This window comes from Phaeobacter sp. JH204B, from assembly GCF_048055755.1.
Lineage (GTDB): Bacteria > Pseudomonadota > Alphaproteobacteria > Rhodobacterales > Rhodobacteraceae > Phaeobacter > Phaeobacter bryozoorum.
In genome coordinates this window covers 114,195-225,872 of sequence record NZ_JAYMXF010000007.1, presented here as the reverse complement: position 1 = coordinate 225,872, position 111,678 = coordinate 114,195, and the positions used below count along the sequence as shown (strand labels likewise).

Below are 111,678 nucleotides of genomic sequence, written 5' to 3'. Positions count from 1 at the left end.
TTGCGCCTGCGCGATGACGTACCGTCAGAGTAGACAGCCCCCGTAAAAACAGCGCTCATCCTCTGGCAGCTGGGGAGAGCTGTTCGTGCTGGACATGGGGGAGAGCGTGATGGAGGCGGATTATGTGATCGTCGGCGGAGGCTCTGCGGGATCGACGCTGGCTGCCCGACTAAGCGAAGATCCAACCGTCACGGTCTGCCTGCTGGAAGCCGGCGGGCGCGGTGACGGGCTTTTGGTTCGCGCTCCTGCCGCTGTGGTCGCGATGCTACCGGGACGCCCCAAAATCAACAATTGGGCCTATGAAACCGTGCCGCAACCGGGGTTGAACGGGCGACGCGGATATCAGCCGCGCGGTAAAGGCCTGGGCGGCTCCAGTGCGATCAATGCTATGCTTTATATTCGCGGCCACGCCAGCGATTACGATGAGTGGGCCGCATTGGGATGTCCCGGTTGGGATTGGAACTCGGTGCTGCCCTATTTCCGAAAAGCCGAAAACAACGAACGCGGCGGCGATGATCTGCATGGTGCAGCCGGCCCCTTGCAGGTCAGCAACCAGAAATCTCCCCGCCCGATCACCGATGCCTTTATCAAGGCCGGCCAATCCCTGCAGATCCGACACTGCGAGGATTTCAACACAGGCGACAACGAGGGCATCGGCCTTTATCAGGTGACGCAATTCCACAGAGCTGACCGCAACGGGGAGCGCTGCTCGGCGGCGGCGGCCTATCTACACCCTGTGATGGACCGCGCGAATCTGAAGGTGATCACGCGGGCGCAGGCATCCCGGATCATATTCGACGGCAAACGTGCGGTCGGCGTCAGCTACCGGCTGCGCGGCACTGAGCATAGCGTCCGCGCCCGCCGCGAGGTGATGCTCTGCGGTGGAGCGTTCAACTCGCCGCAGCTGCTGCAACTCTCCGGCGTTGGTCGACCCGATGATATCCGCCCGCACGGGATCGACATGGTCCATGAACTGCCCGGGGTGGGGCAAAATCTGCAGGATCATCTGGACTTTACACTGGCTTATAAATCCAAGGATCGCGACAATTTCGGCATTTCCCTGCCCGGCAGTATCTCACTGTTGCGCCACATATGGAACTGGCGGAAAACCGGGCGTGGTATGATTGCGACTCCCTTTGCGGAAGGGGCCGCGTTCCTGAAAACGGACCCATCCGAAGAGCGTGCCGATGTGCAGCTGCATTTTGTGATTTCCATCGTGGATGATCACGCCCGGAAGCTGCACATGGGGCATGGGTTCAGCTGCCATATCTGCGTGCTGAGGCCAAAATCGCGCGGCACGGTCGGCCTGACCAGTGCCGATCCCACATCACCGCCACGGATTGATCCGCAATTTCTCGCTGATCCCGATGATATGGCCGTGCTTATCAGGGGGGTGCGCAAAACCCGGCAAATCATGGCGGCAGAACCGCTGGCGGGCTATATTCACAAGGAGCTGTTTATCGACGGCGAGGTCGATGACGCCGCATTGGAACAGCATATACGCGCGCGGGCAGATACGATTTATCATCCGGTTGGCACCTGCAAAATGGGAACCGACCCGCTTGCGGTGGTGGATCCCGCGCTCCGGGTCCATGGTTTGGAGGGGCTGCGGGTGGTTGATGCGTCGATCATGCCGCGCCTGATTGGCGGCAACACCAATGCGCCAACCATCATGATCGCGGAGAAAGCGGCAGATATTATACGCGGTGCCCTGGCCCGCGCCTGACATTTCAATTCGGAGAAGACGAAGATGCTTGGCAAGATGATGCACAAACAGCTGACCATAGGCTCGCTGATAGAACATGCAGGGCGGTTCCATAGCGGGACAACGGTCACATCTGTCGAGACTTCGGGCGAAACCGTGCATGTCACCTGGGGAGACATCGACGCCAACGCTCGCAAACTGGCGGCCGCCCTGGGGCGGCTGGGCATCGCGCAGGGCGCCCGTTGCGGCACCATCGCCTGGAACAATCGTCGCCACCTCGAAATCTATTTCGGCGTCTCCGGGGGTGGGTTTGTCTGCCACACGATCAACCCGCGACTGACACCAGAGCAGCTGATCTACATCATAAACCACGCAGAGGATCAGGTCCTGTTCATCGACACCACCTTTGTTCCGGCTGTGGCACAGCTGCGCGCGCATCTGACCACCGTGCAGAATATCGTGGTGATGGGGCCGCCGGACGCCGAGATCGCAGCCCAGATCGAAGACGTGCTGTTCTACGATGCGCTCCTGGACATGGAAACAACCCCGTATTCCTGGCCTGATCTGGATGAAAACCTGCCATCGAGCCTGTGTTACACCTCCGGCACGACCGGCAATCCCAAGGGGGTTGAATACACCCATCGCACCAGCGTTCTGCATACGCTTGGCGGCAACCAGCCCGACGGTATCGCCCTGCGGGCGCGGGACACCGTTCTGGCAGTTGTTCCGATGTTCCACGTGAATGCCTGGGGGACGCCCTACATGACCGCGGCGGTTGGGGCAAAGCTGGTACTGCCCGGGCCGCATCTGGATGGGGCGAGCCTGGCCAAGCTGATTGATGCGGAAAAGGTCACCGTGGCGCTGGGTGTTCCCACAATCTGGATGGGTTTGCTGAAAGGGCTGGAGGAGACCGGATGCACCGCCGAGAGCCTGGAACGCACCATTGTCGGCGGCTCTGCCCTGCCAACGGTCATGATCCCCACATTTCGTGACAAATACGGCGTTGATCTGGTGCATGCCTGGGGCATGACGGAAACAAGCCCAATCGGAACGCTGAACCAGCTGCTTCAGAAACACAATGAGCTGGACGCCGAGCAGCAGGCGAAGCTGCGCGAAGGACAAGGCCGCCCCATGTATGGTGTCGATCTGCGCATCGTAGACGACAGCGGCGCTGTTCTGCCTCATGACGGACAGACGCAGGGCAATTTGCAGATCTGCGGTCATTGGGTGATCGACAGCTATTTCCGCGCCGAGGATACAGCGCTGACGGCAGATGGATGGTTCGATACCGGTGACGTCGCCACAATTGATGCCGATGGCTATATGATCATTCGTGATCGCTCCAAGGACATCATCAAGTCTGGCGGCGAATGGATCTCGACCGTCGAGCTGGAGGATATCGCGATGTCCCATCCCGGTATCGCTCAGGTAGCGGCAATCGCAGCCAGACACCCCAAATGGGACGAACGTCCGGTGGTGATCGCTGTAAAACGCTCCCCCGACGTGACTGAGGACGATCTGCGCGAGTATTACCAGGGCAAGGTAGCAAGCTGGCAGATCCCCGACCGTGTCATCTTTGTCGATGCGCTGCCGCTAGGTGGCACCGGAAAGGTGCTGAAAAACAAGCTCCGCGACTCTTACGACGCGATTCTGCTAGAGGCCTGATGCACTACACCGCCGCCAATATGGCATCTGGTGGCAGTGCCCATTTCACGAAATGGGCACAGAATCCGTCCGAATTACGGGTAAAAGAGGGGCTTTGGCGGCCATAACTGCCGGCAAATTTATCTGTTAAGCCTCACTTAAGACACCGCCTGATATCCCGGTAGTGGGTGAAAATAGGTGGTGGATTATGAGCGCACAAGGAAATGTGGCGCCCATTATCATCAAGAAGAAAAAGTCAGGTGGTGCCCATGGTCACCACGGTGGAGCCTGGAAGGTCGCCTATGCGGACTTCGTGACGGCTATGATGGCGTTCTTCATGTTGATGTGGCTGCTCAATGCAACGACTGAGAAACAACGCAAAGGGTTGGCGGATTATTTCTCGCCATCCATTCCGCTGAGCCGGGTCTCCGGCGGCGGCAACGGGGCGTTCAGCGGGGACAGCATGTTCACCGAGGAAATCCAGCCCCAGAACGGTACCGGTGCGACCGATGTGAACCCCGCAGACGCCCAGCAGGCCAAGGGTGACTCCGGCGTCGAACAGGACAAGGACCGCGAGGCTGCCGATGAGCAGTTCCGAGCCCTGGAAGAGCAGCTGAAGGGGCGTGGCGGCGAAAGCATGGTCTCGATCGAGATGGCGCAGCACATCATTACCCGCGTCACCGACGAAGGCCTTGTAGTTGAACTCTTCGACACCGAGGATTCGCCGCTGTTCAAAGATGGTACAGCTGAACCGACCCTCCTGTTCCGCGACATCGTGAAGATGGTTTCACGCGTCACCGGCGTTGTTGAAAACAACATCGCAATCGGCGGCCACATCAGATCACATGCGGTCGTTGTCGCCAATAATCCGGTCTGGGAACTGTCCCATGCACGGGCTGACGCAACCCGGGTGATGCTCGAATCAGGTGGAACGAAGTCCAAGCGGATGCACCGGGTGACGGGACATGCCGATCGGAAACTGGCGGATAGCAATCCGATGGCAGCGCGAAACAATCGGGTCGAAATCATCCTTCTGCGCAAATAACCCATGGATCCCCAAAAACGGGCGGCGAACAGATCAGACAATTTTATCTGTTAGCCGCCCGTTAATGGGCAATCGGCTAGCTGTTGCATCAAGAAAGATTCGATGCAGCAGAAAGGCGTATCCATGACGATTTCTTCCTCGCTTAATGCCGGTGTTGCCGGGCTTACCGCGAATGCCAGCCGACTGGCCTCCATTTCCGACAACATCGCAAACTCCTCAACCGCCGGCTACAAGCGGGTCCAGACCGATTTCCACTCGATGGTCATGAGCTCGTCTGGCGGCACCTATTCTGCCGGGGGCGTGCGGACAACCAACGTCCGCCTGATTGATGAGCGGGGCCCGCTGGTGTCGACCAGCAATGCGACTGACCTCGCGGTCCGAGGCCGCGGTATGCTGCCGGTGACATCCATGAACGAGGTCGAGACAGGCGCTGCGAACCCGCAGATGATGCTGACCACCACTGCATCGTTCCGGACCAACGCCGATGGCCTGCTGGCCACTGAATCCGGTCTCGTCCTGATGGGCTGGCCCGCACAGTCCGATGGTACGATCCCACCCTACCCGCGCGATACCTCCGATGCGCTGGAGCCGGTTCGTTTCAATGTAAACAAACTGTCTGGTGAGCCGACAACCGAGATGTCTCTGGGTGTCAACCTGCCTGCGACCGCAACCGAATCCACGTCGGCTGGTACCAGCGAAAACCTGTCGATCGAGTATTATGACAACCTCGGAAAGTCGGAGAGTCTGCAGATCGAATTTGTTCCCACCGTTCCCGCAACAGGCGAGTCGAACGAGTGGACGATGATCATTACCGATACTGCTATCGGCGCCACTGTGATCGGTGAATATACGCTGACCTTTGATGACAACCGGACCTCCGGCGGCGCTCTCAATGCTGTCACGGCCACGACAGGTGGGGCCTATGACCCGGCAACCGGCTCGATCATCGTGTCTGTTGCAGGCGGCCCGATGGAGATCAATATCGGCACCTTGGGGGATGACAACGGGCTTACCCAATTGTCGGATACCTTCGCACCCGCCTCCATTTCAAAGGACGGCGCCCCGGTCGGTAACTTCACCGGCGTGGAAATCGACGAAGCCGGATATGTGCATGCCAATTATGACACCGGCGTCAGCCGAGTGGTCTATCAGGTACCTCTTGTCGATCTGCCCAATCCCAACGGTATGATCGCGATGGATCGCCAGACCTATATGCCATCCAGCGAAAGCGGCTCCTATTTCCTGTGGAATGCTGGTGAGGGTCCGACAGGCGATATCCTGGGCTATGCGCGTGAAGAATCCGCAACCGATGTTGCGGGGGAACTAACCAACATGATCCAGACCCAGCGCGCCTATTCGTCGAACGCAAAGGTCATTCAGACCGTGGATGAGATGTTGCAGGAAACCACCAACATCAAGCGCTGATAAGCGCCTTCTCCTTTGATCCACATTCGCGCAAAGGCTGGATGATCCATGTCCATTACAAGTGCTCTCAATTCCGCAATGACCGGGCTGACGGCGGCTGGCCGCTCAACCTCGGTTGTTTCCGAAAACCTGTCGAATGTCCTGACACCAGGATATTCGCGCCGGAGTCTGGCGCTCACCAGCGCCGGCGACGGTTTCAGCGGGGTGAAGGTCGGCAACGTCCAGCGGATCAACGATCCGGCGTTGCAGTCCAGCGTGCGATCCGCCAACTCAGAGGTCGGCGTTGCCGAGGTGAAATCCGCCTTCTTTGGTCGTATGACCGAGCTGGTGGGCAGCGCCGACGACCCCTATTCCATCACACAGCGGCTGACCGACTTTGACTCCGGTCTGATCGAGGTGATTTCCCGTCCGGATTCAGGGCCGCGCTTGAACGATCTTGCGATCCAGGCTGAAGAATTGGTGCGGTCGATTTCCGATGCGGCCGAAGGGCTGCGCAATCGGCGCACAGCCGCCGACAGGGCCATCGACGTGCAAGTTGATACCGTCAATCAATCGCTGGAAAAGCTGCAAAGACTGAACGCAAAAATTGCAGTCAGTCAGTCCACCGGATCCGATTCCGCATCGCTTCTCGATCAGCGTGATCTGTTGATCGACGAGGTGAACCAGATTATCCCGGTCAAGGTTGTGAACCGTGACCGTGGGCAGGTCGCCCTGTTCTCAGAAGGCGGCGCCGTGCTTCTGGATGGTCAGGCCGCTGAGCTGAGTTTCGATGGCAAGGCCGATACCCTGCCTTACATGACCCTCGGCAACGGGTTGCTCTCCGGTCTGCAAATCAACGGTATCGACGTTGCAACCGGCCCCGGCGGGCCAATTCGCGGCGGGACTCTGGCGGCCCATTTCGAGGTGCGCGACGTTCTGACCGTGGAAGCACAGGAAGATCTCGATGCGATGGCAAAAGATCTCGTCGAACGCTTCCAGGATCCGACCTTGGATCCGACTTTAGGCGCCACCGATCCCGGGATATTCACCGATCAAGGTGCGTTCTTTGACCCTGCCAATACTGTTGGCATCGCCAACCGTATTGAATTGAACGACAAGATCGCGATGCAGGGGCAGGCTGAAACCTGGCGGTTGCGGGATGGTCTCAATGCAGCGGCGCCCGGGAATGCCGGCGATGCAACGCTTCTGCGCGGATATGCCGATGCGCTCGACGCCAAGCGCTTGGTATCGTCCGTCGGCCTCGGCACCGCAAATCTGGATGCCAGCACGCTGAGCGCGAATCTGCTGTCGCGTTTTGCACAGAGTGAAAATTCCGCAGAACAGAATGTCGCCTTCGCGGCGGCAACCTATACCGAAATGTATCAGCGCGAATTGGCGCAGGGCGTCGACAGTGATGCTGAACTGCAAAACCTTATCGTGATTGAAAAAGTCTATCAGGCCAACGCCAGAATGATCTCCGTCGTTGATGAGCTGATGGAAACGCTTCTGAGGATTTAACGAATGATTATGAACTCATATGGGGACATGGCTCAACATCTGTTCCTGCGCAATCGGTCGGTGGGTCTGAAGAACGACATCTCGACCCTGACGCAGGAATTGAGTTCGGGTAAAACCTCGCAGCTGACACAGAAACTAGGTGGCGATCTTACCTATCTGTCCGACGTCGAACGAAGCCTTGACCGGCTCAAGTCCTTTCAGGTGGCAAATACCGAGGCCGCGCTGTTCGCATCCTCGATGCAGAACAATATTGAGCTGATCTCCGATAACGTCATCACGCTGACCGGTGACATCTTCTCCGTCACCACCTCGCCGAATGACGAAACGTCGAAGCAATTGTCCAACCAGGCAGAGGTGTTCCTGACGGAAGCCATCCGGTCGCTGAACGGAGAAGCGGCCGGCCGCAGCCTGTTTGCCGGCAATGATACCGAAGCCAAGCCTCTCGCCGACCTCAACACCTTGATGTCCGCACTGGTGACCGAGGTATCCCTGCTGAGCACCGCCCCGGATATCGTGCAGGCCGTCAAGGACTGGTTTGCCGATCCGGTGGGGTTTGATGCAGTGATGTACCAGGGCTCTTCGGATTTGATGGACCCGGTGAGAATCGGGCCCAACGAAGAGGTCACGGTCTCTCTGAAGGCCAATGATGCTGCGTTCAAACAGACATTGCAGAGCCTCGCGATTGCGACACTGGTAAATGAACCCGGCCTGAGCCTCAGCTCGGACGTGAAATTCGAACTGTTGCGTAGCACCGGGGTAGAGCTGCGTGAAAGCCAGGTTCAACTGACGCAGATGCAATCGGATCTTGGTTTTGTTGAAGGGCGTATCGAGCAAACGGCAACACGCAATGGCGCGGCGCAGACCAGCCTGAGCCTGGTGTTCAATGAACTCGTCCAAGCCGACCCATATGAGACCGCAACCCGTCTCGACGAGGCGCAGTTCCAACTGGAAAGCCTGTTTACTGTCACCGCGCGAACATCACAGCTGTCTCTGATGAGGTTCCTGTCATGATGCAGCTCATTCGACTTCTGCTGACGGTGCTGATGTTGCCTGCGATGGCACAGGCCAATGCCATCCGGCTGAAGGACCTGGTCGAGTTTGACGGCGTTCGTGGTAATGATCTGGTCGGCTACGGTCTTGTGGTTGGTCTGAACGGGACTGGCGACGGTCTGCGCAACTCACCGTTTACCGAAGAGATCATGTCGAACATCCTCGAAAGGCTGGGCGTCAATGTCACCGGTGAGCAGTTTCGGCCCAAGAATGTTGCGGCGGTGTTTGTCACCGCGACTTTGCCGCCTTTTGCCCGTGTTGGCGGCACCGTCGATGTGACGGTGTCCGCAATTGGCGATTCGAAAAGCCTACTGGGCGGGACGCTGGTCATGACGCCGCTGAATGCCGCCGATGGTCAGATCTATGCCGTTGCCCAAGGGACCATTCTGGCTGGTGGCGCGGTCGCGGAGGGTGAAGGTGCCTCTGTCACCCAGGGGGTGCCGACCGCCGGTGTTATTCCATCGGGGGCCAGGGTCGAGCGCGAGATCGACTTTGATCTCTCGTCACTGACGTCCATGCGCCTTGCCCTGCGGGAGCCAGATTTCACCACCGCTGGCCGTATCGAGCGGGCGATCAATGCGGAATTTGGTCGAAACGTCGCTCTGATGCGGGATTCCGGGACCGTGGAAATTGACGTGCAGCGCACCAATAGCCGGTCAACGGCCCATGCAGTTGGTCGGATCGAGAATATCCTGGTCGAACCGCAGCGCAAGGCGCGTGTGGTTGTGGATCAACGCTCCGGCACCATTGTAATGGGCAGCGATGTCCGTATTTCACGTGTCGCGGTTGCGCAAGGCAATCTGACCCTGCGGATCGAGGAAACACCCCTCGTGGTTCAGCCCAATCCATTTGCAGATGGCGAAACGGTTGTCGTCCCACGCACCGGTGCCGCCATTGAAGAGGAGGAGGGCATACAGCTGGCGGAAGTTCCGGAAACAACCTCCTTGTCCGAAGTGGTCGCCGGGCTAAACGCCCTGGGCGTATCGCCGCGGGACATGATCGATATCCTCAAGAGCCTGAAGGCGGCCGGTGCCCTGCATGCCGAATTTGTAGTTCGGTAGCAGCGAGGCCCCAAGATAGACAAGACCAGCACCCCCTGAAGCCACGTGGCTTCGGGGGGTGCTTCGTCGTAATGGAGCTGTTGCGGATCCGCGATTTGCAGATGCGCTGTCACTGAACTCTACCTTCGTGATTGTCACAACCTGGAGGTCTGGGAGATGCGGTCCTGGACATTTCAGCACATTGCCCGAGATGACAGCACGGCTCGCTCTCCGCGCGTTACATCAGCGGGGCCCGAGGTCCAGATCACTAAATCTGAGGGAGAGGGAGAGGAAAGCCCGGTCATCAACCCTCAAGGATGTGCTGAAGGATGAGGGCGACCGCAGTATATGGCAGCGCTCAGGGTGATGGCACAGAAAAACCCCCGGCCGCAATGGCGACCGGAGGATTAGGAAGGCGATATCCAACTACGGGAAGTAGCTGCGCACCAAAGCACTCGCGATAAGGCTCCAGCCGTCGGCAACGACAAAGAACGCGAGTTTGAACGGCATGGACACAACGGCCGGTGGGACCATCATCATACCCATCGACATCAGAACCGCCGCGACCACCAGGTCGATCACGAGAAATGGCAGAAAGACAAGAAAGCCGACCTGAAACGCGCGGGCGATTTCTGACAGCATGAAGCTGGACACCAAGGTTGACAGCGGCGCATCGGCGGTTGGGTCAATACCCGCAGTGGCCGGGCGTAGATCCGCTATCGCGTAGAATGTATCGGGATCAAGGCGCGCCGCCATGAAGACACGGAACGGCTGCAAAGCACGTTCAAGCGCGGTTTCAACATCCAGCCGTTCCTCGATCAGCGGATTGATCCCGGTGGTCCAGGCCTCGGTAAAGACAGGCTCCATGACGAAATAGGTGAGAAACAGCGCGAGGCTGATCATCAACATATTCGGCGGCGCCTGCTGCAAACCGATGGCCTGCCGCAGGATCGACAAGACCGTCACAAGAAACGGAAAGCATGTGATCATGATCAGCAGCCCCGGCGCGAGGCTGAGGACGGTGATCAGCAGGATCAGCTGGATCGAACGGGCGGAGATTGACTGACCATCGCCCAATGACAGGCTGAGATCCTGCGCGCTTGCAGGGTCCGGCAGACCGAGGGCCAGAATAGCGGCCAGCGCGACGGCAAAAAGGGCAGTGCGTGTCATCCCAGGCCGCTTTGCAAATCCGCGATTTCCGTCAGGCGCACAGCCAGTTGACCTGCTTGCTCGCCTTCCAGCTCTTCCAATTGGCCTCTGGCGACCAGGCGGTCGCCGACATAGAGATCCACGGGATCCTCCACCCGTTTGTCGAGCGTCAGAATCGCGTTCTCGCCCAGGTTGACAAGATCACGGATCAACGGCCGCGCCTTGCCGACCGATACGACGACCTCAACGGGTACCGACACAAACGGATTGCCTGCATCGCCAGATTTCCGGTTCATTTCAGCAGACTTATCCATATTTGCTGTCCTCTGTTATGTGAAAGGAGAAGGCCTCGATCGAATCCTGGATAGAGTCGATCAGGGCCGAGCTGTTGATTTCCCGCTCAATGCCGCCGACCTTAAGATAGGCTTGACCCGGGCTCAGGATGACATCCTCGCGCACCTGAACCGGTACAGCGAAACTCTTGGTCAGAAGCGCACGCACCGTCGCCCCCTCGCCGGGGGAGACGACAATATTGATCGCTTGATCCGCCTGGCTCTTGGCCATGTCGGTGAGCTGATCAACTATGTGATGTCCAAAGCTCGCAGCCATTGCGTCGGGCAGGACAGCGCTCGTCAGAACCTTGAACATCGGATCCAGCGATTCGAGCAGTTGCGTCTGCGCCTCGTGGAAGGTGAAGCTGAGATCTTCGAGCGAACTGGCCAGTTCCGAGGAGACATGCTTGCTCTCCTTGTCCTTCGCTGTCACCGCATCATCCCAACCGGCGCTGTAGCCCTTTTCGTAGGATTCCAGACGCTGTTCTTCCAACAATTCCTCGTTGACTTCGACAACCGGCACCGCCGGTGTATCCATGGCAAAATCTTCAAGAAGATGGGCAATGGTCATCAGGCTCTCTCCTCATTTTCTTCCAGCCAGCCGCGCAGAATCTGAACAGTTTCCTCCTGGCGTTCGCCAATCATCGAGCGCAGGCGATCAACGGGGTTGTCGCTGCCACCGCCAAGGGCAGGCAGGCCACCCATATCGCCCAATCCGCTCATGTCACCCATGCCCATGCCGCTGCCCATGCCCATGCCACCCATGGGTTCGAACTGGCCGGTTTCGTTGTTCTCGATCTCACCATCCAGCGCGAGATCAGCGCCGAGGTTTGGATTGGACATGAAACCGCCTCCGCCGAGTGCCGGCAATTCGTCCATGGCGTCGCCTGTCGGTGCCCCAAGGGCCGGAACGCTGGCCTGGTTCGACAGGATCGGACGGATGACAAAGAGACCAAGAATCAGCGTCACCAGTGCCAAGGCAGCCATCTGGATAAGCGACATTGCATCCAGATAGATGTTGTCAAAGATGGAGGCGCTGACAACGGTGCCTTGCGGCTCTACCGTAGGCATTTCCATCGATTTCAGCGTGATGACATCCCCGCGCTCCTCGCTGAAGCCAACCGCGGCAGAGATCAGCTCGCGCAGCGCGCCAAGCTCTTCTTCCGGGCGGGGTTCCATCACTGTTTCGCCGGTTGCCGTGGTTGTCTGGACGCCATTCAGCAATACAGCAACGGTCAGTCGTTTAATCGCACCCGGTCCACGCAGAATCTCTTTTTCTGTCTCAGAGATTTCATAGTTGACCCGTTCACGAGTGGCACTGGTGCTGGCTTTCGACCCGTCGCCAGAGGCCCCGTCTCCGTCCGGGATATTTGACGCAACCGTCACTTCACCAGATTGGTTCTGAGACGAATCCGCGCGTTCTTCTACGTCGGTGCTGATTGCGACACGGCTTTCGGGATCAATGCGCTTTTCCCGGATGGATTCGGTATCTGTTACCGTTTCGACGCTGACTTCGACCACAGCATTACCATGACCAACGCGCGCTTCGACCAGGCGCATGACCCGTTCGCGAATCGACTGCGAGCGATCATCCGTACCCGCGCCAACAGCTGCGGCGGCCTCGGGCGAGCCGATCAGGGCGCCATTGGCATCGATCACCGCAACATTCTCCACCGCGAGACCTGTCACGGCAGAGGAAATCAGAAACCGAATCGCATTCGCCTGGGCCGGCGTGATGGGCGAGCCCATCGGGACAACCGACACAGAGGCAGTCGGTTCGGCCGTGCGCTGGAACGGGTTCGAGCCCGTATTGGCAATATGCACCCTTGCCTGGGTCACATGCGGGCTGGCCACAATCGTACGGGCCAATTCCCCTTCTTTTGCGCGCCAATAGGCGGCGTCAAACATCTGTGATGTTGTTCCGAAGCCGCTGAGCGAATCGAGCAGCTCATATCCGCGTCCGCCGTTTGCCGGCAGGCCTTCGCTTGCCAGTGTCATGCGAAGCTCGTCGCGCGCCGAGGCCGCAACGTAAATTGACCCCCCGCGAACTTCATATTCTGTGCCGCGCTGTTCAAGCGCGCGCACCACATCCCCAGCCGAGCCGCTTTCCAGCCCGGCGTACAATAATTGCATCGTGGGCGTATTCGCCACACGGGACATCGCCAGGACGCTGAGAATCACGATCACCGTGGCCCCCACGGCAATCAGGCGCTTTCGCGTGTCCAAACCTGCCCAGACATTCTTGATCTGCTGCACATTAACCTCCGTAGCACCGGCATTCTGTCCGATGTGCAACCCTTTTGCCGGATTGCCCTTAACATTCGGTTAGTGTCCGCAAGCTAAGAAGATGAGGCACGACGTATTAGGGATAGTCATGACAGACGCTGTAGTAGACACAGAACAGGACGCCCCGGCCAAGAAGAGCAAGCTGCCCCTTATCATTGGGGTTGTTCTTGCGCTTGCTGGTGCCGGTGGGGGATTCTTCGCTGTCCAGTCAGGCCTTCTTCCCTTTGGTCAGAGCGCAGCCCCAGAAGGGGTGGATGCGACCGAAGTGGCGCCAGAAGGCGTGGACAACGGTGAGACGGCGGAGGATATCGCCAATCTCGCCTTTATCGAAATGGAACCGATTGTGATCACCTTGCGCAAGGCAAGTGGGCTAAAACACCTTCGATTCCGCTCTCAGCTGGAGGTTGATCTCGCCCATCGGGCCGAGGTCGAAAAAATCCTCCCGCGTGTTGTCGATGTTCTCAACAGCTATCTCAGGGCACTGGAACTGGAGGATCTGACCGATCCGATGGCCTTGCCGAAACTGCGCGCACAGATGCTGCGGCGGATCAATATCGCAACCGGCCAGGGCCGGGTGCGTGATCTGCTGATTATGGACTTCGTATTGAACTAGGAGAACGGGATGGAACTGATTGCAGATATCCTGCTTGCGGCCGGGGCCATGGGGGCAGGCTTTTATTGCCTGGTGCTCTCGCGACGGCTGAAGCGTTTCAACGACCTGGAGAAAGGTGTGGGAGGAGCGGTTGCCGTGCTCTCCGCCCAGGTCGATGACCTGAATAAATCACTGCTGGCAGCACGCCATGTATCGGATGGATCGAGCAAGGCTCTGGACCAGCTGACCGGCCGGGCCGAATCGGTTGCACAACGCCTGGAGCTGATGATGGCATCCATGCACGACATGCCCGAAGTTGCGGCGCCTGAGCCTAAGGCACAGGCACCCGAACCCGCAGCTGCCGAAGAAAACGACGCGCTCGCCGCCGCTTATCAAGCCGACGCCGAGCCAGAAGCGGCACCGGAACCTGAGCCTGCAAAACCTGCAGGGCTGATGTTTGTCCGCCACAACCGTTCGCAGGGCCGGGTAGCATAATGGCCAAGACAGCACAGACCAAAGCCCCGAAGGCAAAACCAAAAAAAGCAACGCGCATGAAGCGGACACGCAGCGGTGCGCTCATGATGCTGGCCTTCTTGCTGATGGGATCCGCTATTGTGCGCCTCGGGCTGGAGGCAGGACCGGCGATCGCCCGGGAAGTTGCAAACCTACAGGACGAATCGACTCTGAAGGATGAGCCGAAAGGCACCTTGAACGGTAAGTCGATGCCGTCATCGGCAGAGCTCCAGAACATGCTGGCGGCCTTTCAGGAGCGCGAAGCTGCACTGTCTGCGCGCGAGGCCGAGATTGAAGATCGCATGAAGGCGCTCGAGATCGCAGATGATGCAATCGAACAGAAGCTTGTTGCGCTGGAACAGGCGGAGGAAGAGCTGAAATCGACACTGGCTCTCGCCGATGGTGCAACAGAAGGGGATCTGACGCGTCTGACTGCGGTCTACGAGCAGATGAAACCCAAGGAATCAGCAGCGCTGTTTGAGGAGATGGATCCGGCATTTGCAGCTGGTTTCCTCGCGCGCATGCGCCCTGAGGCAGCCGCAGGCATCATGGCCGGGCTCAGCCCGCAGGCAGCCTATACAATCAGCGTGGTCCTGGCGGGTCGCAACGGGTCTGTTCCAAAGGAGTAAGCAAGCGCTGCTCCTCAGGCTTTTTTAACGTGAATCGCCTAAACTTGTAGAAACAAACGAAATTCGGAGTGGACCTAATGCTCGGTATTGTAGGCATCGTGGTTATCTTTGTCATGGTGTTCGGGGGATATCTCCTGGCCGGTGGTAAGATGACAATCATCATCAAGGCCCTGCCGTTTGAATTCATGATGATCGGCGGCGCCGGTATCGGGGCCTTTCTGATCAGCAATGACATCGGCGGCGTGAAACACACGCTGAAGGACATGGGCAAAGTGTTCAAGGGTCCCAAGTGGAAGGCCGATGACTATCGCGATCTTCTGTGTCTCTTGTTCTCTCTGATCCGGATCGCGCGGGCCAATCCCGTTGAGGTCGAACAACATATCGAGGATCCCGAGAACTCATCGGTCTTCAACCGGTATCCCAAGATTCTCGCCGACAAAGAGGCGGTGAACCTGATCAGTGATACCATGCGGTCCGCCTCGATGAACTATGACGACCCCCATCAGGTGGAAGAGGTTCTGGAAAAGCGCATCGAGGCAAATCTTCATCACGCGCTGCATTCTAGCCATGCGCTTCAGACACTTGCAGACGGGCTGCCCGCGCTTGGGATTGTTGCGGCGGTTCTCGGGATCATCAAGACGATGGGCTCGATCGACCAGCCCCCGGAAGTCCTGGGTAAGCTGATTGGTGGCGCGCTTGTCGGGACATTCCTTGGCGTTTTCCTGGCCTACGGTCTGGTTGGCCCCTTCGCCGGCAAGGTGAAGTCGGTAACCGAGGAAGATGCGCATTTCTACTCCCTCATCCGAGAAGTTCTGGTGGCAAATCTGCACAATCATGCCGCAGCGATCTGCATCGAAGTCGGACGTCAGAACACCCCGTCGCATATTCGCCCCGGCTTCTCTGAGCTGGAAGACGCGTTGAAGTCGGTGAAACAGGACGCAGCATGATGTGGCGCGCGCTGACCCTTGCAGCATTTACCCTGGCTGCGGCATCTGTGGATGCCCAGACGGTGGTCGCCCGTTCGGGAGAGCATGACGGGTTTTCCCGGCTGGTCATGCGGCTTCCAAATGGCGCGCCATGGTCGCTGCGTCAGTCAGGCCAATCGGCGCAGGTGGTCATTGAAACGCCAACAGTGGTGTTTGATACATCCCGAATCTTCGATCTTATTCCGCGGACGCGCCTGCAATCTGTGTCGCAGGCCGGCCCCGGACAACCGCTGAACCTACAGCTTGGTTGCGCATGTGAGGTGACTTCCTTCGTGCAGAAGGATGGGTATCTGGTGATCGATATCGCCGATGGCCCCGCCGGGGCCGAGCGGCGTGTCATCGCAGGCTCGCCCTTGCCTCTGTTGCCCGGCACGTTCAACAGCGCAGGCTATCGCTTCAATCTAGCGGCGCGCGCCGCTGCTGATGCACGCGCCGCACTCGATCTGGCCGGCGTCACGTCCGGCAGCTCCGACCGGCCCAATCCGGTACAGCGCCTCCCCGTGGCTGTGGCGGACGCCCCATCAGCTGTGGTGCTGCCCCTCAATCTGAACCGGACACCCCGCACAAACACTGAAGCAAATCCTGCCGGGGGCACAAGTGTTGCCGCCGCGCCAGCCCCGGAACCAACACCGGTCCCGGTACAGGTCGATACCGATATGCTGCTCGACCTGTCAGAAACGGAGCGCGCAGCCACAGTCAACGAATCTGAACAGCGGCTGTTGCAACAGATCAGCCGGGCAACCAATCAGGGCCTGCTGGAGCTTGTTGGTGTAGAAGTTCACGATGGTCCCGCCGGACATATCCTTGACCCGCTGAGCAGCCGTGATCGCCCTCTTAATCCGCTGGACCAGATCTCTGTCACGTCCTCCGTGGATCGCGAAACCGGCCTGGTTGCGCGCCGCTCGGGCGATTCCAATCAGCCGACACACTGCTTGTCGAGCACACAGCTTGCCATCCATGAATGGGGCACTGATGAGCCATTCTCTGACCAGATATCACCGCTTCGGGCTGAACTGGTGCGTGAATTCGACGATGTCGATCCGGCTGCCGTCCTAACCCTGGCGCGGGCCTATCTCTTTTTCGGGTTCGGTGCTGAGGCACAGGCGATCTTGCGTATGATGCCGTCTGGCGCAGCGGAACATGATGATGCCGTCGCGCTGACCGCGATGGGGGCTGTGCTGGACGGTCAGGACCTTGGCGTAAACCACGCCTTCGCCGGGCAACAGGTCTGCGACAGCGAAGTGGCGCTCTGGGCAGCGCTAGCCGATGGCACGATCAAGAAAAACGCAAAGACGGATGCAATCCAGCAGGCCTTTGCCAAGCTGCCACCACATTTGCGGGTCCAGGTCGGCCCGCGGGTCAGCACGCTTTTTGCAAAGGCCGGTGACCCTCATCTGGCGGGCGCCACGCTGCGTTCGGTTGATCGTACCGGCGTCGACCACGTGCCCGAAATCAATCTGGCCGAAGCCGAAATCGCCAAATTGGAAGGTGACGTCGAAACCGTGGCTCAGGAGCTGACGGAGGAGGTCGCGGAGCGGACGGAAAACGCCCCCCGTGCCTTGATTGAGCTGATTGATCTCAGCTTTGCCGAGCGCTCTGCGCTGTCGCCGGATGTCCCGGATCTTGCCGCGTCCTATGAGGTCGAGAATCGCGATAGCCCACTGGGAATGGACTTGCGCCGCGCCGTGGTCTCGGCATTGGCCCTGACCGGCCAGTTCCATGACAGCTTCAATGAATTGGATGCCTTGAGCAGACGTGATGGTCCTGCGGCGCGCACTGCCGCGCTGGAACCGCTTCTGACATTGCTGACGGAACGCGCAGATGATGTGACATTCCTGCAGTATGCGCTGGTCATTGCGGCCAATGGTACCCCGGCCGAGGTAGCTCCGATTGCCGATATCGTGGCTCAGCGGCTGCTTGATCTCGGGTTTGCACAGCAGGCACAGTCGATCCTGAAGAAGCTCGCCATGGAACCCGGCAACGCCAAACGACGCCTGCTTCTGGCCAAGGCAGCACTCGCGATGGACAAACCGCACTCCGCGCTGGTGGAGCTGATGGGGCTGTCCGGGTCTGAAGCAAATAAGCTGCGCGCCGAAGCGCTGTGGCGAAACGGTGAATATGCAAGAGCTGGCGAATATCTTCTTGAAGAAGACGAAGAGGATGCGGCGGCGCGCGGTTTCTGGCACTCGGAAGATCGCGAGAATCTTGCAACCATTGATGCTGATGTTGCGCAGCAGTTTGGCGGAGTCGCGAGGGTGACGACACAGATCGAAGAAACTGCAAAAGAACCAAGTGGTTTGCCGCCCCTAGCTCATGCGAGGGCCCTGGTCGAAAGCAGCGAGGGAACACGCGGCGGTATTGCCGATCTGCTGCAGAAGGTGACGCGGCAGCCGGAGCTTTCCGAAGACGGATCATAGCTGACAACGATCTTTTCTGCCACGCTGACAGATACCAGGACCGCCTCACCGGCGGTCTTGGCGCATCTGATGATAACGGTTTGTCAATGCTCTGGTCTTAGGCTCGGACTTAGGGTGAATCCTCATTTGGACAGGCAGAATGCCGAAATTGAGCTTTCTTTTCAGACAACAGCGGCGATGTGCCCGCTGCACAGTCAGTTTGCCAGTATGGCCTGCGCTTTTTTGTGCGGCGCTGGGGCTATTGGTGTTTTTGAAACCGCAGACCGGACATGCGTCGTCACCGCAGGTTTCGGCGTTATGTGATCTCGCCGCACGGCGCGCGGCACGTGATCAGGGCGTGCCACTGGACGTTCTGCGCGCGATTACCAGAACGGAAACCGGTCGTGGCGGCAAACAAGGGCTTCAGCCATGGCCGTGGACGGTCAATATGGAAGGCGCCGGTAAGTGGTTTCAGACCGAAGATGAGGCGAGAGCCTATGTCTTCTCGCACTTCAAGCGCGGCGCGCGCAGCTTTGATGTCGGGTGTTTCCAGATCAACTTCAAATGGCATGGTCAGGCGTTCGACTCGATTGACCAAATGTTCGATCCACTTGCCAATGCGCAATATGCGGCGCGCTTCCTGCGCGAACTGCATGATGAATTCGGCGATTGGTCCCAGGCGGCCGGCGCCTATCACTCGCGCACGCCGACCTATGCAAATCGCTATACAGCACGTTTCGATCGGGTTCGGGCTGATCTGAAGCCAGTCGAGACCGTTGCCGCGCTGCCGGTGGAGCGCAAACGGGCCACCTTCTCTGCCCCGCAACCGCTCGCCATGCTTCACAATCCCTCACCGCTGATCACCCAAGGCGCAGCGCCCTCCGGCGCAGCTCGATTGGGCTCACTGGTCCCATTAACGGGCAGCGGCGCATCCGCGCAGGCTCTCATCGTACTGAAATAAGGGCTGAATTTCCGTGCCAAATATTGATATACAAAAACTGTTCAGCCCCACCGTGCTGCTCGCACTCGCGCTGATGGCGATTATCGTGATGATGATTCTGCCGATGCCAGCCTGGGTTCTGGATATCGGTCTCGCGGCTTCCTTCGGGCTTGCGATCCTGATTTTCACAATCACCTTGTTTATCGAGCGGCCTCTGGATTTCTCATCATTCCCGACGATCCTGCTGGCCTCTCTGATGCTGCGGTTGTCGCTGAATGTGTCTTCGACAAAACTGATTATCGGTCAGGGCCATACCGGCACCGATGCCGCAGGCGGGGTGATCGAGGGATTCGCCCAGTTCGTCATGGGGGGCAGTGTATTCCTTGGCCTCGTTGTCTTTGGGGTGCTGTTGATCGTGAACTTCATGGTCATTACCAAAGGTGCAGCGCGGATGGCCGAGGTCGGCGCCCGCTTTGCACTGGACGGGATGCCAGGCAAGCAGCTGGCAATCGACAGCGACATGTCGGCCGGCGCCATTGATCACGCCACAGCGCGCGAGCGTCGCGAGGTGGAACAACGCGAAACAACATTCTTCGGCTCTCTGGACGGTGCGTCCAAATTCGTAAAAGGCGACGCAATCGCCGGCCTGCTGATCACCCTGTTGAACCTGATCATGGGCCTGATCATGGGCGTGCTTGTTCACGACATGCCGGTTGTTTCCGCATTTGAAACCTATGCGATCCTGACGGTTGGCGATGGTCTGGTCTCTCAGATCCCCTCGGTCATCATCTCGATTGCGGCAGCTCTCTTGCTGGCCCGCGGCGGTGCGACGGGCTCGACCGATATCGCGCTGGCCGATCAGCTGGGCAAACATCCGGCCGCTCTGGCGACCGTTGCCGTGCTCATGTCGCTGTTTGCGCTGGTTCCGGGTCTGCCGTTTATCCCCTTCATGGTGGGGGGCGCTGTACTGGGATACACCGCATATAAGATGAGCAAGAACATGAAGGACCGCGAAGAAGCGGATATGGACGAGCGGATCGAAGAAGTCATGGAGCCGAAGGAAAACCGGGCGCTGGGTGACATCCTCGATCTGGACGACCTGCACCTGGAATTCGCACCGGATCTGGTGAGCATGGTTCTGGATGCCGGGACCGGGCTGGATGCCCGCATTGCCAATATGCGGACGCATGTGGCAACCACCTTTGGGCTTATCCTGCCGGAGATCCGCCTGACGGATGAGCCTGAGCTGATGACCGGCACCTATGTGATCAAAGTGCAAGGGGTGGAACAGGTGCGCGGCATTCTGCATCCCGAAATGGTGCTCGCGTTGATGCCCGACAATCACGCAGCCCTGCCGCCCGGCACCGATGTGACAGAACCTGTCTATGGTGCACCTGCGCGTTGGATATCTTCGAAGAGCCAGGAAGATGCAGCGCTCTCAGGCGCCACAATCGTCACCGCACCGGAAATTCTGGCCACCCATTTGCTGGAAGTGATCAAGCAGAACTTCCCTCGTCTGCTGACGCTGAAATCCCTGCGCCGTCTGCTGAACGAAATGACCGAGCTGACAGATGATTTCCGCGCCGAGGCAAATCGCAAACTGCTGGACGAACTGGTGCCGGACAAGGTGCCGATGGACACGTTGCACAGCGTCTTGCGTCTGCTTCTGGAGGAGCGGGTGTCCATCCGCAACATGCCTCTCATTCTCGAATCGATTGCCGAGGCACGCCTCCATACCAACCAGCCCGAGATCATTTGTGAGCATGTGCGCCAACGTCTCGGTTTCCAGCTGGTTGGTGAGATGAAGCGCGAGGATGGGACCATTCCGCTGATCCAGCTGGCCCCGGAATGGGAAGAGACCTTCTCTACCTACCAGATCGACGCTCAGGGTGGCGCCGTCGATATCGCGCTGCCGCCGGATCAGTTCAACCGACTGGCCGAGGGGTTGAGCGACCGACTGAACAGCACGACCGAACAGGGTGTTTTTGCAGCGGTTGTTACCTCGACCCGGCGTCGTCGATACCTGCGGACAATCCTGAAATCACGCGGCATCCTCAATCCGGTTTTGTCTTTCGAGGAAATCGGACTTGAGGCCAGACCTGCCCTGGTAGGCATGGTTCCGGCATGAGCATTGGCTTTCTGCCGCCTGAGCTGGTCGCCCTTCTGGGCGCCGGCTTTTGGCATGGGGCCATCATCTTTCTGCGGGTTGCGGCCATGGTGTCCGTACTACCCGCCTTCGGCGAAAAATATGTCCCGGTGCGGATCAAACTGGCCATTTCGCTGGCGTTCACATTTATCGTGGCGCCGGCCTTGCCGTTGCTGCCGGAACCGGCCAGCCCGCTGCATTACGCCAGTCTCGCGCTGAGTGAAGCCGTTGTTGGTCTGGCCCTCGGGGTCGCGATCCGCATGTTTGTTCATGCAATCCAGATCGCCGGAACAATTGCCGCGCAGTCGACGTCTCTCGCACAGGTTCTGGGCGGTATCGGTGCCGAGCCAATGCCCGCTATTGGCGCCGTCCTGTTGATCTCGGGATTGGCGCTGGCGGTCATGTTGGGTCTTCATATCCGTGTGGCTGAATTCATAATCTACAGCTACATGATGTTCCCGGTGGGTGAATTCCCGGCGGCATCCGGCCTGTCGGATTGGGGTGTACACCGTGTTTCGCGCGCCTTTGCGATGGGGTTCTCTCTCGCTGCACCGTTCCTGATCGGCTCGATGGTCTACAATCTGACACTGGGTGTCATCAACCGCGCCATGCCCGCGCTGATGGTGGCCTTTGTCGGTGCGCCGGTGGTTACCTTCGGAGGTCTCGCAATCCTGATGGTTGCCAGCCCGATGATCTTGGATATCTGGAGCACCGCGCTTATGAGCTTCTTTGCCAATCCGGGTGAGGGGATGCCATGAGCGACGACGACTCAGACAAGTCATATGAACCAACACCGCAGAAGCTTGAGAAAGCTCGGAAAAAAGGTGAAGTTCCAAAATCTACCGACCTGTCGGTGGCGGCGTCCTATCTCGGGCTGATCATCGCGATTTACGTGTCGGGGGCAGACGTTGTCGCCGAAATCGGCACAATATTGATGTCATTTCTCGATCAACCCGACCGGCTGGCAGAATTATTCTTCAACGGCGCCGGCACCGTGCCGGTTGGCGGGATCATGATGGCTGTCGGGACCTCAAGTCTGCCGATCTTTATCGTCCCTATGGCCGCTGTTTTCCTGTCCATTGTCGCCCAGCGGGCCCTGGTTTTTGCTCCCAGCAAGCTGGAGCCAAAACTCTCAAAGATCTCGATCATTTCCAACGCCAAGAATAAATTCGGGCGTTCGGGCCTTTTTGAGTTCTTCAAGAGCACCGTAAAGCTGATCCTCTACTCGGTCTGCATGGGTGTCTACCTGAACTATCGGCTGCCGGATATGATCGCGTCTTCTGCCACCGGTGCTTTTGTCGTCGTGATGATGATGGCGCAGCTGGCACTGGAGTTTCTCATCCTCGCGCTGATCATCGCGCTGGGTATTGGTGTCATCGATGCCGCGTTTCAGCAGGCAGAGCACAATCGGAAAAACATGATGTCCCGCCAGGAAATCATGGACGAAAGCAAAGAGTCCGAAGGCGACCCGCATCTAAAGGGCGCCCGCCGACAAAAGGCCCATCAGATTGCCATGGGCCAAGGCGTCGCAGATGTGGCAAAGGCAGATGTCGTTATCGTCAACCCGACTCATTACGCTGTCGCATTGAAATGGGACCGCGCACCAGGACAGGCGCCTGTCTGTGTGGCCAAGGGGGTGGATGAAGTCGCTGCTATCATTCGCGAAGTTGCCAATGAGCATGGTGTCCCGATCCATAGCGATCCGCCGACCGCGCGCGCCCTGCATGCCGCGGTTCAGATCGGCGAGGAAATTCACGAAGAGCATTATGCGCCGGTTGCCGCCGCGATCCGCTTTGCGGAGAACATGCGCCAGCGGGCCAAGGGGATGGTGTGATGAAGCAGAAAATGCTCGATCAGATGGCCGATGTGACCGAAGCCCTGTATCTGCAGGAACATGCCAAGGTAAAGCCGGTTCTTGATGCGGAAGCCCGCGTGCGCGGTCAGCTGACTAAGCTGGACCAGCAGATCAAAGACAGCCGCGATCTGGCCAGCTCCGACCATGCAATGAAAGCGCTTGGTGCCGATCTTCTGTGGCAAGGCTGGCATACCCGCGCCCGTCGAGAGTTGAATATGGAACTGGCGCAGATCACGGCACAGAAACTGCGGGCAATGGACAATCTGCGCAAGGCATTCGGTCGCAAACACGCCGTGGAGACAATGGCGATCGAAGAGCGCCTGAGGGTCAAGAAAGACAAGGCGCAAAAACTGCACAATCGCCTGATGAATATGGACTGAGCCACCTGACACAGGATGGCATCTAAGAGAAAGGCCGGTTCAAAATGAACCGGCCTTTCTCTTTTCGGTAGTGCATTGGTCAGACGTCTTGTCGCGACATCTCTACAATCAGGACGTCATAGATATCTTTGCCCAGTTGTTTCTGCGCGGCCTCACGCAGCGCGGTCCGCAGCGGTGTCAACATGTCGGATCGGGTGAAGGCCCCGCGAAAGCCACCCATGTTGGCATGATCGAACAGAACCTGCAGAAAGATATCCCGCAACTTGGGTTCATAAGCGTGGATCTTCTCGTTCATGCCAGCCTTGGTTTCCAGGCTGAGCGACACCACCACCAGCGAGGACAGCTGTTCGCGCTCGACAACGGGAACCACAAACTGGTTCGCCATCTTGATGTATTCGCGCTGCTCTTCCTCATCACCCGGCAGCTCCGGAGTGATCTCCTCGGCATGTTCGCCGCTATCCTCAGCGTGGTCTTCCGGGGCCGGTGCCGGAGCCATCATGATCCCGGCGCCGATACCTCCGGCAGTTCCGACCAGCAGTAGAATGACAGGCAGTAGTTTTGACAGCATGTGCAGGCCTCAGAATGGCAGGATCACGTCCAGCACCTGCTGGCCGTAACGCGGTTGTTGGACATCAGTGATCTGGCCGCGGCCACCATATGAGACCCGCGCGGACGCGATCTTGTCGTAGGTGATCTCATTTTGACGGCTGATATCGTCGGGGCGGACATAACCGGTCACCAGCAATTCGCGCATCTCAAAGTTGACGCGCAGCTCCTGCGTACCGTTGATGGAGAGAACACCGTTCGGCAGGACATCGACCACAGTCGCGGCAACCCGCAGTTCCAGTTTCTCGCTCCGTTTCACGGACCCTTTGCCACCCGAGCTGCTGCTGCTGCCGATATCGACGGCATCAGCCATCGTGGCACCGTCCGGCAATTTCCGGTCAATCCGCTGCGGCAAGCCCAGCAGCTGCGGCAGCGCCAGGCTCTCGGACCCGGAGCGGGACCGTTTGGTGTCGTTTGAAATTTCGGCCTCTTCGTCAATCTCGATGACGACCGTCAGGATATCGCCCCGTTTGGTTGCCCGCCGATCCCCAAGCAGCGACTGACGCGAGCCGCTCCAGAGCGAGGCCTGGTCGACCGGACGCTGTGTCTGGGTATCGACCGGCAGCCCCTGAAACAGCATGGCGACATGCTCGGGCGATTCATTTGCCGGGCTGAACGTGGGAGGCTTGCCAACATGGTCGAGCCGTCCGCAGGCGCTGAGCATGATCACACCAGCAAGGGCGGATTTTGCCAAATAAATTCTATTTTTCATCAGTTTACCTCAACTGTTCCATCTGCGGCGATCCGCCCGCTGATGGTTGTGCGTGACGACAAATTCATAACACGTATGGCCTCTCCATCTGCGCCACGGCCAAGCGAGCGGCCCTCGGCGAGGATGGTAAGTCCACCACGTTTGAAACGAATGGTGACCAGATCATTGCGGTCGACGATGGCCGGAGGGCCGACATCACCGGGACGCATCGGCCGCCCCGCATAGAGTGCCACGCGCGCCTCCTGCCCGATCACGAGAGCAGGATCTGAGATCGCGCCCAGCACCTCGGCCTGTTTCAGAACCAGATCCTCGGCCGTCACGATTTCCTTGGCGCGGATGGTGCGCACGGGGACCAGTATATCGGCCCAGACAGGCTGGGCGCAGAGCAGCATCATAATGGCGAGGATCGGTTTCATCAGCGGACCTGTGTGGTTGCGCCCATCATCTGATCGACGGCAGAGATGACCTTGGCATTCATTTCATAGCCGCGCTGCGCTTCGATCAGCTCGGTGACCTCGCGCACGGCATCGACGGAACTGGCCTCTAGGTAGCCCTGGCGCAGAGTACCAAGACCATTCTCGCCGGGCGTCGCCACGCTGGCTGCGCCGGAGGCTTCGGTTTCGACAAAGAGGTTGCTGCCCAGCGCTTCGAGACCCTTGGGATTGGAGAAGCCGGCAAGTGTCAGCTGTCCCATCAACTGGCCTTCGGCGGCCTCGTCGAAATAGGCGTAGACCTCGCCCTCGGCATTGATCGACACATTGCGTGCATCGGTCGGGATGGTGATATCCGGCGACACGGTGAACCCGTCGGAGGTGACAATCAACCCTTCGGCCGACCGTTTGAGCGCGCCATCACGGGTGTAGGCGGATTGGCCGGACGGCAGGGTAACCTCCAGATAGCCCTTCCCGTCAATTGCGACGTCCAGATCGTTGCCGGTCTGGGTCAGGGCACCCTGGGCCAGGTGAATGGAAATCGCCGAGGCACGCACACCAAGACCGACCTGCACACCGGTTGGCAGCACGGTTCCATCAGAGGCATTTACCGTGCCGGCCCGCGTCACCTGCTGATAGTGCAGGTCCGCAAACTCCGCACGCCGTGCGTTGTAACCAGTGGTATTCATATTGGCGAGGTTGTTCGAAATCGTCTCTACACGCAGTTGCTGCGCGGTCATTCCGGTTGCGGCGATCTTGAGGGCGCGCATGGGGGTACTCCTACGACTTAGTCAGGTTTTTGATGGCGTTGCGGACACGTTCGTGTTCGGTCTCAAGAAAGCTCTGGCCCATTTCATAGGCACGCTGAATCTCGACCATGCGGGCCAGCTGAGAGATGGCATTGACGTTGGAGCCTTCGAGAAAGCCCTGAAGCACGCGCGCTTCTCCGGCCACTTCGATTTCTCCATCAACACGGAACATGACCCCGTCTTCACGGACCATCTGGTAATTCTCTTCCGGCTTGAAAATGCCGATCTGTCCAAGGGCGCGACCGTCCGCGCTCAGCGTGCCATCGGCGCCGAATTTGATCGACTTGGCATCCCCCGGAATGAAGACCGGCGCCCGGCCCGCATCCAGAACCCGATGGCCATCCATAGTGACGAGATCGCCTTCGGCGTTGGTTGAAAACGCCCCCGACCGGGTCAGGCGCTCACCCATCGGAGTTTCGACCATGAAGTAACCGTCGCCTTCAATAGCGAGATCGAGGTCACCGCCGGATTGGGTCAGCGCCCCCTGTGCCATGGAGGTGTTACGGATGTTGGCCCGCCCCATCGACAGGGATTCCTGGCCGGGGGCAGACTGGATGAACTCCGAGAAGATCAAGCCTTCGGCCCGGTAGCCGGTGGTGGCGGAATTGGCGATATTGTTTGCCACAACACGCATTTCGCGCATCAGACCGGATTGGCGGGACAAGGTGGTGTAACCGGTGTCTCCCATTACAGACCTCCTGAAATCAGCGGCACAACGTGCCCATCAAAAAAGGCGACCAGGGTTTGCGTCATGAACCCCATGGTCATCCAGAAAACGACAAGAATGGCGGTAAGCTTCGGGACAAAGGTCAGGGTCATTTCCTGCACCGATGTCAGAGCCTGAAACAGGCCGATCGCGAGGCCGACGACCAGCGCGACCAGCAGAACCGGCGTCGACATCATGACCGCAGCCCAGAGAGCCTGGCGCAGAGTGTCGTAGAAAAGCCCTTCGCTCATCATCGGCTTACACCGGCATCCGCAGGATTTCCTGATAGGCTTCGACGACCTTGTTGCGCACGGTCACTGCGGTTTCCACGGCAAGCTCCGTCTGTGCCAGTGCCTGTACCAGGGCATGCGGATCGCCGTTGCCGGTCATGGCGGTGACCGAGACCTGCTCGCTTTGTTGGAGCGTGCCGGCAAATTCCTCAAAGCTGGCCTTGATCCGGGCTTCGGCGCTTGTTGGCGCGTGCTCGGGGTCAACTTTGGTTGCGGGACGCGCTGCGGCATAGCCGTTTGTGGCGGAAAGACTGCGAATATCCATTCTGGATCTCCAAGTATGTCAGTGTGTTTCAGAAAATTTCGATGTTATCTGCGCAGCAGTTCCATCAGCGAGGACGACATCTGCCGCCCCTGTTCGAACATCTTGAGGTTGGCCTCGTAGCTGCGCTGAGCTTCACGGGCGTCGGCAATCTCGATCATCAGATCGACGTTGGACCCTTCGTAATGACCGCTGTCGTCAGCCAGCGGATGCGAGGGATCGAAGATCTGCTCCAGGTCTGACCGGTCCAGACGCACCGGACCAACTTCGACCTTCTCGACATCCGTGCGCAGATCGCGCACCGCTTCGAACGGGACGGTCTTCCGGCGATAACCGGGCGTGTCCGCATTGGAAATATTCTCCGACACGTGGCGCAGACGGCTTGCCTGTGCCTTCAGTGCGCTTGCGGAAACGGAAAGGGACTTGGAAAATTCGCTCATGATCTAACCTCCTCAGTTCCGGCCAAGGCTGCTGCGCAAAACGTTCATCGACGATTTGTATATCGCCAAAGCACGATCATGCTGCCGCTTCACCTCGACCCCTTTCAGGATTTCGGTTTCGATCGAGACGGAATTATCGTTGGGGTCAGTGCTGTTGTTGGTCTGGGTCACAGCCCAGTCCATCCCATTGCCTGAGGCACCGTTCAGATGGTTGGAGCGGCTGGCGATCATGTCGCCGGGGCGCGAACCCTGAGCGTATACCTCTTTGAAAGGCTTGATATCCTTGGCATGGTAGCCTGGCGTGTCGGCATTGGCGATGTTCTGTGACACCAATGCCTGGCGCTTCCCTGCATGGGTCGCCATTGAGTAGGCAATCTTAAAGACGTTCAGTTCTTTAAACACCGGGGCTTCTCCCTCGATCAATTTCAATCAAGGCTTAACCCCAATTCCTTTAGAAATTGTTTTCAGGAACAGTTGGAGACACCAGAACATGATCTCAGCCATCAACGCATTGACTCAGGATTTGGCGAACAAAAGACTGTCTTCGGCGGTGGGTCGGGTGTCGGAAATATCAGGTGGTGCAATCACGGTATCGGGGTTGAACGGCCAGGCACGTATCGGTGACCGCCTGATTCTGCGCAGAGCCGGAAGCGACCCGTTGCAGGGCGAAGTCATGAGGATTTCTGGCAGTGAAGTCAGCATGTTACCTGATACAGCGCCAGATCGCGTGGCGATTGGCGATGCTGTACTTCTGCATCCGACGCCGGATTTTGCTCCCTCTGACAGCTGGATCGGCCGGGTGATTGATCCCTTTGGTGCAGCATTGGACGGACGTCCTCTCATGCGCGGCGAAGCCACGCGGGACCTGATGGCTTCGCCGCCCAAAGCCGCCTCACGTCGCCCGATGGGAGAACGACTCGCCACTGGGCTGGCGGTGTTCAATACGATTCTGCCGATTGTAAAAGGTCAGCGTATCGGACTTTTTGCTGGATCCGGCGTGGGGAAATCCACGCTGCTGTCAACATTGGCGCAGAATATGGAAGCTGATGTGGTTGTTATTGCGCTCATTGGCGAGCGCGGACGCGAGGTCAACCACTTCGTCAAGGACGTGCTGGGTGCCGAGGGGATGAAGCGTGCGGTGGTCGTCGCGGCCACATCGGATCAGTCGGCACTGGTTCGCCGTCGCTGCGCCTGGTCGGCTATGGCGGTTGCTGAACACTTTCGCGACCAGGGGAAAAATGTCTTGTTCCTGGCAGATTCGGTGACCCGGTTTGCCGAGGCACATAGAGAAATTGCCGTTTCATCCGGCGAGGCTCCGGCACTGCGTGGATACCCGCCTTCGGTCACTCCGCTGATCACCGGCCTCTGCGAACGAGCCGGTCCCGGGAACGAGAATCAGGGGGATATCACAGCTATTTTCAGTGTTCTGGTTGCAGGCTCCGATATGGATGAGCCGATTGCCGATATTCTGCGAGGCGTCCTTGATGGTCACATCGTGCTCAACCGCGAAATCGCGGAGCGGGGGCGGTTTCCGGCTGTCGACGTTTCGCGTTCCGTATCCCGTAGCCTGCCCGCCGCTGCATCGCCTGACGAGAATGCAGCAATTCTGGATGTTCGCAAATACCTGGGCGCCTATGAGCAATCCGAAGTTATGATTCGCGCAGGCCTTTACTCCGAGGGCAACGATGTCACGCTTGATCAGGCCGTAAAGCTCTGGCCTGAGTTGGATTCCTTTTTCGGTAGAGCAGACCCGGAAGGGATACAGAGCAGTTTCAACCGCTTGATGCTGATGATGCGACGCGCCGTGGCGATCCGATAGGGCAATCTTGTACCCCGGTTTCTATCGACGGACGCCAGCAGCACATCCGCATAGTCAAGACGACGTCCTGCGAGCAGATGCAGATTGTGAGCAGACTGACATATGGAGAGGTTTGTGATCCGCACAGGCCGCGCAGGGTTCTGACGGGACGGAGCAGCAGCTTCTCCAGCTGGTTGAAAACTGCGCCAATGCCTCATGTCAGGGATATCGAACCTGCTTCAGACGCCGCGCACGGTCCAGAACAGGGCGCATAGCTATCCTGTGTGCACGCGCTCCAACCAGAGATCTATCCAAGGCGAAGTGATCAGCATCACAGCAATCTGTCGCAGATCAAAGGCCGCCGACATCTGCCATATCGATCAAGCATTTGGTAAAATGCGCCCCGCCGCTACAGATAAGAATGGCGACATTGAGGTGGTCTGGGCGGGCCGCTGCACCACGCAAGTGATCTCATTGATGCTGATGCCGTTAGATGCTGCGTCTGCCAATCGATCCGAGGGACGAGCAATTCGCTCTGAGCCAGCGGATCTGATTGGGATGTCCGCCGTTTGACTGGGGTGTCTGCCGTTATCACCATATGTACATGAGGCGAGGCAGAATATTCGAACTCAAGCTCTGTGTGAGACGCCTGCTTTGACGCCCACACCTGGATTGTGCTTCACAGGCCCAAGGCGGCCTGATCATTCTCTGTGATGACAATTCCAGCCGACGATGCCGTTTCCGGCATAATCGGCTGAGAACTCATGATGGGCGCACTGCCATCAACCGGTCTTCGCGTGGCAAGAGGGTGCGCAACGCTTTCAAGCACCGGTAATGGTTGTCGGAGAGAACCGCATCAGTGGCCTCTGCCAGCGAGGCGCGACTGTCCGGATCGGTAAAGACCTGGCTCAGCTCTTCAATCCGGCGCAACATCTGCAAGCGATCTTCCTCGCCGTCAACATCGCCAGACAGGACCAGCTGCGCGGCGTAGCAGACGCGACGTACCGGCGTGTTGGCTTCTTCTGGGTGGATGGCATCGCGCAGGCGCAGGATGTTTGCATCAGGAGTTACGATCGACAACCGGCTGCGCCGATCCCCGTTTTCAATTACTGCACCATTCACCAATACCCGCTCTTTCGGGGCAAGTTTCAGGACCAATCCGCTCATATTCAGGACGCTCCGCTGCGAAGGCCACGCATAATGGCCGTGTTGATTTCCACCAGCAGCCGCACGTCCGCTTTACGGGCCAAGACTTTACTGGTGTGTTGATGGGTAAATTCCCCAAGCGAGAGCAACTGAGCTTTCAGTTCATCCGGGAGTGGGTTCCCTGGACTTGCAACTTCGATTGAAAAGATCGACCAGAGTTTACGGTTGTCGGTGAGCGCTGCGGCAAGTTCGGTAAACCCAGGCTTACCTTTCTGTGCGGCCGCAACCATGCGACGTGTTACTCGGGCAATGACTTCATATTCGAGGTTCTTTGCAGTTCGGGTCGGGGCCTTCGCCGCCGAATAGGCGCTCTTCGCCTTTAGAAGGGCATTCACGTGTTATCCTAACATGTAATCTACAGATTCTCTGCGATAGGGGATCTGGGGCGCGCAACAGCGCCCCAGATCAAGCTGTCATTAACGGAACAGCTGCATCAGGGTCTGTGGCGCCTGGTTTGCAATCGACAATGATTGCACCGCCAGCTGCTGCTGGGTTTGCAGCGCCTTCAGCCTTGCAGAGGATTCCTCCATATTTGTGTCGGTCATGGTGCTGACGCCCATTGTCAGGGAGTCGGACAGTTTCGACACAAACATGCCCTGGTCGGACAGACGGTTGGAGTCCGCACCCAGCTGAGCTGCCGCATCAATTGCGTTGCCCAGCATGGTTTCGATCTCGGTCAGAGCAGTAGACGCGGTGGCAACGTCGGTGATGCTGGTGATACCCGCTGTGCTGATGTTTGCTGCCGAGTCGATCGAGGTCACAGTGATTGTATCTGCGGCCGGATCCAGTCCACCCAGAACAGTCAGTGCAGTGGTGACCGTATCATCGAGCAGGTTCGCGCCGTTGAATTCAGCAGAGTCGATGATCGACTCGATCTGCGCCGCCTTCTTGGCAATGCTGTCCTGAATCTTAGCATGGTCAACGTTTTCCGAGTTCGCGGAAACCGCCAGCTGCCGCATCTCGGTCAGAGTTTCAACGATCTGCTCCGCGCCGGACAGAGCAACAGCAACAGTTGCCTCACCAACGCCCAGGGATTCCTGAACCGACTTATAGGCGGCGATGTCGGAGTCCATGGTTTTGGAGATCGCCCAAACGGCCGCGTTGTCTTTGGCCGAACCGATACGTTTACCGGTCGAAATCTGGCTCTGCGTTTCGTCAAGGCTGTTGTTCACGGACTGCAGGGTCTGCAGTGCAACCATTGCGCCGTTGTTAGTCAGAATGCTGGACATAGCATGTATTCCTTTGATTAGAGGCGTTTTGACCTCTGGTTTCCCTGCCCCGAAGGGCGCTCTCTGACGTCTTTCTGACTATGCGTTCCGCCGTCCGGCTTCCGCGCCACCCTCTTTGGAAGGTGCAAAGTGACATTGGCCTACTATGTGCTAAAGGAGTGCTAATGCCGGAAATTCCATTGCTAGAATTTTCCCTAAATTGGGCTGGTTATGCCCGTTTTTCCAAGCTGGGTGTGCCCCCGGTCGCAAAGCGGGTTTTCCGCCCCGACTGATCATAGACATCCAGCCCCTTGCGCACACGACGCAGTTCGGCCATCCGGGCAGCCACCGCCCGAATACCTTCCATCGCGCTATCAAGCAGTACCTGATTGCGCGAAACCTTGCCCTGGACATGCTCTAGAGCCTCGCGCTCCAGATCGGCTGTCATATTCAGCGTCGTGATGATTGCCTCTTTTTTTGCAAGCAGCGGCTCCAGCGCCTGCAGATTGCCACTGACCAATGCCGCGCGTTCGGCATCAAGCAGGGAATCGAGTTCCTCAATCAGTTGTTGCGGTGTCTGATCAGTCATTGGTCTGTGCCTCTTTCAATGCGTGATAAAGTGATTCTGCCAGGCCGATACCGCCTGCTTTGGAGATCTGCTCCGCCTGTGCGCGCACAAGAAAACTGGAAAACTGATCTTCGCCCGCGCCGCCGCCCATGGTTTCGCGGCTTTCGCCAAGGCCTGCGGATTTCAACATTTCTGTAAGAAAGGTCGCCTCAAGTTCCTGAGCTGCTTTGCGCAGCGGGTCTTGTGGCGGTTTGATCACTTGGGGACGCTGTAGCGCCGGTAGTTGAGCAATCTGTTCCATGATGTACCTCATTCTGAGACGTCGAAATTGCTTCGATTTTTTCTATTTTGGCGGATGATCGGTTAAAATTGCCGTAACCGATTGGCGTTAAGGTGCATGGATCGAGATAGAATGTCTGGAAGCCAATGTTTATCAACGCACTTACGACTCCCACCTCTGGTGGAGCGCAGGGATCGGAGAAGATCCAGCAAGGCGAATCGGCAAAATCGCGTAAAGGCGCAAGCTTTGACGCGGTTATGGCAGAGACTGCAAAATCTTCGGATAGCGCAGAAACCGCGGTGACCGAGGTTGAGGAACTCGCAGAACAGCAGACCTCAGCGTCCGGCGCTTCGGAAAAAGCGAATCAAACCGTACAGGATGGTGACGCAGAGGCGCCCATCGGCGGAGCCCGGCAAGATACGTCGAGCGAAGAACAGATTTCTGAAGACCCCAAAATCGTGATGGTTCAGCCGGAAACGACAGCTGAACAGCATGAGGTGCCCAGCGCGAATCCTGCGCCAGTGGCGATCGGCCAGAGCGGCAGTCAGACCGATGGATCATCTGATCCCGATGCCGAAAGCGGAAAGCAGGCGATGCAATCCGAGAGAACGGTTGACGGCGCGTCGGATGATCAGGCTGCTAACCTTAAAGCAGCCTCGGATGCTGCAAAAACTGCCGGATCCGCTGCGATGATCCAACAATCTGAAGCCGGGGAACAGGCGGTGGGTGATCCCCGCAACGGAGGGCTTCAAGGGGCGCAGTCTGAAACAGCCAGCACGCCGGAACGCGCCGCGGCAGAGGCTAATCAAAAGCTTGCGCTGAAGGGCGATCCGACGAGCGCCGAAGCCAAGGCGGATCGACAATTGACCGGTGATCACCGCACAGCGACGCCCGAGGTGCCTGGCACCGGTGCAGGATTGAACCGCCAGCCTGCAGGCACTGATGCCCTTGCGCAGTCCACAGCACGTACTCAGGCGGAGCAAAAAACCGCACAGTCGCTGGCTGCAACTGCACCGCAGTCTGAAGCGGCAAAGGAGGTGGTTAAACCCTCTTCGGCGCAGCAGACCCAGCCCGTCGAGCAACAGCGGACGGCAACACCGATCCCGGTAGAGGCAGCACCGCCGCCCGTACGAGAGAAATTTGAAGCCCGGCGCGGCGCGTCTGACCAGATACAGCAGAACACAGCCGCTCAGACCGCTGGACATATCCCGCAGGGCACCTATTCGACGGCCCGCTTCGGCCTTGGTGCCGGGGCCCTGACTGCCGCGATGCCTAGCGCCAACGCCACTTCGGCGCTAGCGCTTGATTCGCTGACCTCAGCAGAGGCCGGAGGGGCCAAGGTCACAGGCGGCAGCACAGGAATGGAACTACCAGGCCTGGCGCAATTGCTGACCGAGGCAACCGTGAGCCCGGGAACCGTTCACAAGCCGGAAACCCCTCGTCTGATTGCGAATCAGATGGCCGAAGCCCTCGCGATGAAAGGGGATCGCAACGTTGACGTTGCTCTAAATCCCAAGGAGCTGGGGCATGTGAATATGCGTGTTTCAGTCACGGATACCGGCGTCAGCGTCATGATCCAGACCGAACGCGCCGAAACCGGCGATCTGATGCGCCGCCATATCAACGAACTGGCGGATGAATTCCGGCGCATGGGATTTGAGGATATCTCGTTCCAGTTCTCAGGCGGTGAGACCTCCAATCAGGGCGGTGGCCATGACGCCTCCCATACCCCAGCGGGTCGATCCGCAGGGCGTGGCGAGGAAGAGATGGCCGATCTCCCCGTAGAACCGATGACACAATCACTCAACCTCGGTGAGGTTGGGCTTGATATGAGGATGTAAGACGATGACAACTGTATCGGGTGCTGCGGCACCGCAACAGCAACAGGCAGCGACCGCCGCGCCGGAACCGAAAAAAGCCACCGGAATTGCCTCTGACTTTGAGACGTTTCTGAAGATGCTCACGGCGCAGGCGCGATATCAGGACCCTTTGGAACCCATTGATTCGACAGAGTACTCTGCGCAGCTGGCACAGTTTTCCATGGTCGAGCAGCAGGTTCAGGGCAATGAGGTTCTGGAAGGTATCCAGGCCCAATTGGGTCTCGCCAATATGGCAGCTATGTCGGGCTGGGTCGGTATGGAAACCCGGTCTGCGGCGCCTGCCTATTTTGACGGGACCAATCCTGTCACCGTGTCGCCCAATCCAGCCAAGATCGCGGACACTGTTCACCTGGTGGTCAAGGATGATAGCGGAAAGGAAGTTCAGCGGATCAGCCTACCGGTCACTGCCGAGCCGTATCAGTGGCAGGGTATTGACGATGACGGGTACGCGTTTGATGCTGGCAGCTATAGTTTCACGCTGGAAAGCCAGAAAAACGGTGAAATCGTTCTCTCCGATACTGCTGAGACCTATACAAGGGTGAAAGAAACTCAGATGCGGGGCAACGAAGTGGCCTTGATCCTTGAGGGCGGCTCGGCGATTTTGGCGTCATCGGTGACAGCATTGCGTGAACCTACGGCACCTGCAGTCTGACGCATAATGGCACCGAAGACCTGGACTGTGTGGTAACACAGACCATAGCGACGGAGCCTGACCTGCAACACCATCGGACACAGTTCGAAACACGTTTTCTTGCGCATCTCGCTGGCCTCGGCCTGAGCGACGCTGCGCCATGTCCGCTGCTGGGCGGTCGCTCCAACCGGGTCTGGCGGTTGGGCGGTATTGTTGTGAAGCTCTATGGCAGAGGCAATGCCAACCCGCTGTTTGCCAATGATCCCTCACGCGAGCAGGCAGCACTCAGCGCGCTTTACCGCACTGGCATGGTGCCGTCTCCGCTGGCCGCGGGTCAGTTCGAAGGGCGCGACTGGCTGGCCTATCAACACTCGCCCGGGGTGACCTGGTCATCCGGTACCACCCATGTGGCAGAACTACTGGGACGTCTGCACACACAGCCTGTCATTCCAGATCTACCAAACGGCATATCCGGCAGCGCAGAGATTGCCGCCCAGACCCGCACCATTCTGGGCCATTGTCGCATGGGCAATGACCTGTTGCGGATTGAACCCACGAGACCTGTCGCACCGCTTGGCGTCCATAGACTCATCCACGGGGATCCGGTTCCTGGCAACATAGTGACCTGCGATGGGCAGCTGACATTGATCGACTGGCAATGCCCACAGATCGGGGATCCGGCAGAGGACGTCGCGCTATTCCTGTCTCCGGCAATGCAGCAGGTCTATCGCGGTGCACCGTTATCTGCAGTTGAGGAGGCGGCATTCCTGGCGGCCTACCCTGATCCGCAGGTCGTGGCGCGCTACCTGGAGCTGAAATCCTGGTTCCACTGGCGTATGGTGGCCTATTGCCGGTGGCGCGACGAACGCGACGGTGAGGCGGACAGCCGCGCCTATCGGCTGGAACGGGCAGCTCTGGACGCGTGCCTCGCAGCCGCCTGAGGGGCTTTGCGGGAGCCATTTCGCAACAACACCGTCAATCCCAAATTCATTGTTTCCAAATAGCTTACATGGCATATTGTGCGGAATGTCGCTGGCGGTGATGCGGTCGGGTTGACGACAGTCCGACACGGCACCTTTGCAACCGGGGATGGAAGCAGTCTTGAGCCTTTGGGAGTCTTATCGCATGCGGCTGCGGCGGAAACGCCGGATCCTGCGTGCCATGCGCAAGTCCCGCGAATTGTCAGCGGTTCAGGATCAGACCGATCAGATCCGGCCCGGTGACATACTGCTGGTGACAACCCTGCGCAATGAACAGATCCGGCTGCCATATTTCCTCGATTACTATCGCAAACTGGGCGTCAATCATTTCCTCGTCGTAGACAATGGATCGGTCGACGGCACGCGCGAATATCTGCAAGGCCAGCCCGATGTCTCGGTCTGGCACACAGTGGCCAGTTACAAGCGTGCCGGTTTCGGCATTGATTGGATGAACCATCTGAAACGTCGCTACGCCCATGGTCACTGGGTGCTGGTCGTCGACCCGGATGAGCTGTTCATATACCCGTTCTGCGACAGTCGTCCGCTACGGGCACTGACCGACTGGCTCGACAATTCTGCGATCCGTAGTTTCTCGGCCATGCTGATTGACGTCTATCCAAAAGGGAAACTGGATGCCGTTCCCTATCGCGCCGGACAGGATCCGCTCGAAATCGCCAATTGGTTCGACAGCGGCAACTACTCGATCAAGCGCAATCCGATCTATGGCAACCTGTGGATCCAGGGAGGGCCGCGGGCGCGTGTGTTTTTTGCCGATCAACCAAAGAAAGCACCGGCGCTGAACAAGATCCCGCTGGTGAAATGGGATCGCCGCTATACCTATGTCAGCTCGACCCATGCCTTGCTGCCACGCGGCCTCAATCAGGTCTATGAAACGGATGGTGGTGAAAAGGCCAGCGGCGCCTTGCTGCACACAAAATTCCTCCACACGTTTGTGACCAAGGCCGAGGAAGAGATGCTGCGTGAACAGCATTATGCGGGATCGGCCGAATACAAAGCCTACGCCAAGGCCGTAGAGGATCAGCCAGAACTCTGGTGCAAGTGGAGCGAGAAATACATCAACTGGCGCCAGCTGGAGATCCTTGGCCTGATGTCCAAGGGCAACTGGGCATGAGCACGGTTGGCATCGTCTTGCTGGTCCATACGGCACTGGACCGGGCCGAACAGGTCGCGCGCCATTGGGTCGCAGGCGGGTGCCCCGTTGTTCTGCACGTTGATAAGAAGGTCCCTCAGGCAACATTTTCTGCCTTCAAGGCCGCATTTGCAGGTGATCCAATGGTGCGGTTTTCGCCGCGGCATCGCTGCGAATGGGGGACCTGGGGCATCGTCGCAGCCTCTCAATCCGCATCCGGGCTGATGCTGGCAAAATATCCCTCGGTGCGGCATGTGTTTCTTGCTTCGGGGTCCTGCCTGCCGCTGCGCCCGGTGTCTGACCTGGTGGACTATCTTGCCGCCCGGCCCCGCACCGACTTCATCGAAAGCGCGACCACTGCCGATGTGCCATGGATTGTCGGCGGGCTAGATGTGGAACGGTTCACGCTGCGCTTTCCCTTCTCGTGGAAGAAACGCCGATACCTTTTTGACAAATATGTCTCGCTTCAGCGCAAGCTGGGCATCAAGCGCAGGATCCCCGACGGGCTGGTGCCTCATATGGGCAGTCAGTGGTGGTGCCTGACGCGGCAGACACTCTCAGCGATTCTGGAAGACCCAGACCGGCCGCGCTACGACCGGTATTTTCGCAAGGTCTGGATCCCGGATGAGAGCTATTACCAAACCCTCGTTCGGCTCTATTCCAGCAATATCGAAAGCCGGTCACTGACCCTGTCCAAGTTCGATTTTCAGGGCAAGCCGCATAATTTCTACGACGACCATCTGCAACTGCTGCGTCGGTCCGACTGCTTTGTCGCGCGGAAAATCTGGCCTCATGCGGATCGGCTCTATTCGACGTTTCTGGGCGATCAGCCGGATCTGATGAAAACCTCGGAACCCAATCCGGGCAAGATAGACCGGATTTTCTCCAAGGCGGTTGAGCGGCGCACCCGCGGTCGTCCCGGCCTTTATATGCAAAGCCGCCTTCCGGCCAACGGGCTGGAGAATGGCATCACCTGCAACCCCTACTCGATGTTTCAGGGTTTTGCAGAGCTGTTCGAAAATTTTGAGGAGTGGTTGACCCAGGTCACCGGCGCAAAGGTTCATGGGCATCTTTTTGCCCCCGAGCGGGTGGAATTTGCTGACCGCCAGACGCTGATGAACGGCGGTCTGAGCGACAGTGCCAAGCTACGGGATTATCATCCCAAGGGGTTTCTGACCAATCTGATCTGGAACACCCGTGGTGAACGGCAATGTTTCCAGTTTGGACCGCAGGACAATCAGAGTATCAATTGGCTGGTAGCGCGCGACCCTAATGCACAGGTTTCGGTGATTTCCGGTGCCTGGGCGGTGCCCCTGTTCCGGTCCAACAGGAATTTCTCCGACCTGCGACGTGAAGCGGCACGATTGCAGCAGATCGAGGCAAAACACATCGAAATTCTCCGCTCCAAATACGTAAAGGCGCGTGTCCGGATCTGGTCGATGGCCGAATTTGTCGAATCTCCGATGGAGCCCCTACAGACCATTCTGGATGAATTCGGTGCACAGGCGCAGCGCCATCTGACGACGGCGCCAACGATGGTGGATCTGGCGGGATTTGGTCAGTTTCTGCAAAATCTGAAGAACCAGGGGATGCACCCTTATCTGATGGGCGATTTCCCGGCGGAACAGGGGCCGTTGAACATGCCGAAGACGCCGCGCAAACCCTATTTGGTGCAATAGCGAACCATGACCCAAGACTTTGACTACTTTGTTGTGTTTGCGGAGATGCGGACCGGGTCCAATTTTCTCGAAGCCAATCTGAACGCGCTTGAGGGCGTCACCTGTCACGGCGAGGCCTTTAACCCCTATTTTATCGGCTATCCCAACCGCGAGACGACGCTGGGCTGGACACAAGCACAGCGCGACAGTGACGTTCTGGGATTTCTGTCGCAGATCCGCGACGCCGAGGGCGCGTTAAACGGTTTTCGCTACTTCCACGACCATGACCCGCGCGTTCTGGACGCGCTGCTTGACGATCCACGTTGTGCCAAAATCATCCTGACTCGGAACCCGGCAGACAGCTATGTCTCGCATAAGATCGCGCGCAGTACCGGCCAGTGGAAATTGACAAACGTGAAACGCCGCAAGGACGGGCTGGCGACGGTCGATGCGGAGGAATTTGCCCATCACGTTGCCGAGCTGCAGGGTTTTCAGCTTACATTGCTGAACCGGCTGCAAAGGTCTGGCCAGACAGCCTTTTATCTGGCCTATGAGGATCTTCAGGATCTGGAGGTGATCAACGGACTGGCAAAGTGGCTGGGTGTCGATGCCCGGCTGGCGCAGCTTGACGATAGTCTCAAACCGCAAAACCCCGCTGCGCTGGAAGAGAAGGTCGCCAATCCTTCGGAGCTTGACCGCGCGATGGCGCGGCTGGATCGTTTCAACCTCTCTCGGACCCCGAATTTCGAACCTCGGCGCGGCCCGGCAGTGCCTGATTACATCGCGGGGCAGCAGCTGCCGCTATTGTATCTGCCGATCAGCGGTGGTCCGACGGATGTCATACGCAGCTGGATGGCCGGGCAGGAACCAGACGGCGATGGCGCCTTGATTGAGGGGATGAACCAAAAGCAGCTGCGGCAATGGAAGCGCGGCCATCCCGGGTTCCGCAGCCTCACCGTTCTGCGTCATCCGGCGGCCCGGCTGCATCATGTCTTTTGCACGCGCATTCTCGGGTCAGAGACAGGAACATTGCGCCAGATCCGTAATCTGCTGCGCAAACAGTTCAAGGTTCCGCTGCCCAAGGACCCTGCACATGGATCCTATACCCGCGAACAGCATCGAACGGCTTTTGCAGGTTTTGTCGAGGTGATTGGTGCCAATCTTTCAGGGCAGACCGGGTTTCGCACCGATGCCTGCTGGGCCACTCAGGCGCAGACAATTGCGGGGTTTTCAGCTGTACAATCGCCAGATCTGATCCTACGCGAAGAGGATCTGGCCACGACTTTGCCTGATCTTGCCCGGTGGCTTGGCCAATCCAAAGCCAGCGCCCCGGACGCACCCGGGGTCGACCAGCCGTTTAGTCTTCAGGATATTTATGACGACACGCTTGAGGCGCAGATCGCAACTGTCTACCAGCGCGATTACATATTGTTCGGATTTGACGCCTGGGCGCGCTGACACGCCCGCCCGCGCGTGTGCTACGTCAGGCCGCCTGAACCGACTGATCCTCGGTCAGGATGGTATGAAGCGTCGCCGGGTCAGGGTTGGCCCGCAGCTTGGTGCAAAAGCTCTGTTCACGAAGCGTGCGCGATACCAGTGCCAGCGCTTTGAGATGTTCAACACCGGCATCCTCCGGTGCAAAGAGCGCGAAGGCGATATCAATCGGCTGGCGATCCACCGCACCAAATTCCAGCGGTGTCTCCAGCAGCAGGAATACACTGACAACCTTGTCCAGACCATCAAGGCGCGCGTGTGGCAGGGCAACACCGTGCCCCACACCGGTGGGGCCAAGGCTTTCGCGATCCAGCAAAGCCTCGACCGTTGGTTGCGCGGGGAGCCCGTAGGCGAGTTGAGCAACATCTGCAATTTCTTGAAACAGACGCTTCTTGCTGGATGCAGCGCCAAAGACACGTACGGCCTCAGGCTTCAGGATGTTAGAGATCTGCATACTTCAATAGCTCCGCTCAACTCACGTAAAACGCCGTGACAGGTTACGGATCGATCCACCCGATATTCCCGTCTTCACGACGATAGACGACGTTCAGGCCGTCCTTGCCTTCTTTGCGAAACACCAGAACCGGGGCGCCTGCCAGTTCCATTTGCATCACGGCCTCACCAACCGAAAGGGATGGAATTTGCGTTTCCATCTCGGCGACGATGATAGGCTGCAATGATTCTGGTTCAGACTCGGTGCCGGCGTCTTCAGAGGCGAGGATATAAGAGCTTGCGCCGAAGAGTTCAACCGGCTCGCTCCGATCACGGTGATGGTCCTTCAGACGACGCTTGTAGCGACGCAGCTGCTTCTCCATCTTTTCGCAGCAATCCTCAAATGCGGCATAGATTTCAGTGGCATGCGCTTTTGCTTGCGCGGTCAGACCAGTGGACAGGTGCACGGTCGTTTCACAAACATATTCATGCGCAGACCGCGAGAAGACGACATTGGCGTCCGTCGGGCGTTCAGCATATTTCGCGACCGCCACGCCAAGCTCCGATTGCACATGGGACTGCAACGCTTCGCCAATGTCGATCTGTTTTCCGCTGATTTGGTAACGCATGTGATCTCCTTCACAAATAGACCCTCAAAACCCAACTCGGGCCAAGCCCGGCTGCTCTCGCTTCAGTTCTGAAAGTGGGATTTAGGCAAGACAGTCGATTGCATTCGTCTGGGCCTTGTTAACAAGGCTGGAGCGAGGACAGCATCGGACTGCGGGTTTGCCATGAGTCAATTCGATGACAACCAGGCGAGAGAGTCAATGCAAATCGGCGTCAAACGGTTACCCATTTATGAGTAGGCGGCGGGTTTCCACCTGTTCTCAAATGGTTGACGACGCGCTGCTGTCAACGGCGTGCGGCAAGGCGCAGACCGGGCATGTCACTGTGCAGCTGGACCGTGTCCGTAGGGATCAAGAGATCCGAAAATTGTCCCCGAGATAGACGCGGCGCACATTTTCGTTTTCGACCACTTCGGACGGTGTGCCGGACATCAGCACCTTGCCATCATGCAGGATATAGGCGCGGTCCACGATCTCCAGTGTTTCGCGGACATTGTGGTCGGTGATCAGCACGCCGATACCGCGTTTTTTCAGATCACCAACCAGATGGCGAATATCCCCGACCGAGATCGGGTCGACCCCGGCAAAAGGTTCATCAAGAAGCAGATATTTCGGATCCGCAGCCAGACAGCGGGCGATTTCGACGCGGCGACGCTCACCACCAGACAGCGCCAGCGCCGGCGCCCGGCGCAGATGCTCAATCGAGAAGTCAGACAGCAGTTCTTCCAGACGCTCGCGGCGTTTGTGGGCGTGTTTCACCGCAATATCGAGCACGGAGGAGATATTATCTTCCACCGACAGGCCGCGAAAGATCGACATTTCCTGCGGCAGGTAGCCAATGCCCATGCGCGCGCGACGGTACATCGGCAGCGTGGTTGCATTCTGCCCATCGATGGTAACCGAGCCAGCCTCAGGGAATACCAGACCAGCAATCGCGTAGAAGCTGGTGGTTTTACCTGAGCCGTTCGGCCCAAGCAGTGCAACGACCTCGCCCCGGTCCAATGACATGGAGACGTCGCGGATGACGACCTTCTTGCTGTAGGATTTACGCAGCTTTTCGATGCGCAGACCTGAGCTGCCGTCGGTGACTTTCAATGCGGGCGCGGCCATCAGTCGCCGCCGCCGTTCAGAATGGTTTTCACCCGGCCAGACAGGCTGGCGGTGCCGGTAGTCAGATTCACAACAAGGCGATTGGACGTCAGCGTCCCGGTGGACTGACTGAGCAATACATTGCCCGTCATCACCACGGTTCCGGAGTCGATGGTGTATTCGGCTTTCTCCGCCTCTGCCGCGTCGGGACCGTTTACAAGAATGACATTGCCGGTGGCTTCCAGCCGTTCGACGCCTGTTTTGCCAGTTTCATCCTGCTTGTAGATCACCAGAACGTTGTCGGCCGACAATCGCATAACACCCTGAACGATCACAACGTCGCCGACAAACCGAGCTGACCCGTCAGCCTGATTCACGTCCAATGTCTCTGCGGTGACTTCCACCGGTTGCGACGGATCAGCCTTGATCGAGCCGAATGCGATGGACGCGGACTGCGCCGACACCCCCGTTGAGAACAGGGCGACCGGCAGGCAGAACATCAATACACGCAGATACAACACAGGTTATCTTTCTGATTGTTGCGGGTCATATAGCAGCTTGACCCCTTTGTTGAAAACCATATGTACCGGCCCGCCCTCGGTTTTTGTGTCGATCTGCATGGCGCCTGCGGTGAGATCGCCCATCGCACCACTGGCCTGAACGGGTCCTGGGCTGTCCGCCTGCACACCATTGAGAGCGGCGTTTAATTCCTGCGTGATGACCCGCAAACCGTCGCTCGACAGGATTTCAACATCGCCGCGAAAGTTTGCCATATTCTTATCCGGGCGCAAGGCGCCTGTGTCCGAACTCAGCAGGAAGCGGCCGCCACTGGTCATCCTGATCTCGGCTTCGAGGTTCACTGCGGTTGCTGGCGCGTCTGGGCCACCCGGGCGAGCCAGGGCGGCGGTTACCATGATTTCATCACCCTGCGCGGTGGTTCCCGAAAAGAACGGCGCGGTGATCTGCTGTCCGCGGGTGCGATCCTTAAGATCTTCTTGGGCGAAGGGGATCACCGCATCTGTTTCGACGCCGCGTGAAATCAGGAACATGGTCGACATCAGCGCCAGGGCCATCAGCGGCAGCAAGACCTTCAGATAGGCCACAAGGCGGGAATAGCCATCCATGGTTCGCCGCGTCCCCCCTCAGCCAAGCCCGACGCGCAGGCAATCGTGGATATGCAGCAGTCCGACGGCCTTTGCCGTCTCTGCATCGGGATCGACGACAAACAGGCAGGTAATCTTGCGGTCATTCATGATTGCGACGGCTTCTTCCGCAAGCGAGCCGGGAGCAATGGTGGTCGGGTTGTGAGTCATGACATCGGCGGCGGATTTTTCCAGCAGCCCGTCCATATGCCGCCGCAAATCGCCATCGGTTATGATGCCCTGCAGCACACCGCCCGCATCAGTGACACCAGCAACGCCAAATCCTTTCTGGCTGATTTCGATCAGCGCGTCGGGCATTGGGGTTTCGGTGCTGACCAGCGGCAAGGCCGCCCCGTCGTGCATCAGGTCGTCAACCTTCGACAGTCGTGCGCCCAGCTTGCCACCGGGGTGGAAGGCGCGGAAATTTTCGGGTCGGAAATCCCTGTGCTTCATCAGGGCGATGGCCAGCGCATCGCCCATCGCCAGAGTGAGCGTCGTCGAAATCGAGGGCACCATGCCAAAACCGCAGGCCTCGCCCATGGCGGGGATTTGCAGATGCACATCGGCCTCTTTCATCAGGGTGCTGTCCATCCGGCTGGACAGTCCGATCAGCGGGATGCCAAAGCGACGCGTGAACGAAAGCAGATTTGCCAGCTCAGGCGCTTCACCAGAGTTGGAAATCGCCAGCACCACATCACCTTTGGACAGCATGCCGAGGTCGCCGTGGCTGGCTTCGGCGGGGTGGACGAAATAAGCGGGCGTCCCGGTAGATGCCAGGGTCGCGGCGATCTTGTGCCCGATATGACCGGATTTACCGATACCGCTGACGATGATCCGCCCTTCGGCCTGAAGCACGAGGTCTACGGCCTCGGCAAAACGTTCATCCAGACTGTCCGCCAGCGCATCCAGAGCACGGGCTTCGTCGGTGATCACCTGTCGCGCGGTGGCGAGAAATGTCTCTGCGCTGCTCATGAGTGTGCAAAGATATCGGTTTCGGGCCAGCCGGCGAGATCCAGCTTGGCACGCATCGGCAGAAAATCGAAACAGGCCTGCGCCATTTCGCTGCGACCTTCCCGATCCAGACGCTTGTCCAGCGCCGCGCGCAGCCGGTGCAGATACAGGACATCGGACGCGGCATAGTCGAGCTGCGCATCGGTCAGTTGCGGCGCCCCCCAATCGCTCATCTGCTGTTGCTTGGAAATATCGACACCGATCAGGTCCTGAGTCAGGTTCTTCAACCCGTGGCGATCCGTGTAAGTGCGGACCAGGCGGCTGGCAATCTTTGTGCAATACACCGGTGCCGCCAGCGCTCCAAACGCGTGATACATGGCCGCAATATCAAAGCGGCCGAAATGGAACAGTTTCAGCACGTTGGGATCCTTGAGCATCCGGCAGAGATTGGGGGCTTCGGACTGCCCCTTGGAGACCTGCACGATATGCGCATTGCCGTCACCGCCTGACATCTGAATAACGCAAAGCCGGTCCCGATGCGGGTTGAGACCCATCGTCTCGCAGTCGATCGCAACGACTGGCCCGAGATCAAGCCCGTCGGGCAGGTCGTTCTGGTAAAGGTGATTGGCCAAGAGACGCGATCCTTTGTCTGACAGGTACAACGGGTTTGGCCCCGAGATAGGGGTTTCGGCAGGCAAACTCAACTCTGGCACCGGCAATTGGCTCCGCTTTGGCGTGGAGCAGGTCCAATGCAACAGGGGGGCTGGCAGATATCTGCGGTCTTTTGATTGATCGCGGCTATAAATCTGCCACCGATATTAAGTCGGACGATCCTGCCGCGATGATCTTTTGCCGGTGGTGGTATGGTGCCGCTGAAGGGACTCGAACCCCCGACCCCATCATTACGAATGACGTGCTCTACCATCTGAGCTACAGCGGCGACCAGCGCGGGTCAGGGCCCGCAGCGGTCTGTGCGGCGCGCTTTAGCATTGGCGCGCCGCTTGGAAAAGATCTATTTCGCGCCTTGGAATTTCCCCTTGGGCTCTTCGGAAGCGTCGGATGCTGGGCTGTCTGGATCCGGTACCGCCGCCGGATCGTCACTTTCCAGCAATTCGACCTCGGGGATGTCACTTGTATCAGGTCCGGCGGCCCCTTCCGGCGTGCCTGTGATCAAGGGCAGCACCTGCGCACCAGTGGCGCCGACAATCTCGGGGGCCTCAGGGCGGCGCCAGCTGAGTGTGTCGAAGCTAGAACAGTTTTCACAGACCGGCGCCCATTCCGCGTGGATATGATTGCAGGTATCACAGACCCACTGTGGTCCGCGTGGCGCATTCAACGCCCGTGCCAGCCAGCCCTGGATTACCGCGTCCGAGGCACCCTCGCCCTTCTCGATGGCCGCCATCAAGGTCAGCGCCCGTGCATCGGGATTTCGTTCGACCAAATCGCCCAGCGCACGACGGGCCTCTGGAAAATCCTCCGCGACGATATGCAGCTCGGCCATCACCAGCCGGGTTTCATCATGCTGCGGCGCCAGCCGCGACAGTTGAGCAAAGCGTTTCACCCGCTCCGCGGCGGTTTCATTCGGCTCGACCTCGGCAAAGGCATGTGCCAGATCCGGGTGCGGCTGCGCTTCCCAGGCTTTTTTGAGAACCCGGATGGCGTAGCGCTTCTTGTCGCGCGCCAGATAGGCACGGGCCGCCATGGCCGCCGCGGGGACCAGATCCGGCGAAAGCCGGTTGGCCTCGATCGCCTGTTCCTGCTGTTCGACGGTCGCCCCGTCTTCGACAATCGCGCGAGAGGCGGACAGGGCCAGCACCGCATCGCGGCGCTTGTAGACGTCACGCGGCAGGGTGCCGGTCTTCAACTTCGTCGTTAGCGTCTTGCGCGCACCAGCCCAATCCTGCGCCCGCGCCTGAAGTGTCAGCAGCGTATCCTGCACCTCTTCGTGTTTGGGCCGCAGAGCAAGCGCCTTCTCGGCCAGTTGACGCGCCGTATCGGTATCCCCTTCGGAGAGCTTCTGTTTCATGATGCCGCGCACCCCGACAAAGCGGGTGGACTGGTTGCTCACCAGCCGCTTATAGGCCTCCGCTGCCTTCTTGGTGTCGCCTGCCAGTTCCGCAGCCTGCGCTGTCAGCAGGTCCGTCAGCTCCGGCTTTTCAAGATATTTCTCCGCGCGCGCAGCCTTGGCCATTGCCAACCGCCCTTCGCCAGAAGCCAGCGCCATCAACCCGTCGGATAGCGCCTGATAGCCCTTGCGCTCGCGCCCCTTGTCGAAATAGCGCGAAATCGCGGTTTCATCGCCATTAAGGAACCGTAGCGTCGCCAGAAGAAGTGAGAGAAGTTTGAATGCAACCCAAACGGCAAAAACCAGAACTGCAAGCGCAATGACCGACTGCAATGCGCTCAGGGTGTATTCGGTGCCGGCGACCGTGATCTGAACGCCGCCAGCGGTTTCCGTCAGCAATGTGGCACCAAAGGCGAGCACCGCCACGATGGCGACGAAAACGAGAATCTTCAACAATGACCAGAGCATGGCAGCTTCCTTATTTGGCGTTCAGGCTTTGGGCCAGTTCATTCACGGCAGCAACCGCCGAGAGGCGCGCGCGTGCAGCAGCCTGCCAATCAGCGAGCGGCGCAAGCGCGGTTTCGGGCAGGGCCTCAAGTTCCATCAGTGCGTCCTGCAGATTGCCATTCTGGACGGCTGCCTCGGCACGGGACAGAACGGCATCAGGATCATCCCCTTCGCGCGGTGCGACCGAACGTGCCCCGAGCTGACGCCGCATATAGGCGGCGATACCGCCGGTTCCCTTGGCTTCCTGACGTGCCGCAGCCAGCGCCTCACGTGCAGCCGGGGCAAACCCATCGCGCAGGCTGGAGCGGGTACTGACGCCAGCCTCTGCAGAGCCTGCCAGCGCCTCTGGCGGCGTCACACCAACCGCCCGCAGCTCATCCAGCAGACCGCTGAAGCTCGTCCCCGCATCAAGCGCCGAGCGCAGCCGCGCGACAATTGTTTGCGCACTGGCGATTCGGGCGGCCTCGGCGCTGGCTGCATCCATTGCACGCGCCTCATCGACCATTTTTTCGACCTCGGCCCGCTGTGCAGCCAAGCTGTCCTGGAGCTTGTTCAGTTCCGCCTCAAAGGCAGCAACAGCCTCTGGGCTAGCCGCGTCCGTGATCGGACGGCTTTCCAGCGCATCAACGCGGATCGCCAGACTATCCAGCGCGTCCGCGAGACCGGTATCACCTGCGGCGGTCGCTCCGGATTTCAGCGCGGCCACCTCCTGCTTCAGCGTATCCAGCTGTTCCGCCAGCGGTGCAATATTCAGATCGGCAGCGGTGGCGGCAATCCGGTCTTCCAGCTCGGAAATCCTTGTGTTCAGGCTCTCCTGAAGCTCCTCCAGAGCCGTGGCATCAACCGAAGGGGCGGTGCGCCACGACGGGGGCAGGAAGCCGTCCAGCACATTCGACTGCCCGGCCACAAACCCAAGCCCAGCCGCCACGACCCCTCCCAGAACCGCTGCGCCAAAACCGCCGCGTCTCTCTACGATACGCTCAACCTCGGGCGCCGGTGGGGTGAAGGGGGGCAGATCATCTGCACTGCGCTCCGTAGCGGCGGTCTCCGCAGTCGAGGCTTCGACCAGTTCGGCAGTTTCTGCCTGCTGCGGGTCGAGTTGATCGCGCTGATCATCAGAGACAGAGCCGGTTTCAGCATTTACCGGCTCGCTTGGCTGCACGTCTTCGGCCTCTGAATCCACCTCGGATTTGGTGTCCTCAGCTTGCGTCGCTTCGACCAGCTCGGACGGATCGTCGCCTGCTGCGGTTTCGTCGATGTCCAGCTTGGAGACAGACGTCTGGCCCCTCTCGGCCCGCATCTCATCGGATGTTTTCTTGTCAGCCACGCCGACATCCCCCTCGATTCTAAAAATCTCATAACATCAACTCGGCAATAAACTTACTGTGCCGATGGTCCACCCTCAACCCGCGCCAGACCAGCTGCGGCATCACGCACCAATGCGCACATATCCTTCGCCGTTGGAGAGTTACATATCTGTAAGTCTTTGCATTTCAATACGTTCAAAGGCTCGGCCACTGCTTTGCTGAAGGCGATCAGATGGAGTTCTGCGCGATATGGTGCCAATTTGACGAATTGCAGCGCAGTGCGCGGTGAAAAAAGCGGCACGATCAGCGAGGCTTGCGCATCCAGCGCCGCACGGGCCTGATCGTCGTAGCGCAGCAGAACCTGATCGTAGATCACATGTTCCTGGCAGTTGATACCGGCCTGACAAAGCCGCTTTGCGATATCACCGCGACTGTGGACACCGCGAAGATGAACGAGTGGGGTTTCGGGTGATAACTCTGTCACCGTCCGGACCAGCTGATCGGCGTCCTGCCCGCAGTATTTCGCCTGCCACCCTTTTGCTCTGGCGACGTCGGTCGTGCGGTCTCCGATACAATAGGCCCGCTGACCTGACTGAGGCTTAGGGGCAAACCGGACTGCATTGGCGGAAGAAAAAACCACATCCCTAGTATAGAGATTGGTTGCGGGCGAAGTCAGTTGCACATCAACGGGCCGCGCATCAAGCAATGGTGCGTAGATCACCTGCATCGTCGAGCGGGTGGATGCCGGAAGATCCGCAACGAACCGTTCCGCCGCCGCGCGGGGGCGTGTCATCAATAGGCCGACCATCACACGCCCCTCGGGATTGTTCGCCACTGCCATAGGTGGTAGCCCCAGCGGGGATATGATGCAACGGTAACGCCATGACACGAGACCTCACCCTGCTGGGATTGGAAAGCAGCTGCGATGATACGGCGGCAGCGGTAGTGCGCCATCCGGGACACGGCCCGGCGGAGGTGCTGTCTTCCATCGTTTTCGGCCAGACCGAGCTTCACAGTGCCTTTGGAGGCGTCGTGCCGGAGATCGCGGCCCGCGCTCATGCTGAAAAACTTGATCATTGCGTTCGGGATGCGCTGGCTGCCGCCGACCTGAGATTGTCGGATATGGATGCCATCGCGGTCACCGCAGGTCCCGGGCTGATTGGCGGCGTCATCTCCGGGGTCATGTGCGCAAAGGGGTTGGCCGCCGCGAGCGGGCTGCCCCTGATTGGCGTGAACCATCTTGCCGGTCATGCGCTGACTCCACGGCTGACCGATGCGGTCCCCTACCCCTATCTGATGCTTCTGGTGTCCGGCGGCCATTGTCAGTACCTGATCGTTCGTGGGCCTGCCGATTTCAGACGGCTTGGCGGCACCATTGACGACGCTCCGGGTGAGGCTTTCGATAAAACCGCTCGCCTTCTGGGTCTGCCGCAACCGGGTGGCCCATCCGTACAGGCTGAGGCGGAGACCGGTGATCCTCGTCGTTTCCGCTTCCCCCGCCCTTTGCTGGATCGTCCAGATTGTAACCTGTCCTTCTCCGGCCTCAAGACTGCGCTGATGCGGATGCGCGATCAGGTTATGGCCGAAAAAGGCGGTCTGACACGTCAGGATCGGGCCGATCTCTGCGCCGGATTTCAGGCAGCTGTCACCGATGTTCTGGCCGAGAAGACGCGCCGGGCGATCCGGCTCTACCTAGAGGAGAGCCCCGACACGCGCACGGTTGCCGTTGCCGGAGGTGTCGCGGCCAATACCTCCATTCGAGCCGCGTTAGAGACAGTTTGTGCCGAGTTCGACGCCCGGTTCGTTGCCCCGCCGCTGGCACTTTGTACCGACAATGCCGCGATGATTGCCTATGCCGGACTGGAACGGTTTCGCAATGGCGAGCGCGACGGCATGGACCTTGCTGCGCGACCACGCTGGCCACTGGACCAAAGCAGCCCTGCCATGTTGGGCAGCGGCAAGAAAGGAGCAAAGGCATGAGTGTTTCCGTGCTCGGATCCGGTGCCTTTGGCACTGCTCTGGCGATATCGCTGGCAGCCAACGGGCCGGTCACCCTCTGGGCGCGCGACGCCGACCAGGCGCTGCAGATGCAGGAAACCCGCCGCAACAGTCGGCGCCTGCCAGATGCTGCGCTGCCGGACAAGCTGACGGTGACAGACGATCTGGAACGCGCCGCACAGGCCGAAACGGTGCTGCTTGTGGTGCCAATGCAGACGCTGCGCGGGTTCATAACCGCTCACGCCGCTTTGCTGCGCGACCGCAGGCTTGTGGCCTGCTGCAAAGGGATGGAGCTCAAAACCGGGCTTGGTCCATTGGCGGTGATCCGTGACTGCCTGCCCGAGGCCCGAACGGCGCTGCTGACCGGCCCCAGTTTCGCCGCTGACATCGCACGGGGCCTGCCAACGGCCCTTACGCTGGCCTGTGGCAACGCAGAGACCGGCAGGGAATTACAACAACAGCTGACCACCAAGACTCTACGGCTCTATCGCACGACAGATACGATTGGCGCAGAGATTGGCGGTGCGCTGAAAAATGTTATCGCAATTGCCTGCGGCGCCGTGATTGGTGCCGGTCTGGGCGATAGCGCCCGCGCCGCGCTGATGACCCGGGGATATGCCGAGATGCAGCGTATGGCGCTGGCCACAGGGGCTCGCCCCGAGACACTGGCCGGTCTCTCCGGTTTTGGCGATCTGACGCTCACATGCAGCTCTGATCTGTCGCGAAACTACCGCCTGGGGCTTGCCATTGGCCGCGGCGAGGCTTTCGATCCAAACATCACAGTCGAAGGCGCCGCCACGGCACGCGCGGTTCATGCCGCGGCCACGGCGCGGCAACTGGACATGCCTATCACCGCTATCGTCGTCGCACTGCTCGATCAGCGCTTGACGATTGCCGATGCCACCGCTCAACTGCTTGCAAGACCACTAAAAGAGGAATGACATGCTGATTGCCCTGATCGCGCGCGATAAACCTGATCATTTGCAGACCCGGATGGACAACCGTGCCGCGCATCTGGCCTATATCGAGGAGACCGGCGTTGTTGCGCAGGCGGGACCGCTACTGGATCAAGACGGCGGCATGGTCGGCTCGCTGATCATCCTTGACGTCGAAGACATGGCTGCGGGCCAGGCTTGGGCGGATAGCGACCCCTATGCAAAGGCCGGACTGTTTGAAGCGGTTGAGCTGATCACCTGGAAAAAGGTCGTCGGCTGATGGCCTATTGGCTGTTCAAATCCGAACCCTCCACCTGGGGCTGGGCTGATCAGCTAGCCAAAGGTGGCGCGGGTGAGGAGTGGGACGGCGTCCGCAACTACCAGGCGCGCAACTTCATGCGCGACATGGAAATCGGCGACCTCGGGTTCTTTTATCACTCGATGAAGGAGAAATCTGTGGTCGGGATCGTCGAAATCTGTGCCGAGGCCCACCCAGACAGCACCACGGATGACCCGCGCTGGGAATGCGTCAATATCAAAGCGGTGCGCAGCTTTTCTAAACCGGTGACACTTGATCAGATAAAAGCCGATCCGCGGCTTGAAAACATGGTTCTAGTCAAGAACTCCCGCCTCTCGGTACAACCTGTCACCGCTGAAGAATGGGCCCATATCTGCGCGTTGGGGGAGACAGATCCCGGTTGATCTGACAGAATTCTCAGGCTGGCGCTGGTATCAGGGAGAGTGCAATGGAAATACTGAATGTTATCGCAGCCGCGATTGCCGGCTTTGTTCTGGGCGCGGTCTGGTATGGCGTGCTGGCTGAGCCTTGGATGCAGGCGGCAAAGGTGCCTCGCGATGAAAACGGCAAACCGACAGGTGGGCAAACACCGGCGGTTTTTGTTGCTACCTTTGTGCTTCAGCTCATTGTTGCGGGCATGATGCGCCATGTCTTTGCCCTGTCGGGGATTGATACCGTGGGCGGTGGCCTCGTCGGTGGGCTGGGCGTAGGGCTGTTTTTCATCACCCCATGGATCATGATCAATAACCTCTACGCTGTCAGACCGCTGCGCCTGTCAATGATTGATGGCGGCTACGCTACGCTGGCCTGCGGTGCGATTGGTATCGTGCTGACGTTGTTCTGACGCCCTTCGCTCGCGAAACGCTATGCACAAAAAAGGGAAGATCCGATCATATGACAGGATCTTCCCTTTCACCCCACGTGCTCCAATTCCACCACACGTGTTCGTAAATCTGTGATCCTGGCCATCCTGACCGGTATCTAGAAGGTAGGCCGACCAGCGGTGATTCCGCAAAGGCAATACAGGTAAAATGCAATACATGTACAACCGGGGCATGTTCCGTGTCGCCGTGATGTCGGTTAATCCCGGTGTCTCCACGAACCAATGACATAACGACTTAGAAGAAGCCGCCCCACCGTACATCATGACATACCAAAAGCGCCCGCCGGGGGTTTCCGACGGGCGATCCTCAGCGGTCTTCAGGCAATCTGATCAGCCGTAGACGGATTCTTTCCCGAAGTGCTTGGTCAGCATATAGTAGACGACTGCGCGGTATTTGTTCCGCTCAGACTTCCCGTAGGTCTCGATCACGCTATCGATTGCAGACATCAGCTCGGGCCCATCGGACAGGCCCAATTTCTTGATCAGGAAGTTATTTTTGACGGTCTCCAGCTCTGCCGGCTGGCTGGAGGCTACGGTGGATGCGTCGGCGTCATAGATGGCCGGACCACAGCCGATGGTGACCTTGGTGAGCAGGTCCATATCCGGCTCCATGCCACATTTGGTTTTCAGATCACTTGCATATTGCTCGATCAGATCGTCGCGTTTTCCCAAAACTCTCTCTCCCATGTTACTCAGCGGAACTACTGGTATCGCCAGGCACTGCGCCTGATCAGTTCTTATTCCAGCAGCTTAGTCGCAGAACGGAACAGGGCAACCGGGAATTTCGGCGGTAAACTCTCATTTCTGTGCGAAACGACGAACAATCGCCGAACACGACAGAAATGGCGCCCGTCGGATGAGGGGCGCCAAAGCCATCTCACAACACCTCAATCAGGTGCCGATTCAATGTGGCAGAGTCGCGTTATACGCGGTCACCGATGAGACGATCATCCTGCAGCGGCTTGATCATGTTTTCGTCGATCTCCGGCATCGAGCGCAGAGCCGCCTCGGTACGTGTGCTCAGCTTCAGCTGACCGTTGCGGGTGAAATCCATGTCGGACAACGGCACGGCAACGGTGTATTCATTCAAGCCAAGGAAACCGCCGACGCCGATCACACCTGCGATCTTACCGTCCTGTTCGATCACATAGTCGATCTCACCGACATTCTCGCCGGTCGCGGAGAAGACGTTTTTGCCGACCAGATCAGCGACGGTCATCTCATCCAGTGGCGGCAGAGGTTCACCAGCGGCATCCGAAGCATCATATTCCCCGCGCGGGATGGTGGTGGAAGCGTCAGAGCTTACATTGACGTTTTCATCGCCATCCGCCGGAGTTTGGCCGTTCACGGTCTCAACGCCGCTATCTACCTTGTATTCACCACGCGGAACGGTGGTGCCTTCGGTGGTGTCGAGCGACACGCTGCCGGTTGTTTCCTGGCCACCAACAGTTTCGATCTGGGTGTCAGCCTTGCTTTCGCCACGCGGCACCGAGGTGCCAGCCTGCGCAATACCAGCACCAGCCATCAGGGCAGCAGCAGTCACACCAGCAAGAATACGGGTTTTGGTTTTCAGTTCGGTCATGTCGTTTTCTCCTTCGTTTGAAGTACGGAAATCAAACGTCATGCCGCTCGAATACGTTCCCGGATTTTTCCGGAATCTCGACATTAAATTATTGGAACTTTTGAGCGCGAAACAACGTTTTCGCGCGCGGTGCGTGCTAGGTCAGACCTATTAAAAGGCAAATAAAAATCAGTCACATAAAAGAAAACACCCCACCGATGGCGGGGTGTTCTGTACGTTTACTTCATTCCGAAAATCAGAAGGAAGATAGGATCAGTAGCGATAGTGCTCAGGCTTGAACGGGCCCTCGGGTTTGACGCCGATATAGGCCGCTTGTTCGGGGGCCAGTTTCGACAGTTTCACACCGATCCGGTCCAGGTGCAGACGAGCAACTTTTTCGTCCAGGTGCTTGGGCAGGATGTAGACATCGTTCTTGTAGGCCTCACCACGGGTCCACAGCTCGATCTGCGCCAGCACCTGGTTGGTGAAGGAGGCCGACATCACGAAAGACGGGTGGCCCGTCGCGTTGCCAAGGTTCAAGAGGCGGCCTTCGGAGAGCAGGATCAGACGGTTGCCCGAGGGCATCTCGATCATGTCGACCTGTTCCTTGATGTTGGTCCACTTGTGGTTTTTGAGGTTGGCGACCTGGATCTCGTTGTCGAAGTGGCCAATATTGCCAACAATCGCCATATCCTTCATCTCGCGCATATGCTCGATGCGGATGACATCCTTGTTGCCGGTGGTGGTGATGAAGATGTCGGCGCTGTCCACTACATCTTCCAGCAGGACCACCTCGAAACCGTCCATCGCGGCCTGCAGGGCGCAGATCGGGTCCACTTCGGTGACCTTGACCCGGGCACCGGCGCCGCGCAGGGAGGCAGCTGAGCCCTTGCCCACATCGCCGTAACCGCAAACTACGGCGACCTTGCCTGCCATCATCGTATCGGTGGCGCGACGAATACCATCGACCAGCGATTCCTTGCAGCCGTATTTGTTGTCGAACTTCGACTTGGTGACCGAATCGTTCACGTTGATCGCCGGGAAGGGCAGCTGCCCTTCTTTCACCAGCTCATAAAGACGGTGAACGCCTGTGGTGGTTTCCTCGGAAACGCCTTTGATCGCCTCACGGGTTTTGGTGAACCAGCCCGGGCTTTCGGCCATACGCTTTTTGATCTGGTTGAAGATCGCTTCTTCCTCTTCGGAGGTCGGAACTTCGATCAGATTGGTTTCGCCAGCCTCTACGCGCGCGCCAAGCAGCACGTAAAGCGTTGCATCGCCACCATCATCCAGAATGAGGTTTGCGCCTTCAGGGAACTGGAACGAGCGATCCAGATAATCCCAATGTTCTACAAGGGTCTGGCCCTTGATCGCAAAGACGGGCGTGCCGCCTGCCGCGATTGCGGCCGCAGCGTGGTCCTGGGTCGAGAAGATGTTGCAGGAGGCCCAGCGCACATCCGCGCCCAGCGCCACCAGCGTTTCGATCAGAACCGCAGTCTGGATGGTCATGTGAAGCGACCCGACAATCCGGGCCCCTTTCAGCGGCTTGCTGTCGCCATATTCGTCACGCAGGGCCATCAGCCCCGGCATTTCGGTCTCAGCGATGTCGAGTTCCTTGCGGCCAAACTCGGCCAGCGCGATGTCCTTGACGATATAATCCCCGGCCATTGCGTGCTCCATTCCGGTTACATTTTGTCTACCGCAGCAGGTAACACCGCAATGGTTTATAAGCAACGAAGATGCCCGAAAGCGCCGGGGCGCAGCGACCGGAGGTCGTGCGCCCCGACCTTCCCAACGGTCCGGGGGGACAGGTCAGCTGGGGGTGCCTTGCGGCCTGGGGTCTTCCGTCAATTGAAAAAACCCGGTGCCGGAGGCCACCACACAGCTCAACCCGTTGGGATGGGAAACCAGCACGGTGAAAGTGCCGGTTGTTGCTGAAGCCCAGAATTCGATCACGGTGGAAACGGGCTGGCTGGCTTGCAGCCCGCCAGCAGTCAACCGCTCGGCGTATGAGGATTGCAAACGATCCACCAGGTGATCGCGGGGACTGCAGCCAGCGGCAAGCACCGGCGGCGCAGTCGCAAGCATCCCAAAGATAAGCGAGGTGCAGGCAAGACGTTTAAACATGACAATCTCCTTTCGCATGTGCCTAAGCGACGAAAGAGGCTTGCCAAGGGGGCAAGAGCCCCTGTCGTACCTATAAATATGGGGCCAGAACCGGCCGTTATCAAATCCCGGCCGGTCAACTGTTCGTGGTGTCCATGTGTGCTCAGCAGGTGATCCTGCCGCCACATAGGCTCGGGAACACCGTTGGCGGCCTGCCTTAGGCGCCGTGCCGGCAATTGCGCTGCACGCACTCACCGGCTAGTCAGAACCCACCGCCAAAGGAAGAGACTGACCATGCCCCCCAAACCTCCGCGCGCCTGGCAAAGGATGCTCTCCGGTCGCCGCCTTGACCTGCTTGATCCGACTCCGGTCGATGTCGAAATCGAGGATATTGCCCATGGGCTGGCCTTTGTGGCGCGCTGGAATGGCCAGACCATCGGTGATTTTGCCTATTCCGTGGCAGAGCATTCGCTTCTGGTGGAGACGATCTACGGTCGCCTCAACACAAAGGCGCCGGTGCGATGGAAGCTGGCGGCCCTGCTGCACGACGCGCCGGAATATGTCATCGGAGACATGATTTCGCCGGTAAAGAATGCCGTTGGCCCAAGTTACGTCGAATTGGACCAGCGGTTGACGACGGCGATTCATATCCGCTTTGGTCTGCCTGCCGTATTACCTAAAACGGTCAAGGCCCAGATCAAGAAAGCAGATCGGATCAGCGCCTGGATGGAAGCAATCGAGATCGCCGGATTTTCCCGCAGCGAAGCCGACCGCCTGTTTGGAAAGCCGGATCAAACGCTTATGGAAGGGCTTTCCATCCGCCTGCGACCACCGGTCGAGGTCCGCAAAGATTACATCACCCGGCACGCCGATCTCTTGGCACTGCTCTGATCCCAAGAAAAAAGCCTCTCCCGATCTGGAGAGGCTTTCGCTTCACTTGGGGCTGCGTTTGGCGAGAATGCGCTGCAGCGTGCGCCGGTGCATGTTCAGCCGTCGCGCGGTTTCCGATACATTCCGGTCGCATAGTTCATAGACCCGCTGAATATGCTCCCACCGCACACGATCCGCACTCATTGGATTTTCCGGCGGCGGCGGCAGCTCTTCTTCATTGGCGAGCAGCGCGTTCATGATGTCCGACGCATCAGCAGGTTTTGACAGGTAATCCGTCGCACCAATCTTCACCGCTGCAACGGCTGTCGCAATGGCACCATATCCAGTCAGAACAACCACTCGGCTGTCGGGGCGGCGCTCTCGCAGGATCTCCACCACATCAAGCCCGTTGCCGTCCTCTAGCCGCAGATCGACCACCGCAAAGGCTGGAGGGCGGGCTGTGGCTATGGCGCTGCCTGCTGCGACAGATCCTGCTGTCTCCACCTCAAAGCCACGTTTTTCCATGGCCTTGGCCAAGCGCCGCAGAAAGGGTTCGTCATCATCGACCAGCAAGAGCGTCTTGTCCGGTCCTATTTCCTGCATAGCAGCTTCGCCCATGCTGTCGGTCTCCCCCGCAATGTTATCAGGTCGTGAGGCTTGATATTACGTCTCGCCTCCGAAACGTCAAACCTTCATCAGGATTACAGGTTTTCCAGAAAGCAGCCGACCTTGTCAGCAACCTGTTCCGGTGTCTCGTCACGGCGAAAGAACTCCACAAATCCCTGCTCGGGCAAAACCAGATAGGAAAAGGTCGAGTGATCAACAAGATAGTAGTCTTCGTCGCCGTCATGTTTCTTGTAGTAGGTCTTGTAGGCGCGGCTGGCGGCCTTAACCTGTTCGTGTGATCCCGTCAGACCAATCATCCGTTCATGCAGATTGGCGGCAAAATCACCCACCACCTCAGGTGTGTCGCGATCCGGGTCGATGGAGATGAACACCGGTGTCACGTCCTGTCCACGCTCATCCAGCAGATCGATGACCTCGGCATTGCGGGCAACATCCAGAGGGCAGACATCAGGGCAGAACGTATAGCCGAAATAGACCAGCGAAGGCTTGGTGATCACATCCTTATCCGTCACCGTCTCACCCTTGGCGTTCAGTAGCTCAAACGGTCCGCCGATTGTATCGGACCCTCCGGCAATCTGACTGGCGCGGCATTCGGCGAAGTCATCACCCGCGCCGCCTCCGCGTGTGGCAAACCAGGCTCCCCCTACCAGGGCAGCAACAACAACGGCAGCAAGGATGGAATAGAGACGGGTCATGAGATCACACTTTGCGCAAGAATTAGATGGGTCATCAGGCTGCGCCAGACCTACCAAGAATCTCGGACGATGCAACGGGCGGAGCGAAGCAGCCGCCGCGCATCGGCCAGAAGTGGTCCAGCGATCCTGCACGGGGGTCGACCTATCGCAGGCCTTACCCTAATGACCAGACGGACAAATCAGCGCAGCCGCGGGCGATCCCGGCGACAGTCACCGTATAAGGAGGCCATCGCCAAAGCAGATCAATTGTCTGTCTGCGCCAGGAATGCGAGGATACTGCGACAGTCTGGTTTCGTCTTGTTCCAGAGCAGGCCATATGTCAGCCAGATCCCGACCGGAGCCAAACAAAATGGCCCCATCCCCTCGGCACGGAGTGCGGTATGAGCGCGACAAATATTGACCTGCTGAGCGGGCAGGAACGGAGCCACTGGATTCGCCTGCGCACGTTGATCCTGCTGCGCTGGGTGGCGATAGCTGGTCAGGTCTCTGCCATCACCGTGGCACAGCAGCTCTATAATCTGCAGCTGGAGCTCGTGCTTTGCTATATCGCGATTGGTGTTTCGGTTCTGGGCAACCTCATTGCGATCATTCTGTTCCCGCAGAACAAACGCCTCTCGGAATTCGAGAACTTCCTGATGGTTCTCTTTGACCTCCTGCAGCTAAACTTCCTGCTCTATCTGACCGGTGGATTGAACAACCCCTTCGCGCTGCTGGTGCTGGGGCCGGTGACGATTTCCGCCTCGATGATGCGGCTGCGCTCGACCCTGATTATCGGTGCCACCGCGATCATCCTGGTAACACTGCTTGCGGAATTTCATCTGCCGCTGCGCACGCCGCAGGGGTTTGTGCTGCGGGTGCCGGATATCTTTGTCTTTGGCAACTGGACTGCCATCGTGATCGCGGTCTTGTTCATTGGCGCCTATTCCTACCGGATTAGCGCCGAGATCCGCTCGATGTCGGATGCGCTGGCCGCGACCCAGATGGCCCTGTCGCGCGAACAGAAGCTTACCGATCTGGGCGGCGTTGTGGCCGCTGCGGCCCATGAGTTGGGCACACCGCTGGCCACGATCAAACTGGCCAGCGCAGAGTTGATCGACGAATTGGATGACCGGCCCGACCTGCGCGAAGATGCCGCCCTGATCCGTGAACAGGCGGACCGGTGTCGCGATATTCTCAGAGGCATGGGGCGCGCCGGCAAGGATGATCTGCATCTGCGCCAAGCCCCGCTTTCCACCGTGATGAACGAGGCGGCAGAACCGCATATGTACCGGGGCAAAACCGTGATCTTCGAGGAAGCCCCGGAAAGCGATGGCGATCCCCAGCATCCGACCATCCTGCGCCAGCCGGAAATCATTCACGGCCTGCGCAATCTCGTGCAGAACGCGGTGGATTTTGCCCGAACAACAGTCTGGATCGATGCCAGCTGGAATGATGAGACGATTACACTGCGCATCAGCGACGATGGTCGGGGCTACCCGTCACATCTGCTGGGCCGGATCGGCGACCCCTTCGTGCGGCGGCGTCGTAGCGACAGCGACCGGCGCCAGCGTCCCGAGTATGAGGGCATGGGTCTGGGACTGTTCATCGCCAAGACATTGCTGGAACGCAGCGGCGCTCAGCTGATTTTCGCAAATGGATCCGATCCCAATCAGACCTTGACCCGTGATCCGGAACGTTGTGGCGCATTGGTGCAGGTCAGCTGGCCCCGAAGCAAGATTGACGCTCTGACGGGCGAAAATGCCGTTCCCATCGGGGAAAATAAACGTATAGAAATTTAACTATTCACTTTTAGGCAACCAATTAAACTTCATTTAACCATTATCGGGAAACATCGGTCGGGAGAGTAAAACACTTGTGGGTAACGGACATCATGCAGCAGATCCTATCGACCGACTGGCTTGTATTGGCAACGCTTTGTGCGGCTACGGCCGCAGCAGCTGTCTGGTGGCTGTCTCCGAATCCCAAACCCAAGGGCTTTGAGCAGGATCTGCTGCAGGGCGATGGGCGCTCTGATGCGGTGTTTCTCTTTGATGACACGACGCTGATCGGCTGGTCCTCCGGCGCGCGCCGGTTCGTGGGCGAACAGGCGGAGAGCTTCAGCTGGGCCAACCTGCGAGAACAATTGGCCCGCAGCTACCCGGGCCTGCCGCAGTCTCCCGGCTTTCTGAAGGATGTCGGACCGCTGGTGCTCTCGGGTACAGCAAATGCCGAAAGCCGCGAGGCGCTCTGCGAATGGATTGATGGTGTCACACGGGTACAGCTTCGCAGCACGACATCCGAGGAGCATAATCACAGCATCGACCAGGAGCTTACGACCCTGCGTTCAGCGGTGCATCAGGCGCCCTATCCTGTCTGGCTGCAATCCGATGACGGTGCGGTTACCTGGTCCAATCTTGCCTATGACGATCTCAGCCAGAAGCTCCGTGGCCGCAACGTCGATTTCTCGGAACCGCTGTTCACCAATCTTGATGACCCGATGGCCAGCGGCAAACCCGAACGGATTTCGATCCCCATGCCCGAGAGCAAGAAGAAGCTCTGGTACAATATCTCGACCACCGAAACCGAAGCCGGCTGGTTGTGCCACGCGGTGGATGTGAATGCGGTTGTTGACGCCGAAATCGCCCAGCGCAACTTCGTCCAGACATTGGCAAAGACATTTGCCCAGCTTTCTATCGGTCTTGCGATTTTTGACCGGAATCGTCAGCTGGTACTGTTTAATCCGGTGCTGATCGACCTGACCGCCCTGCCCGCCAATTTCCTCAGCTCGCGGCCGAACCTGCTGACCTTCTTTGACCGGCTGCGCGATCAACGCATGATGCCGGAACCCAAGAATTACTCCAGCTGGCGCCATCAGATGGCCGACCTTCTGGAAGCCGCAGCCGAGGGCCGCTATCAGGAAACATGGTCGCTGCCATCGGGGTCAGTCTACTCCGTCTCTGGCCGCCCGCATCCGGATGGGGCGATTGCCTTCCTGTTTGAGGATATCACCGCCGAGATCACCCTGACTCGCCAGTTCCGTTCCGAGCTTGAAATGGGTCAGTCGATCATGGATCAGATGGACGAAGCCATCGCCGTTTTTGCAAATGACGGTACCATGACCTTCTCCAACGCCGCCTATCACGATCTGTGGCAGATGGATCCCGACGGCAGCTTTGCCAAAATCACCATCATGGACTCCAGTCGGGTATGGCAGGACATGTGCGCCGCAACACCGGCCTGGGGAGAAGTTCGCGATTTCGTTGCAGGTAGCGACAGCCGCACCCCCTGGTGGGCAAACGTGCAGCTGCGCAACGGCACCCCGCTGATCTGCAAGGTGACCGCCATCCAGAACGGGGCAACCATGGTCAGCTTCCGCTCCCCCGACCCGGCGCCGGCTCCGGTGGACCAACAGCGGTTTGCGATTACCAAGCAGGAAAAATAGTGCTGTAGGCAGCCTTTCGATCAGCAGGAAAGCCCGGTTCGATACCGGGCTTTTTCGATCCAGCTTGCAGCCTTGCGCGCGTGGCGGCATTGTCGCCCCATGACAACCCAGACGCTCGTAATCCCTCTCCCCTCACCCGACCACACCGCCGTGCTTGCCGCCCGTATTGGTGCCCAGCTGCAGGGTGGCGATTGCCTGCTGCTGGAAGGCGTCATCGGCGCCGGTAAAACCCATTTTGCCCGCAGCCTGATCCAATCTCGGATGACCGTGCCCGAGGATGTCCCCTCGCCCACATTCACTCTGGTTCAGACCTATGAGCTGCCCGGCGGAGAGCTCTGGCATGCCGATCTTTACCGTCTGGCAGCCCTCGATGAAATCGAAGAGCTGGGTCTGATTGCGGCTTTTGAAACAGCTATTTGCCTGATTGAATGGCCGGACCGCCTAGAGGAATTCACGCCGAGCGACGCGCTGCATGTTTCGTTGGCGCTGGACCCAGACCATGACGATGCCCGCACCGCCACCCTGCGATGGAGCGATCCGCGCTGGGACACCATGATGAAGCAGATTTCCACATGACCGACCGAAACCATCTCATCTCAACCTTTCTGAGTGATACCCCCTGGCAGGACTGGACGCGCGAGCCGCTGGCCGGCGATGCGTCCAACCGGCGCTATGAACGGCTGCGCCATCACGATGGCACCTCTGTTGTGCTGATGGATGCCCCGCCTGATCAGGGCGAGGATGTTGCTCCATTTGTGGAGATTGCGACCTACCTGCGCGACCAGGGACTGAGCGCACCGGAGATTCTGGCCGAAGACCGCACAAACGGGTTCCTGATCATCGAAGATCTGGGCGATGCGCTCTTTGCGCGTGTGATGCGCGATGATCCGGCACAGGAACGCGCGCTATATGAGGCCGCTACTGATGTTCTGATTGCCCTGCATGACGCCCCGATGCCAGAGCTGGAGCCGCTGGGACCCAGACTGATGGCAGAACTATCCGTCCTCGCATTTGAAAAATACCGGGATGTGATCCGTGAGGAGACGTCGGCTGAGCATCTTGCCCGTTTCACCGACCAGTTCGAGGATATCCTGCGCCGCACGATCAAAGGTGACGTGGTTTTGGTTCAGCGGGACTATCACGCGGAAAACCTGATCTGGCTGCCCGAGCGCACCGGCGTCGCAAAAGTCGGATTGCTGGATTTCCAGGCCGCCCGTGCGGGTCATCGGGCCTACGATCTCGTGTCTCTGTTACAGGACGCCCGCAGGGATGTGCCTGCCGCCATCGAGATGCAGATGATGGATCGCTACGTCACCGCGACCGGTGTCGACGAAGGCAGCTTTCGCGCGGCGTATACCGTGCTGGGTGTGCAGCGAAATATGCGCATTCTGGGTATTTTTGCGCGTTTGGGCAGGGATTATGGCAAACCGCAATACGTCGATCTGATCCCGCGTGTGTGGGATCATTTTCATCGGGGCCTCGACCACCCGGCAATGGCACCGCTTGCGGAGTTCCTGCATCGTGAAATGCCGGTGCCCACCCCTGAGGTCCTCGACCGGTTGCGCGGCTGATGGCAGACCCCAGATATCCCGTCATGATCTTCGCCGCGGGCTTTGGCACCCGGATGCGCCATCTGACCGCAGATCAGCCAAAACCGATGATCCCGGTCGCTGGCCGTCCTTTGATCGATCGCGCTCTGGACATGGCACGAGAGGTTGCACCGATGGTGATAGTGGCCAACAGCCACTATAAGGGCGACATTCTGGCCCGCCACCTTGCCGACAGTGAAGTGGTGATCAGCCCCGAACAGCCACAAATCCTTGATACCGGGGGTGGACTGCGACAGGCCTTGCCGCTGCTCGGCGCACCGGACGGGCCGGTCTATACCGTGAATCCCGATGTGGTCTGGCGCGGGCCAAACCCGTTGCGCCTGCTAAGAGCTGCCTGGGATCCGGAACGCATGGACGCGCTGCTGGCCTGTATTCCCATTGCTCGTACCATAGGGCGCAGCGGTGGTGGCGACTTTCATACCGATGGTGACGGGCGCCTGCAGCGGGGCGGCGATCTGGTCTATGGCGGCGTACAACTTCTGCGCACCAACCGATTGGCAGAGATCGAAGAAACCGTCTTCTCACTGAACACACTTTGGGATCTGATGGCACAGGAGGACCGCCTGTTTGCGCTGGAATATCCCGGTCATTGGTGCGATGTCGGCACCCCCGAGGGGATCCCCCTGGCCGAGGAACTGATAGCCCAAGATGAGATTTGAGCCGCAAGACACGCCACGCCTCTTTGCCGTTCCCTGCGGCGTCGATTTCCCGCGCGCGCTTGTTGAGGGGCTGATCACACGCAGCCGAGCCGCACCACCGGAAGCGCTGGCGAAGGTGGAGCTGATCGTCAACACCTCCCGTATGGCGCGCCGGGTGCGGGATCTGTTTGACCAAGGGCCAGCGCTGTTGCTGCCCAAGATTTCTCTGCTCACGGATCTTGATATGCGCGCGACGCTGCGTGGTCTGCCGCCAGCATTGCCGCCGCTGCGGCGGCGACTTGAGCTGTCGCAGCTCATCGCCAAATTGCTGGATGCCCAGCCGGATCTGGCTGCGCGATCCTCGCTTTACGATCTCTCCGACAGTCTGGCAGCACTGTTCGACGAAATGCAGGGCGAAGGGGTCAGCCCTGACACCATTCGATCACTCGATGTCTCCGATATGTCGGGCCATTGGGCGCGTGCGCAGCAGTTCATCGCCATCGCAGATGAATTCGCAGAAACCCATGCAAACGCGATGGACGCGCAGGCCCGCCAGCGGCAGGTTGTGCTGGATCTGATCGAAGACTGGCAGGAGCAGCCGCCCGAACACCCTATCATCCTCGCAGGTTCCACCGGATCGCGCGGCACCACACTGATGCTGATGGAGGCCATAGCGCGGCTGCCGCAGGGCGCCGTGATCCTGCCAGGATTTGATAACCAGCAGCCCCGGCATGTCTGGGAGCATCTTGATGACCCGCTGATGTCCGAGGATCATCCGCAATATCGGTTCTTCAAGATCATGCGCAATCTGGACATGACAGCGGATGATGTTCTCCCATGGGTCGCAACATCACCAGCCTCCGTTGCCCGTAACAGATTGGTATCCTTGGCGTTGCGCCCAGCGCCGGTCACCGATGCCTGGATGCGCGAAGGACCGGAACTGCGCGACATCGACCGGGCCACCGCCGAGATGACCCTGGTCGAAGCGCCCAACCCGCGTGCGGAGGCACTGGCCATCGCGCTGCGCCTGCGCCAAGCCGCCGAGGATGGTCAGACCGCCGCCCTCATCACACCGGATCGTATGTTGACCAGACAGGTGGCCGCAGCGCTGGATCGCTGGGATATTCTGCCGGATGATTCCGCCGGTCAGCCCTTGCAACTGTCGCCGCCGGGCCGTTTTCTGCGCCATATTGCCGAGCTGTTCTGTAAACCGCTTACCTGCGATGCGCTGCTGACCCTGCTGAAGCATCCTCTCTGCCACGATGGGGCAGGGCGCGGCGATCACCTGCGCCACACCCGCGAGTTGGAACTGCGCTTGCGCCGCTACGGACCTCCCTTCCCGGATGCCGACAGCTTTGCCGCATTTGAAGTCGGGCGCGACCTGATGCCGGGATGGACCGGTTGGCTGTCCCGGTGCTTTGCCGACAAACCCATCAGCGGAACGCAGCCACTGTCCCGGTGGGTCGATACCCTGCGGCAGCTGGCAGAGGCGATAAGTCTGGGCAGTCAGGACGCTGCAAGCGGTGGCCTGTGGGACAAGAAAGCCGGCCGCAAGGCGCTGGAAATCATGGACAACCTGCGCGCCGAGGCTGGATATGGCGGCGAAATGACAGCTCGGGACTTTGCCGATCTCCTGCGGGCGCTGCTGTCGCAAGGTGAGGTCCGCGACCGGGATGCACCCTATGGCTCCATCCTGATCTGGGGCACGCTGGAGGCACGGGTGCAGGGCGCCGATCTGGTGATCCTCGGTGGCCTCAATGAAGGCAGCTGGCCAGAGGCAGCCACCCCCGATCCTTGGCTCAACCGCCAGCTTCGCCATCAGGCGGGCCTGCTGCTTCCTGAGCGGCGTATCGGACTGTCAGCCCATGATTTTCAACAGGCGGTCGCCGCCCCTCAGGTCTGGATGACCCGCTCCGAACGGTCGGATGAGGCGGATACGGTGCCGTCGCGCTGGCTCAACCGAATGACCAATCTGCTGTCCGGGCTGCCGGGGCAGGGCGGCCCGGCGGCACTGGCGGAGATGCGGGCACGCGGGCAGGAATGGCTCGGCTGGGCCGACGCGCTTGAGGCACCGGTACCGACAGATCCCGCAAAACGTCCAGCACCGCGCCCACCCGTTGCTGCCCGCCCGCAGCGCCTGACCATCACTGAAATCCCTCGGCTGATCCGCGATCCATACGCAATATATGCCAAGCATGTGCTGAAGCTGCGCCCACTCGATCCATTGGTACAGGAACCCGACGCCCTGCTGCGCGGCATCGTTCTGCACAAGATCCTGGAAGATTTCATCAAGGCCACTGTTGCCGACCCAAGCCAGCTGACGGTGCCAAATTTTCTCGCAATCGCCGCCTCTCATCTGGAAGCCAAGGTGCCCTGGGCCATCGCGCGCAGCCTCTGGCTGGCCCGGCTGGAACGTATCGCTGACGATTTCATTAATGGTGAGCGCCAGCGGCAGGCCAACGCACGCCCCTCCGGATTCGAGGTCTCTGGTGCGGTACGGGTGGCACCGTTTGATTTTGAAATTGCTGGCACAGCAGATCGGATTGATGTGGATGAACGTGGAGGCCTGCATCTTTTTGACTATAAGACCGGCGATCCACCATCCGAGAACCAACAGAAAGCGTTCGAGAAACAGCTGCTGATTGAAGCTGCGATGGCGGAACGCGGCGCCTTTGATCGCTATGGTGAGGGCAGGGTGGAGCGCGCCATATTCCTTGGTCTCAAAAGCCCTCTGAAAGAGGTCGCAGCCCCACTTCTGGACGAACCTCCCGGCAAGGTTTGGGAGGAACTGAGCAAGTTGATCGGTGCATATTTTAAGCCTGATCAAGGATATAGCAGCCGTCGCATGGTGTTTCAGGACACTCAGACCGGCGATTATGACCATCTGGCGCGCTACGGCGAATGGGACCGAAGCGCAACGCCGGAACCGGAGATTCTGACATGACCGCCCGCGATGCCGCCTCCGAAGCGCAGTTCCGGGCCGCCCGCCCGGACGCCTCAACCTGGCTGGCTGCAAACGCCGGATCAGGCAAGACCAAGGTGCTGACCGACCGGGTGGCGCGCCTGTTGCTGCGCGGCGTGCAACCCCAGCATATCCTCTGTCTGACCTATACCAAAGCCGCCGCCAGCGAGATGCAGAACCGGCTGTTCAAGCGGCTTGGTGAATGGGCCATGCTCGGCGATGAGGCGTTGACCACGGCGCTTACGGAGCTGGGTGCGCAGGATGTAATCTCTGCGGAGGGAATGGCGCAGGCCCGCACCCTGTTCGCGCGCGCAATCGAGACACCCGGTGGACTGAAGATCCAGACAATCCACTCCTTCTGCGCCTCATTGCTGCGGCGTTTTCCGCTGGAGGCAGGCGTCAGTCCGCAGTTTTCAGAGATGGATGACCGCGCGGCAGTGCTGCTGCGGGCCGAGGTTGTGGAGGCGATCGCAGAAAGCGCCGATCGGTTTGAGGCTGATCTGATTGGTAAGCTGGCCCGGCAAGTGACAGACAGCGATTTCGAGACTCTGACCGCTGCCATATGTCAACGCCGGTCTGATTTTGATGCGCCGCTCGATCGAGCAGGGCTTTTGACGCTGTTTGATCTGCCTGAAGGATTTGACACTGGTGCGTTGGAAGACGGCGTGTTTCTCGGGGGTGAAGGGGATCTTCTGGCGCGAACCTGCACCATGCTGGAGCAAGGCAGCAGCACGGATATCAAGGCAGCAGCCAAGCTGCGCAAGATAACGGAGCCAACCTGTGCGGACCTGCCGATTCTTGAGTCAGTTTTTCTGACGGGGGCGTCAGCCAAAGCGCCCTTCAGTGCCAAGATCGACGCCTTTCCCACCAAGAAGCTGCGCGAAAACAACGTTGCGCTGATGGATCAGCTGGAACCGCTGATGCGACGTGTCGAGGCCGCACGCGCCCAGCGTCTTGCCTTGGCTGCGGTCGATAAATCGCTGGTTTTGCACGATTTTGCTGCGGTATTCCTGCCTGAATATGATCGCCGCAAACAGCTGCGCGGCTGGCTGGATTTCGACGATCTGATCCTGAAGGCCCGGCAGCTGTTGAATGATCCGGCTGTTGCGGCCTGGGTTCTTTACCGATTGGACGGCGGGATTGACCACATCCTCGTCGATGAGGCTCAGGACACCAGCCCGGTGCAATGGGATGTCATCGAAAAACTGGCCCAAGAATTCACCGCCGGCGAGGGCGCACGATCCGACGTCGAGCGAACCATTTTTGTTGTCGGTGACAAGAAACAATCAATCTACTCATTCCAGGGGGCCGATCCTGACGCCTTTGACCGAATGCAGGCTGAGTTTGCCGACCGGCTAGCGGAAACCGGCAGCGCATTGCAGAATGCAGCGCTGGAGTTCTCCTTTCGCTCCTCCGCAGCGATCCTGGGGCTGGTCGATCTGGTGTTCAAGGACAGCCCTGGCGCAGGTTTTCACCGTGACGCGCTGCACCGCGCGTTCAAATCAGAACTGCCAGGACGGGTCGACCTCTGGCCCGTCGTCGACAAGATCGACACAGAGGAAGAGCGTGACTGGACCGATCCGGTAGATCGCCCCGGCGCCCGCCACCACACGGTCATTCTGGCCGAGCAGATCGCCAATACCATCAAGGAGATGATCGACAACAAGGTCACGCTACCCGAGGATGGCCCTGAGCGCGGCAGCTTTCAGCGCCGCCCTGTACAAGCAGGTGACTTTCTCATTCTGGTGCAGCGCCGGTCCGAATTATTTTCGGAGATCATCCGTGCCTGCAAAAAGGCTGAACTGCCTATTGCCGGTGCGGACCGACTGAAAATCGGGGCCGAGCTGGCGGTAAAGGATCTGGCCGCTTTGCTGTCATTTCTCGCCACGCCAGAGGATTCGCTGTCACTGGCCGCCGCCCTCAAATCACCTTTGTTTGGTTGGAACGAACAGGCCCTGTTCGATCTGGCTCACCGTCGTGAGGGCGGCAGCTACCTCTGGACCGCTCTGCGCGACCGGGCGGCGGAATATCCAGACACGATGGCAATTTTGGACGACCTGCGCGGCCAGACCGATTTTCTGCGCCCTTATGACCTGATCGAACGTATCCTGACGCGCCACGGTGGTCGTCAGCGCCTGCTCGGCCGATTGGGGCCCGAGGCGGAGGATGGCATCAACGCCCTGCTCAGCCAGGCGCTCGCCTACGAGCGCACCGATATCCCGAGCCTCACCGGGTTTCTGGTTTGGATGCAGGCCGATGATCTGGAAATCAAACGCCAGATGGGGGCCGCGGGCAATATGATCCGGGTGATGTCAGTGCATGGATCCAAGGGGCTGGAAGCGCCGATCGTGATCCTGCCCGACACAGCCAAACGCAAGCCGCCACGCGACGATGAAATCATGCGCGCCGAGGCCGGGCCGATGTGGAAACTGCCCAGCGCCCTGATGCCGCAAGTGATGCACGGCGCCCGTGAAGCGGCGCAGGACAAGGCCAGAAACGAACGGCTGCGACTGCTCTATGTGGCGCTGACACGGGCCGAAAAATGGCTGATCGTCGCCGCTGCCGGCGAGCTGTCCAAAGACGGTGACAGCTGGTACCAGATGGTTGAACGCGCGTTGAGAGAGGCAGGTGCCAGCCCTTATCAGACCAGCTATGGTGAGGGGCTGCGCCTGCAACACGGCGATTGGGACGGGCTGCCGTTTCATTCTGCAGCGCCGGTCGTCCCTCTCCAGCCGCAGCTGCCGGATGTGTTCCGACATGCACCCCCTCCCTACACGCCGCCCGTGCCAACGCTAAGCCCATCGGATCTCGGCGGAGCGAAGGCCTTACCGGGCGATCTGGGACAGGATGAAGAAGCGGCCAAGGCGCGCGGCAGCCGACTCCACAGATTGCTGGAACATCTGCCCGGCACCAGCAAGGAGATCTGGCCGCAACTGGCGGAGACGCTGCTTGCAGGTCACGAAGACACCGCTGAACTATTGGCGGAAGCGACGCGGGTCCTGACCACACCGGAATTGCAGGAGATCTTTGCCCCGGATACCCTGGCAGAGGTCGCCGTATCAGCGGATCTGGATGGTCGCCGGATCCACGGTGTGATTGATCGGCTGATTGTCACCCCAAAACGTGTGCTGGCAATTGATTTCAAATCGAATGCCACTGTGCCGAGCCGTCCTGAGACCTGCCCGGAGGGGCTGTTGCGGCAGATGGGGGCCTACGCCCATGCTCTGGCCACGCTCTATCCGGATCGGCAGATCGAGACGGCTTTGCTCTGGACCCGCACTGCGTCGCTGATGGCCTTGCCACACGATATTGTGTCATCCGCTCTTAAGCGCCGCGAGATACCTTGACGATCCGTTAAGCCGTTCATAGGTTCACAGCCGAACTGCCACACTCTTAGGGAGACATGCCCATGTCCACCGTCGCCGTAACCGATGCCACTTTTGACGCCGAAGTGAAAAATTCCGAAGTCCCCGTTGTGGTGGATTTCTGGGCCGAATGGTGCGGTCCCTGCAAACAAATCGGCCCCGCTCTGGAAGAGCTGGCCGCTGAGTATGGCGACAAGGTGAAGATCGCCAAGGTCGATGTAGACAGCAACCCGAACTCCGCAGCGGCCATGGGCGTGCGCGGTATTCCTGCGCTGTTCATCTTCAAGGACGGTCAGGTCGTGTCCAACCGCTCAGGTGCGGCCCCCAAGGCTGCTTTGCAGAGCTGGATCGACGAGTCGATCTAAGACCGCCGGTAGGCCGAAGAGATCAGAGGCGTCCCATCGGGGCGCCTTTTTTATGGTTAGGTTTCAACCCAATGGACAGGAGCCGCATCATGGCTGAAACACGGGTACTGGTCGAATTTGGCATGGGCACGTCGCTGCGGCGAAATGACTATACCGAGGCCGCCAAACGAGCAATCAGAGACGCGCTCTGGCATAACTCCGTCAATGTTGCGGAGCTATTCGATTTCCCTAAGGAAGCAATGCGAATCCGCGCTGAAATCGGCGTGCAGAACCCTGAGGCCGTAGATCGGGCGGCGCTTTGTGAGATCTTTCCTTATGGTACACCAGACATCCACGTGAGCGAGGGAGGGCTTGATATTGACAAGCCGGGCGGCGGCCAGACCGTCATCGCCAACGCCGCCATCATCGTTTCATTTGATATGGAGCCGACTGCATGACTGAGAAACGCATTATTCTGGAGATGGGAACCGGCAACGATCTCTACGGGCAGGACTACACCAAAGCCGCCCGGCGCGCCGTGCAGGACGCGCTGCACCACTCATCAATCACGCTATTTGCCAAATTGGGCATTGATCATGCCGAAATGCGTGTCGAGGTCACCATCGGCGTTCAGGAACCGGATAAGGTAGATTGCGATCTGGTGGCAGGCGATCTGCCCCGCGGGCGTGCGACAGTGCGCGCCGTACAGGGAGGGCTGGATGTGGTTGATGATGCCGATGGCGGCAAACATGTTATTGCAACCGCCGCTATTGAGGCTTGGCTCCCGGATCAGGCAGGGCGCTACCGGCTACGCTCCTGATGTCCTAGCGATCCTACGCAAAAGAAAAAGCCGCCCTGGAAGGAGCGGCCAAATCATATTTGTGACTGAGGATGGGCGTCCTCAGATCTTTGCGATATCCGCGCGGGTCAGACCGATGTCTTCCAGCTGCGTATCGGTCAGCGCGGACAGAGCCTTGCGGGTGTCACGTGCTTCTTTCCAAGCCACGATCGAAGACTTGGCGTTGTAGACTGCGTCCACCAGGCGGAGTACGGTGACTGCTCCGAGCGGCGCATGGATGTTTGCGGTGGTAGCCATTTGCGCATTCCTTATGAGAACCAGCCGACACCATGTCGGTTGTGAGCCTCATGTAGGGTGGCCTGCCGAGTCCCACAATTGCCGGTTCGACAGCTCCGAATTGCAGTTTTTGCATAGCATGAATTTCGGGCGCTTTGCCCAGATAAAGGCAACTCTCCCAGCGCGTTCCAGTCGTGACGAACACCTGTTCCATTTCACCTGAACAAAATACCCGCATCAGGGCGCAAATTGTCGGCTCTGCGACGATCATCAGATGACCACATGTGAAAACCGTCCGGTCGGTCGTTGCAAGAAGATCATAGCCAGGGCGCGGGCAGGGCGCCTATTCGCTTGATCCCCGGCACCCGCAGCGGATAGCACCCGGTTGAGGTACAAAAGACCAGTGCCCATATAGGCCTGGAAACAAGGAGAACACGATGGCAGACGATCAATTCCCGGGCTGGCACGGTACGACAATCATCGGCGTGAAGAAGGATGGCGAGGTCGTCATTGCCGGCGACGGGCAAGTTTCCCTTGGGCAGACCGTGATCAAGGGAACGGCGCGCAAGGTCCGCCGCCTGTCGCCCGGAGGTTTCGATGTCGTCGCGGGTTTTGCCGGCTCCACTGCCGATGCCTTCACCTTGCTTGAGCGGCTTGAAGCCAAGCTTGAGGCCACCCCCGGTCAACTCGCACGTGCCAGCGTGGAATTGGCCAAGGACTGGCGCACCGACAAATATCTCCAGAAACTGGAAGCGATGCTGATCGTGACCGACGGGACAGATATGTTTGTGATCACCGGCGCCGGGGATGTGCTGGAGCCGGAACATGATGTTGCCGCCATCGGATCGGGTGGAAATTTCGCGCTGGCCGCTGCCCGCGGCATGATCGACAGTGACCGCAACGCCGAAGCCGTGGCCCGTGACGCAATGGCCATCGCGGCTGATATCTGCGTTTACACCAATGGACGTCTGACAGTCGAACGGATCAGCCAGAAGGACTGATATGAGCCATATCGATCAAAACGACATTCGGGCTGCGGTTGGTGCCGGCCTTCTCAGCGAGGCGCAGGCCGCCTCGCTTATGGCGCTGGCCCACAGCAGACGCGGTGCGCGTGAAAATCTGGCACCGGGCGATGAGCCGTTTGAGCTGTTCAAAGGGTTCAATGAGATCTTCATCGTGATCGGTTTGATCATTCTGTCGACGGGCTGGGCCGCTGTTACCGGTATTTCCATGGCCGAAGGGTTGGGCGGGCTGGTTGAGAAAGCCACCATGTCCTCCATCATCGGCGCGGTCGTGCTTTGGCTGCTGAGCGAATATTTCATCCGCCGTCGTCGCATGGTGGCGCCGGCGATTGCACTGTCGATCCTCTGGACGCTGAATGCAGGCGTCGGACTTACGGCTGAATTTTCGCAGGTGTTCATGGTCATGCAAGGTGACTATGGCAGCCTGCCCTTGCCCCTCGGGCTGACAACGGTTGCCATCGCGGTCTACTGGCTGCGCTTTCGGGTCCCTTTTGCCATGGCTCTGATCGCTCTTGGTGTCTTTGCGCTGGCCCTAATGCTGGCCGCAAATCAGTCGGGCAGCCTGACGGGCATTGGCGATCTCTTCCTGCTTTCTGCGTCAGGCCCGTTTGCCTGGGTGACATTGCTGGTTGGTCTCGCTGTGTTTGCCGTCGCGATGATGTTTGACCTGAGCGACCCGCATCGGGTCACACGACGCTCTGCGCAGGGCTTCTGGCTGCATGTTGTTGCGGCGCCGGCGCTGGTTAATACGATCGCGCTCAGCCTGCTTAACAGCGGCACCTCCGAGGCCAATCTGGCGCTGATGGCAGTGCTGTTTGCATTTGCCGTGGTCGCGATCATCATTGACCGGCGCTCATTTCTGATTGCGGCCATCGGCTATAGCGTCACCCTCGCGGCGACAGTGTTTGACGGCGATGGCGCTGCGACCACCATTCTCGTGCTGGGCCTGTTCCTGGTGATCCTCGGCGCCTTCTGGGCGCGGATCCGGGCCCTGCTGATTTCCCCCCTCTCACGGGTGCTGCCGCTTGACCGGCTGCCGCCCGCCCACTGAAACGGACCCCTCATGACTGATCTCACCCCTCGCGAAATCGTTTCCGAACTTGATCGCTTTATCATCGGCCAGACCGATGCAAAGCGTGCCGTTGCCGTCGCGCTGCGCAATCGCTGGCGTCGCAAGCAGCTGGGCGATGATCTTCGGGATGAAGTCTATCCCAAGAACATCCTGATGATCGGGCCCACCGGCGTCGGCAAAACGGAGATTTCCCGTCGTCTGGCCAAACTGGCGCGCGCGCCGTTTATCAAGGTCGAGGCGACAAAGTTCACCGAGGTCGGTTACGTCGGCCGCGACGTAGAGCAGATCATCCGTGATCTGGTGGATATCTCCATTGTTCAGACCCGCGAACACATGCGTGAGGACGTCAAGGCCAAGGCCCGCCAAGCGGCGGAGGAGCGAGTCATCCAGGCCATCGCCGGCGAGGATGCCCGCGACGCCACCCGCGAGATGTTCCGTAAAAAGCTTAAAGCCGGCGAGCTGGACGATACTGTCATCGAACTGGATGTCGCCGACAGCTCGAACCCGATGGGTTCCATGTTCGAAATCCCCGGTCAGCCCGGTGGCAACATGGGGATGATGAACCTTGGCGATCTGTTCGGCAAAGCTATGGGTGGTCGGACGACCCGCAAGAAAATGACCGTCGCAGACAGCTACGACATCCTGATTGGTGAGGAAGCGGACAAGCTGCTTGACGACGAAACCCTCACCAAGGCGGCGCTGGAGTCCGTTGAACAGAACGGGATCGTCTTCCTGGATGAGATCGACAAGGTCTGCGCACGTCAGGATGCGAGGGGCGGCGATGTCAGCCGAGAAGGTGTGCAACGTGACCTGCTGCCGCTGATCGAGGGAACGACCGTTTCGACCAAACATGGCCCGGTGAAGACCGACCATATCCTGTTCATTGCCTCCGGTGCGTTTCACATCGCGAAACCCTCCGACCTGCTGCCAGAATTGCAGGGGCGACTGCCAATCCGCGTGAACCTGCGTGCCCTGAGCGAGAAAGACTTCGTCCGCATTCTGACCGAAACCGACAATGCGCTCACTCTGCAATATACGGCGCTTCTGGGGACAGAGGATGTCATCGTGAGCTTCACCGACGATGGCATCGCATCACTCGCCAAGATCGCGGCCGAGGTGAATCAGACGGTCGAGAACATCGGGGCGCGGCGGCTCTATACCGTGATCGAACGTGTCTTTGAGGAGCTGTCTTTCAGCGCGCCGGATCGGTCGGGTGAAACTGTCGTTGTAGATGCTGCTTTTGTCCGCAAGAACCTCGGTGAATTGACCAAATCGGCTGATGTCAGCCGCTATGTGCTCTAACGGTCGTCAGGGCATCTGCCCGATCTGTGGACATAGCGGCAGGCCGCCAGTAGCCTGCTGCTATTGTTAATAGATGGCCCCGCGCATGAATTTTTCACGTGTCCTGTTCAGCATCAGCATGGTTCTGATCGTGGCAGCAGGCTGCACCGACAGATCCTTTACCCCAACTGTGCCGGAAGCCTTGGAAATCGGCAAAGCCAAGACCATTTTTGGCGCAACGACACGCCGGCCCCTTCCAAATGGAACCTATGGCGCGGAGCGATCCGATACGCTGCGCCTACTGGAACTGACGGTCTCAATCCCGCCGAACCATTCACCGGGACAGCTGGATTTTGCCTATGCTGAACCCGATCCCGAAACGCAATTCACCATGGCGGGCCGGGAAGAGGTTGCCGATATGGCGGAACTGAACAATCGCGTCGCGCGGGAACTGGATAACTACCCGGTTGGGGAGCGTGATATCACCGTATTTGTGCATGGGTTCAACTCCACCCAGGCTGAAACGGCGTTCCGGGCTGCTCAGCTGAGCAACGATATCAATATCCCCGGGGCCACGATCATCTATTCCTGGCCCAGCCAAGGAAACCCGCTGGGTTACGCCTATGATGGCGATAGCGTGTTGTTTGCACGTGACGGGTTGGAGCAGCTCCTGCGCAATCTGAAGCCCGGTGCGTCAAACCGCGTCGTTCTGGTCGCCCATTCCATGGGATCGCAGCTGGTGATGGAAACCATGCGCCAGATGGAAATCAAAACACCAGGCTGGAGCAGCAAGAACCTCGGCGCGGTGATCCTGATGTCCCCGGATCTCGACGTTGAGGTTTTCCGCAGTCAGATGCGCCGCATTGACCCGGTTCCACAGCCCTTCGTCGTCATGGTTTCGCGCAAGGATAACGTATTGAACCTGTCGCAGCGACTGCGCGGAACACATAACCGCGGTCGGCTTGGCAATCTGAAATCACTGGACGATGTCTCTGAGTTGCCGATCGAAGTCGTCGACACCACCGCCTATGCCGATACGGCGGAATCCGGGCATTTCGTAGCCGCGACCTCGCCGGCAGTGCTGTCGATCTTGAATTCAGCCCGTCAGACCGCAGCAGCCTTTGACCGTGACGCCGTGTCGATTCAGCGGCTGTTCCCCGGTCGTTTGGTTGTCGAAAAGGAAGACAACGCGGTCGAAATCACGCTTTCGGAAAACTATCAGGCCAATGTGTATCGCGGTGAAGATCGCTGAGGCAGTCCACCAATCAGCGATGTCGCCGAAGATAGATGTAATAGGCACCGCCACCACCATGGCTGACATGGGCCGGGGTCACCTGAAGTACGACCTGCGACAGTGGCGGCAGTGACAGCCACTGCGGTACCTGATGACGCAGGACGCCACGCGGAACAGGCATCGGTCCGGGTTCATCTCGATCTTTGCCTTTTCCGGTGATCACCAGAACCAGCCGCTTGCCCGCAGAATGGGCTGACAGGACAAACCGAACCAGCGCAGGGTGGGCTGCATCGACCCGCATTCCATGCAAGTCCAGCTTCCCCTCCGGTTTCAGCTTGCCACGTTTCATCTTGCGGTAGGCTTTGCCATCCATCTGCATCGGCGCAGAAATCAGCCCCCTTGTCACACTGGGCTTAAGATCATGCCTGGTCGGCTGGGATGTGGCTTTGGAACCCAGTTCAAACAGCTCTGGCGTGAACCTCTCCTGCGGTGGCAGAGGCGATTTGCTCGGCCTGGGCTTGGGCAGGGGAGCGGTGGCTGGCGCAGTACGTGTTTTAGGGTGCAGCCGCTCGGCCTGACGCGCCACCCGGTGCCAGAGGTCTATTTCTTCGGAGGTCAGTTTGCGGCGGCTCATCAGAAATCCCCCGGCAATAGCGCATAGGCTCGCTGGATCGGAAGCAGCACCACCATGCGACCGGGATCGCGTAGCTTGCCAGCTTCGATCCCCGCCTCATCCCCGCTGCCAAAGAACACATCGGCCCGCTGCGCGCCCTTTATGGCGGAGCCGGTGTCCTGCGCAATCATCAAGCGCCGCATAGGTTTAGCACCATCTTTTTCCAACCAGACCGGTGCCCCCAGTGGCGTATATTTCGGATCAACAGCCAGGCTGCGCAATGTGGTCACCGACCGGTTCATCGCGCCCAGCGGGCCGGCAGAGGCTGGAATACGGCTCACCTCACGGAAGAACACATAGGAGGGGTTGTGCATCAGCAGATCCTCGCCGGCGAGCGGATTGCGCCGCACCCAGCGTTTGATCACCGCAGCGCTGACCTGATGGATATTATAGATCCCACGGCGGACCAATTCGGTGCCAATGGATCGATATTCATGACCATTGGCGCCGCCATAGCCAACCCGGATCGAGGAGCCATCCGACAGGCGAATTCGGCCGGATCCTTGGATTTGAAGAAAAAACAGCTCGACCGGATCATCGACCCAGGCGATCTCCAGCCCGCGCCCTTCCATGATGCCGCTTGTCAGAAGTTCGCGCCGTGTCAGCCATTGGCTGGAGTTGCGCGCCTCCGGCGGCTGCCGGTAGACCGGATACCGATACCGGGAGCTGGGCCTGCGCGCGCCTGACAGCTCAGGTTCGAAGTAACCGGTAAACAACGCCGGCGTGCCATCCTCGATCAGGACAGGGCGAAAAAGCAGCTGAAAGAACCCGCGCGCAGATTGCGGATCCTGTTCACGCGCAAGCGCACAAAGCGCGCGCCAATCCGGATCGTCCAGATCCCGGCAGGTCTGCAGGAAGGCGCCGAGCGCCTCCTCATGATCGTCCTCCGCCCAGCCTTCAAGCTGAGCAAAGGACAACATTGTATAGGTCGTTTCTGCCTGCCCGCCCTGCGGGAACAAATATGCGCCAGCCCCAAGGGCCAGCGCACAGAGTGCCCGCCGGAGCCCGTGCATCATGCGTCCGTGGCGACCAGATGCCAGTTCGGATCCACACTGCCCATGGTGCGGCCAAAGACCCAGGTGTCCTTCTGGCGTTTCAGGGCCTTGGGATCGCCCTCGACGATATCACCGCCACGGTCCCGCACGACGGAGGTCAGTTCCGCGACAAACCTCATGGTGATTTCTGCATTGCCTGTAGCCGGATCAAAGCTGGTATCGGTCAAGGTCGTTTCACGCACGCCGACAAATTCCGCCTCGATGGTCAGCCCCTGATCTTCGCGGTGCGAAACAGCGGTGACAAAGCTCTCAAAGACATCGGGCGCGAGGAACGGTTCGATTTCGTCCAGATCCCCTCGTTCAAACGCCATCAGGATCATCTCGTAGGCACCGCGAGCGCCCTGCACAAAATCCCGTACCTCAAAGGAGGGTTCGGCTTTCTTCATTGCGGCAAGGTCTTTGGCCTGCGAACTATCCTCAGGGACATAGTCAATGATGTCATGGTCCGGCCCACCTTCGATTACCTCGAGCTCAGGACGGCGGCTCTGGCGATCTGATTGAGGCAGGGCCGGCTTTTCGAACCCTTCACGGGTGCCAAGAACGCTCTTCAGGCGCAGGATCAAAAACACGGCAATACCGGCCAAAACCAACAGCTGAATCACGGGCGACTCCATAACAACCTCTACGGTAGATGTTCATGCTTCGTTTGAAACTAAAGCGTTCCAACCTTATGTAGGTGACGGGTCGGCGCAAGTCCACCGTCCCGCGCAAGTTCTAAGGAAACCCCGCATGTATCTTTTTCTGGCCTTCCTGATGGTTCCGATCATCGAAATCGCACTTTTTATTCAGGTCGGTGGCGCGATTGGCCTGTGGCCCACGCTGGCCATTGTGGTCCTGACAGCGGTTTTGGGAACCTGGCTGGTGCGAACGCAGGGTAGGCTGGCATTGGGCCAATTGCGCACGTCTTTTGAACGGTTGAATGACCCCACGGAACCTCTCGCGCATGGTGCGATGATCCTCGTTGCCGGCGCGCTGTTGCTGACACCTGGATTTTTCACTGATGCAGTCGGCTTTGCATTGCTTGTCCCGCAGATCCGTATGGCCGTCTACCGGTACCTGCGTTCAAAAGTGACGGTTGCACGGTTCCAAATGGGTCCTGGGAGCATGCAGGGGCGCAATTACCCCGGCGGTCATTCCTCCGGTAGGCCCGGCGATATCATTGACGGCGACTACGAGGACGTCACTCGGGATAGACCGGGCAATGGCCCATCCGGTTGGGTCGATGACAAGAGGTAAGCGGCTCGCGTGACACCCCGTTGAGATACGTGCGCCAAGCTGCTAAGCACAGGCGAAACATAGTTTAGGAGTAGCTTCATGGCCGAAAACGGCGCAACAGAAGGCGTGCAGCAGCCGCAAGTCCAGATGAATATCCTGGGTCAATTCATCCGCGATATGTCGTTTGAAAACGTCATGGCGCAAAAAGGCGTCGGCGCCGACGCTAAGCCCGATGTGAGCGTACAGGTTGCGCTTGATGCAAAGAAGCGTCAGGCCGAAAATCAGTATGAAGTCATGACCAAGCTGAACATCGAATCCAAGGACAAGGAGGGCAATGCTGTCCTGTTCGTTCTGGAACTGGAATATGTCGGCATCTTCAACATTGTCGGCGTGCCGGAAGACCAGCTGCATCCGTTCCTGCTGATCGAATGCCCCCGCATGTTGTTCCCGTTTCTGCGCCGCATCGTCTCTGACGTGACCCGCGACGGTGGTTTCCCGCCGCTGAACCTCGACAATATCGACTTCGTCGCGATCTATCGCAACGAGTTGGCACGTCGTCAGGCCGACGCAGCTGCCGCCGACAAACCGCAGTAAGCATTATACAGCGGCGCCCTTGGCCCGCTGACAAAAAACGCCGCTGGGAAACCGCGGCGTTTTTTGGCTGGCAGTCGCGCGGGCGCGGGGGGTCAGCTGCCGAAGCTTTTCCACAGTGCTCCGTCACCCATCTTCGCAACAAACGCGTCATGCGCCTCCTGTTCTTCTGCTGTAAGTCGTGCGGGCAGGGGTGTCGGCCTTGCCGTAGGGCGCCAGTCCTCTGTTATCACAGTCCCGCTGCGCGCCTTATCGCTTGACGCTGAAAGGCCGAAATCGGGCTGCCGACCACCAATCAGTTCAAGATAGACATCTGCCAGAATCTCGGAGTCGAGCAGCGCGCCATGCAACGTACGATTGCTGTTGTCGATATTGAACCGACGGCAGAGTGCATCCAGTGTCGCCGGCGACCCAGGAAAGCGCTTGCGCGCTATGGCAAGCGTGTCAATTGCCTGATCCATCGACAGTTTTGGCAGGCCCATCCAGTCCAGCTCGGCATTCAGGAATTTCATGTCGAATGCGGCGTTGTGGATGACCATTTTGGAATCCCGCACGAAATCCAGAAATTTCTGCCCGACTTTCGAAAATACCGGTTTGTCGCGCAATGTCACCGCACCGGGTCCGGGTTGTTGTGGCGGTTCAAGAAGATCCGGCCCAATGCCGTGCACCTTGAACGCGTCCTGCGGCATGGAACGTTCGGGGTTGATATAGACATGAAAGGTTTCGCCCGTTGGCATGTGATTGAGCAACTCAACCGCACCGATCTCGACGATGCGGTCGCCAGAAAACGGATCAAATCCTGTTGTCTCGGTATCAAGGACGATTTCACGCATCTGCAACCTGCTTTCTGATCTGGGCAAGGATGGCGCGCACCTGATCGCGCGCATGGTCGGGCGTATCGGTCTGGATCAGAAAATCCGACCGCGCTTTCTTTTCCTCTATCGGCATTTGTTTCTGAAGGATCTGTTCAAATTGCTCAACCGACATTGTGCCGCGCTCCATGACCCGGCTGCGCTGCGTCTCAGCGTCGATCCACACGCAGGCCACCGCATCCATGCCTGCGTCACCCCCGGTTTCAAACAGCAGGGGAATATCGAAGACCAGAACATCATGCGACGACGATGCTCTGAAAGCCTCGCGGTCAGCGGCGACAAGCGGATGCACGATTGCTTCGATGCGGGGCAGGGCGCTTGCATCGCCGGCGATGATCTCACGCAGACGTGCCCGGTCGACCCGTCCGCCGGCGATGGCCGTCGGGAACAGCGCGCCAATCGGCGCAACCGCAGCTCCATCTGCATCGTATAGGCGATGAACGGCTGCGTCGGCATCCCAGACCGCACATCCTTCATCGGCAAAGATCTGCGCGGTTGCGCTCTTTCCCATTCCGATGGATCCGGTTAGCCCCAGTGCAAAGCTCATGCCAACGCGGCCTCACGTGTGGCTTCATTGACCTCCGGTCGTTTGCCAAACCACCGTTCGAACCCTGGTACAGCCTGATGCAACAGCATCCCCAAACCATCTACCGTGGTACAGCCGATATCCTCAGCCCATTGCAGCATTTCCGTTTTCAGCGGAGTATAGACCAGATCGGTCACAACCGTGCCGGGGCGCAGGCCATCCAGCGGCACTCGCAGGCGCGGCTTTCCAATCATTCCCAGTGAGGTCGTATTCACGAGCAGCGCGGCCTGTTCGACGACGTTGCCAACCTGCACCCAATCCACCACCTGGATCCGCGATCCGAACTCACTGCGAAACTGGTCTGCCCGCTCCCGCGTTCGATTGCTGAGCAGGATCTCGGGGACGCCAGCTTCCAACAGGGAGGCAATCACGGCACGGCTGGCGCCGCCAGCGCCAAAGACGACCGCCGGACCTGATGCTGGATCCCAGTCAGGAGCGGATTGATGCAGATTGGTAATGAAGCCGTATCCGTCTGTATTATCTGCCAGGATTGACCCATCAGGTCGGAAGATCAACGTATTGGCCGCGCCGATCAACGTCGCACGATCCGTCACCTGATCGGCGATATCCATGATCTTCTCTTTATGAGGAATTGTGACGTTGGCCCCAACAAATCCCATCATTGGCAGGCTGCGCACAACAGTTTCCAGCTGATCGGCTTCAACATGCAGCGGAACATAGTGACCGGCAATGCCATGCGTTCTAAGCCAATAGCCATGGACCAGTGGCGACCGCGAATGCGCCACTGGATTGCCAATCACACCAGCCAGAGGGATGCGTGCGTCGCTCATTGTTCTATCACTCCCTGCAGGGCCAAATAGTTGAGCAGCTCGAGGAGGGGTAACCCAAGAACATTGAAGTAGTCCCCTTCGATCGTGCTGAACAACCGCACCCCTTCTTCCTCAAGTTTATATCCGCCAACAGCATGGCGGATACTGTCCCAGTTACGCGCCACATAACCGCGAAGATAGGCATCCGAGCTGGACCGCATCCGCAATCGCACCTGCCCAACATGCCGCCACATCGGTTGACCATCGCGGTAGATGACCGCAGCGGACAGTAACATATGTCGCTGACCCCGCATTATTTTCAGCTGCGCAAAAGCTTCATCCGAATCTTTTGGTTTTGATAACAATTTTCCATCAAACTCGAGCACCTGATCACAGCCCAATACAAGGGCCCCAGGATACTTGGCACTGACTTTGCGCGCCTTCGCTTCTGCCAGCGTATCGGCGATGTCCCGCGGCTTGGCCTCCTCGGCCAGGAGCGCGGATTTGATGGCCTCCTCGTCGATGCGGGCGGCGGCAACCTCGAAAGGAACGCCGGCCTGTCGCAGGAGCTGGGCGCGAATTTGTGACCCAGAGGCCAGAACGATGTGGGTAGACATGTGGAAAACCCCGTGGGCAAGAGTGTGATGGGCCTTGGACGGTTTGTATGAAATTTCGGCCATTTCGCAAGCCGTGGAGAACCTCAAAATCCCCATTTGCTTGCCGGCAGATTCGCCCTGAGAGGATAGGGATAACTTCCAAATCGTGGATATCTCAGTTGCTCCGATTTCACCCCAAGCTTATCCCCACTTCAAACTTAGCTTACCGGCACAGTATTCCTGTTGTTTTTATGGCCTGCCGGCAAGAGTCATCATGTCGCTGGGGGTAAAGCTGGTAAGTTATCCAGAGCAGGGATAAGCCAGTGGATGAGTCAGTTATCCACCGTATTTCAGGTGCACTACTAAAACATCATCCTTTTAAAATACTTATATTTTAAGGGGAGAGAGGGAACCGAGAGGCCGACCATGGATCTGAGCGATCTACTGTTTGAAATTTACCCCTACGCCAAATCGCTGCACATCATGGCCGTGATCAGCTGGATGGCTGGTCTCTTCTATCTACCGCGTCTTTTTGTCTATCACGTGGAACAGGCAGAGAAGGTGCCAGAGAGCCTTCCGATCTTTGTCATGATGGAGGAGAAGCTGCTTCGTATCATCATGCGGCCCGCCATGTACGTCAGCTGGGCAGCAGGCCTCGTAATGGTGTTTACGCCGGGGTTGGTGGACTGGAGCGCTATCTGGCCCTGGAGCAAGGGCCTGAGCGTTCTGGGGATGACCTGGTTCCATCACTGGCTGTTGTTCCGTCACCGGGACTTCGCAAACGGGCAGAACACCCGAACCGGTCGCAGCTATAGAATGATGAATGAGGTCCCGACACTGCTGATGGTGGTCATCGTCATATCAGTCATTTTCAAGTTCTGAGCGGGGGTTTGACTCAAACGGCAACACCCCTTATGTATGCGCCTTAACGGGCCCGTCCGGGCACTCGTGTCTTCCTTATACCTATGACACCGCTCCCCAGTTAACAGTGGGAGAATAAAGGCCGTATATATATGACCGTTCAATCCCTGAACCTTTCCGATCTGAAGGCAAAAAGCCCCAAGGATCTTCTGTCGATGGCTGAAGAGCTTGAGATCGAAAACGCCTCCACGATGCGCAAGGGCGAGATGATGTTCCAGATCCTGCGTGAACGCGCAGATGAAGGCTGGGACATCGGCGGCGATGGCGTGCTGGAAGTGCTGCAGGACGGTTTTGGGTTCCTGCGCTCGCCTGAGGCAAACTACTTGCCGGGTCCGGACGACATTTATGTCTCCCCTGAAATGATCCGCCAGTATTCGCTGCGCACCGGTGATACCGTGGAGGGGCAAATCAAGGCACCGTTGGAGACAGAGCGTTATTTTGCGCTGACCAATGTCACCAAGATCAACTTCGAGGAGCCTGAAAAGGCCCGTCATAAGATTGCGTTCGACAACCTGACGCCGCTTTATCCCGATGAACGGCTGAAGATGGAGATCGAAGACCCAACCATCAAGGACCGGTCTGCCCGTGTGATCGATCTGGTTTCGCCGATCGGTAAAGGTCAGCGTTCTCTTATCGTGGCACCGCCGCGGACCGGTAAAACGGTGATCCTGCAGAACATCGCGCATTCCATCGCGAAGAATCATCCTGAGTGTTACCTGATCGTTCTGCTGATCGACGAACGCCCGGAAGAAGTCACAGATATGCAGCGGTCGGTGAAAGGTGAGGTTGTCTCCTCAACCTTCGACGAACCAGCGACCCGGCATGTTGCCGTATCCGAGATGGTGATTGAAAAAGCGAAGCGTCTTGTTGAGCATAAACGAGATGTAGTTATTCTTCTGGACTCCATCACAAGACTTGGTAGGGCCTTTAACACTGTGGTGCCATCGTCTGGTAAGGTTCTGACCGGTGGTGTCGATGCAAACGCCCTGCAGCGCCCGAAACGATTCTTTGGTGCGGCGCGGAATATCGAAGAAGGCGGTTCGCTTACCATCATCGCCACCGCATTGATTGACACCGGCAGCCGTATGGACGAGGTGATCTTTGAAGAGTTCAAAGGTACCGGTAACTCGGAAATCGTCCTTGATCGTAAGATTGCGGACAAACGCGTCTTCCCGGCAATTGATATTCTCAAGTCGGGTACTCGGAAAGAAGACCTCCTCGTTGATAAGGGTGACCTGGCCAAGACATTTGTCCTTCGCCGTATCCTCAACCCGATGGGGACCACTGACGCAATCGAGTTTCTGTTGTCTAAGTTGAAGCAAACAAAGACAAATTCTGAATTCTTCGACTCAATGAACACCTAATACCCGGGCCGGCACGAAAGGAAGGTTCCGATGGACACGATCTTTGCGCTGGCCTCCGCTCAGGGGAAGGCCGGCGTTTCGGTTATTCGATTGTCAGGTCCTCAGGCGATCAACACCGCTTCTGTTATCAGTGGCGGTGCTTTGCCGTGTCCTGGGCGTAGTCTGCGGGTGATTTCCGATCAGGCTGGCGCTCGGATTGATGAGGCATTGATCCTGACATTTGCCGGCCCCAACAGCTTTACCGGTGAGGATACGGTTGAATTCCAGGTACATGGTAGTACAGCAGTTGTAACCGCGATGCTTGAGCTTCTGGGTAGGTTCGATGATGTGCGCCTTGCGGATCCGGGCGAATTCACTCGGCGTGCGCTCGAAAATGGTAAGCTTGACCTTTCTCAAGTTGAAGCGCTGGCGGATCTTATCGAGGCTGAGACGGATGCTCAGCGTGTCCAGGCGCAAGCCGTTCTCGCCGGCGGCTTGGCAGACCTGGCCGAGCGGTGGCGCAAGGATCTCATTCGCGCAGCCTCACTTATTGAAGTGACCATTGATTTCGCTGATGAAGATGTCCCTGTCGATGTAACCGCCGAGGTTGCGGGGCTGCTCGCCGGCGTAGCTGCTGATTTGCAGCCGCAGATTTCAGGTGTTCAGATTGCTGAACGTATTCGGAATGGATTCGAAGTTGCCATTGTCGGCGCGCCGAATGTCGGAAAATCGACTTTGCTCAATGCGCTCGCCGGCCGTGAGGCGGCCATTACTTCTGAATATGCGGGTACGACGCGTGATGTGATCGAGGTCCGGATGGATCTGGCGGGTCTCCCTGTGATGCTACTCGACACCGCCGGCTTGCGGGAGACTGACGACCATGTTGAAGGGATCGGTATCAAACTTGCAAAGAAGCGCGCTCAAGAAGCAGACCTTCGCGTGTTTCTGACCGACGATCCTGCTGCTATTGATATCGACATCGAGCCTGACGATATTGTGGTGGTTCCAAAAGCTGACCTGGCCGAAGAACATCAGGATGTGCTGGCGATATCTGGAAAAACCGGACAGGGCGTCGAGGCTTTGATAGTGGCTATCACCGATATCCTACAGAACAGGGCCGGAAAAGCTGGTATTGCAACGCGTGCGCGTCACAAGGAAGCGATGCGAACCGCATCTGATCGTCTAAACTCGGCACAGATGATCTTAGCCGACGGACCTGAATATTATGATGTCGCAGCGGAGGATATCCGGTCTGCTATCCGTGCTTTGGAGATGCTTGTGGGACGGGTCGGTGTTGAGAACCTACTGGACGAAATATTCTCAAGTTTCTGCTTGGGGAAATGAGGAGTGTTTCACGTGAAACATCCAGATTATGATGTGATTGTTGTTGGCGGTGGTCATGCCGGCACGGAGGCTGCACATGCAGCAGCCCGCATGGGTGTGAGGACCGCACTCGTGACCCTGACCAAGGAGGGCATCGGTGTGATGTCCTGTAATCCCGCCATTGGCGGATTGGGGAAGGGGCATCTTGTCCGAGAGATAGACGCCCTTGATGGCGTCATGGGGCGTGTTGCAGATAAGGCCGGTATCCAGTTTCGACTGCTGAACAGACGTAAAGGCCCTGCGGTTCAGGGGCCGAGAGCGCAATCCGATCGTAAGATCTACCGCCTGCAAATGCTCGCCGAAACTCAGGATCAGTCCAACTTGGATATCGTCATCGGTGAGGTTGTCGACTTTCTTATGACCGGTGACCGCATTCAGGGTGTGCGTCTCGCCGATGATAGTGAAATATTCAGCCAGGCCGTGATCCTGACTTCAGGCACGTTTTTAAGAGGCGTCATTCATATCGGGGACGTCTCCAGGCCCGGCGGCCGAATGGGTGATAAGCCCTCAGTGCGGCTTGCAGAGCGGCTGGACAGTTTTGATCTTCGCTTGGGAAGATTGAAAACCGGCACTCCGCCGCGACTGGATGGTCGGACAATCGCTTGGAATAGACTTGAAGGCCAACCTGGAGATGAAGATCCCACTCTGTTCAGCTTCCTGAGTAAGTCAATTTCAGCGCCTCAAGTGGTGTGTGGGATCACACACACCAATGAAAACACACATGATATCATCCGGGATAATCTTGCCAGATCTGCGATGTATGGTGGGCATATTGAAGGGGTAGGGCCCAGATATTGCCCATCCATCGAAGATAAAATTGTGCGCTTTGCCGATAAGACAAGCCATCAAATCTTTCTTGAGCCGGAAGGTGCGGATGATCATACCGTTTATCCAAACGGCATCTCAACGAGCCTGCCGGTGGATGTCCAAGAGCGCTACGTGCGCTCGATAGTCGGATTGGAAAAAACCGAAATACTCCAGCCAGGATATGCAATTGAGTATGACTATGTCGATCCTCGCGCGCTTGGGTTGGATCTAGCGCTGAAATCGCATCAAGGCTTGTATCTAGCCGGCCAGATCAATGGCACGACGGGTTATGAGGAAGCTGCAGCTCAAGGGCTAGTGGCTGGTCTGAACGCGGCGCGCTATGCAAAAGGAAACGATCCGGTCACATTCAGTCGCTCTGAAAGCTATATAGGCGTGATGATCGATGATCTGACAACCAATGGCGTAACTGAGCCCTATCGCATGTTCACATCGCGGGCTGAGTTTCGTCTTTCACTTCGCGCCGATAATGCTGATCAACGGCTGACAGGAATTGGCATCAAGTTGGGCTGCGTGGGAGAACGCCGCCACGCTGCCTTCTCCAAAAAAATGGAGAAGCTTAAGGCTGCGCGGGACGTGATGGATAGCCGTCAATTCACGCCAAAGGAAATCAACGAGGCCGGCGTAACTGTGAACCAGGACGGGAACCGGCGAACTGCCACGGATGTGCTGGCGTTCCCGAATGTCGTTTTTGAAGATATCCTGCGCTTGCTTCCCGAGTTGGAGCAGTGCGAGGAGCCTATTCGCCGACAGATCGAGCGGGACGCTCTCTATGCGAATTATATCCTCCGTCAGAAGCGAGAGATCGAGGCGATGAAGCGAGATGAAGGATATCTTATTCCCGCTGACTTTACCTATGATTTCGAAGGGCTTTCGAACGAGTTGCGCGGAAAGTTGGAACGATCAAGACCTGAAACCCTCGCGCAGGCTGGTCGGGTGGATGGCATGACACCAGCTGCACTTGCTTTGATCCTTGCCAGGCTCCGGCGTGGCAGTACTGTGACCCAGGGTAGGACCGCCTGAGATGACTGAAATGCAAATTGGAAAGTCATATGTTTCACGTGAAACATATGATCGCCTTAAGCATTATGAAAGTTTGGTAAAGAAGTGGTCTCCCAAGATCAATCTCGTAGCAAAATCCACTCTGGACAGTGTTTGGGACCGGCATATCGTCGACTCTATCCAGATTTGTGAGCTGACTGAATTTCCGAAGACTTGGGTCGATATCGGCAGCGGCGGCGGCTTTCCTGGGGTGGTTGTGGCGATCATTGCAGCGGAGCGGGCGCCTGATTGTTCGATCACGCTGATTGAAAGCGATCAAAGGAAATGCGCCTTTCTACGCACGGCTATTAGGGAATGCGGCGCGACGGCAAAAGTGGTTTCTGAGAGAATTGAAAAGGTTCCATCAATCGGCGCCGATGTCATGTCTGCCCGCGCTCTGGCTGATCTGACGACTCTTCTTGGTTTTGCCGAACATCATCTTCATCCCGGTGGAATTGCTTTGCTTTCCAAAGGAGTGCAATGGAAAAAAGAAGTGGATAACGCGAGGAGTCAATGGCAATTCGACCTGAAATCTACTAGTAGTTGGACTGAACCCGAGGCGGTTATACTAGAAATCAGGGGAGTGACGCGTGTCTGATTTGTCCCGGCCGGCTGGGCCTCGTATTATTGCAGTCGCCAACCAAAAGGGCGGAGTTGGCAAAACCACGACAGCAATCAATTTGGCGGCGGCCTTGGCAGAAACCGGCTACAGGGTTTTGGTCGTCGATCTTGATCCGCAAGGAAACGCGTCTACAGGTTTAGGTATCGAAGCAGCCGACCGGACCCATACGACATATGATCTTCTCGTTGATGATGTCGCATTGAGCGATGTCATTCGAGAGACTGAGATCGAAGATCTTTGCATCATTCCTGCTACCGTCGATCTGAGTTCGGCTGATATCGAGCTTTTCACCAATGAGAAGCGCAGCTTCCTGCTGCACGATGCACTTCGTCAGCCGGCAATGGATGAATACGACTGGGATTATATCCTGATCGACTGCCCACCATCGCTGAACCTATTGACGGTTAATGCTATGGTGGCTTCGGATTCGGTTCTCGTTCCTTTGCAGAGTGAGTTCTTTGCTCTGGAAGGGGTGTCTCAGCTGATGTTGACCATCCGTGAGGTGCGTCAAACCGCCAATCCCAATCTTCGTATTGAGGGGATTGTCCTTACCATGTTTGATCGCCGGAATAATTTGTCTCAGCAGGTTGAGCAGGACGCTCGCGGTCATTTGGGGGAGTTGGTATTCGAAACGAAGATCCCTCGTAACGTACGTGTCAGTGAGGCGCCGTCTTATGCGCTGCCGGTGCTGAACTACGACACAAACTCGCTTGGGGCGAATGCGTATCGCGCCCTTGCAGAAGAACTGATTGCGAGACATCAAAAACTCGCAGCCTGACCACAGCTGGAGGCGCAGTAATGTCAGAAAAGAAAAACAAACCCAGAGGATTGGGAAGAGGCTTGTCAGCTCTAATGGCGGATGTGAACCCGGAACCTGTTAGCACAGAAAAACAGACAGTCAGAAGCACCGAAGTCATGGTGCCGATTGAAAAAGTAATCGCGAACCCGGATCAGCCGCGTCGCCAGTTCCTACAGGAGGATTTGGACGATCTGACGGCGTCAATCAGGGAAAAGGGCGTACTTCAGCCGCTGATCGTGCGCCCGCGCCCAGGCGGTCAATACGAGATTGTTGCCGGCGAACGTCGTTGGCGTGCCGCGCAAGGCGCTCAGCTGCACGAGGTCCCAGTTATTATTCGGGATTACTCTGATGTCGAGATGATGGAAGTCGCCATTATCGAAAACATTCAGCGGTCCGACCTGAATGCGATGGAAGAGGCGCAGAGCTATAAACAGCTTATGGATAAATTTGGCCATACCCAGGAGAAAATGGCCGAGGCATTAGGGAAGAGCCGTAGTCACATTGCAAATCTCGTCCGGCTGTTGCATTTGCCGGATGATGTTCAGACCTTGGTTCAGGAGCGCCGCCTTTCGGCCGGTCATGCTCGTGCTCTGATCACCTCAGACAACGCGTCAGAGCTCGCCAATAAAATCGTCAAGGGCGGTCTGTCGGTTCGCGCAACTGAGGCTCTGGTGAAGAAGGATGCAGCGGGTCTTCAGGCTGCGACCTCTCGCTCGGCGAAGAAGTCTGCAGAGAAGGATGCCGATACCCGTGCGTTGGAAGCTGATCTATCAGCTGCCTTGCGTATGAAGGTGTCGATTGACCATCGTGCTGGTGGCGAGAGCGGGGTTGTATCTATCAGCTACGCGTCTCTGGATGAGTTGGATGATCTTTGCGGACGTCTCAGCCGTTAGGGCGCGTCCAAATAAAGACCATCACTGCGCTTAGGACAATGGCCTGGATGATCAGGACATGTGAAGGGGCAGACAGCAGAATGGACAGGCTGAAAACGGCGGCAACCGATAGGGTTGCCGCTTTTTTTGCGGCCGGGCGAATCGCTCCTCTTTCGTGCCAGTCCTGAATCATGGGGCCGAATAAGCGGTGACTGATGATCCAGTCATGCAGGCGTTCGGAGGAGTTGGCAAAGAAGAAGCTTGCAAGAAGAAGGAAGGGGACTGTCGGCAGAAGTGGGAGGGCAACACCCAGTAGCGCCAGGCCAACACAGAGCATTCCGAGCGTGGCGTATAGAACCCTCATTCGATCACTCCACCAATAGTTCGCGGAGGACCGCATTCAAGACTGCACGACCGGAATCGGTTGCCCGCAGACGGTTGCCCGAAATCTCGATCATACCGATATCTGCCAAGTCGGAGATACGGTCAGCAGGAAGTGATCGGCCGGAGATTTCCTGAAAACGATCACTATCTAGCCCCTCGACAAGCCGCATGCCCATCATCATGTATTCGGCGCTACTCTCTTCTGATGTCAATTGCGTGCGGCTGGTCTCACCGGTTGTGCGTTCGGCGGCATTGAGCCAGGCACCGGGTTGAAGATAGGTTTCAGTAGCATATCGCTGACCTCCAATGGTGAGGCGTCCATGGGCGCCCGGACCGATACCAAGGTAATCACCATACCGCCAATAGATCAGATTGTGTCGGGACTCCGCACCGGGGCGTGCATGATTGGAGATTTCATAAGCGGGCAAGCCATGATTGTCGCAGATTTCTTGTGTCGCTAGATACATGTCTGCTGCGTTGTCATCACTGGGAAGATCCCGCAGCTTGCCCTTGGCATAGCGATCCCCAAAGGCGGTACCTTCCTCAATTGTCAGCTGGTAGAGAGAAAGATGATCAATGGCCATCGACAAGGCCTGATCAAGCTCCTGTCGCCAGTCGGTGAGTGTTTGGCCCTGTCGGGCATAGATCAGATCGAAACTGACTCGGTCAAAGCAGTTTCGAGCCACATCAAACGCCTTCTGCGCCTCGGCGACGTTGTGCAAACGCCCCAAGCGGCGTAGGTCATCGTCGTTAAGTGCCTGAATACCCATAGAAATCCGATTGACGCCGGCATCTCGGTAACCAGCAAAGCGACCGGCTTCGACCGAGGTCGGATTTGCTTCAAGCGATATCTCTATGTCATTGGAAAAAGGCCATATTTCACGCGCCGTTTCGATGATGGAGGCGACAGTATCCGGATGCATCAGCGACGGCGTACCGCCTCCGAAGAAGATAGTGTTCAAGACACGACCAGAAAGCTCTGGAGCAGCGCGCAGCATCTCTGCACGATAGGCGGCGGCCCATCTGGTTTGATCAATCTGCGCCGTGACATGGCTGTTGAAATCGCAGTAGGGGCATTTGGCCTGGCAGAACGGCCAGTGGATATAAAGCCCAAAACCCCCGTTGCGCCAATCATCCACCGAAACAAGCCTCGACGAATTTGGCAACGGCCTGGCCGCGGTGGCTGATCTTGTTCTTGGCCCAGCGATCCATTTCGGCGCAGGTCTGATCATGACCATCAGGTTGGAACATTGGATCGTAGCCAAAGCCGTCCTTGCCCCGAATGGGCCAGACGAGTTGTCCAGGCATCACACCTTCAAAGACCTCATCATGACCATCTGGCCAGGCCAGAACCAAAGTGCAGCGGAATTGGGCGAGCCGCGGGTGGGGGGCTTGTTTCGCTTCCAGTTCGTTATGGGCACGCGTCATTGCCATCATGAAATCGCGTCCGTCACCGGTTTCTGCCCAGTCGGCAGTATACACTCCGGGTGCGCCGTCGAGCGCATCAATGGTGATACCCGAGTCATCGGACAGGGCGGGTAGGCCGGTCGCCTTTGCGGCGGCATGGGCCTTGATCCGCGCATTTCCGACAAAGGTATCTTCTGTCTCGGCCGGCTCGGGCAGGTCCATTTCGCCGGCACCAATTACCGTGACGCCAAACGGCTGGAGGAGATGCTTCATCTCCTCCAGCTTGCCTTTGTTGTGTGTGGCGACAAGCAGGCGGTCGCCGGCAAACTTGCGTGTCATGCGCAGGCTGCCTTTTGCATCTCGGCCAGTTCAGCGGTGCCTTTGGTCGCCAAATCCATCAGGGTGTTCAATTGCTCACGGCTGAACATGGATCCTTCGGCGGACATCTGGACTTCGATCAACTGGCCCGATCCAGTAATGATGAAATTGCCATCCACGCCGGCTTCGGAATCCTCAGGGTAGTCGAGATCCAGGACAGGCTGGCCTGCATAGATACCGCAGGAAACGGCCGCGACGGGATCAACAAGCGGGTCTATCTTGACCTCACCTGTCTTCATCAGTTTGTTCACTGCAAGCCGCAATGCCACCCAACCACCGGTGATCGACGCACAGCGCGTGCCGCCGTCGGCCTGGAGGACATCGCAGTCGATGCTGATCTGCCGTTCGCCAAGCGCGACGCGGTCAACACCTGCGCGCAGGGCACGACCGATGAGGCGCTGGATTTCGACAGTGCGGCCACCCTGTTTGCCCATTGCGGCTTCACGGCGCATACGGGTGTTCGTGGCGCGGGGCAGCATCCCATATTCGGCGGTTACCCAGCCCAACCCGGTGCCTTTGATAAAGGGCGGAACGCGGTCCTCGATGGTTGCGGTACACAGCACATGGGTGTCGCCCATCTTGATCAGGCAGGACCCTTCGGCGTGTTTGGTGAAGCCTGTTTCGATGGAAACGGCGCGCATTTGGTTCAAGTCTCGTCCAGAGGGTCGCATGGGTCATCCTTTGTTTGCTTACCAATCGGGATAGCGCCCGCAGGGTTGGCGATGCAAGCATGATTGACCTTTTGATGCTGCGCTCTTTAATGACAAGGGTAGGGGCGGGCGAAGCCTTGCGCAGAAACGGCAGCGACCACACATAGAGTGCGATGAACAGCAGTAGTGACATTCTGAAGGATATGAACGACCGGTCGCGGGACGTGTTCCGCGCTGTTGTGGAATCCTATCTTGAGACGGGAGATCCGGTTGGCAGCCGTACCCTGACGCGCTCCCTGAACGAGAAGGTAAGCGCCGCCACGGTGCGTAACGTGATGCAGGATCTGGAGCATCTGGGGTTGCTGAACAGTCCGCACACCAGTGCCGGGCGGGTGCCAACACAGGTCGGTTTGCGGATGTTTGTTGATGGTCTGTTGGAGGTTGGTGATCTCAATAATCAGGATCGTCAAAAAATTGATGAAACCATGGGCACGAATTCCGGGACCGGGTCCGCAGGTCTTGCAGGTATGTTGGATCGTGTAGGCTCCGCGCTATCAGGCGTGACACGGGGAGCATCTCTGGTGCTGACGCCCAAGCACGAGGCAGAGATCCGGCACATCGAATTCGTCACCCTGGCCCATGATCGCGCTCTGGTCGTGCTGGTGTTCTCAGACGGCCACGTGGAAAATCGTCTGTTCACGCCACCGCCGGGGCAAACGCCAAGTTCGATGCGGGAGGCGGCAAATTTTCTGAACGCTTTGATCGAAGGGCGCACATTGGGCGATGTGCGCGGTGCGATACAGGAAGAGATCAAGGCCCGTCAGCAGCAGATCGACGTTCTGGCCCGTGAAATGATCGAAAGCGGTCTGGCGGCTTGGGAAGATGAGGGCAGCGATACGGCGCGACTGATTGTGCGCGGCCGGGCGAATCTGCTGTCGGAAGGGGGGGCGGCTGAGGAGCTGGACCGGATCCGAAACCTGTTTGATGACCTCGAACGGAAGCGCGATATCGAGGAGTTTCTCCAGCTGACCGAGGATGGCGAAGGTGTGCGCATTTTTATCGGTTCGGAGAACAAACTTTTTTCACTTTCGGGTTCCTCTTTGGTGGTGTCTCCCTATATGAACGCGGATCGAAAGATCATTGGTGCGGTGGGTGTCATTGGCCCGACCCGCCTGAATTACGGCCGGATCGTGCCGATTGTGGACTATACGGCGCAACTGGTCGGGAAGCTTCTTTCCGACCGGACTTAGAGGTGAAATATGGCAGAGCCCAAGAACGACGATTTTTTGGACGACATCACAGAAGCCGAAGCGGAAGAGCTCTCTGCGCAGACTGAAGAATATGATGATGCTGCACTGGAATTGGACAGCCTGCGTGCCGAACGGGATGAACTGAAAGACCGTTTCATGCGCGCGCTGGCGGATGCGGAAAACGCCCGCAAGCGCGGCGACAAGGCGCGTCGCGAAGCTGAGCAATACGGTGGGTCCAAACTGGCACGTGACATGCTGCCGGTATACGACAACATGAAACGCGCGATTGAAGCGGCGACCGATGAGCAGCGTGAAGTTTCTGCAGCGCTGATCGAAGGCGTCGAACTCACCATGCGGGCGCTGCTCGGCGTGTTTGAAAAACATGGTATGCAGGTGATCGCGCCGGAAGTGGGCGATAGATTTGACCCGCAGGTGCATGAAGCCATGTTCGAAGCTCCGGTTCCGGGAACCAAAGCCGGCGATATCATTCAGGTATCTGCCGAAGGGTTCATGTTGCACGACCGTCTTCTGCGCCCCGCGCAGGTTGGCGTGTCTTCGACACCGGCAGGTTGATACCGGCGGTCGTAGGCGGGCCTATGGCCCGTGCCTGCGGCGCGAGTATTTTTGGAAAGATGACAAGCGGCCCTTGGTGATCCAAGCTGGCCGCTTTTCTATGTCAGCTCGCGGCCTCCTTCAGGCGGTAGAGTGCCTCCAGCGCCTCTCTTGGTGAGAGATCGTCGGGGTGGATGTCGCCCAGGAGCTGTTCCAATTGTGACGGACCTGCCGGAGCTTTCGGTTGCGGAGGCGGGGCGGCTGCAAACAGCGGCAAATCGTCGATCTGAATTTTGCCGGCGCCACTGCGGCTGCCTTCCTCCAGCATGTCGAGCACATCGCGGGCCCGGGTGACAACGCTTGCCGGGAGCCCTGCGAGCTGGGCCACCTGTACCCCGTAGGAGCGATCTGCTGCGCCTTTCTTCACTTCGTGAAGGAAGATTACATCGCCTTCCCATTCCTTGACTGAAACCGTGGCATTCTCGACGCCAGGCAATTTGCCGGCGAGCTGGGTCAGCTCGTGATAATGGGTGGCAAACAGCGCCCGGGCTCGGTTGACCTCATGCAGGTGTTCCAGTGTTGCCCAGGCAATCGAGAGGCCGTCATAGGTTGCGGTGCCGCGTCCGATTTCATCGAGGATCACCAGCGCCCGGTCATCCGCCTGATTGAGGATTGCTGCGGTTTCGACCATTTCCACCATAAAGGTTGACCGGCCCCGTGCGAGATCGTCAGAGGCACCGACACGGCTGAACAATTGGCTGATCAGCCCGATATGAGCGCTGTCGGCAGGTACATAACTGCCGATTTGCGCGAGTATGGCGATCAAGGCATTCTGGCGCAGAAAGGTTGATTTGCCGGCCATATTCGGGCCGGTCAGCAACCAGATCGCGGCACCACCGTTGGCCGTGAGTGCACAGTCATTTGCCACAAATGAAGTCCCACCCTGCTGGCGCAGGGCCTGTTCCACAACTGGGTGCCGTCCACCGGTGATGTCAAAGGCTCGGGAGTTATCAACCGATGGTCGTTGCCAGTTCTCACCTAGGGCCAGATCGGCAAGCGCTGTAACAAGATCCAGTTCCGCCAACCCGCGCGCGGCAGCATTCAATCTCGCGGCATGGTCGAGAATAGCGCAGGAAAGCCTTGTATAGAGCCGTTTCTCTATTTCCAAGGCGAGGTTGCCCGCATTCAGGATGCGTGTTTCGATCTCACTGAGTTCGACAGTGGTGAAACGCACCTGATTGGCGGTGGTCTGGCGATGAATATATGTCTCTGACAATGGGGCAGAGAGCATTTTCTCGGCATGGGTTGCCGTGGTTTCAATGAAGTAGCCCAGCACATTATTGTGCTTGATCTTCAACGAGGTGATACCGGTGTGGTCCGAGTATTTCTTTTGCAGGGCCGCAATGACGGATCGCCCTTCGTCGCGCAGGGTGCGGGCTTCGTCCAGATCGCTGTCGTAGCCTTCGGCAATGAAACCGCCGTCGCGCGCCAAAAGTGGCGGTTCTGCGATCAGCGCTGCGTCAAGGAGGGGGAGGAGATCATCAAACCCGGTCAGGCCAGCGAGTGCCTGCTGCAACAGCTCAGGCATCTCCATCGTCGCGCAGAGATTGGAAATCGCCTCCGCCTGGATCAGCGTATTGCGTACGGCGGCGAGGTCTCGGGGACCGCCTCGCTCAAGCGCAAGGCGGGAGAGTGCCCGGTCAAGATCAGGTGTCTTGCGCAGGGTGGCCCGCAGAGATTGGCCCAGCTGCGTTTGCTCGACGATGAAGTCCAGAGACGCCAACCGCGCACTGATCACATCGAGATTGCGGGAGGGGCTGGACAGCCGTTGTTCGAGCAGACGCCCACCGGCGGGCGTCACCGTGCGATCAACCACTGAAAGCAACGAGCCGCTTCGCCCCCCGGTCATCGAGCGGGTGAGTTCCAGGCTGCGGCGGGTTGCGGCGTCAATCTGCACGACGCGGTCTTCGGCTTCCTGTACCGGTGGCTGGAGAAGGGGCAATTTGCCCTTCTGGGTGATATCAAGATAGTCGATCACCGCGCCCATCGCCGAAATCTCGGCGCGGCTGAAGGTGCCGTATGCCTCGAGCGTCGAGACCTTGAACAGATCGCAGATACGTTTCTCAGCGGCGCTGCTGTCGAAGCTGGACTTGGCCAATGGGGTCACGGGGATCTGGTGGTCGTCAGCTATGGGACGCAGATGATCCAGCGCTGGGCCATCAGCCACAATCAGTTCGGAAGGGGCCAGACGTGCCAGTTCGGGCGATAGTCGCACGGCCGCGACTGGCATCACGTGAAATGCACCCGTCGAGATATCGGCCCAGGCAAGCGCCGCCTGGTCGCGCAATTCGCAATAGGCGGTCAGAAAGTTATGACGACGCGCCTCCAGCAGGGAATCCTCGGTGATGGTGCCGGGTGTGACCAGTCGCACCACATCGCGTTTCACAACGGATTTGGACCCGCGTTTCTTAGCCTCTGCGGGGCTTTCGAGCTGTTCACCGACCGCCACACGAAAGCCTTTGCGGATCAGCGTCAACAGGTATCCCTCCGCCGCATGGACGGGCACGCCGCACATCGGGATATCCTCGCCTTCGTGTTTACCGCGTTTGGTCAGCGCAATGTCGAGCGCTTCGGCAGCGTTTACGGCATCGTCGAAGAACATCTCGTAGAAATCACCCATGCGGTAGAACAGGAGGGCATCCGGGTACTGCGCCTTGATGTCGAGGTATTGGGCCATCATCGGCGTGACTGTGGACAAAGTTCGGCTCCGTAAAATGGGGGATTTGGTTGGCGCGACCTTACAAATCAGGCGACTGCGACGAAAGGTGAAAACGCAACTTCGTTGAGATGATGCGCGTGCTGAGCTATGACGCTTGGGACAGTGAGAGGACACCCAAAGCCAATGCCCAAAGCCAAGATTACCAACGAAGAGGCGCTTGCCTTCCATCTGGAACCGACACCCGGAAAATGGGAGATCAACGCAACGGTCCCGATGACCACGCAGCGCGATTTGTCGCTGGCTTACTCGCCCGGTGTAGCTGTGCCCTGCGAGGCGATCGCGGCGAACCCGGAGACGGCTTATGATTATACGAACAAGGGCAACCTTGTGGCCGTGATCTCCAACGGGACCGCGGTGCTGGGTTTGGGAAATCTGGGTGCGCTTGGATCCAAACCGGTAATGGAGGGCAAGTCGGTCCTGTTCAAACGATTTGCGGATGTGAATTCCATCGACATCGAGTTGGACACCGAGGATCCGGATGAGTTCATCAAGGCGGTGCGCCTGATGGGGCCGACGTTTGGCGGGATCAATCTTGAGGATATCAAGGCGCCGGAGTGTTTCATTATCGAGCAGAAGCTCAAGGAAGAGATGGATATCCCGGTCTTCCATGATGATCAGCACGGCACCGCTGTGATCTGCGCGGCCGGCCTGATCAATGCACTGCATATCTCTGGCAAGAAAATCGAGGATGTAAAGATCGTCCTCAATGGTGCCGGAGCTGCCGGCATTGCCTGTATCGAGCTCCTGAAAGCTATGGGCGCGCGGCATGAGAACTGTATCGTCTGTGATACCAAGGGCGTGATTTATCAGGGGCGCACCGAGGGTATGAACCAGTGGAAGTCAGCCCACGCCGTCAAGACGGAACTGCGCTCCCTGGAAGAGGCCATGAAGGACGCGGATGTGTTCCTTGGCGTTTCTGTCAAAGGGGCGGTCACACAGGACATGGTAAAATCCATGGCCGACAATCCGGTGATTTTTGCGATGGCAAACCCGGATCCGGAGATTACACCGGAAGAAGCCCATGAAGTGCGCGTTGATGCTATCGTCGCCACAGGCCGATCAGACTACCCCAATCAGGTGAACAACGTGCTGGGGTTCCCATATCTGTTCCGCGGCGCACTGGATATTCATGCGCGCGCCATCAACGACGAGATGAAAATTGCCTGCGCCCATGCTCTGGCAGGTCTTGCGCGTGAGGATGTGCCGGATGAGGTGGCGCTGGCCTATGGGAAATCGCTGTCCTTTGGCCGTGACTACATCATCCCGACTCCCTTTGATCCGCGTTTGATCCATCGCATTCCGCCAGCAGTTGCCAAGGCTGGTATGGACACTGGTGTCGCGCGTCGGCCGATCATAGATATGGATGCCTATGAGCACGGCCTGCGTGGTCGGATGGATCCGACTCAGTCGATCCTTCGCGGATTGAACGCGCGTGCACGCGCAGCGCAATCGCGGATGATCTTTGCCGAAGGTGACGATCCCCGCGTCTTGCGTGCGGCGGTGATGTATCAACGCTCCGGCTTTGGTAAGGCGCTGGTTGTTGGACGCCCCGATGATGTGCGTAGCAAGCTGGAAACAGCCGGGCTGGGGGATGCGGTTCGTGAGTTGGAAATCGTGAACGCGGCCAATACTCAGCATTTCGAAACCTATAAGGACTTTCTTTATGAGCGGCTGAATCGCAAGGGATTTGACCGTAAGGATGTTCACCGGCTGGTTGGCCGTGATCGCCATGTGTTCTCGGCCCTGATGCTTGCGCACGGGCATGGTGACGGCTTGGTCACAGGGGCGACGCGGAAGTCGGCGCATGTGCTGGACCAGATCAACCATGTGTTTGATGCGGATGCGACAAATGGATCGGCTGGTGTGACCGCACTGCTGCACAAGGGTCGTATCGTTCTGATCGGTGATACATTGGTGCATGAATGGCCGGATGAGAATGATCTCGCCAATATCGCCGAACATGCGGCCGGGGTGGCCCGTCATATGGGCCTGGAGCCACGGGTTGCGTTTGTGAGCTTCTCGACCTTTGGCTATCCGGTCTCCGAACGGGCCGAGAAAATGCACATCGCGCCGGCAGTTCTGGACAAGCGCGGCGTTGATTTTGAGTACGAAGGCGAAATGACGGTCGACGTGGCGCTGAACGCCAAGGCACAGGAGGCATATCCGTTCCAGCGTCTCACTGGTCCGGCCAATATCCTGATCGTGCCCGCGCGGCACTCAGCGTCGATCTCGGTCAAGTTGATGCAGGAAATGGGGGGCGCGACGGTTGTTGGTCCAATCCTGTCCGGTGTTGATAAACCGATCCAGATCTGCTCCACAACGTCGACTGCAAACGACATTCTGAACATGGCGGTTCTGGCTGCCTGCAACATCGGGTGATTTCATGGCGATCTGGAATTTGGGCTCAATCAACGCCGACATGATCTATGCGCTGCCTCATATGCCAGCTGCGGGGGAAACTCTTGCGGCGGAGGGGCTGGAGCAGTTCCTGGGCGGAAAGGGAGCAAATATGTCTGTGGCCGCCGCGCGCGCAGGCAGTCATGTCTGCCATCTTGGCGCGGTCGGACCGGACGGGGCCTGGGCCGTCACGCGGTTGTTGGAATATGGCGTCGACACGCGCCATATTGCGCAGCTGGAGGTGCCGACCGGCCATGCAATCATCGCGGTTGATCCGTCGGGCGAGAACCAGATTATCCTGTTTCCCGGGGCCAACCGTCAGATCGGCGAAGATCAGGTCGGCTCTGCGTTGTCAGAGGCGAGTGCGGGTGACATTTTGGTGATGCAGAACGAGACCAACATGCAGGCCGAGGCTGCACGAATGGGTCGCGATCTTGGCCTGAAGGTTGCCTATGCCGCCGCGCCTTTTGATGCAGAGGCAGTCCAGGCGGTCCTGCCGTATCTCGACTATCTGTTCCTGAACGAGGTCGAAGCCGAACAGCTGCGTGAAGCGACCGGCAAGACGCCCGAAGCGCTGGGCGTGTCAGATGTTATCGTGACTCTGGGGTCCAAGGGCGCGCGCCATTATGCGTGCGAGAGTGGTGAAACCCACGATGTTGCAGCGCATTCGGTTGTTCCGGTCGACACAACGGGTGCCGGAGATACCTTCACGGGGTATGTGCTCTCGGGATTGGACCGTGGCATGCCGATGGCGCAGGCCTTGGCGCAGGCCAGTCGCGCAGCTGCATTGATGGTCACCCGCAAAGGCACCGCCGATGTGATCCCCGACCTGAAAGAGGTGCAAGACGCAAGTTTCTGACAACATCAATCAGTCAATATGAAAAAGGCGCGTGTTCCACCGCGCCTTTTTCGTGCAGTTATCCATGGTGCCGCACCTAGTGCTGCTTGGCAAAAGGCGCTGCGGCCCCCCATAGCTGCAATACCCTTGCATCGCGACCACAGGCCTGCCGATATCGCTTATACGCCTCCGATTGACGTTTGGGACCAAATCGCGTGAGCACCAGCCGGTTCCCTTTGTAATAATCCTGATGGTAGGCATCGGCGGGATAGAATGCCGTTGCGGGAAGGATCGGTGTGACGATGGCGTGACCGAGTTCTGCTTGCGCCTTGGCCTTGGCAGCCTCTGCGGCAGATTGCTGATCCGATCCAGAGACGAATATGGCCGTTCTGTAGCTGTCGCCGCGGTCGCAGAACTGACCACCGGCATCTGTCGGATCAACTGACCTCAGGAACATGGACAGCAACTGATGGCGCGTTACTTTTTTGGGGTCAAACCGGATTTGAACCGCTTCGTAGTGACCGGTGCCGCCGGCGGTGACCTGTTTGTACGTAGGTGATGGCACGCTGCCGCCCGTGAAGCCGGATACTGCCGAGAGAACACCTGGAACGCTTTCAAAATCGCTTTCCACGCACCAGAAGCAGCCACCCGCCACGGTCAGGGTTTCGACGTTCTGGGCATGGGCCTGATGACCTTTCAAGGCCACGGCCAGCACCATGAACAAGGTCAGTACGATTGGTCTAAGGGATTTGGTCGAACGCATCATGGCCTCCATCGTTGCTCTACTGTGGCTCGGTGCTCTTTCGGGCTCAATCACATGACATGGTTTGTCACGGCTTGGTGACGGGAAGTTACCGCTTGGAAATGGGATCCAATGCTTCTAGCGTGCGCCTCGCAGGAGGAGCAGATGACCAAGAAAATGAGTACGCACCAAGCGGAAGAAGATCAGCGCAACGAAGAGATCCTGATCTATCTGAACGGCGAGATTGTTCCGAAAGCTGACGCCAAGGTCAGCGTCTATGACAGCGGTTTCATGCTGGGTGACGGCGTTTGGGAGGGGCTGCGCCTCTATGATGGGACCTGGGCCTTCATGGATGAGCATCTGGACCGCCTGTTCGAGGCTGCAAAGGCGATTGATCTGGATATCGGCATGTCCCCTGATCAGGTCAAACAGGTCGTGCTGGACACGCAGAAAGCCAATGGTATGACCACAGATGCCCATGCGCGGCTGATGGTGACACGCGGCGTGAAAACTCGGCCTTTTCAACATCCCTCGCTGTCGCAGCAGGGACCGACCTTCACCATCATCATGGAGCATTCGCGCCCTCACCTGCCGCGCCCGATCCGGCTGGCAACCGTGCCACATCTGCGCGGACTGCCGATGACGCAGGATCCGAAGCTGAATTCGCATTCCAAGCTCAACTGCATCTTGGCCTGTATCGCAGCCGAGAAGGCGGGCGCCGACGAAGGGCTGATGCTGGACGCGAACGGCTTTGTGAACACGACGAACGCCTGCAATTTCTTTATCGTTCGCAAAGGTGAAGTTTGGACCTCGACCGGTGACTACTGCATGAACGGGATCACCCGACAGAAAGTGATCGACCTGTGCCGCGCCAACGACATCCCTGTCTTTGAGCGCAACTATTCACTGGTGGATACCTACGGCGCGGATGAGGCTTTCCTGACCGGAACCTTTGGTGCGCAGACGCCCGTGGGCGAGATCGATGGTCGCCAGATCGGTGAGGGTGCCATGGGGCCTGTGACCGAGCGGATCCGCTCGCTCTACAAGGATCTCATCGCGCGGGAGTGCGCCTGATGCGGATCGCGATGTGGTCAGGGCCGCGCAATCTGTCGACGGCGATGATGTATGCATTTGGCAATCGCGGCGATTGCGCTGTGGTGGATGAACCTTTTTATGCGGCGTATCTGGCGAAAACGGGACTGGAGCACCCAATGCGCGCCGAGATCCTGGAGAGCCAGCCACAGGAGCCGGCAGCGGTCGTGGATTTGTTGCTGGGGCCGGTCCCGGCTGCAAAACCGTTTTTCTATCAGAAGCACATGACGCAGCATATGATCGAGGGCATACCCCGTGACTGGATGCGTGAGGTAACAAATGTGTTTCTGATCCGCCATCCGGCGCGGGTCATTGCCTCCTACGCGGAGAAACGGGAAAATCCGACGTTGGATGACATAGGGTTTCGCCAGCAGGCGGAATTGCTCGATCTGGTCCAGAGTTGGGGTCAGAGTCCGGTGGTTCTGGACAGCAACGATATTCGCAGAGATCCCGCGCAGATGCTGGAACGGCTCTGTGACAGGATCGAGATGCCGTTTTCCCCGAAGATGCTGTCATGGCCCATGGGCGGACACAAGGACGACGGCATCTGGGCGGCACATTGGTATGGATCTGTCTGGCAGTCGACGAAATTCGCAGGACCAGAAGGACCGTTGCCCGAGGTTCCGGATGAACTGCAACCGGTTCTGCAAGCGGCATTGCCCTATTACGAGCAGCTGCAAACGACAAAGATCTGACGGAAGGGAACGAGGGGGGGCGCTGCCCCCTCGCGCCTGCGGCGCTTCACCCCCGGAGTATTTTTTGGAAAGATGACAGGCCGCAGGGCTGCGTCGTGATCAGCCGATCAGCTTGCCCAGTTTCATTGCCACCCCCATATCACCTGAAATTTTCAGTTTGCCCATCATCACGCCGGTCATCGGGTTCAGTTTTCCGGTGAGCAGCTTCTTCAGGTTTTCGGTACTGATGCGGATGGTGCAGTCGGTGTCACGGTTTTCTGTCGTGGCATCGCCATCTGCGAGAACGATGACGCCATCGTCGCCGCAATCGAATTTCAACGAACCGTCAAAGTTTTTCCCGGTCAGCCCGGCGCGGATACCATCCGCCAGCGGTTGAAGTGCCATCGTCTCCCCCTCGGTATCTTTGCGCCAAGGGTTAGGCATCCGTCTGTCAGCAGGCAAGGGTGACCAAAGGGGAGGTTACGTCAGCTTTCAAGACAGGCTGCTACGGGTGACCGGGCAGGGGGTTCCGTCGAAAAACGTCTCTAATACTTGTGAAAACACATCTGGTGCGCCAGGAACGGCAGCAAAGAGCGTCATTGATGAGCAGAGTTTCCTGGCGTCAGTTTCGCCGAGGATGGACGCGGCGCTGCGGTCTTTGTGGGTGAGCAGCAGCTCGCTCGCCTCGGTCAACCGCGCGTTCAGGACCGGATGGGCCAGATACGCGGTGGCCTCCGTCAGATCCTCGATCCCGTAGAGCTGCGCCATATGGGACTGGCCAAGGTCAGCAAGCTGGGGAAAGACGAACCACATCCAGTGGCTCGTCTTTTTACCGGCGGAGAGTTCGGCGCGGACATCGTTCCAAACGGTGTCCTGCGCCTCGACGAACATCTCCATCTCTTCGGTCAGATCGTCGTCTATATCATCTTCGATATCGACGCGGTCGCTCATTTCTTCAACCGGCGCTCGCGAGCGGCGAGAAGTTTCAGCCGCAGCGCGTTGAGCTGGATGAAGCCCGCTGCGTCCTTCTGATCATAGGCACCCGCGTCTTCCTCGAAGGTGACATGTGCTTCGGAGTAGAGCGAGTGATCTGACCAGCGGCCTACGGTGGATACGGAACCTTTGTACAGTTTAACACGTACGGTGCCGGTGACATGTTCCTGGCTGCGGTCGATGGCGGCTTGCAGCATTTCGCGCTCGGGCGAGTACCAGAAACCATTATAGATCAGCTCGGCATATTGCGGCATCAGCTGGTCTTTCAGGTGCATTGCGCCCCGGTCCATCGTGATGGATTCAATGCCGCGGTGGGCTTCGAGCAGGATGGTGCCGCCCGGTGTCTCATAGATGCCGCGGGATTTCATGCCAACAAACCGGCCTTCGACCAGATCGAGACGACCGATGCCGTGCTTGCCGCCGTATTCGTTCAGTTTGGTGAGAATGGTCGCGGGTGACATTGCCTCGCCGTTGATGCTGACGGCGTCACCTTTTTCAAAGCCGATCTCGATGAATTCAGCTTCATTCGGAGCATCCTCCGGGTGGACGGTGCGCTGATAGACATAGTCAGGCGCCGCCACGGCGGGGTCTTCCAGCACCTTGCCTTCGGAGGAGGTGTGCAGAAGGTTCGCATCCACGGAGAAGGGGGCTTCGCCACGTTTGTCCTTGGCCACAGGGATCTGGTGCGCCTCTGCGAATTCGAGCAGACGGGTGCGCGAGGTCAGATCCCATTCGCGCCAGGGGGCGATCACCTTGATATCAGGGTTCAGCGCATAGGCTGCCAGTTCGAACCGGACCTGATCGTTGCCCTTGCCGGTGGCGCCATGAGCAACCGCATCGGCGCCGGTTGCCTCGGCAATCTCGACCAGACGCTTGGAGATCAGCGGACGCGCGATGGAGGTGCCCAGCAGGTAGAGGCCTTCATAGACGGCATTGGCGCGGAACATCGGGAAGACGAAGTCCCGCACGAATTCTTCCCGTACGTCTTCGATGTAGATGTTCTCTGGTTTGATGCCCAGCAGCTCTGCCTTCTGGCGGGCAGGTTCCAGTTCCTCACCCTGGCCGAGATCGGCGGTGAAGGTCACAACCTCACAACCGTATTCGGTCTGCAGCCATTTCAGAATGATTGACGTATCAAGGCCGCCGGAGTAGGCGAGGACAACTTTCTTGGGCGCGGACATGGGATTTCCTCTTGATCAGAACGCCAGCGGCCTATCCGGTTTTTGACAGAAGAGCAAGGTTTTCCCCATATCGGAACCGGAGTGTCCGCATAGTGGTCGCGTGCGACGATTGAGCAGTATTGGAGTCTGAATAAATGATTGGCTGGAAGCTATTTCTACACTCGGTAAGCATGGTGCAGCGGAACGTCCCGCAGCTGATGCGGATCTTTCTTGTTCCCGGATTGATCGTGTCGGCGATCGCCTATTTGGCCATCGGTGGCTTGCTAGGCGATATTGGGCTTCAGGCGCGCGGGTTTGACGGCAACATGTTCTTTTCAGTTCTCTGGCGCATCGTTGGACTATGGCTTGTGATTGGCTTGATTGGCACGTGGACCGTGGTGGCCTGGCATCGCTACATTCTGCTGGAAGAGCATCCTCGCGGCTGGCTTCCAGCTTTGCATAAGGCGGAGATGGGCAGCTATATCTTGGGTCTGATCAAGCTGTTTTTTATCGCTATACTGCTCTACGGTATCCTTGTATCTATCGGGTCTGCATTGGTTCAGAGTATCGGGATGATTGGCCTATACCTGTTATTGGCCGCTGGCGCGCTGATTGCGATATTCATGTTCAGGTTTGCATTGGTCCTGCCGGCGGCGGCGCTTGGTAAGCCTATTGGTGTGAGCGAGTCATTGGCACTGACCACCGGTGCATTTGGTACGTTGTTTGTCCTTGGCCTCTGTCTTTTTGGTCTGCAGCTCGTGGCTGAACTGATCCTGTTCCTTGTGGCCGATGCTGTACTGATCGCGATGGTTCTTGAGATAGCGTTCTCTGTCGTGCTTGCGATCTTGAATATCAGTGCTCTCACGACGCTTTACGGCTACTACGTCGAGAAACGTGCGATCTGATCTGCGGTATTCTTCAGTATGCTTTGATCCTGCCCCCTTGTCATGGGGGCGGGGTTGGGTCACTCAAGTGACATGAGTGATTTTCATACCCAGGCCCGGGCCGCCGAACAGGCCATGCGCGCGATCTTTCCCGCCACGCCGCTGCAGCGCAGCACGCTGCTGTCGGAACGGTTCGATGCGGATATCTACCTGAAGCGAGAAGATCTGAGCCCGGTGCGGTCCTACAAGATCCGCGGTGCGTTTAATGCAATGCGTAAGCAGCTGGACCAGTCGCTGTTTGTCTGTGCGTCAGCTGGAAATCATGCGCAGGGCGTTGCCTTTATGTGCCGCGAGCTGGACAAGCGCGGGGTGATCTTTATGCCGGTGACCACCCCTCAGCAGAAGATCCAGAAGACCCGCATGTTTGGCGGCGACAACGTCGAAATCCATCTGGTTGGCGACTATTTTGACGACACACTGTCGGCAGCTCAGACTTGGTGTGCAACGGAAGGCGGGCATTTTCTGTCACCATTTGATGATGATGATGTCATCGAAGGCCAGAGCTCCATCGCGGTCGAAATCGAGGCTCAGCTGGGCGCCGTTCCCGATCATGTGATCCTGCCGGTGGGCGGTGGTGGCATGTCGTCCGGCGTGGCCCGCTGGTTCGGCGACAAGGTGCATTGTCTTTTTGCAGAACCCTCTGGCGGCGCATGTCTGAGGGCGGCGCTAACTGCTGGAAACCCCGTAGCACTGGACCATGTCGACACATTCGTCGATGGCGCCGCAGTTGGCCGCATCGGTGAGCGGCCGTTCGAGGTGCTGAAACATGTGCCCCTGCCGGACGTCCTGTCGATTGCCGAAGATCGGATCTGCACGACCATCCTTGAGATGTTGAACGTCGAAGGTGTGGTTCTGGAACCGGCTGGCGCGCTGGCGATCGAGGCCTTGCGCGATGTACGCTCCTGGATCCGTGGTAAGACGGTGGTCTGTCTCACGTCGGGCGGCAACTTTGACTTCGAGCGGTTGCCAGAAGTGAAGGAACGAGCACAGCGCTATATGGGGTTGAAGAAGTATTTCCTTCTGCGCTTGCCACAGCGCCCCGGGGCACTGAAGGAGTTCCTGGGTATTCTGGGACCAGAGGATGATATCGCCCGGTTCGAATATATGAAGAAATCAGCGCGCAACTTCGGTTCGGTTTTGATTGGTATAGAAACCAAGCGACCTGAGAATTTCGCTGATCTCTACGTCCGGTTGGATGCTGCCGGCTTTGCCTATACCGACATCACCAGCGATGAAACCCTGGCGCAATTCGTGATCTGAGCAGGTACTGGCTCAGAGCTTGCTGCTCATGTCGCGCAGGAACTCTTCTTTTGACGCCTCATAGCTGGCGATGATCGTGGCTGTGTCCACATCCTTTGCCTCGCCCTGTGCCGAACGGCGCTCGCCTTCCTGACAGAGGCGGGAGAATTGAGAGAAGCCCAAATTAAGGGCGCTGCCTTTCAGGAAGTGCAAGTCCTGTTCCAAGGTGGTCAGATCCGGGGATCTCAGCTTTTCGATGACGCCTTCGACCTCTTCGAGGAAGATCTCGACAACTTCAGAGAAGTCCTCAGCGCCGACTTCCTCGTGCAGCTCCTTCGCGCGTGACCAATCAATCATCTTTGCAATCCTTGTTTTGATATCGCATTTTACGATTGCTTTACTTATAAACTCGTAAATCACCGTTTAACGCGAGGCTAGATCCATATTTCGCAAACTTCACTTCCTGTTAAGCGAAGAGCGCGATAGTGACTTGCGTTTAAGGTATCTTGCGCCGTTTTTTGTGGGGTTCACTCGGTGTTGCCAGACAGTTCGATCGAAATAAACCAAGAGGTTACGACCAATTCGATCCGCCGTGTCCTGGTGGTCGATGACAGCCGTCTGCAGCGACGAATCCTGGTGGCATCGCTGAAGAAATGGGGATTCGACGTCGTCGAAGCTGAAAGCGGCGAGGTCGCGATGGAGATCTGCGAGAGTGATCCGCCAGATCTGATCCTCAGCGACTGGATGATGCCGGGAATGAATGGGCTGGAGTTCTGCCGGGCGTTCCGGGCCAAATCGCAGGATAACTACAGCTATTTCATCCTGCTGACCTCCAAGAGTGAAAAGAACGAGGTGGCGCAGGGGCTGGATGCCGGCGCGGATGATTTTCTGACCAAACCTGTCAGTTCGGACGAACTGCGCGCCAGAATCTCTGCGGGTGAACGTATCCTGCGGATGCAGCGAGAACTCTCAGAGAAGAACCGGATCGTCTCGGATACGCTTGATGAATTGCAGCGGGTCTATGATGCTATCGACAAGGATCTGATTCAGGCGCGCAAAATTCAGGAATCGCTGGTTCCAGAACTGTCGCGAAAATTCGGGTCATCCACTGTCAGCCTGCTCTTGAAACCCTGCGGTCATATCGGTGGTGATCTGGTTGGCATGTTTTCACCCGGGGTGAACCGGATTGGCTTTTACTCGGTCGATGTCTCCGGTCATGGCATTACGTCCGCAATGATGACGGCGCGACTTGGCGGCTATTTGTCGTCGACCTATTTCGATCAGAACGTCGGCATGGAGAAGCGATTCAACCGCTTCTACGCCCTTCGCCAACCTGAAGAAGTTGCAAGCCTGCTGAATGCCCGGCTGATCGCCGACACCGGGATCGAAGAGTATTTTACTATGGCCTATTGCATCGTCGATCTGCGCAGCGGCGTGTTGAAGATGGTGCAGGCCGGCCATCCGCACCCATTGCTGATCCGCAAGGATGGCAGCACAGAGTTCATCGGGAAGGGCGGCGTTCCTGTGGGGCTGGTGCCAGATATCACCTATTCCCAAGAAGATGTGGTGATGGAGAAGGGCGACAGGCTGCTGCTGTATTCGGACGGTTTTACTGAGGCGCGCTTGGAGAATGGCGAGATGCTTGAGGCCGAGGGATTGGTGGATCTGATCGGCAAGTGCAACTCGGATCAGACCGGCCAGGAATTCCTCGACGATCTCTACTGGAACCTGACACAGGTGATGTCGTCGCAATACGGTTTGGAGGATGATGTATCCGCCACCCTATTCGAATATGAAGGCCCGTAAGCTGAGCCTTCACCGGGTCGCTCGCCAATCTTCGGCCGATTTCTAGCTTTGTCCCATCCATCGCGCGATATATCCGGCAAAGTGGCGATCACCGGCATTACCGAGCATCTCTTGCGCGACATCCGCTCGCATCCAGAGCGCTTCATGCAGTGGTTCGCTCGGGTCTGAGATCTGCCGGGCCGGGCGCGCAATATAGATATGGCAGAGTTTCTCAGCCCATAGATCATACTCCGGCATATAGGCAAACCGGCGGAATGCCCCCAGCTTGCGGGGGGAGGAAATGGTCCAGCCGGTCTCCTCCATCACCTCGCGGTGCAATGCAGGAATAGGTGATTCGCCCGGATCTATGCCGCCTCCGGGCAGCTGAATATCCGGGCTTGGGTCCTGCTGACAGGTCACCAGAAGCTTGCCATTTCGCGGCAAGAGAGCGTAGACGCCGGGCCTGCGCCGGTATCTTTTCGATTTATCCGGCGTATCGCCAAAACGTCTGATCACGGCGCTGACCTCTTCACTCTGATGGTGTAAACCCTATATAGGCCCGATATGCCAATCCACGGCGCGTAAGGAAACCCCATGACACTTGTATCGAAAATCGCGTGGGACGATACCGTCCTGCCCTTCCAGCTTGACGTATCGGACATGCGCGGCCGCGTTGCGCGGCTGGACGGTGTGTTGGATGGCATTCTGAAGCAGCATAATTACCCACCTGTCGTCGAGGCGCTGGTGGCCGAGATGGCATTGCTGACGGCTTTGATTGGTCAGACAGTCAAATTGCAATGGAAACTGTCCTTGCAGGTGCAGTCCAAAGGTGCGGTGAGGATGATCGCGACCGACTACTATGCCCCCCAGGCAGAAGGCGAGCCGGCCCGTATCCGCGCCTATGCCAGCTATGATGAAACACGGCTCACGGATGGCGCCCTCTTTGATCAGGTGGGTGAAGGGTATTTTGCGATTCTTGTCGATCAGGGTGAAGGGATGAAACCCTATCAGGGGATCACCCCTCTGGCGGGCGGGTCGCTGGCCGCCTGTGCCGAAGCCTATTTCGCCCAGTCCGAGCAGCTGCCAACACGGTTCTCGCTTAGCTTTGGCCGTTCCGCCGAACCGGGCGTACCCGAGCACTGGCGGGCCGGAGGGATTATGCTACAGCAGATGCCAAAGGCGTCTCCGTTTGTTGCTGACGGTGCCGGCTCTGGCGATACGCTGGTGGCTGAAGATCTGGTGAACGGCGAAGAGGGCGAGAACTGGAACCGTGTGATGCACCTGCTTGCGACCGTCGAAGACATGGAGCTGATCGGCCCATCGGTAACGCCGACAGATCTACTCTTGCGATTGTTTCACGAGGAACAACCGCGGGTTTTCGATGCCCAACAAGTCAAATTCGGATGTACCTGTTCCAC

The 111,678-nt window shown here is 58.3% G+C and carries 116 protein-coding genes and 1 tRNA gene (1 of these 117 cut by a window edge); 63 read left to right on the top strand and 54 right to left on the bottom strand.

Annotated features, from left to right (window positions below; translation table 11 throughout):
* Positions 1–109: 109 nt before the first annotated feature.
* The 7 genes from VXL81_RS03325 (at position 110) to VXL81_RS03295 (ending at position 9,427) form a co-directional block, all read left to right on the top strand.
* Entirely contained in the window at positions 110–1,726 is a 1,617-nt protein-coding gene (locus tag VXL81_RS03325) for a GMC family oxidoreductase (protein ID WP_416552946.1), read from the top strand.
* A gap of 24 nt (positions 1,727–1,750) precedes the next feature.
* On the top strand, positions 1,751–3,370 hold the full coding sequence (locus tag VXL81_RS03320; RefSeq protein ID WP_416552914.1) for a long-chain fatty acid--CoA ligase: 1,620 nt from the start codon (positions 1,751–1,753) through the stop codon (positions 3,368–3,370).
* 187 nt (positions 3,371–3,557) lie between these two features.
* Positions 3,558–4,394, top strand: coding sequence for a flagellar motor protein MotB (locus VXL81_RS03315; protein WP_416534391.1), 837 nt, complete (start codon positions 3,558–3,560; stop codon positions 4,392–4,394).
* A 102-nt stretch (positions 4,395–4,496) separates the two neighbouring features.
* Positions 4,497–5,819 (top strand): flagellar hook protein FlgE, encoded by a 1,323-nt coding sequence (locus tag VXL81_RS03310; protein WP_340547038.1) that lies wholly within the window; start codon positions 4,497–4,499, stop codon positions 5,817–5,819.
* A 48-nt stretch (positions 5,820–5,867) separates the two neighbouring features.
* Positions 5,868–7,316: a flagellar hook-associated protein FlgK gene (gene flgK, locus VXL81_RS03305; RefSeq protein ID WP_340547039.1), complete on the top strand. Its 1,449-nt coding sequence runs from the start codon at positions 5,868–5,870 to the stop codon at positions 7,314–7,316.
* Between the two features lie 3 nt (positions 7,317–7,319).
* On the top strand, positions 7,320–8,327 hold the full coding sequence (locus tag VXL81_RS03300; RefSeq protein WP_416552912.1) for a flagellin: 1,008 nt from the start codon (positions 7,320–7,322) through the stop codon (positions 8,325–8,327).
* Positions 8,324–9,427 carry a flagellar basal body P-ring protein FlgI gene (locus VXL81_RS03295; RefSeq protein ID WP_340547041.1) on the top strand — a complete coding sequence of 368 codons (1,104 nt, stop codon included), beginning with the start codon at positions 8,324–8,326 and terminating at the stop codon, positions 9,425–9,427. The genes VXL81_RS03300 and VXL81_RS03295 overlap by 4 nt, the downstream gene beginning before the upstream one ends.
* A 405-nt stretch (positions 9,428–9,832) precedes the next feature.
* On the opposite strand, the gene fliP is transcribed toward VXL81_RS03295, so the two are convergent.
* Genes fliP through fliF form a run of 4 tightly spaced genes read right to left on the bottom strand, consistent with a single transcriptional unit; the run spans position 9,833 to position 13,143 of the window.
* Positions 9,833–10,576: a flagellar type III secretion system pore protein FliP gene (fliP, locus tag VXL81_RS03290; protein WP_416538497.1), complete on the bottom strand. Its 744-nt coding sequence runs from the start codon at positions 10,574–10,576 to the stop codon at positions 9,833–9,835.
* Positions 10,573–10,869, bottom strand: coding sequence for a FliM/FliN family flagellar motor switch protein (locus tag VXL81_RS03285; protein WP_040175044.1), 297 nt, complete (start codon positions 10,867–10,869; stop codon positions 10,573–10,575). Before VXL81_RS03285 ends, fliP begins: the two co-directional genes overlap by 4 nt.
* The gene (locus VXL81_RS03280; RefSeq protein WP_340547043.1) at positions 10,862–11,458 is read right to left on the bottom strand and encodes an ABC transporter ATP-binding protein; all 597 of its coding nucleotides are present in this window, start codon (positions 11,456–11,458) and stop codon (positions 10,862–10,864) included. The genes VXL81_RS03285 and VXL81_RS03280 overlap by 8 nt, the downstream gene beginning before the upstream one ends.
* Complete coding sequence (gene fliF / locus VXL81_RS03275; protein ID WP_416534390.1) at positions 11,458–13,143, bottom strand: flagellar basal-body MS-ring/collar protein FliF; 1,686 nt, start codon at positions 13,141–13,143, stop codon at positions 11,458–11,460. Before fliF ends, VXL81_RS03280 begins: the two co-directional genes overlap by 1 nt.
* Before the next feature lie 118 nt (positions 13,144–13,261).
* Between fliF and VXL81_RS03270 the strand changes: the two genes are divergently transcribed.
* The 10 genes from VXL81_RS03270 to VXL81_RS03225 all read left to right on the top strand — a co-directional run bounded on the left by VXL81_RS03270 (position 13,262) and on the right by VXL81_RS03225 (position 23,610).
* Positions 13,262–13,786 carry a flagellar basal body-associated FliL family protein gene (locus tag VXL81_RS03270; RefSeq protein WP_340547045.1) on the top strand — a complete coding sequence of 175 codons (525 nt, stop codon included), beginning with the start codon at positions 13,262–13,264 and terminating at the stop codon, positions 13,784–13,786.
* 9 nt (positions 13,787–13,795) lie between these two features.
* On the top strand, positions 13,796–14,260 hold the full coding sequence (locus tag VXL81_RS03265; protein WP_416534389.1) for a hypothetical protein: 465 nt from the start codon (positions 13,796–13,798) through the stop codon (positions 14,258–14,260).
* Positions 14,260–14,907: a hypothetical protein gene (locus VXL81_RS03260; RefSeq protein ID WP_340547047.1), complete on the top strand. Its 648-nt coding sequence runs from the start codon at positions 14,260–14,262 to the stop codon at positions 14,905–14,907. Before VXL81_RS03265 ends, VXL81_RS03260 begins: the two co-directional genes overlap by 1 nt.
* Before the next feature lie 77 nt (positions 14,908–14,984).
* Entirely contained in the window at positions 14,985–15,854 is an 870-nt protein-coding gene (gene motA, locus VXL81_RS03255; RefSeq protein ID WP_340547048.1) for a flagellar motor stator protein MotA, read from the top strand.
* A complete protein-coding gene (locus VXL81_RS03250; protein ID WP_416544166.1) occupies positions 15,854–18,310 on the top strand; it encodes a hypothetical protein in 2,457 nt (818 codons plus the stop codon). Before motA ends, VXL81_RS03250 begins: the two co-directional genes overlap by 1 nt.
* A 139-nt stretch (positions 18,311–18,449) precedes the next feature.
* Positions 18,450–19,250 carry a transglycosylase SLT domain-containing protein gene (locus tag VXL81_RS03245; protein WP_416542681.1) on the top strand — a complete coding sequence of 267 codons (801 nt, stop codon included), beginning with the start codon at positions 18,450–18,452 and terminating at the stop codon, positions 19,248–19,250.
* A gap of 13 nt (positions 19,251–19,263) precedes the next feature.
* On the top strand, positions 19,264–21,357 hold the full coding sequence (gene flhA, locus VXL81_RS03240) for a flagellar biosynthesis protein FlhA (RefSeq protein WP_416534387.1): 2,094 nt from the start codon (positions 19,264–19,266) through the stop codon (positions 21,355–21,357).
* Complete coding sequence (locus VXL81_RS03235; protein ID WP_340547051.1) at positions 21,354–22,133, top strand: flagellar biosynthetic protein FliR; 780 nt, start codon at positions 21,354–21,356, stop codon at positions 22,131–22,133. The genes flhA and VXL81_RS03235 overlap by 4 nt, the downstream gene beginning before the upstream one ends.
* Entirely contained in the window at positions 22,130–23,209 is a 1,080-nt protein-coding gene (locus VXL81_RS03230) for a flagellar type III secretion system protein FlhB (protein WP_340547052.1), read from the top strand. The genes VXL81_RS03235 and VXL81_RS03230 overlap by 4 nt, the downstream gene beginning before the upstream one ends.
* Positions 23,209–23,610, top strand: a complete 402-nt coding sequence (locus VXL81_RS03225) for a hypothetical protein (protein WP_340547053.1) — start codon at positions 23,209–23,211, stop codon at positions 23,608–23,610. The genes VXL81_RS03230 and VXL81_RS03225 overlap by 1 nt, the downstream gene beginning before the upstream one ends.
* A 79-nt stretch (positions 23,611–23,689) precedes the next feature.
* On the opposite strand, the gene VXL81_RS03220 is transcribed toward VXL81_RS03225, so the two are convergent.
* Genes VXL81_RS03220 through VXL81_RS03180 form a run of 9 tightly spaced genes read right to left on the bottom strand, consistent with a single transcriptional unit; the run spans position 23,690 to position 28,268 of the window.
* The gene (locus VXL81_RS03220) at positions 23,690–24,178 is read right to left on the bottom strand and encodes a flagellar basal body-associated FliL family protein (RefSeq protein WP_340547054.1); all 489 of its coding nucleotides are present in this window, start codon (positions 24,176–24,178) and stop codon (positions 23,690–23,692) included.
* Between the two features lie 9 nt (positions 24,179–24,187).
* Positions 24,188–24,928 (bottom strand): flagellar basal body L-ring protein FlgH, encoded by a 741-nt coding sequence (gene flgH, locus VXL81_RS03215; protein WP_340547055.1) that lies wholly within the window; start codon positions 24,926–24,928, stop codon positions 24,188–24,190.
* Positions 24,928–25,344, bottom strand: a complete 417-nt coding sequence (flgA, locus tag VXL81_RS03210; RefSeq protein ID WP_340547056.1) for a flagellar basal body P-ring formation chaperone FlgA — start codon at positions 25,342–25,344, stop codon at positions 24,928–24,930. Before flgA ends, flgH begins: the two co-directional genes overlap by 1 nt.
* Positions 25,344–26,129: a flagellar basal-body rod protein FlgG gene (gene flgG, locus VXL81_RS03205; RefSeq protein WP_340547057.1), complete on the bottom strand. Its 786-nt coding sequence runs from the start codon at positions 26,127–26,129 to the stop codon at positions 25,344–25,346. Before flgG ends, flgA begins: the two co-directional genes overlap by 1 nt.
* A 10-nt stretch (positions 26,130–26,139) precedes the next feature.
* Complete coding sequence (locus tag VXL81_RS03200; protein WP_340547058.1) at positions 26,140–26,856, bottom strand: flagellar hook-basal body complex protein; 717 nt, start codon at positions 26,854–26,856, stop codon at positions 26,140–26,142.
* Positions 26,856–27,128, bottom strand: coding sequence for a flagellar biosynthetic protein FliQ (locus VXL81_RS03195; RefSeq protein WP_340547059.1), 273 nt, complete (start codon positions 27,126–27,128; stop codon positions 26,856–26,858). The genes VXL81_RS03200 and VXL81_RS03195 overlap by 1 nt, the downstream gene beginning before the upstream one ends.
* A gap of 4 nt (positions 27,129–27,132) precedes the next feature.
* Positions 27,133–27,429 (bottom strand): flagellar hook-basal body complex protein FliE, encoded by a 297-nt coding sequence (gene fliE, locus VXL81_RS03190; RefSeq protein ID WP_340547060.1) that lies wholly within the window; start codon positions 27,427–27,429, stop codon positions 27,133–27,135.
* Between the two features lie 44 nt (positions 27,430–27,473).
* Positions 27,474–27,866, bottom strand: a complete 393-nt coding sequence (gene flgC / locus VXL81_RS03185) for a flagellar basal body rod protein FlgC (protein ID WP_340547061.1) — start codon at positions 27,864–27,866, stop codon at positions 27,474–27,476.
* 12 nt (positions 27,867–27,878) lie between these two features.
* Positions 27,879–28,268 carry a FlgB family protein gene (locus VXL81_RS03180; protein ID WP_340547062.1) on the bottom strand — a complete coding sequence of 130 codons (390 nt, stop codon included), beginning with the start codon at positions 28,266–28,268 and terminating at the stop codon, positions 27,879–27,881.
* 88 nt (positions 28,269–28,356) lie between these two features.
* On the opposite strand from VXL81_RS03180, the gene VXL81_RS03175 reads away from it, so the two are divergent.
* Complete coding sequence (locus tag VXL81_RS03175) at positions 28,357–29,685, top strand: FliI/YscN family ATPase (RefSeq protein WP_416538493.1); 1,329 nt, start codon at positions 28,357–28,359, stop codon at positions 29,683–29,685.
* A 741-nt stretch (positions 29,686–30,426) separates the two neighbouring features.
* On the opposite strand, the gene flbT is transcribed toward VXL81_RS03175, so the two are convergent.
* The 5 genes from flbT to VXL81_RS03150 all read right to left on the bottom strand — a co-directional run bounded on the left by flbT (position 30,427) and on the right by VXL81_RS03150 (position 32,947).
* Complete coding sequence (gene flbT, locus VXL81_RS03170) at positions 30,427–30,831, bottom strand: flagellar biosynthesis repressor FlbT (protein WP_014876468.1); 405 nt, start codon at positions 30,829–30,831, stop codon at positions 30,427–30,429.
* 2 nt (positions 30,832–30,833) lie between these two features.
* Positions 30,834–31,205, bottom strand: coding sequence for a flagellar biosynthesis regulator FlaF (gene flaF, locus VXL81_RS03165; protein ID WP_340547064.1), 372 nt, complete (start codon positions 31,203–31,205; stop codon positions 30,834–30,836).
* A gap of 81 nt (positions 31,206–31,286) precedes the next feature.
* Positions 31,287–32,099 (bottom strand): flagellin, encoded by an 813-nt coding sequence (locus VXL81_RS03160; protein WP_416534380.1) that lies wholly within the window; start codon positions 32,097–32,099, stop codon positions 31,287–31,289.
* 208 nt (positions 32,100–32,307) lie between these two features.
* Positions 32,308–32,667, bottom strand: a complete 360-nt coding sequence (gene flgN / locus VXL81_RS03155) for a flagellar export chaperone FlgN (protein ID WP_340547066.1) — start codon at positions 32,665–32,667, stop codon at positions 32,308–32,310.
* Positions 32,660–32,947, bottom strand: coding sequence for a rod-binding protein (locus tag VXL81_RS03150; protein ID WP_416534379.1), 288 nt, complete (start codon positions 32,945–32,947; stop codon positions 32,660–32,662). Before VXL81_RS03150 ends, flgN begins: the two co-directional genes overlap by 8 nt.
* A 236-nt stretch (positions 32,948–33,183) precedes the next feature.
* On the opposite strand from VXL81_RS03150, the gene VXL81_RS03145 reads away from it, so the two are divergent.
* The 6 genes from VXL81_RS03145 to VXL81_RS03120 all read left to right on the top strand — a co-directional run bounded on the left by VXL81_RS03145 (position 33,184) and on the right by VXL81_RS03120 (position 40,683).
* Entirely contained in the window at positions 33,184–34,767 is a 1,584-nt protein-coding gene (locus VXL81_RS03145) for a flagellar hook-length control protein FliK (RefSeq protein WP_416552910.1), read from the top strand.
* A gap of 4 nt (positions 34,768–34,771) precedes the next feature.
* Complete coding sequence (locus tag VXL81_RS03140; RefSeq protein ID WP_416552908.1) at positions 34,772–35,458, top strand: flagellar hook capping FlgD N-terminal domain-containing protein; 687 nt, start codon at positions 34,772–34,774, stop codon at positions 35,456–35,458.
* A gap of 29 nt (positions 35,459–35,487) precedes the next feature.
* On the top strand, positions 35,488–36,378 hold the full coding sequence (locus VXL81_RS03135) for a phosphotransferase family protein (RefSeq protein ID WP_416552907.1): 891 nt from the start codon (positions 35,488–35,490) through the stop codon (positions 36,376–36,378).
* 184 nt (positions 36,379–36,562) lie between these two features.
* Positions 36,563–37,549 carry a glycosyltransferase family 2 protein gene (locus VXL81_RS03130; protein WP_416534503.1) on the top strand — a complete coding sequence of 329 codons (987 nt, stop codon included), beginning with the start codon at positions 36,563–36,565 and terminating at the stop codon, positions 37,547–37,549.
* A complete protein-coding gene (locus tag VXL81_RS03125) occupies positions 37,546–39,246 on the top strand; it encodes a beta-1,6-N-acetylglucosaminyltransferase (protein WP_416552905.1) in 1,701 nt (566 codons plus the stop codon). The genes VXL81_RS03130 and VXL81_RS03125 overlap by 4 nt, the downstream gene beginning before the upstream one ends.
* A 6-nt stretch (positions 39,247–39,252) precedes the next feature.
* Positions 39,253–40,683 carry a nodulation protein NodH gene (locus tag VXL81_RS03120; protein ID WP_416552903.1) on the top strand — a complete coding sequence of 477 codons (1,431 nt, stop codon included), beginning with the start codon at positions 39,253–39,255 and terminating at the stop codon, positions 40,681–40,683.
* 25 nt (positions 40,684–40,708) lie between these two features.
* Here the strand turns inward: VXL81_RS03120 and VXL81_RS03115 are convergent, their stop codons facing one another.
* From VXL81_RS03115 to VXL81_RS03065, 11 genes are all read right to left on the bottom strand, one after another.
* Positions 40,709–41,173: a PTS sugar transporter subunit IIA gene (locus tag VXL81_RS03115; RefSeq protein ID WP_340547073.1), complete on the bottom strand. Its 465-nt coding sequence runs from the start codon at positions 41,171–41,173 to the stop codon at positions 40,709–40,711.
* Between the two features lie 43 nt (positions 41,174–41,216).
* Positions 41,217–41,780, bottom strand: coding sequence for a ribosome hibernation-promoting factor, HPF/YfiA family (hpf, locus tag VXL81_RS03110; RefSeq protein ID WP_340547074.1), 564 nt, complete (start codon positions 41,778–41,780; stop codon positions 41,217–41,219).
* A 348-nt stretch (positions 41,781–42,128) separates the two neighbouring features.
* Positions 42,129–42,887, bottom strand: a complete 759-nt coding sequence (gene lptB / locus VXL81_RS03105; RefSeq protein WP_416552901.1) for an LPS export ABC transporter ATP-binding protein — start codon at positions 42,885–42,887, stop codon at positions 42,129–42,131.
* A complete protein-coding gene (locus VXL81_RS03100; protein ID WP_416552944.1) occupies positions 42,887–43,366 on the bottom strand; it encodes an LptA/OstA family protein in 480 nt (159 codons plus the stop codon). The genes lptB and VXL81_RS03100 overlap by 1 nt, the downstream gene beginning before the upstream one ends.
* A 24-nt stretch (positions 43,367–43,390) precedes the next feature.
* On the bottom strand, positions 43,391–43,990 hold the full coding sequence (gene lptC, locus VXL81_RS03095) for an LPS export ABC transporter periplasmic protein LptC (protein WP_340547076.1): 600 nt from the start codon (positions 43,988–43,990) through the stop codon (positions 43,391–43,393).
* Positions 43,991–44,008: 18 nt separating this feature from the next.
* Positions 44,009–44,980, bottom strand: a complete 972-nt coding sequence (locus tag VXL81_RS03090) for a KpsF/GutQ family sugar-phosphate isomerase (protein WP_340547077.1) — start codon at positions 44,978–44,980, stop codon at positions 44,009–44,011.
* The gene (locus tag VXL81_RS03085) at positions 44,977–45,591 is read right to left on the bottom strand and encodes a ribonuclease D (RefSeq protein ID WP_416544142.1); all 615 of its coding nucleotides are present in this window, start codon (positions 45,589–45,591) and stop codon (positions 44,977–44,979) included. The genes VXL81_RS03090 and VXL81_RS03085 overlap by 4 nt, the downstream gene beginning before the upstream one ends.
* A 232-nt stretch (positions 45,592–45,823) precedes the next feature.
* Positions 45,824–45,899, bottom strand: a tRNA-Thr gene (locus tag VXL81_RS03080).
* A 72-nt stretch (positions 45,900–45,971) separates the two neighbouring features.
* Positions 45,972–47,492 (bottom strand): heme biosynthesis protein HemY, encoded by a 1,521-nt coding sequence (locus tag VXL81_RS03075; protein ID WP_340547079.1) that lies wholly within the window; start codon positions 47,490–47,492, stop codon positions 45,972–45,974.
* A gap of 10 nt (positions 47,493–47,502) precedes the next feature.
* On the bottom strand, positions 47,503–48,858 hold the full coding sequence (locus VXL81_RS03070) for a hypothetical protein (protein WP_416552899.1): 1,356 nt from the start codon (positions 48,856–48,858) through the stop codon (positions 47,503–47,505).
* A gap of 53 nt (positions 48,859–48,911) precedes the next feature.
* Positions 48,912–49,565 carry a uroporphyrinogen-III synthase gene (locus tag VXL81_RS03065; protein ID WP_416548756.1) on the bottom strand — a complete coding sequence of 218 codons (654 nt, stop codon included), beginning with the start codon at positions 49,563–49,565 and terminating at the stop codon, positions 48,912–48,914.
* A 155-nt stretch (positions 49,566–49,720) separates the two neighbouring features.
* Here VXL81_RS03065 and tsaD point away from each other — a divergent pair, with 155 nt between their 5' ends.
* From tsaD to VXL81_RS03040, 5 genes are read left to right on the top strand one after another with little or no spacing between them, the layout of a single operon-like run.
* Positions 49,721–50,818 (top strand): tRNA (adenosine(37)-N6)-threonylcarbamoyltransferase complex transferase subunit TsaD, encoded by a 1,098-nt coding sequence (gene tsaD, locus VXL81_RS03060; protein WP_416552897.1) that lies wholly within the window; start codon positions 49,721–49,723, stop codon positions 50,816–50,818.
* Complete coding sequence (locus tag VXL81_RS03055) at positions 50,815–51,777, top strand: NAD(P)H-dependent glycerol-3-phosphate dehydrogenase (RefSeq protein WP_416552895.1); 963 nt, start codon at positions 50,815–50,817, stop codon at positions 51,775–51,777. The genes tsaD and VXL81_RS03055 overlap by 4 nt, the downstream gene beginning before the upstream one ends.
* A gap of 1 nt (position 51,778) precedes the next feature.
* Positions 51,779–52,051, top strand: coding sequence for a YciI family protein (locus VXL81_RS03050; RefSeq protein WP_340547084.1), 273 nt, complete (start codon positions 51,779–51,781; stop codon positions 52,049–52,051).
* The gene (locus tag VXL81_RS03045) at positions 52,051–52,473 is read left to right on the top strand and encodes an EVE domain-containing protein (protein ID WP_416552893.1); all 423 of its coding nucleotides are present in this window, start codon (positions 52,051–52,053) and stop codon (positions 52,471–52,473) included. The genes VXL81_RS03050 and VXL81_RS03045 overlap by 1 nt, the downstream gene beginning before the upstream one ends.
* Before the next feature lie 44 nt (positions 52,474–52,517).
* Entirely contained in the window at positions 52,518–52,913 is a 396-nt protein-coding gene (locus VXL81_RS03040; RefSeq protein ID WP_416539901.1) for a DUF1761 domain-containing protein, read from the top strand.
* Between the two features lie 369 nt (positions 52,914–53,282).
* Here the strand turns inward: VXL81_RS03040 and VXL81_RS03035 are convergent, their stop codons facing one another.
* The 4 genes from VXL81_RS03035 to VXL81_RS03020 form a co-directional block, all read right to left on the bottom strand.
* Positions 53,283–53,624 (bottom strand): DUF2853 family protein, encoded by a 342-nt coding sequence (locus VXL81_RS03035; protein ID WP_416552891.1) that lies wholly within the window; start codon positions 53,622–53,624, stop codon positions 53,283–53,285.
* Between the two features lie 250 nt (positions 53,625–53,874).
* Positions 53,875–54,534 carry a PRC-barrel domain-containing protein gene (locus tag VXL81_RS03030; RefSeq protein ID WP_416534366.1) on the bottom strand — a complete coding sequence of 220 codons (660 nt, stop codon included), beginning with the start codon at positions 54,532–54,534 and terminating at the stop codon, positions 53,875–53,877.
* A 252-nt stretch (positions 54,535–54,786) separates the two neighbouring features.
* Positions 54,787–56,178, bottom strand: coding sequence for an adenosylhomocysteinase (ahcY, locus tag VXL81_RS03025; RefSeq protein WP_340547089.1), 1,392 nt, complete (start codon positions 56,176–56,178; stop codon positions 54,787–54,789).
* Positions 56,179–56,322: 144 nt separating this feature from the next.
* A complete protein-coding gene (locus VXL81_RS03020; protein ID WP_340547090.1) occupies positions 56,323–56,637 on the bottom strand; it encodes a hypothetical protein in 315 nt (104 codons plus the stop codon).
* Positions 56,638–56,910: 273 nt separating this feature from the next.
* On the opposite strand from VXL81_RS03020, the gene VXL81_RS03015 reads away from it, so the two are divergent.
* Positions 56,911–57,507: a hypothetical protein gene (locus tag VXL81_RS03015; RefSeq protein ID WP_416552889.1), complete on the top strand. Its 597-nt coding sequence runs from the start codon at positions 56,911–56,913 to the stop codon at positions 57,505–57,507.
* Positions 57,508–57,549: 42 nt separating this feature from the next.
* Here VXL81_RS03015 and VXL81_RS03010 read toward each other — a convergent pair whose 3' ends face one another.
* Positions 57,550–58,104, bottom strand: coding sequence for an ActR/PrrA/RegA family redox response regulator transcription factor (locus VXL81_RS03010; RefSeq protein ID WP_014876423.1), 555 nt, complete (start codon positions 58,102–58,104; stop codon positions 57,550–57,552).
* Between the two features lie 83 nt (positions 58,105–58,187).
* Positions 58,188–58,808: an SCO family protein gene (locus tag VXL81_RS03005; RefSeq protein ID WP_416552887.1), complete on the bottom strand. Its 621-nt coding sequence runs from the start codon at positions 58,806–58,808 to the stop codon at positions 58,188–58,190.
* Positions 58,809–59,188: 380 nt separating this feature from the next.
* Between VXL81_RS03005 and regB the strand changes: the two genes are divergently transcribed.
* The 10 genes from regB (at position 59,189) to VXL81_RS02955 (ending at position 71,968) form a co-directional block, all read left to right on the top strand.
* Entirely contained in the window at positions 59,189–60,586 is a 1,398-nt protein-coding gene (regB, locus tag VXL81_RS03000) for a sensor histidine kinase RegB (protein ID WP_416552885.1), read from the top strand.
* A 92-nt stretch (positions 60,587–60,678) separates the two neighbouring features.
* Positions 60,679–62,229, top strand: a complete 1,551-nt coding sequence (locus VXL81_RS02995; protein ID WP_340547094.1) for a PAS-domain containing protein — start codon at positions 60,679–60,681, stop codon at positions 62,227–62,229.
* 99 nt (positions 62,230–62,328) lie between these two features.
* Positions 62,329–62,805, top strand: coding sequence for a tRNA (adenosine(37)-N6)-threonylcarbamoyltransferase complex ATPase subunit type 1 TsaE (tsaE, locus tag VXL81_RS02990; RefSeq protein WP_416552883.1), 477 nt, complete (start codon positions 62,329–62,331; stop codon positions 62,803–62,805).
* Entirely contained in the window at positions 62,802–63,800 is a 999-nt protein-coding gene (locus VXL81_RS02985) for an aminoglycoside phosphotransferase family protein (RefSeq protein WP_416552881.1), read from the top strand. Before tsaE ends, VXL81_RS02985 begins: the two co-directional genes overlap by 4 nt.
* A gap of 23 nt (positions 63,801–63,823) precedes the next feature.
* Complete coding sequence (locus tag VXL81_RS02980; RefSeq protein WP_416552942.1) at positions 63,824–64,498, top strand: nucleotidyltransferase family protein; 675 nt, start codon at positions 63,824–63,826, stop codon at positions 64,496–64,498.
* Positions 64,488–67,421 carry a double-strand break repair protein AddB gene (gene addB / locus VXL81_RS02975; RefSeq protein ID WP_416552879.1) on the top strand — a complete coding sequence of 978 codons (2,934 nt, stop codon included), beginning with the start codon at positions 64,488–64,490 and terminating at the stop codon, positions 67,419–67,421. Before VXL81_RS02980 ends, addB begins: the two co-directional genes overlap by 11 nt.
* A complete protein-coding gene (addA, locus tag VXL81_RS02970) occupies positions 67,418–70,786 on the top strand; it encodes a double-strand break repair helicase AddA (RefSeq protein ID WP_416552877.1) in 3,369 nt (1,122 codons plus the stop codon). The genes addB and addA overlap by 4 nt, the downstream gene beginning before the upstream one ends.
* A gap of 62 nt (positions 70,787–70,848) precedes the next feature.
* Positions 70,849–71,169 carry a thioredoxin gene (gene trxA, locus VXL81_RS02965; protein WP_340547099.1) on the top strand — a complete coding sequence of 107 codons (321 nt, stop codon included), beginning with the start codon at positions 70,849–70,851 and terminating at the stop codon, positions 71,167–71,169.
* A gap of 89 nt (positions 71,170–71,258) precedes the next feature.
* Complete coding sequence (locus tag VXL81_RS02960; RefSeq protein WP_416552875.1) at positions 71,259–71,606, top strand: Lin0512 family protein; 348 nt, start codon at positions 71,259–71,261, stop codon at positions 71,604–71,606.
* Positions 71,603–71,968, top strand: coding sequence for a Lin0512 family protein (locus VXL81_RS02955; protein WP_416552873.1), 366 nt, complete (start codon positions 71,603–71,605; stop codon positions 71,966–71,968). Before VXL81_RS02960 ends, VXL81_RS02955 begins: the two co-directional genes overlap by 4 nt.
* Before the next feature lie 81 nt (positions 71,969–72,049).
* On the opposite strand, the gene VXL81_RS02950 is transcribed toward VXL81_RS02955, so the two are convergent.
* Entirely contained in the window at positions 72,050–72,244 is a 195-nt protein-coding gene (locus tag VXL81_RS02950; protein ID WP_340547102.1) for a DUF1127 domain-containing protein, read from the bottom strand.
* A gap of 416 nt (positions 72,245–72,660) precedes the next feature.
* On the opposite strand from VXL81_RS02950, the gene hslV reads away from it, so the two are divergent.
* The 4 genes from hslV (at position 72,661) to VXL81_RS02930 (ending at position 76,850) form a co-directional block, all read left to right on the top strand.
* A complete protein-coding gene (hslV, locus tag VXL81_RS02945) occupies positions 72,661–73,224 on the top strand; it encodes an ATP-dependent protease subunit HslV (RefSeq protein ID WP_416552871.1) in 564 nt (187 codons plus the stop codon).
* A 1-nt stretch (position 73,225) separates the two neighbouring features.
* On the top strand, positions 73,226–74,296 hold the full coding sequence (locus VXL81_RS02940) for a hypothetical protein (protein WP_340547104.1): 1,071 nt from the start codon (positions 73,226–73,228) through the stop codon (positions 74,294–74,296).
* A 12-nt stretch (positions 74,297–74,308) separates the two neighbouring features.
* Positions 74,309–75,619 (top strand): ATP-dependent protease ATPase subunit HslU, encoded by a 1,311-nt coding sequence (gene hslU / locus VXL81_RS02935; protein ID WP_416552869.1) that lies wholly within the window; start codon positions 74,309–74,311, stop codon positions 75,617–75,619.
* 85 nt (positions 75,620–75,704) lie between these two features.
* Complete coding sequence (locus VXL81_RS02930; RefSeq protein WP_340547106.1) at positions 75,705–76,850, top strand: alpha/beta hydrolase; 1,146 nt, start codon at positions 75,705–75,707, stop codon at positions 76,848–76,850.
* Positions 76,851–76,863: 13 nt separating this feature from the next.
* Here the strand turns inward: VXL81_RS02930 and VXL81_RS02925 are convergent, their stop codons facing one another.
* From VXL81_RS02925 to VXL81_RS02915, 3 genes are read right to left on the bottom strand one after another with little or no spacing between them, the layout of a single operon-like run.
* Positions 76,864–77,466: a Smr/MutS family protein gene (locus tag VXL81_RS02925; RefSeq protein ID WP_340547107.1), complete on the bottom strand. Its 603-nt coding sequence runs from the start codon at positions 77,464–77,466 to the stop codon at positions 76,864–76,866.
* A complete protein-coding gene (locus VXL81_RS02920) occupies positions 77,466–78,521 on the bottom strand; it encodes a murein transglycosylase A (protein WP_416534351.1) in 1,056 nt (351 codons plus the stop codon). Before VXL81_RS02920 ends, VXL81_RS02925 begins: the two co-directional genes overlap by 1 nt.
* The gene (locus tag VXL81_RS02915) at positions 78,518–79,174 is read right to left on the bottom strand and encodes a Tim44/TimA family putative adaptor protein (RefSeq protein ID WP_416552867.1); all 657 of its coding nucleotides are present in this window, start codon (positions 79,172–79,174) and stop codon (positions 78,518–78,520) included. Before VXL81_RS02915 ends, VXL81_RS02920 begins: the two co-directional genes overlap by 4 nt.
* Before the next feature lie 115 nt (positions 79,175–79,289).
* Between VXL81_RS02915 and VXL81_RS02910 the strand changes: the two genes are divergently transcribed.
* Positions 79,290–79,796, top strand: a complete 507-nt coding sequence (locus VXL81_RS02910; protein WP_416552865.1) for an FxsA family protein — start codon at positions 79,290–79,292, stop codon at positions 79,794–79,796.
* Between the two features lie 78 nt (positions 79,797–79,874).
* Positions 79,875–80,369, top strand: coding sequence for a protein-export chaperone SecB (secB, locus tag VXL81_RS02905; protein ID WP_340547111.1), 495 nt, complete (start codon positions 79,875–79,877; stop codon positions 80,367–80,369).
* A gap of 92 nt (positions 80,370–80,461) precedes the next feature.
* Here the strand turns inward: secB and dnaQ are convergent, their stop codons facing one another.
* From dnaQ to VXL81_RS02885, 4 genes are read right to left on the bottom strand one after another with little or no spacing between them, the layout of a single operon-like run.
* Entirely contained in the window at positions 80,462–81,199 is a 738-nt protein-coding gene (dnaQ, locus tag VXL81_RS02900; protein WP_416552863.1) for a DNA polymerase III subunit epsilon, read from the bottom strand.
* Positions 81,192–81,785, bottom strand: a complete 594-nt coding sequence (gene coaE / locus VXL81_RS02895) for a dephospho-CoA kinase (protein ID WP_416539887.1) — start codon at positions 81,783–81,785, stop codon at positions 81,192–81,194. Before coaE ends, dnaQ begins: the two co-directional genes overlap by 8 nt.
* On the bottom strand, positions 81,782–82,615 hold the full coding sequence (locus VXL81_RS02890; RefSeq protein WP_416552861.1) for a shikimate dehydrogenase: 834 nt from the start codon (positions 82,613–82,615) through the stop codon (positions 81,782–81,784). Before VXL81_RS02890 ends, coaE begins: the two co-directional genes overlap by 4 nt.
* Complete coding sequence (locus VXL81_RS02885; protein WP_340547115.1) at positions 82,612–83,211, bottom strand: Maf family protein; 600 nt, start codon at positions 83,209–83,211, stop codon at positions 82,612–82,614. The genes VXL81_RS02890 and VXL81_RS02885 overlap by 4 nt, the downstream gene beginning before the upstream one ends.
* Positions 83,212–83,616: 405 nt before the next feature.
* Here VXL81_RS02885 and VXL81_RS02880 point away from each other — a divergent pair, with 405 nt between their 5' ends.
* The 7 genes from VXL81_RS02880 to VXL81_RS02850 all read left to right on the top strand — a co-directional run bounded on the left by VXL81_RS02880 (position 83,617) and on the right by VXL81_RS02850 (position 91,017).
* A complete protein-coding gene (locus VXL81_RS02880; protein WP_416538460.1) occupies positions 83,617–84,072 on the top strand; it encodes a CopD family protein in 456 nt (151 codons plus the stop codon).
* A 131-nt stretch (positions 84,073–84,203) separates the two neighbouring features.
* On the top strand, positions 84,204–85,475 hold the full coding sequence (gene rho, locus VXL81_RS02875; RefSeq protein WP_340547117.1) for a transcription termination factor Rho: 1,272 nt from the start codon (positions 84,204–84,206) through the stop codon (positions 85,473–85,475).
* A 30-nt stretch (positions 85,476–85,505) separates the two neighbouring features.
* Positions 85,506–86,798, top strand: coding sequence for a tRNA uridine-5-carboxymethylaminomethyl(34) synthesis GTPase MnmE (mnmE, locus tag VXL81_RS02870; RefSeq protein ID WP_416552859.1), 1,293 nt, complete (start codon positions 85,506–85,508; stop codon positions 86,796–86,798).
* A 12-nt stretch (positions 86,799–86,810) separates the two neighbouring features.
* Positions 86,811–88,685 (top strand): tRNA uridine-5-carboxymethylaminomethyl(34) synthesis enzyme MnmG, encoded by a 1,875-nt coding sequence (gene mnmG, locus VXL81_RS02865; RefSeq protein ID WP_416552857.1) that lies wholly within the window; start codon positions 86,811–86,813, stop codon positions 88,683–88,685.
* Between the two features lies 1 nt (position 88,686).
* The gene (gene rsmG / locus VXL81_RS02860; RefSeq protein WP_416534342.1) at positions 88,687–89,301 is read left to right on the top strand and encodes a 16S rRNA (guanine(527)-N(7))-methyltransferase RsmG; all 615 of its coding nucleotides are present in this window, start codon (positions 88,687–88,689) and stop codon (positions 89,299–89,301) included.
* Complete coding sequence (locus VXL81_RS02855; protein ID WP_416552855.1) at positions 89,294–90,103, top strand: ParA family protein; 810 nt, start codon at positions 89,294–89,296, stop codon at positions 90,101–90,103. The genes rsmG and VXL81_RS02855 overlap by 8 nt, the downstream gene beginning before the upstream one ends.
* Positions 90,104–90,123: 20 nt before the next feature.
* Positions 90,124–91,017 carry a ParB/RepB/Spo0J family partition protein gene (locus VXL81_RS02850; protein WP_416552853.1) on the top strand — a complete coding sequence of 298 codons (894 nt, stop codon included), beginning with the start codon at positions 90,124–90,126 and terminating at the stop codon, positions 91,015–91,017.
* Here the strand turns inward: VXL81_RS02850 and VXL81_RS02845 are convergent.
* Genes VXL81_RS02845 through rph form a run of 4 tightly spaced genes read right to left on the bottom strand, consistent with a single transcriptional unit; the run spans position 91,007 to position 93,836 of the window.
* Entirely contained in the window at positions 91,007–91,360 is a 354-nt protein-coding gene (locus VXL81_RS02845) for a YbaN family protein (RefSeq protein ID WP_340547123.1), read from the bottom strand. The genes VXL81_RS02850 and VXL81_RS02845 overlap by 11 nt on opposite strands.
* A 4-nt stretch (positions 91,361–91,364) precedes the next feature.
* Positions 91,365–92,519, bottom strand: a complete 1,155-nt coding sequence (gene hemW, locus VXL81_RS02840) for a radical SAM family heme chaperone HemW (RefSeq protein WP_416544126.1) — start codon at positions 92,517–92,519, stop codon at positions 91,365–91,367.
* Entirely contained in the window at positions 92,512–93,126 is a 615-nt protein-coding gene (gene rdgB, locus VXL81_RS02835; protein ID WP_102855694.1) for an RdgB/HAM1 family non-canonical purine NTP pyrophosphatase, read from the bottom strand. Before rdgB ends, hemW begins: the two co-directional genes overlap by 8 nt.
* The gene (gene rph / locus VXL81_RS02830) at positions 93,123–93,836 is read right to left on the bottom strand and encodes a ribonuclease PH (RefSeq protein WP_416544125.1); all 714 of its coding nucleotides are present in this window, start codon (positions 93,834–93,836) and stop codon (positions 93,123–93,125) included. Before rph ends, rdgB begins: the two co-directional genes overlap by 4 nt.
* Before the next feature lie 152 nt (positions 93,837–93,988).
* On the opposite strand from rph, the gene hrcA reads away from it, so the two are divergent.
* Together hrcA and VXL81_RS02820 are read left to right on the top strand one after the other, a co-directional pair.
* Entirely contained in the window at positions 93,989–95,065 is a 1,077-nt protein-coding gene (hrcA, locus tag VXL81_RS02825; protein ID WP_340547126.1) for a heat-inducible transcriptional repressor HrcA, read from the top strand.
* Positions 95,066–95,074: 9 nt separating this feature from the next.
* On the top strand, positions 95,075–95,638 hold the full coding sequence (locus VXL81_RS02820) for a nucleotide exchange factor GrpE (RefSeq protein ID WP_340547127.1): 564 nt from the start codon (positions 95,075–95,077) through the stop codon (positions 95,636–95,638).
* A gap of 103 nt (positions 95,639–95,741) precedes the next feature.
* Here the strand turns inward: VXL81_RS02820 and mutS are convergent, their stop codons facing one another.
* Entirely contained in the window at positions 95,742–98,357 is a 2,616-nt protein-coding gene (gene mutS / locus VXL81_RS02815; protein ID WP_416552940.1) for a DNA mismatch repair protein MutS, read from the bottom strand.
* A 162-nt stretch (positions 98,358–98,519) separates the two neighbouring features.
* Between mutS and VXL81_RS02810 the strand changes: the two genes are divergently transcribed.
* Together VXL81_RS02810 and VXL81_RS02805 are read left to right on the top strand one after the other, a co-directional pair.
* Positions 98,520–100,775 (top strand): NADP-dependent malic enzyme, encoded by a 2,256-nt coding sequence (locus VXL81_RS02810; RefSeq protein ID WP_340547128.1) that lies wholly within the window; start codon positions 98,520–98,522, stop codon positions 100,773–100,775.
* 4 nt (positions 100,776–100,779) lie between these two features.
* Positions 100,780–101,652, top strand: a complete 873-nt coding sequence (locus VXL81_RS02805; RefSeq protein ID WP_416534338.1) for a ribokinase — start codon at positions 100,780–100,782, stop codon at positions 101,650–101,652.
* A gap of 76 nt (positions 101,653–101,728) precedes the next feature.
* On the opposite strand, the gene msrA is transcribed toward VXL81_RS02805, so the two are convergent.
* Positions 101,729–102,394: a peptide-methionine (S)-S-oxide reductase MsrA gene (msrA, locus tag VXL81_RS02800; RefSeq protein ID WP_416552938.1), complete on the bottom strand. Its 666-nt coding sequence runs from the start codon at positions 102,392–102,394 to the stop codon at positions 101,729–101,731.
* 144 nt (positions 102,395–102,538) lie between these two features.
* Here msrA and VXL81_RS02795 point away from each other — a divergent pair, with 144 nt between their 5' ends.
* Both VXL81_RS02795 and VXL81_RS02790 read left to right on the top strand, forming a co-directional pair.
* Positions 102,539–103,447, top strand: a complete 909-nt coding sequence (locus VXL81_RS02795; RefSeq protein ID WP_416552851.1) for a D-amino acid aminotransferase — start codon at positions 102,539–102,541, stop codon at positions 103,445–103,447.
* Positions 103,447–104,160: an HAD family hydrolase gene (locus tag VXL81_RS02790; RefSeq protein WP_340547131.1), complete on the top strand. Its 714-nt coding sequence runs from the start codon at positions 103,447–103,449 to the stop codon at positions 104,158–104,160. The genes VXL81_RS02795 and VXL81_RS02790 overlap by 1 nt, the downstream gene beginning before the upstream one ends.
* A 99-nt stretch (positions 104,161–104,259) precedes the next feature.
* Here VXL81_RS02790 and VXL81_RS02785 read toward each other — a convergent pair whose 3' ends face one another.
* From VXL81_RS02785 to VXL81_RS02775, 3 genes are all read right to left on the bottom strand, one after another.
* Positions 104,260–104,544 carry an SCP2 sterol-binding domain-containing protein gene (locus VXL81_RS02785; protein ID WP_416534335.1) on the bottom strand — a complete coding sequence of 95 codons (285 nt, stop codon included), beginning with the start codon at positions 104,542–104,544 and terminating at the stop codon, positions 104,260–104,262.
* A gap of 87 nt (positions 104,545–104,631) precedes the next feature.
* Positions 104,632–105,090: a DUF1810 domain-containing protein gene (locus tag VXL81_RS02780; protein WP_340547133.1), complete on the bottom strand. Its 459-nt coding sequence runs from the start codon at positions 105,088–105,090 to the stop codon at positions 104,632–104,634.
* Positions 105,087–106,313, bottom strand: coding sequence for an argininosuccinate synthase (locus tag VXL81_RS02775; RefSeq protein WP_340547134.1), 1,227 nt, complete (start codon positions 106,311–106,313; stop codon positions 105,087–105,089). The genes VXL81_RS02780 and VXL81_RS02775 overlap by 4 nt, the downstream gene beginning before the upstream one ends.
* A 134-nt stretch (positions 106,314–106,447) precedes the next feature.
* On the opposite strand from VXL81_RS02775, the gene VXL81_RS02770 reads away from it, so the two are divergent.
* Positions 106,448–107,197, top strand: coding sequence for a hypothetical protein (locus tag VXL81_RS02770; RefSeq protein ID WP_416552849.1), 750 nt, complete (start codon positions 106,448–106,450; stop codon positions 107,195–107,197).
* 72 nt (positions 107,198–107,269) lie between these two features.
* Complete coding sequence (ilvA, locus tag VXL81_RS02765; RefSeq protein ID WP_416552847.1) at positions 107,270–108,496, top strand: threonine ammonia-lyase IlvA; 1,227 nt, start codon at positions 107,270–107,272, stop codon at positions 108,494–108,496.
* Positions 108,497–108,508: 12 nt separating this feature from the next.
* On the opposite strand, the gene VXL81_RS02760 is transcribed toward ilvA, so the two are convergent.
* The gene (locus VXL81_RS02760; protein WP_340547137.1) at positions 108,509–108,832 is read right to left on the bottom strand and encodes an Hpt domain-containing protein; all 324 of its coding nucleotides are present in this window, start codon (positions 108,830–108,832) and stop codon (positions 108,509–108,511) included.
* 177 nt (positions 108,833–109,009) lie between these two features.
* On the opposite strand from VXL81_RS02760, the gene VXL81_RS02755 reads away from it, so the two are divergent.
* On the top strand, positions 109,010–110,281 hold the full coding sequence (locus VXL81_RS02755) for a fused response regulator/phosphatase (protein ID WP_340547138.1): 1,272 nt from the start codon (positions 109,010–109,012) through the stop codon (positions 110,279–110,281).
* A gap of 42 nt (positions 110,282–110,323) precedes the next feature.
* Here the strand turns inward: VXL81_RS02755 and VXL81_RS02750 are convergent, their stop codons facing one another.
* On the bottom strand, positions 110,324–110,776 hold the full coding sequence (locus tag VXL81_RS02750) for an NUDIX hydrolase (protein ID WP_416552845.1): 453 nt from the start codon (positions 110,774–110,776) through the stop codon (positions 110,324–110,326).
* Between the two features lie 78 nt (positions 110,777–110,854).
* Here VXL81_RS02750 and VXL81_RS02745 point away from each other — a divergent pair, with 78 nt between their 5' ends.
* Positions 110,855–111,678 carry the 5' portion of an Hsp33 family molecular chaperone HslO gene (locus tag VXL81_RS02745; protein ID WP_416552843.1) on the top strand. It continues 178 nt past the right edge of the window, so 824 of the gene's 1,002 nt are visible here — the first part of the coding sequence; the start codon lies at positions 110,855–110,857; its stop codon lies off the right edge, out of view.

Excerpts from the sequence above, each read along its gene's own strand:
- VXL81_RS03325 (WP_416552946.1), top strand. The coding sequence starts at position 110 with ATGGAGGCGGATTATGTGATCGTCGGCGGAGGCTCTGCGGGATCGACG.
- VXL81_RS03320 (WP_416552914.1), top strand. The coding sequence starts at position 1,751 with ATGCTTGGCAAGATGATGCACAAACAGCTGACCATAGGCTCGCTGATA.
- VXL81_RS03315 (WP_416534391.1), top strand. The coding sequence starts at position 3,558 with ATGAGCGCACAAGGAAATGTGGCGCCCATTATCATCAAGAAGAAAAAG.
- VXL81_RS03310 (WP_340547038.1), top strand. The coding sequence starts at position 4,497 with ATGCAGCAGAAAGGCGTATCCATGACGATTTCTTCCTCGCTTAATGCC.
- flgK (WP_340547039.1), top strand. The coding sequence starts at position 5,868 with ATGTCCATTACAAGTGCTCTCAATTCCGCAATGACCGGGCTGACGGCG.
- VXL81_RS03300 (WP_416552912.1), top strand. The coding sequence starts at position 7,320 with ATGATTATGAACTCATATGGGGACATGGCTCAACATCTGTTCCTGCGC.
- VXL81_RS03295 (WP_340547041.1), top strand. The coding sequence starts at position 8,324 with ATGATGCAGCTCATTCGACTTCTGCTGACGGTGCTGATGTTGCCTGCG.
- fliP (WP_416538497.1), bottom strand. The coding sequence starts at position 10,576 with ATGACACGCACTGCCCTTTTTGCCGTCGCGCTGGCCGCTATTCTGGCC.
- VXL81_RS03285 (WP_040175044.1), bottom strand. The coding sequence starts at position 10,869 with ATGGATAAGTCTGCTGAAATGAACCGGAAATCTGGCGATGCAGGCAAT.
- VXL81_RS03280 (WP_340547043.1), bottom strand. The coding sequence starts at position 11,458 with ATGACCATTGCCCATCTTCTTGAAGATTTTGCCATGGATACACCGGCG.
- VXL81_RS03270 (WP_340547045.1), top strand. The coding sequence starts at position 13,262 with ATGACAGACGCTGTAGTAGACACAGAACAGGACGCCCCGGCCAAGAAG.
- VXL81_RS03265 (WP_416534389.1), top strand. The coding sequence starts at position 13,796 with ATGGAACTGATTGCAGATATCCTGCTTGCGGCCGGGGCCATGGGGGCA.
- VXL81_RS03260 (WP_340547047.1), top strand. The coding sequence starts at position 14,260 with ATGGCCAAGACAGCACAGACCAAAGCCCCGAAGGCAAAACCAAAAAAA.
- motA (WP_340547048.1), top strand. The coding sequence starts at position 14,985 with ATGCTCGGTATTGTAGGCATCGTGGTTATCTTTGTCATGGTGTTCGGG.
- VXL81_RS03250 (WP_416544166.1), top strand. The coding sequence starts at position 15,854 with ATGTGGCGCGCGCTGACCCTTGCAGCATTTACCCTGGCTGCGGCATCT.
- VXL81_RS03245 (WP_416542681.1), top strand. The coding sequence starts at position 18,450 with ATGCCGAAATTGAGCTTTCTTTTCAGACAACAGCGGCGATGTGCCCGC.
- VXL81_RS03235 (WP_340547051.1), top strand. The coding sequence starts at position 21,354 with ATGAGCATTGGCTTTCTGCCGCCTGAGCTGGTCGCCCTTCTGGGCGCC.
- VXL81_RS03230 (WP_340547052.1), top strand. The coding sequence starts at position 22,130 with ATGAGCGACGACGACTCAGACAAGTCATATGAACCAACACCGCAGAAG.
- VXL81_RS03225 (WP_340547053.1), top strand. The coding sequence starts at position 23,209 with ATGAAGCAGAAAATGCTCGATCAGATGGCCGATGTGACCGAAGCCCTG.
- VXL81_RS03220 (WP_340547054.1), bottom strand. The coding sequence starts at position 24,178 with ATGCTGTCAAAACTACTGCCTGTCATTCTACTGCTGGTCGGAACTGCC.
- flgH (WP_340547055.1), bottom strand. The coding sequence starts at position 24,928 with ATGAAAAATAGAATTTATTTGGCAAAATCCGCCCTTGCTGGTGTGATC.
- flgA (WP_340547056.1), bottom strand. The coding sequence starts at position 25,344 with ATGAAACCGATCCTCGCCATTATGATGCTGCTCTGCGCCCAGCCTGTC.
- flgG (WP_340547057.1), bottom strand. The coding sequence starts at position 26,129 with ATGCGCGCCCTCAAGATCGCCGCAACCGGAATGACCGCGCAGCAACTG.
- VXL81_RS03200 (WP_340547058.1), bottom strand. The coding sequence starts at position 26,856 with ATGGGAGACACCGGTTACACCACCTTGTCCCGCCAATCCGGTCTGATG.
- VXL81_RS03195 (WP_340547059.1), bottom strand. The coding sequence starts at position 27,128 with ATGATGAGCGAAGGGCTTTTCTACGACACTCTGCGCCAGGCTCTCTGG.
- fliE (WP_340547060.1), bottom strand. The coding sequence starts at position 27,429 with ATGGATATTCGCAGTCTTTCCGCCACAAACGGCTATGCCGCAGCGCGT.
- flgC (WP_340547061.1), bottom strand. The coding sequence starts at position 27,866 with ATGAGCGAATTTTCCAAGTCCCTTTCCGTTTCCGCAAGCGCACTGAAG.
- VXL81_RS03175 (WP_416538493.1), top strand. The coding sequence starts at position 28,357 with ATGATCTCAGCCATCAACGCATTGACTCAGGATTTGGCGAACAAAAGA.
- flbT (WP_014876468.1), bottom strand. The coding sequence starts at position 30,831 with ATGAGCGGATTGGTCCTGAAACTTGCCCCGAAAGAGCGGGTATTGGTG.
- VXL81_RS03160 (WP_416534380.1), bottom strand. The coding sequence starts at position 32,099 with ATGTCCAGCATTCTGACTAACAACGGCGCAATGGTTGCACTGCAGACC.
- flgN (WP_340547066.1), bottom strand. The coding sequence starts at position 32,667 with ATGACTGATCAGACACCGCAACAACTGATTGAGGAACTCGATTCCCTG.
- VXL81_RS03150 (WP_416534379.1), bottom strand. The coding sequence starts at position 32,947 with ATGGAACAGATTGCTCAACTACCGGCGCTACAGCGTCCCCAAGTGATC.
- VXL81_RS03145 (WP_416552910.1), top strand. The coding sequence starts at position 33,184 with ATGGCAGAGACTGCAAAATCTTCGGATAGCGCAGAAACCGCGGTGACC.
- VXL81_RS03140 (WP_416552908.1), top strand. The coding sequence starts at position 34,772 with ATGACAACTGTATCGGGTGCTGCGGCACCGCAACAGCAACAGGCAGCG.
- VXL81_RS03130 (WP_416534503.1), top strand. The coding sequence starts at position 36,563 with ATGCGGCTGCGGCGGAAACGCCGGATCCTGCGTGCCATGCGCAAGTCC.
- VXL81_RS03125 (WP_416552905.1), top strand. The coding sequence starts at position 37,546 with ATGAGCACGGTTGGCATCGTCTTGCTGGTCCATACGGCACTGGACCGG.
- VXL81_RS03120 (WP_416552903.1), top strand. The coding sequence starts at position 39,253 with ATGACCCAAGACTTTGACTACTTTGTTGTGTTTGCGGAGATGCGGACC.
- VXL81_RS03115 (WP_340547073.1), bottom strand. The coding sequence starts at position 41,173 with ATGCAGATCTCTAACATCCTGAAGCCTGAGGCCGTACGTGTCTTTGGC.
- hpf (WP_340547074.1), bottom strand. The coding sequence starts at position 41,780 with ATGCGTTACCAAATCAGCGGAAAACAGATCGACATTGGCGAAGCGTTG.
- lptB (WP_416552901.1), bottom strand. The coding sequence starts at position 42,887 with ATGGCCGCGCCCGCATTGAAAGTCACCGACGGCAGCTCAGGTCTGCGC.
- VXL81_RS03100 (WP_416552944.1), bottom strand. The coding sequence starts at position 43,366 with ATGTTCTGCCTGCCGGTCGCCCTGTTCTCAACGGGGGTGTCGGCGCAG.
- lptC (WP_340547076.1), bottom strand. The coding sequence starts at position 43,990 with ATGGATGGCTATTCCCGCCTTGTGGCCTATCTGAAGGTCTTGCTGCCG.
- VXL81_RS03090 (WP_340547077.1), bottom strand. The coding sequence starts at position 44,980 with ATGAGCAGCGCAGAGACATTTCTCGCCACCGCGCGACAGGTGATCACC.
- VXL81_RS03075 (WP_340547079.1), bottom strand. The coding sequence starts at position 47,492 with ATGCTCTGGTCATTGTTGAAGATTCTCGTTTTCGTCGCCATCGTGGCG.
- VXL81_RS03065 (WP_416548756.1), bottom strand. The coding sequence starts at position 49,565 with ATGCAGGTGATCTACGCACCATTGCTTGATGCGCGGCCCGTTGATGTG.
- tsaD (WP_416552897.1), top strand. The coding sequence starts at position 49,721 with ATGACACGAGACCTCACCCTGCTGGGATTGGAAAGCAGCTGCGATGAT.
- VXL81_RS03055 (WP_416552895.1), top strand. The coding sequence starts at position 50,815 with ATGAGTGTTTCCGTGCTCGGATCCGGTGCCTTTGGCACTGCTCTGGCG.
- VXL81_RS03050 (WP_340547084.1), top strand. The coding sequence starts at position 51,779 with ATGCTGATTGCCCTGATCGCGCGCGATAAACCTGATCATTTGCAGACC.
- VXL81_RS03045 (WP_416552893.1), top strand. The coding sequence starts at position 52,051 with ATGGCCTATTGGCTGTTCAAATCCGAACCCTCCACCTGGGGCTGGGCT.
- VXL81_RS03040 (WP_416539901.1), top strand. The coding sequence starts at position 52,518 with ATGGAAATACTGAATGTTATCGCAGCCGCGATTGCCGGCTTTGTTCTG.
- VXL81_RS03030 (WP_416534366.1), bottom strand. The coding sequence starts at position 54,534 with ATGACCGAACTGAAAACCAAAACCCGTATTCTTGCTGGTGTGACTGCT.
- ahcY (WP_340547089.1), bottom strand. The coding sequence starts at position 56,178 with ATGGCCGGGGATTATATCGTCAAGGACATCGCGCTGGCCGAGTTTGGC.
- VXL81_RS03020 (WP_340547090.1), bottom strand. The coding sequence starts at position 56,637 with ATGTTTAAACGTCTTGCCTGCACCTCGCTTATCTTTGGGATGCTTGCG.
- VXL81_RS03015 (WP_416552889.1), top strand. The coding sequence starts at position 56,911 with ATGCCCCCCAAACCTCCGCGCGCCTGGCAAAGGATGCTCTCCGGTCGC.
- VXL81_RS03010 (WP_014876423.1), bottom strand. The coding sequence starts at position 58,104 with ATGGGCGAAGCTGCTATGCAGGAAATAGGACCGGACAAGACGCTCTTG.
- VXL81_RS03005 (WP_416552887.1), bottom strand. The coding sequence starts at position 58,808 with ATGACCCGTCTCTATTCCATCCTTGCTGCCGTTGTTGTTGCTGCCCTG.
- regB (WP_416552885.1), top strand. The coding sequence starts at position 59,189 with ATGAGCGCGACAAATATTGACCTGCTGAGCGGGCAGGAACGGAGCCAC.
- VXL81_RS02995 (WP_340547094.1), top strand. The coding sequence starts at position 60,679 with ATGCAGCAGATCCTATCGACCGACTGGCTTGTATTGGCAACGCTTTGT.
- tsaE (WP_416552883.1), top strand. The coding sequence starts at position 62,329 with ATGACAACCCAGACGCTCGTAATCCCTCTCCCCTCACCCGACCACACC.
- VXL81_RS02985 (WP_416552881.1), top strand. The coding sequence starts at position 62,802 with ATGACCGACCGAAACCATCTCATCTCAACCTTTCTGAGTGATACCCCC.
- VXL81_RS02980 (WP_416552942.1), top strand. The coding sequence starts at position 63,824 with ATGATCTTCGCCGCGGGCTTTGGCACCCGGATGCGCCATCTGACCGCA.
- addB (WP_416552879.1), top strand. The coding sequence starts at position 64,488 with ATGAGATTTGAGCCGCAAGACACGCCACGCCTCTTTGCCGTTCCCTGC.
- addA (WP_416552877.1), top strand. The coding sequence starts at position 67,418 with ATGACCGCCCGCGATGCCGCCTCCGAAGCGCAGTTCCGGGCCGCCCGC.
- trxA (WP_340547099.1), top strand. The coding sequence starts at position 70,849 with ATGTCCACCGTCGCCGTAACCGATGCCACTTTTGACGCCGAAGTGAAA.
- VXL81_RS02960 (WP_416552875.1), top strand. The coding sequence starts at position 71,259 with ATGGCTGAAACACGGGTACTGGTCGAATTTGGCATGGGCACGTCGCTG.
- VXL81_RS02955 (WP_416552873.1), top strand. The coding sequence starts at position 71,603 with ATGACTGAGAAACGCATTATTCTGGAGATGGGAACCGGCAACGATCTC.
- VXL81_RS02950 (WP_340547102.1), bottom strand. The coding sequence starts at position 72,244 with ATGGCTACCACCGCAAACATCCATGCGCCGCTCGGAGCAGTCACCGTA.
- hslV (WP_416552871.1), top strand. The coding sequence starts at position 72,661 with ATGGCAGACGATCAATTCCCGGGCTGGCACGGTACGACAATCATCGGC.
- VXL81_RS02940 (WP_340547104.1), top strand. The coding sequence starts at position 73,226 with ATGAGCCATATCGATCAAAACGACATTCGGGCTGCGGTTGGTGCCGGC.
- hslU (WP_416552869.1), top strand. The coding sequence starts at position 74,309 with ATGACTGATCTCACCCCTCGCGAAATCGTTTCCGAACTTGATCGCTTT.
- VXL81_RS02930 (WP_340547106.1), top strand. The coding sequence starts at position 75,705 with ATGAATTTTTCACGTGTCCTGTTCAGCATCAGCATGGTTCTGATCGTG.
- VXL81_RS02925 (WP_340547107.1), bottom strand. The coding sequence starts at position 77,466 with ATGAGCCGCCGCAAACTGACCTCCGAAGAAATAGACCTCTGGCACCGG.
- VXL81_RS02920 (WP_416534351.1), bottom strand. The coding sequence starts at position 78,521 with ATGATGCACGGGCTCCGGCGGGCACTCTGTGCGCTGGCCCTTGGGGCT.
- VXL81_RS02915 (WP_416552867.1), bottom strand. The coding sequence starts at position 79,174 with ATGGAGTCGCCCGTGATTCAGCTGTTGGTTTTGGCCGGTATTGCCGTG.
- VXL81_RS02910 (WP_416552865.1), top strand. The coding sequence starts at position 79,290 with ATGTATCTTTTTCTGGCCTTCCTGATGGTTCCGATCATCGAAATCGCA.
- secB (WP_340547111.1), top strand. The coding sequence starts at position 79,875 with ATGGCCGAAAACGGCGCAACAGAAGGCGTGCAGCAGCCGCAAGTCCAG.
- dnaQ (WP_416552863.1), bottom strand. The coding sequence starts at position 81,199 with ATGCGTGAAATCGTCCTTGATACCGAGACAACAGGATTTGATCCGTTT.
- coaE (WP_416539887.1), bottom strand. The coding sequence starts at position 81,785 with ATGAGCTTTGCACTGGGGCTAACCGGATCCATCGGAATGGGAAAGAGC.
- VXL81_RS02890 (WP_416552861.1), bottom strand. The coding sequence starts at position 82,615 with ATGAGCGACGCACGCATCCCTCTGGCTGGTGTGATTGGCAATCCAGTG.
- VXL81_RS02885 (WP_340547115.1), bottom strand. The coding sequence starts at position 83,211 with ATGTCTACCCACATCGTTCTGGCCTCTGGGTCACAAATTCGCGCCCAG.
- VXL81_RS02880 (WP_416538460.1), top strand. The coding sequence starts at position 83,617 with ATGGATCTGAGCGATCTACTGTTTGAAATTTACCCCTACGCCAAATCG.
- rho (WP_340547117.1), top strand. The coding sequence starts at position 84,204 with ATGACCGTTCAATCCCTGAACCTTTCCGATCTGAAGGCAAAAAGCCCC.
- mnmE (WP_416552859.1), top strand. The coding sequence starts at position 85,506 with ATGGACACGATCTTTGCGCTGGCCTCCGCTCAGGGGAAGGCCGGCGTT.
- rsmG (WP_416534342.1), top strand. The coding sequence starts at position 88,687 with ATGACTGAAATGCAAATTGGAAAGTCATATGTTTCACGTGAAACATAT.
- VXL81_RS02850 (WP_416552853.1), top strand. The coding sequence starts at position 90,124 with ATGTCAGAAAAGAAAAACAAACCCAGAGGATTGGGAAGAGGCTTGTCA.
- VXL81_RS02845 (WP_340547123.1), bottom strand. The coding sequence starts at position 91,360 with ATGAGGGTTCTATACGCCACGCTCGGAATGCTCTGTGTTGGCCTGGCG.
- rdgB (WP_102855694.1), bottom strand. The coding sequence starts at position 93,126 with ATGACACGCAAGTTTGCCGGCGACCGCCTGCTTGTCGCCACACACAAC.
- rph (WP_416544125.1), bottom strand. The coding sequence starts at position 93,836 with ATGCGACCCTCTGGACGAGACTTGAACCAAATGCGCGCCGTTTCCATC.
- hrcA (WP_340547126.1), top strand. The coding sequence starts at position 93,989 with ATGAACAGCAGTAGTGACATTCTGAAGGATATGAACGACCGGTCGCGG.
- VXL81_RS02820 (WP_340547127.1), top strand. The coding sequence starts at position 95,075 with ATGGCAGAGCCCAAGAACGACGATTTTTTGGACGACATCACAGAAGCC.
- mutS (WP_416552940.1), bottom strand. The coding sequence starts at position 98,357 with ATGATGGCCCAATACCTCGACATCAAGGCGCAGTACCCGGATGCCCTC.
- VXL81_RS02810 (WP_340547128.1), top strand. The coding sequence starts at position 98,520 with ATGCCCAAAGCCAAGATTACCAACGAAGAGGCGCTTGCCTTCCATCTG.
- VXL81_RS02805 (WP_416534338.1), top strand. The coding sequence starts at position 100,780 with ATGGCGATCTGGAATTTGGGCTCAATCAACGCCGACATGATCTATGCG.
- msrA (WP_416552938.1), bottom strand. The coding sequence starts at position 102,394 with ATGCGTTCGACCAAATCCCTTAGACCAATCGTACTGACCTTGTTCATG.
- VXL81_RS02795 (WP_416552851.1), top strand. The coding sequence starts at position 102,539 with ATGACCAAGAAAATGAGTACGCACCAAGCGGAAGAAGATCAGCGCAAC.
- VXL81_RS02790 (WP_340547131.1), top strand. The coding sequence starts at position 103,447 with ATGCGGATCGCGATGTGGTCAGGGCCGCGCAATCTGTCGACGGCGATG.
- VXL81_RS02785 (WP_416534335.1), bottom strand. The coding sequence starts at position 104,544 with ATGGCACTTCAACCGCTGGCGGATGGTATCCGCGCCGGGCTGACCGGG.
- VXL81_RS02780 (WP_340547133.1), bottom strand. The coding sequence starts at position 105,090 with ATGAGCGACCGCGTCGATATCGAAGATGATATAGACGACGATCTGACC.
- VXL81_RS02775 (WP_340547134.1), bottom strand. The coding sequence starts at position 106,313 with ATGTCCGCGCCCAAGAAAGTTGTCCTCGCCTACTCCGGCGGCCTTGAT.
- VXL81_RS02770 (WP_416552849.1), top strand. The coding sequence starts at position 106,448 with ATGATTGGCTGGAAGCTATTTCTACACTCGGTAAGCATGGTGCAGCGG.
- ilvA (WP_416552847.1), top strand. The coding sequence starts at position 107,270 with ATGAGTGATTTTCATACCCAGGCCCGGGCCGCCGAACAGGCCATGCGC.
- VXL81_RS02760 (WP_340547137.1), bottom strand. The coding sequence starts at position 108,832 with ATGATTGATTGGTCACGCGCGAAGGAGCTGCACGAGGAAGTCGGCGCT.